General features: G+C 66.8%; 110 protein-coding genes, 8 tRNA genes, 1 pseudogene and 1 riboswitch (2 of these 120 cut by a window edge). Of the genes and pseudogenes, 81 read left to right on the plus strand and 38 right to left on the minus strand.

Translation table 11 applies throughout. The features are described from left to right. The 3 genes in view from JVX90_RS07035 to JVX90_RS07045 are tightly spaced (at most 33 nt apart) and all read left to right on the plus strand, a layout consistent with a single transcriptional unit that may run on beyond the window. Positions 1-495, plus strand: the 3' portion of a protein-coding gene (locus tag JVX90_RS07035; protein ID WP_240194085.1) for a TetR/AcrR family transcriptional regulator. It extends 123 nt beyond the left edge of the window; 495 of the gene's 618 nt are visible here — the last part of the coding sequence; its start codon lies off the left edge, out of view; its stop codon occupies positions 493-495. 33 nt (positions 496-528) lie between these two features. Then, the gene (locus JVX90_RS07040) at positions 529-2196 is read left to right on the plus strand and encodes an AMP-binding protein (RefSeq protein WP_205331669.1); all 1668 of its coding nucleotides are present in this window, start codon (positions 529-531) and stop codon (positions 2194-2196) included. Then, positions 2193-5375, plus strand: coding sequence for a carboxyl transferase domain-containing protein (locus JVX90_RS07045; protein ID WP_205331670.1), 3183 nt, complete (start codon positions 2193-2195; stop codon positions 5373-5375). Before JVX90_RS07040 ends, JVX90_RS07045 begins: the two co-directional genes overlap by 4 nt. Positions 5376-5431: 56 nt before the next feature. On the opposite strand, the gene JVX90_RS07050 is transcribed toward JVX90_RS07045, so the two are convergent. Both JVX90_RS07050 and JVX90_RS07055 read right to left on the minus strand, forming a co-directional pair. After that, positions 5432-6940: an RNA polymerase sigma factor gene (locus JVX90_RS07050; RefSeq protein WP_275889947.1), complete on the minus strand. Its 1509-nt coding sequence runs from the start codon at positions 6938-6940 to the stop codon at positions 5432-5434. 22 nt (positions 6941-6962) lie between these two features. Further along, positions 6963-7799 carry a polyphosphate--glucose phosphotransferase gene (locus JVX90_RS07055; RefSeq protein ID WP_240194087.1) on the minus strand — a complete coding sequence of 279 codons (837 nt, stop codon included), beginning with the start codon at positions 7797-7799 and terminating at the stop codon, positions 6963-6965. A gap of 56 nt (positions 7800-7855) precedes the next feature. Here JVX90_RS07055 and JVX90_RS07060 point away from each other — a divergent pair, with 56 nt between their 5' ends. Continuing rightward, positions 7856-8752, plus strand: coding sequence for an inositol monophosphatase family protein (locus JVX90_RS07060; RefSeq protein ID WP_205331672.1), 897 nt, complete (start codon positions 7856-7858; stop codon positions 8750-8752). Between the two features lie 10 nt (positions 8753-8762). Here JVX90_RS07060 and cei read toward each other — a convergent pair whose 3' ends face one another. Further along, entirely contained in the window at positions 8763-9410 is a 648-nt protein-coding gene (gene cei, locus JVX90_RS07065; RefSeq protein WP_205331673.1) for an envelope integrity protein Cei, read from the minus strand. Positions 9411-9730: 320 nt separating this feature from the next. Between cei and JVX90_RS07070 the strand changes: the two genes are divergently transcribed. Further along, positions 9731-10030: a DUF4193 domain-containing protein gene (locus JVX90_RS07070; RefSeq protein WP_205331674.1), complete on the plus strand. Its 300-nt coding sequence runs from the start codon at positions 9731-9733 to the stop codon at positions 10028-10030. Between the two features lie 37 nt (positions 10031-10067). On the opposite strand, the gene JVX90_RS07075 is transcribed toward JVX90_RS07070, so the two are convergent. Next, positions 10068-10562: a DUF3093 domain-containing protein gene (locus tag JVX90_RS07075; RefSeq protein WP_008379203.1), complete on the minus strand. Its 495-nt coding sequence runs from the start codon at positions 10560-10562 to the stop codon at positions 10068-10070. Positions 10563-10604: 42 nt separating this feature from the next. Between JVX90_RS07075 and dut the strand changes: the two genes are divergently transcribed. Both dut and JVX90_RS07085 read left to right on the plus strand, forming a co-directional pair. After that, positions 10605-11129: a dUTP diphosphatase gene (gene dut / locus JVX90_RS07080; RefSeq protein WP_205331676.1), complete on the plus strand. Its 525-nt coding sequence runs from the start codon at positions 10605-10607 to the stop codon at positions 11127-11129. Continuing rightward, on the plus strand, positions 11126-11965 hold the full coding sequence (locus JVX90_RS07085) for a DUF3710 domain-containing protein (RefSeq protein WP_205331677.1): 840 nt from the start codon (positions 11126-11128) through the stop codon (positions 11963-11965). Before dut ends, JVX90_RS07085 begins: the two co-directional genes overlap by 4 nt. On the opposite strand, the gene JVX90_RS07090 is transcribed toward JVX90_RS07085, so the two are convergent. Beyond that, positions 11962-12669, minus strand: a complete 708-nt coding sequence (locus tag JVX90_RS07090) for an alpha/beta fold hydrolase (protein ID WP_205331678.1) — start codon at positions 12667-12669, stop codon at positions 11962-11964. The genes JVX90_RS07085 and JVX90_RS07090 overlap by 4 nt on opposite strands. A gap of 70 nt (positions 12670-12739) precedes the next feature. Between JVX90_RS07090 and JVX90_RS07095 the strand changes: the two genes are divergently transcribed. Next, positions 12740-13132, plus strand: coding sequence for an OB-fold nucleic acid binding domain-containing protein (locus JVX90_RS07095; RefSeq protein ID WP_205331679.1), 393 nt, complete (start codon positions 12740-12742; stop codon positions 13130-13132). Between the two features lie 18 nt (positions 13133-13150). On the opposite strand, the gene JVX90_RS07100 is transcribed toward JVX90_RS07095, so the two are convergent. The 4 genes from JVX90_RS07100 to JVX90_RS07115 form a co-directional block, all read right to left on the minus strand. Then, positions 13151-13588 carry a hypothetical protein gene (locus tag JVX90_RS07100; RefSeq protein WP_205331680.1) on the minus strand — a complete coding sequence of 146 codons (438 nt, stop codon included), beginning with the start codon at positions 13586-13588 and terminating at the stop codon, positions 13151-13153. Continuing rightward, positions 13585-14745, minus strand: coding sequence for a globin domain-containing protein (locus JVX90_RS07105; protein WP_205331681.1), 1161 nt, complete (start codon positions 14743-14745; stop codon positions 13585-13587). Before JVX90_RS07105 ends, JVX90_RS07100 begins: the two co-directional genes overlap by 4 nt. Before the next feature lie 195 nt (positions 14746-14940). Next, positions 14941-15603, minus strand: coding sequence for a TrkA family potassium uptake protein (locus tag JVX90_RS07110; protein WP_205331682.1), 663 nt, complete (start codon positions 15601-15603; stop codon positions 14941-14943). A gap of 6 nt (positions 15604-15609) precedes the next feature. After that, positions 15610-16269, minus strand: coding sequence for a TrkA family potassium uptake protein (locus JVX90_RS07115; RefSeq protein WP_205331683.1), 660 nt, complete (start codon positions 16267-16269; stop codon positions 15610-15612). A gap of 77 nt (positions 16270-16346) precedes the next feature. Between JVX90_RS07115 and JVX90_RS07120 the strand changes: the two genes are divergently transcribed. The 3 genes from JVX90_RS07120 to dxs all read left to right on the plus strand — a co-directional run bounded on the left by JVX90_RS07120 (position 16347) and on the right by dxs (position 21587). Beyond that, positions 16347-18368 carry an APC family permease gene (locus tag JVX90_RS07120; protein WP_205331684.1) on the plus strand — a complete coding sequence of 674 codons (2022 nt, stop codon included), beginning with the start codon at positions 16347-16349 and terminating at the stop codon, positions 18366-18368. After that, positions 18365-19627: a TRAM domain-containing protein gene (locus JVX90_RS07125; protein WP_205331685.1), complete on the plus strand. Its 1263-nt coding sequence runs from the start codon at positions 18365-18367 to the stop codon at positions 19625-19627. Before JVX90_RS07120 ends, JVX90_RS07125 begins: the two co-directional genes overlap by 4 nt. A gap of 76 nt (positions 19628-19703) precedes the next feature. After that, positions 19704-21587: a 1-deoxy-D-xylulose-5-phosphate synthase gene (gene dxs / locus JVX90_RS07130; RefSeq protein ID WP_205331686.1), complete on the plus strand. Its 1884-nt coding sequence runs from the start codon at positions 19704-19706 to the stop codon at positions 21585-21587. A gap of 72 nt (positions 21588-21659) precedes the next feature. Here the strand turns inward: dxs and JVX90_RS07135 are convergent, their stop codons facing one another. Together JVX90_RS07135 and JVX90_RS07140 are read right to left on the minus strand one after the other, a co-directional pair. Continuing rightward, the gene (locus JVX90_RS07135) at positions 21660-22874 is read right to left on the minus strand and encodes a ribonuclease D (RefSeq protein ID WP_205331687.1); all 1215 of its coding nucleotides are present in this window, start codon (positions 22872-22874) and stop codon (positions 21660-21662) included. Continuing rightward, entirely contained in the window at positions 22874-23503 is a 630-nt protein-coding gene (locus JVX90_RS07140; RefSeq protein ID WP_205331688.1) for a DUF3000 domain-containing protein, read from the minus strand. Before JVX90_RS07140 ends, JVX90_RS07135 begins: the two co-directional genes overlap by 1 nt. 136 nt (positions 23504-23639) lie before the next feature. Here JVX90_RS07140 and hemE point away from each other — a divergent pair, with 136 nt between their 5' ends. The 3 genes from hemE to hemQ are packed head-to-tail and all read left to right on the plus strand — an operon-like array spanning position 23640 to position 26766. Beyond that, positions 23640-24665: a uroporphyrinogen decarboxylase gene (gene hemE, locus JVX90_RS07145; RefSeq protein WP_205332315.1), complete on the plus strand. Its 1026-nt coding sequence runs from the start codon at positions 23640-23642 to the stop codon at positions 24663-24665. Between the two features lie 5 nt (positions 24666-24670). Further along, the gene (gene hemG, locus JVX90_RS07150) at positions 24671-26047 is read left to right on the plus strand and encodes a protoporphyrinogen oxidase (RefSeq protein ID WP_205331689.1); all 1377 of its coding nucleotides are present in this window, start codon (positions 24671-24673) and stop codon (positions 26045-26047) included. Between the two features lie 23 nt (positions 26048-26070). Beyond that, on the plus strand, positions 26071-26766 hold the full coding sequence (gene hemQ, locus JVX90_RS07155) for a hydrogen peroxide-dependent heme synthase (protein WP_205331690.1): 696 nt from the start codon (positions 26071-26073) through the stop codon (positions 26764-26766). Between the two features lie 12 nt (positions 26767-26778). Here the strand turns inward: hemQ and JVX90_RS07160 are convergent, their stop codons facing one another. Genes JVX90_RS07160 through JVX90_RS07180 form a run of 5 tightly spaced genes read right to left on the minus strand, consistent with a single transcriptional unit; the run spans position 26779 to position 30959 of the window. Continuing rightward, the gene (locus JVX90_RS07160) at positions 26779-26937 is read right to left on the minus strand and encodes a hypothetical protein (protein WP_205331691.1); all 159 of its coding nucleotides are present in this window, start codon (positions 26935-26937) and stop codon (positions 26779-26781) included. Next, the gene (msrB, locus tag JVX90_RS07165) at positions 26934-27350 is read right to left on the minus strand and encodes a peptide-methionine (R)-S-oxide reductase MsrB (RefSeq protein ID WP_205331692.1); all 417 of its coding nucleotides are present in this window, start codon (positions 27348-27350) and stop codon (positions 26934-26936) included. Before msrB ends, JVX90_RS07160 begins: the two co-directional genes overlap by 4 nt. A gap of 36 nt (positions 27351-27386) precedes the next feature. Further along, complete coding sequence (locus tag JVX90_RS07170; RefSeq protein ID WP_008379168.1) at positions 27387-28613, minus strand: glycosyltransferase family 87 protein; 1227 nt, start codon at positions 28611-28613, stop codon at positions 27387-27389. 26 nt (positions 28614-28639) lie between these two features. Beyond that, positions 28640-30211: an alpha/beta hydrolase gene (locus JVX90_RS07175; RefSeq protein WP_205331693.1), complete on the minus strand. Its 1572-nt coding sequence runs from the start codon at positions 30209-30211 to the stop codon at positions 28640-28642. 10 nt (positions 30212-30221) lie between these two features. After that, the gene (locus JVX90_RS07180; protein WP_205331694.1) at positions 30222-30959 is read right to left on the minus strand and encodes a dihydrofolate reductase family protein; all 738 of its coding nucleotides are present in this window, start codon (positions 30957-30959) and stop codon (positions 30222-30224) included. Between the two features lie 35 nt (positions 30960-30994). Here JVX90_RS07180 and zapE point away from each other — a divergent pair, with 35 nt between their 5' ends. Then, a complete protein-coding gene (gene zapE / locus JVX90_RS07185; protein ID WP_205331695.1) occupies positions 30995-32014 on the plus strand; it encodes a cell division protein ZapE in 1020 nt (339 codons plus the stop codon). 68 nt (positions 32015-32082) lie between these two features. Here zapE and JVX90_RS07190 read toward each other — a convergent pair whose 3' ends face one another. The 10 genes from JVX90_RS07190 to JVX90_RS07235 form a co-directional block, all read right to left on the minus strand. Beyond that, positions 32083-32661 (minus strand): GNAT family N-acetyltransferase, encoded by a 579-nt coding sequence (locus JVX90_RS07190; RefSeq protein ID WP_205331696.1) that lies wholly within the window; start codon positions 32659-32661, stop codon positions 32083-32085. A 107-nt stretch (positions 32662-32768) separates the two neighbouring features. Further along, a complete protein-coding gene (locus tag JVX90_RS07195) occupies positions 32769-33614 on the minus strand; it encodes a DUF4261 domain-containing protein (protein WP_205331697.1) in 846 nt (281 codons plus the stop codon). 111 nt (positions 33615-33725) lie between these two features. Next, positions 33726-33797, minus strand: a tRNA-Val gene (locus JVX90_RS07200). A 32-nt stretch (positions 33798-33829) separates the two neighbouring features. Further along, positions 33830-33903: transfer RNA gene (locus JVX90_RS07205), tRNA-Cys, on the minus strand. Between the two features lie 26 nt (positions 33904-33929). Further along, positions 33930-34002 (minus strand) — tRNA-Gly (locus JVX90_RS07210). A 105-nt stretch (positions 34003-34107) separates the two neighbouring features. Next, positions 34108-34488, minus strand: coding sequence for a DUF4259 domain-containing protein (locus tag JVX90_RS07215; RefSeq protein ID WP_205331698.1), 381 nt, complete (start codon positions 34486-34488; stop codon positions 34108-34110). A 71-nt stretch (positions 34489-34559) separates the two neighbouring features. Further along, positions 34560-34632 (minus strand) — tRNA-Gly (locus JVX90_RS07220). Positions 34633-34687: 55 nt separating this feature from the next. Continuing rightward, a tRNA-Val gene (locus JVX90_RS07225) sits at positions 34688-34762 on the minus strand. A 24-nt stretch (positions 34763-34786) separates the two neighbouring features. Beyond that, positions 34787-34860, minus strand: a tRNA-Cys gene (locus JVX90_RS07230). Between the two features lie 26 nt (positions 34861-34886). Next, positions 34887-34959: transfer RNA gene (locus JVX90_RS07235), tRNA-Gly, on the minus strand. 274 nt (positions 34960-35233) lie between these two features. On the opposite strand from JVX90_RS07235, the gene JVX90_RS07240 reads away from it, so the two are divergent. Both JVX90_RS07240 and JVX90_RS07245 read left to right on the plus strand, forming a co-directional pair. Continuing rightward, positions 35234-35305, plus strand: a tRNA-Val gene (locus JVX90_RS07240). Positions 35306-35381: 76 nt separating this feature from the next. Further along, positions 35382-36053 (plus strand): hypothetical protein, encoded by a 672-nt coding sequence (locus JVX90_RS07245; RefSeq protein ID WP_205331699.1) that lies wholly within the window; start codon positions 35382-35384, stop codon positions 36051-36053. A 589-nt stretch (positions 36054-36642) separates the two neighbouring features. On the opposite strand, the gene JVX90_RS07250 is transcribed toward JVX90_RS07245, so the two are convergent. From JVX90_RS07250 to JVX90_RS07270, 5 genes are all read right to left on the minus strand, one after another. Further along, entirely contained in the window at positions 36643-37257 is a 615-nt protein-coding gene (locus JVX90_RS07250; protein ID WP_205331700.1) for a hypothetical protein, read from the minus strand. Beyond that, positions 37254-38243, minus strand: a complete 990-nt coding sequence (locus JVX90_RS07255) for an alpha/beta hydrolase family protein (RefSeq protein ID WP_240194088.1) — start codon at positions 38241-38243, stop codon at positions 37254-37256. Before JVX90_RS07255 ends, JVX90_RS07250 begins: the two co-directional genes overlap by 4 nt. 97 nt (positions 38244-38340) lie before the next feature. After that, positions 38341-38553: a hypothetical protein gene (locus JVX90_RS07260; RefSeq protein ID WP_205331701.1), complete on the minus strand. Its 213-nt coding sequence runs from the start codon at positions 38551-38553 to the stop codon at positions 38341-38343. 217 nt (positions 38554-38770) lie between these two features. Further along, positions 38771-40609: an ABC transporter ATP-binding protein gene (locus JVX90_RS07265; RefSeq protein ID WP_205331702.1), complete on the minus strand. Its 1839-nt coding sequence runs from the start codon at positions 40607-40609 to the stop codon at positions 38771-38773. After that, positions 40606-42369, minus strand: coding sequence for an ABC transporter ATP-binding protein (locus tag JVX90_RS07270; protein ID WP_205331703.1), 1764 nt, complete (start codon positions 42367-42369; stop codon positions 40606-40608). The genes JVX90_RS07265 and JVX90_RS07270 overlap by 4 nt, the downstream gene beginning before the upstream one ends. A 108-nt stretch (positions 42370-42477) precedes the next feature. On the opposite strand from JVX90_RS07270, the gene JVX90_RS07275 reads away from it, so the two are divergent. From JVX90_RS07275 to pdxS, 8 genes are all read left to right on the plus strand, one after another. Next, on the plus strand, positions 42478-43809 hold the full coding sequence (locus JVX90_RS07275) for a glycosyltransferase 87 family protein (RefSeq protein ID WP_240194089.1): 1332 nt from the start codon (positions 42478-42480) through the stop codon (positions 43807-43809). Between the two features lie 126 nt (positions 43810-43935). Next, positions 43936-45954, plus strand: a complete 2019-nt coding sequence (gene thrS, locus JVX90_RS07280; protein WP_240194153.1) for a threonine--tRNA ligase — start codon at positions 43936-43938, stop codon at positions 45952-45954. Beyond that, positions 45951-46523 (plus strand): HIT domain-containing protein, encoded by a 573-nt coding sequence (locus JVX90_RS07285; protein ID WP_240194090.1) that lies wholly within the window; start codon positions 45951-45953, stop codon positions 46521-46523. Before thrS ends, JVX90_RS07285 begins: the two co-directional genes overlap by 4 nt. Further along, entirely contained in the window at positions 46516-47178 is a 663-nt protein-coding gene (pgsA, locus tag JVX90_RS07290; protein ID WP_205331705.1) for a phosphatidylinositol phosphate synthase, read from the plus strand. The genes JVX90_RS07285 and pgsA overlap by 8 nt, the downstream gene beginning before the upstream one ends. A gap of 7 nt (positions 47179-47185) precedes the next feature. Further along, the gene (locus tag JVX90_RS07295) at positions 47186-48106 is read left to right on the plus strand and encodes a phosphatidylinositol mannoside acyltransferase (protein ID WP_205332319.1); all 921 of its coding nucleotides are present in this window, start codon (positions 47186-47188) and stop codon (positions 48104-48106) included. Then, positions 48103-49227 carry a glycosyltransferase family 4 protein gene (locus JVX90_RS07300; RefSeq protein ID WP_205331706.1) on the plus strand — a complete coding sequence of 375 codons (1125 nt, stop codon included), beginning with the start codon at positions 48103-48105 and terminating at the stop codon, positions 49225-49227. The genes JVX90_RS07295 and JVX90_RS07300 overlap by 4 nt, the downstream gene beginning before the upstream one ends. 10 nt (positions 49228-49237) lie before the next feature. After that, positions 49238-49762: an NUDIX hydrolase gene (locus tag JVX90_RS07305; RefSeq protein WP_205331707.1), complete on the plus strand. Its 525-nt coding sequence runs from the start codon at positions 49238-49240 to the stop codon at positions 49760-49762. A gap of 66 nt (positions 49763-49828) precedes the next feature. Next, complete coding sequence (gene pdxS, locus JVX90_RS07310; protein ID WP_008378058.1) at positions 49829-50734, plus strand: pyridoxal 5'-phosphate synthase lyase subunit PdxS; 906 nt, start codon at positions 49829-49831, stop codon at positions 50732-50734. Positions 50735-50960: 226 nt separating this feature from the next. Here pdxS and JVX90_RS07315 read toward each other — a convergent pair whose 3' ends face one another. Beyond that, complete coding sequence (locus JVX90_RS07315; RefSeq protein ID WP_205331708.1) at positions 50961-51308, minus strand: hypothetical protein; 348 nt, start codon at positions 51306-51308, stop codon at positions 50961-50963. A 278-nt stretch (positions 51309-51586) separates the two neighbouring features. On the opposite strand from JVX90_RS07315, the gene JVX90_RS07320 reads away from it, so the two are divergent. The 5 genes from JVX90_RS07320 to JVX90_RS07340 all read left to right on the plus strand — a co-directional run bounded on the left by JVX90_RS07320 (position 51587) and on the right by JVX90_RS07340 (position 54902). Continuing rightward, positions 51587-51847 (plus strand): hypothetical protein, encoded by a 261-nt coding sequence (locus tag JVX90_RS07320; protein WP_205331709.1) that lies wholly within the window; start codon positions 51587-51589, stop codon positions 51845-51847. 84 nt (positions 51848-51931) lie between these two features. Then, positions 51932-52555: a hypothetical protein gene (locus JVX90_RS07325; RefSeq protein ID WP_205331710.1), complete on the plus strand. Its 624-nt coding sequence runs from the start codon at positions 51932-51934 to the stop codon at positions 52553-52555. Between the two features lie 176 nt (positions 52556-52731). Beyond that, a complete protein-coding gene (locus tag JVX90_RS07330) occupies positions 52732-53517 on the plus strand; it encodes a protein phosphatase 2C domain-containing protein (protein WP_205331711.1) in 786 nt (261 codons plus the stop codon). Between the two features lie 13 nt (positions 53518-53530). After that, positions 53531-54262 carry a hypothetical protein gene (locus JVX90_RS07335; RefSeq protein WP_205331712.1) on the plus strand — a complete coding sequence of 244 codons (732 nt, stop codon included), beginning with the start codon at positions 53531-53533 and terminating at the stop codon, positions 54260-54262. Positions 54263-54434: 172 nt separating this feature from the next. Continuing rightward, positions 54435-54902 (plus strand): LuxR C-terminal-related transcriptional regulator, encoded by a 468-nt coding sequence (locus JVX90_RS07340; RefSeq protein ID WP_205331713.1) that lies wholly within the window; start codon positions 54435-54437, stop codon positions 54900-54902. 27 nt (positions 54903-54929) lie between these two features. On the opposite strand, the gene JVX90_RS07345 is transcribed toward JVX90_RS07340, so the two are convergent. Beyond that, entirely contained in the window at positions 54930-56888 is a 1959-nt protein-coding gene (locus JVX90_RS07345; RefSeq protein ID WP_205331714.1) for an acyl-CoA dehydrogenase, read from the minus strand. Positions 56889-56949: 61 nt separating this feature from the next. Between JVX90_RS07345 and JVX90_RS07350 the strand changes: the two genes are divergently transcribed. The 12 genes from JVX90_RS07350 to JVX90_RS07405 all read left to right on the plus strand — a co-directional run bounded on the left by JVX90_RS07350 (position 56950) and on the right by JVX90_RS07405 (position 69250). Then, positions 56950-57813, plus strand: coding sequence for an acyl-CoA thioesterase II (locus JVX90_RS07350; protein ID WP_205331715.1), 864 nt, complete (start codon positions 56950-56952; stop codon positions 57811-57813). Then, positions 57810-58421: a pyridoxal 5'-phosphate synthase glutaminase subunit PdxT gene (gene pdxT, locus JVX90_RS07355; protein ID WP_205331716.1), complete on the plus strand. Its 612-nt coding sequence runs from the start codon at positions 57810-57812 to the stop codon at positions 58419-58421. Before JVX90_RS07350 ends, pdxT begins: the two co-directional genes overlap by 4 nt. 34 nt (positions 58422-58455) lie before the next feature. Next, positions 58456-59211, plus strand: coding sequence for a YebC/PmpR family DNA-binding transcriptional regulator (locus JVX90_RS07360; RefSeq protein WP_205331717.1), 756 nt, complete (start codon positions 58456-58458; stop codon positions 59209-59211). A gap of 63 nt (positions 59212-59274) precedes the next feature. Next, entirely contained in the window at positions 59275-59844 is a 570-nt protein-coding gene (gene ruvC, locus JVX90_RS07365; RefSeq protein ID WP_205331718.1) for a crossover junction endodeoxyribonuclease RuvC, read from the plus strand. Continuing rightward, entirely contained in the window at positions 59841-60434 is a 594-nt protein-coding gene (ruvA, locus tag JVX90_RS07370) for a Holliday junction branch migration protein RuvA (protein ID WP_205331719.1), read from the plus strand. The genes ruvC and ruvA overlap by 4 nt, the downstream gene beginning before the upstream one ends. Beyond that, positions 60431-61504 (plus strand): Holliday junction branch migration DNA helicase RuvB, encoded by a 1074-nt coding sequence (gene ruvB, locus JVX90_RS07375; protein ID WP_205331720.1) that lies wholly within the window; start codon positions 60431-60433, stop codon positions 61502-61504. Before ruvA ends, ruvB begins: the two co-directional genes overlap by 4 nt. Positions 61505-61557: 53 nt before the next feature. Next, positions 61558-61950 carry a preprotein translocase subunit YajC gene (gene yajC / locus JVX90_RS07380; RefSeq protein WP_205331721.1) on the plus strand — a complete coding sequence of 131 codons (393 nt, stop codon included), beginning with the start codon at positions 61558-61560 and terminating at the stop codon, positions 61948-61950. Positions 61951-61961: 11 nt separating this feature from the next. Next, positions 61962-63569, plus strand: a complete 1608-nt coding sequence (gene secD, locus JVX90_RS07385; RefSeq protein WP_205331722.1) for a protein translocase subunit SecD — start codon at positions 61962-61964, stop codon at positions 63567-63569. Beyond that, complete coding sequence (gene secF / locus JVX90_RS07390; RefSeq protein WP_205331723.1) at positions 63569-64627, plus strand: protein translocase subunit SecF; 1059 nt, start codon at positions 63569-63571, stop codon at positions 64625-64627. Before secD ends, secF begins: the two co-directional genes overlap by 1 nt. Then, entirely contained in the window at positions 64624-66315 is a 1692-nt protein-coding gene (locus JVX90_RS07395) for an ABC transporter substrate-binding protein (protein ID WP_205331724.1), read from the plus strand. Before secF ends, JVX90_RS07395 begins: the two co-directional genes overlap by 4 nt. After that, on the plus strand, positions 66315-66866 hold the full coding sequence (locus JVX90_RS07400) for an adenine phosphoribosyltransferase (RefSeq protein ID WP_205331725.1): 552 nt from the start codon (positions 66315-66317) through the stop codon (positions 66864-66866). Before JVX90_RS07395 ends, JVX90_RS07400 begins: the two co-directional genes overlap by 1 nt. An 80-nt stretch (positions 66867-66946) precedes the next feature. After that, positions 66947-69250, plus strand: coding sequence for a RelA/SpoT family protein (locus JVX90_RS07405; protein WP_205331726.1), 2304 nt, complete (start codon positions 66947-66949; stop codon positions 69248-69250). Between the two features lie 70 nt (positions 69251-69320). Here the strand turns inward: JVX90_RS07405 and JVX90_RS07410 are convergent, their stop codons facing one another. Continuing rightward, positions 69321-70250, minus strand: a complete 930-nt coding sequence (locus tag JVX90_RS07410; protein WP_205331727.1) for a peptidylprolyl isomerase — start codon at positions 70248-70250, stop codon at positions 69321-69323. Between the two features lie 144 nt (positions 70251-70394). On the opposite strand from JVX90_RS07410, the gene JVX90_RS07415 reads away from it, so the two are divergent. The 3 genes from JVX90_RS07415 (at position 70395) to JVX90_RS07425 (ending at position 73210) form a co-directional block, all read left to right on the plus strand. After that, positions 70395-71105, plus strand: coding sequence for an MBL fold metallo-hydrolase (locus JVX90_RS07415; protein ID WP_205331728.1), 711 nt, complete (start codon positions 70395-70397; stop codon positions 71103-71105). After that, the gene (gene hisS, locus JVX90_RS07420) at positions 71102-72367 is read left to right on the plus strand and encodes a histidine--tRNA ligase (protein ID WP_205331729.1); all 1266 of its coding nucleotides are present in this window, start codon (positions 71102-71104) and stop codon (positions 72365-72367) included. The genes JVX90_RS07415 and hisS overlap by 4 nt, the downstream gene beginning before the upstream one ends. A gap of 123 nt (positions 72368-72490) precedes the next feature. Next, on the plus strand, positions 72491-73210 hold the full coding sequence (locus tag JVX90_RS07425; RefSeq protein ID WP_205331730.1) for a type IV toxin-antitoxin system AbiEi family antitoxin domain-containing protein: 720 nt from the start codon (positions 72491-72493) through the stop codon (positions 73208-73210). Between the two features lie 72 nt (positions 73211-73282). On the opposite strand, the gene JVX90_RS07430 is transcribed toward JVX90_RS07425, so the two are convergent. Further along, positions 73283-74164, minus strand: a complete 882-nt coding sequence (locus JVX90_RS07430; protein WP_205331731.1) for a neutral zinc metallopeptidase — start codon at positions 74162-74164, stop codon at positions 73283-73285. 119 nt (positions 74165-74283) lie between these two features. On the opposite strand from JVX90_RS07430, the gene aspS reads away from it, so the two are divergent. From aspS to aroB, 11 genes are all read left to right on the plus strand, one after another. After that, positions 74284-76089 (plus strand): aspartate--tRNA ligase, encoded by a 1806-nt coding sequence (gene aspS, locus JVX90_RS07435; RefSeq protein ID WP_205331732.1) that lies wholly within the window; start codon positions 74284-74286, stop codon positions 76087-76089. 8 nt (positions 76090-76097) lie between these two features. Continuing rightward, complete coding sequence (locus tag JVX90_RS07440; protein ID WP_205331733.1) at positions 76098-77231, plus strand: hypothetical protein; 1134 nt, start codon at positions 76098-76100, stop codon at positions 77229-77231. Positions 77232-77302: 71 nt separating this feature from the next. Further along, entirely contained in the window at positions 77303-78601 is a 1299-nt protein-coding gene (locus JVX90_RS07445) for a replication-associated recombination protein A (protein ID WP_240194155.1), read from the plus strand. A gap of 81 nt (positions 78602-78682) precedes the next feature. Then, positions 78683-81385: an alanine--tRNA ligase gene (gene alaS / locus JVX90_RS07450; RefSeq protein ID WP_205331735.1), complete on the plus strand. Its 2703-nt coding sequence runs from the start codon at positions 78683-78685 to the stop codon at positions 81383-81385. After that, positions 81382-81828: a Holliday junction resolvase RuvX gene (ruvX, locus tag JVX90_RS07455; RefSeq protein ID WP_205331736.1), complete on the plus strand. Its 447-nt coding sequence runs from the start codon at positions 81382-81384 to the stop codon at positions 81826-81828. Before alaS ends, ruvX begins: the two co-directional genes overlap by 4 nt. Before the next feature lie 32 nt (positions 81829-81860). After that, positions 81861-83642, plus strand: a complete 1782-nt coding sequence (locus JVX90_RS07460; RefSeq protein ID WP_205331737.1) for an endolytic transglycosylase MltG — start codon at positions 81861-81863, stop codon at positions 83640-83642. Next, positions 83635-84450: a shikimate dehydrogenase gene (locus JVX90_RS07465; RefSeq protein ID WP_205331738.1), complete on the plus strand. Its 816-nt coding sequence runs from the start codon at positions 83635-83637 to the stop codon at positions 84448-84450. Before JVX90_RS07460 ends, JVX90_RS07465 begins: the two co-directional genes overlap by 8 nt. Positions 84451-84607: 157 nt before the next feature. After that, on the plus strand, positions 84608-85030 hold the full coding sequence (locus JVX90_RS07470) for an A24 family peptidase (RefSeq protein ID WP_205331739.1): 423 nt from the start codon (positions 84608-84610) through the stop codon (positions 85028-85030). After that, the gene (gene aroC, locus JVX90_RS07475; protein ID WP_205332320.1) at positions 85027-86205 is read left to right on the plus strand and encodes a chorismate synthase; all 1179 of its coding nucleotides are present in this window, start codon (positions 85027-85029) and stop codon (positions 86203-86205) included. Before JVX90_RS07470 ends, aroC begins: the two co-directional genes overlap by 4 nt. Next, a complete protein-coding gene (locus tag JVX90_RS07480; protein ID WP_205331740.1) occupies positions 86202-86723 on the plus strand; it encodes a shikimate kinase in 522 nt (173 codons plus the stop codon). The genes aroC and JVX90_RS07480 overlap by 4 nt, the downstream gene beginning before the upstream one ends. Further along, on the plus strand, positions 86720-87826 hold the full coding sequence (gene aroB / locus JVX90_RS07485) for a 3-dehydroquinate synthase (RefSeq protein ID WP_205331741.1): 1107 nt from the start codon (positions 86720-86722) through the stop codon (positions 87824-87826). Before JVX90_RS07480 ends, aroB begins: the two co-directional genes overlap by 4 nt. Before the next feature lie 79 nt (positions 87827-87905). On the opposite strand, the gene JVX90_RS07490 is transcribed toward aroB, so the two are convergent. Further along, positions 87906-88397 carry a B-4DMT family transporter gene (locus tag JVX90_RS07490; RefSeq protein WP_205331742.1) on the minus strand — a complete coding sequence of 164 codons (492 nt, stop codon included), beginning with the start codon at positions 88395-88397 and terminating at the stop codon, positions 87906-87908. Positions 88398-88439: 42 nt separating this feature from the next. Between JVX90_RS07490 and JVX90_RS07495 the strand changes: the two genes are divergently transcribed. From JVX90_RS07495 to pyrF, 10 genes are all read left to right on the plus strand, one after another. Next, complete coding sequence (locus JVX90_RS07495) at positions 88440-89549, plus strand: aminopeptidase P family protein (RefSeq protein WP_205331743.1); 1110 nt, start codon at positions 88440-88442, stop codon at positions 89547-89549. A gap of 48 nt (positions 89550-89597) precedes the next feature. Further along, positions 89598-90161 (plus strand): elongation factor P, encoded by a 564-nt coding sequence (gene efp / locus JVX90_RS07500; RefSeq protein ID WP_205331744.1) that lies wholly within the window; start codon positions 89598-89600, stop codon positions 90159-90161. A 77-nt stretch (positions 90162-90238) separates the two neighbouring features. After that, entirely contained in the window at positions 90239-90661 is a 423-nt protein-coding gene (gene nusB / locus JVX90_RS07505; RefSeq protein WP_205332321.1) for a transcription antitermination factor NusB, read from the plus strand. Positions 90662-90722: 61 nt separating this feature from the next. Continuing rightward, positions 90723-91301: a bifunctional pyr operon transcriptional regulator/uracil phosphoribosyltransferase PyrR gene (gene pyrR / locus JVX90_RS07510; protein WP_205331745.1), complete on the plus strand. Its 579-nt coding sequence runs from the start codon at positions 90723-90725 to the stop codon at positions 91299-91301. Further along, entirely contained in the window at positions 91298-92296 is a 999-nt protein-coding gene (locus JVX90_RS07515) for an aspartate carbamoyltransferase catalytic subunit (protein ID WP_205331746.1), read from the plus strand. Before pyrR ends, JVX90_RS07515 begins: the two co-directional genes overlap by 4 nt. Beyond that, complete coding sequence (locus tag JVX90_RS07520) at positions 92293-93600, plus strand: dihydroorotase (RefSeq protein WP_205331747.1); 1308 nt, start codon at positions 92293-92295, stop codon at positions 93598-93600. The genes JVX90_RS07515 and JVX90_RS07520 overlap by 4 nt, the downstream gene beginning before the upstream one ends. After that, positions 93597-94163 carry a transporter gene (locus JVX90_RS07525; RefSeq protein ID WP_205332322.1) on the plus strand — a complete coding sequence of 189 codons (567 nt, stop codon included), beginning with the start codon at positions 93597-93599 and terminating at the stop codon, positions 94161-94163. The genes JVX90_RS07520 and JVX90_RS07525 overlap by 4 nt, the downstream gene beginning before the upstream one ends. A gap of 3 nt (positions 94164-94166) precedes the next feature. Next, entirely contained in the window at positions 94167-95300 is a 1134-nt protein-coding gene (gene carA / locus JVX90_RS07530) for a glutamine-hydrolyzing carbamoyl-phosphate synthase small subunit (protein ID WP_205331748.1), read from the plus strand. Further along, positions 95300-98650, plus strand: coding sequence for a carbamoyl-phosphate synthase large subunit (carB, locus tag JVX90_RS07535; protein ID WP_205331749.1), 3351 nt, complete (start codon positions 95300-95302; stop codon positions 98648-98650). The genes carA and carB overlap by 1 nt, the downstream gene beginning before the upstream one ends. Further along, complete coding sequence (pyrF, locus tag JVX90_RS07540; protein ID WP_205331750.1) at positions 98647-99468, plus strand: orotidine-5'-phosphate decarboxylase; 822 nt, start codon at positions 98647-98649, stop codon at positions 99466-99468. Before carB ends, pyrF begins: the two co-directional genes overlap by 4 nt. A gap of 139 nt (positions 99469-99607) precedes the next feature. On the opposite strand, the gene JVX90_RS07545 is transcribed toward pyrF, so the two are convergent. Next, on the minus strand, positions 99608-100666 hold the full coding sequence (locus JVX90_RS07545; protein WP_205331751.1) for an alpha/beta fold hydrolase: 1059 nt from the start codon (positions 100664-100666) through the stop codon (positions 99608-99610). A 218-nt stretch (positions 100667-100884) separates the two neighbouring features. On the opposite strand from JVX90_RS07545, the gene mihF reads away from it, so the two are divergent. The 10 genes and pseudogenes from mihF (at position 100885) to ribD (ending at position 111610) form a co-directional block, all read left to right on the plus strand. Next, a complete protein-coding gene (gene mihF, locus JVX90_RS07550) occupies positions 100885-101199 on the plus strand; it encodes an integration host factor, actinobacterial type (RefSeq protein ID WP_008377956.1) in 315 nt (104 codons plus the stop codon). Between the two features lie 2 nt (positions 101200-101201). Beyond that, positions 101202-101826, plus strand: a pseudogene (gene gmk / locus JVX90_RS07555) (guanylate kinase). After that, the gene (gene rpoZ / locus JVX90_RS07560) at positions 101823-102119 is read left to right on the plus strand and encodes a DNA-directed RNA polymerase subunit omega (RefSeq protein ID WP_205331752.1); all 297 of its coding nucleotides are present in this window, start codon (positions 101823-101825) and stop codon (positions 102117-102119) included. The pseudogene gmk and the gene rpoZ overlap by 4 nt, the downstream one beginning before the upstream one ends. 7 nt (positions 102120-102126) lie before the next feature. After that, positions 102127-103380, plus strand: a complete 1254-nt coding sequence (gene coaBC / locus JVX90_RS07565; RefSeq protein ID WP_205331753.1) for a bifunctional phosphopantothenoylcysteine decarboxylase/phosphopantothenate--cysteine ligase CoaBC — start codon at positions 102127-102129, stop codon at positions 103378-103380. Positions 103381-103450: 70 nt separating this feature from the next. Further along, positions 103451-104665, plus strand: a complete 1215-nt coding sequence (metK, locus tag JVX90_RS07570; RefSeq protein WP_205331754.1) for a methionine adenosyltransferase — start codon at positions 103451-103453, stop codon at positions 104663-104665. A 72-nt stretch (positions 104666-104737) separates the two neighbouring features. Continuing rightward, the gene (locus JVX90_RS07575) at positions 104738-106678 is read left to right on the plus strand and encodes a primosomal protein N' (RefSeq protein WP_205332323.1); all 1941 of its coding nucleotides are present in this window, start codon (positions 104738-104740) and stop codon (positions 106676-106678) included. Positions 106679-106680: 2 nt separating this feature from the next. Next, positions 106681-107622, plus strand: a complete 942-nt coding sequence (gene fmt, locus JVX90_RS07580; protein ID WP_205331755.1) for a methionyl-tRNA formyltransferase — start codon at positions 106681-106683, stop codon at positions 107620-107622. Continuing rightward, a complete protein-coding gene (locus tag JVX90_RS07585) occupies positions 107619-109085 on the plus strand; it encodes a transcription antitermination factor NusB (RefSeq protein WP_205331756.1) in 1467 nt (488 codons plus the stop codon). Before fmt ends, JVX90_RS07585 begins: the two co-directional genes overlap by 4 nt. A gap of 783 nt (positions 109086-109868) precedes the next feature. Then, on the plus strand, positions 109869-110573 hold the full coding sequence (rpe, locus tag JVX90_RS07590; RefSeq protein WP_205331757.1) for a ribulose-phosphate 3-epimerase: 705 nt from the start codon (positions 109869-109871) through the stop codon (positions 110571-110573). Between the two features lie 35 nt (positions 110574-110608). Next, entirely contained in the window at positions 110609-111610 is a 1002-nt protein-coding gene (ribD, locus tag JVX90_RS07595) for a bifunctional diaminohydroxyphosphoribosylaminopyrimidine deaminase/5-amino-6-(5-phosphoribosylamino)uracil reductase RibD (RefSeq protein WP_205332324.1), read from the plus strand. Here ribD and JVX90_RS07600 read toward each other — a convergent pair. Then, on the minus strand, positions 111607-111753 hold the full coding sequence (locus tag JVX90_RS07600) for a LapA family protein (RefSeq protein ID WP_205331758.1): 147 nt from the start codon (positions 111751-111753) through the stop codon (positions 111607-111609). The genes ribD and JVX90_RS07600 overlap by 4 nt on opposite strands. A gap of 182 nt (positions 111754-111935) precedes the next feature. After that, positions 111936-112093: riboswitch (FMN riboswitch) on the plus strand. A gap of 57 nt (positions 112094-112150) precedes the next feature. Between JVX90_RS07600 and JVX90_RS07605 the strand changes: the two genes are divergently transcribed. The 5 genes from JVX90_RS07605 to uvrC form a co-directional block, all read left to right on the plus strand. Further along, complete coding sequence (locus JVX90_RS07605) at positions 112151-112774, plus strand: riboflavin synthase (protein WP_205331759.1); 624 nt, start codon at positions 112151-112153, stop codon at positions 112772-112774. Continuing rightward, positions 112774-114045: a bifunctional 3,4-dihydroxy-2-butanone-4-phosphate synthase/GTP cyclohydrolase II gene (locus tag JVX90_RS07610; protein ID WP_205331760.1), complete on the plus strand. Its 1272-nt coding sequence runs from the start codon at positions 112774-112776 to the stop codon at positions 114043-114045. Before JVX90_RS07605 ends, JVX90_RS07610 begins: the two co-directional genes overlap by 1 nt. Further along, entirely contained in the window at positions 114042-114512 is a 471-nt protein-coding gene (ribH, locus tag JVX90_RS07615) for a 6,7-dimethyl-8-ribityllumazine synthase (RefSeq protein ID WP_205331761.1), read from the plus strand. The genes JVX90_RS07610 and ribH overlap by 4 nt, the downstream gene beginning before the upstream one ends. After that, positions 114509-114979 carry a PH domain-containing protein gene (locus JVX90_RS07620; RefSeq protein WP_205331762.1) on the plus strand — a complete coding sequence of 157 codons (471 nt, stop codon included), beginning with the start codon at positions 114509-114511 and terminating at the stop codon, positions 114977-114979. Before ribH ends, JVX90_RS07620 begins: the two co-directional genes overlap by 4 nt. Before the next feature lie 249 nt (positions 114980-115228). After that, positions 115229-115343, plus strand: the 5' portion of a protein-coding gene (uvrC, locus tag JVX90_RS07625; protein ID WP_205331763.1) for an excinuclease ABC subunit UvrC. The gene runs 1844 nt beyond the window's last position; only the first 115 of its 1959 coding nucleotides appear in the window; its start codon is at positions 115229-115231; its stop codon lies off the right edge, out of view.

Consider the following 115343-nt stretch of genomic DNA (forward strand, 5'->3'; position numbering starts at 1 on the left):
GAGATGATCGCGAGCCGCGCGCACACGTCGCGTCCGACGTTTTATGCGTACTTCCGCTCGAAGGACGAGATCTTCATGGCTCTCGTTGCGCAAGTGTCGGACCAGTTGTCGGAGACCCAGAGTCTCGCCGGGCTCGAGAACGCGACCACACGTGAGATTCTCGCTGCGACAACCCGCGCATACGTCGATGCGATCGCGTCCATGGGAGGTCTCGTCGCACTGATCGACATGAGCGCGACCATCGATCCCGCGGTCGCCGAGATATGGAACGCAGGCAGCGAGGAGCGGACGAGCAGGTACGCGACCTACCTGCGAAATCTTCCGCCGGGAGTCATCGCCCCGACTCTCGAACCCGAACGTCTCGTGCAGATCATCGGACACGCGATCCATCACGGTGCAAAACGGGCCGTCGGCGCCGACGACGCGCACAAAGAGCAGTTCATCCTCGACATCATCGCCGTCACCGAACGACTCATCGGAGTTCAGGACGGCTGACACCCACTCGACACCACCCGACAGGGAGCCCACATGTCCGATGCCCTTGACGCCGCACTCGCGGAGATCACCGCGTTGCAGATCACGAACTGGCCGGAGGAGGTGGGGAGGGAGATCGTCTACCCGGCAGGTCGGGCGACGATGGTCGACCACTTGCGCCATTGGGCGGCGACGCGTCCCGACTCGGTCGCGATCTCGTTCTATGGTCACGACATCACGTACGCGGAGTACAACGAGGCGTCCGACCGTTTCGCGGGCTGGCTCTCATCCGTCGGCGTCATGCCGGGAGATCGTGTGGGCGTGCACCTGACCAACTGCCCGCAGTTCCTCATCGCGATGCTCGGAACACTCAAACTCGGTGCGGTGCACGTGCCGATCAATCCGATGTTCAAGGCATTCGAACTGCGTCATGAGCTCGTAGACGCAGATGTGGCGGTGCTGCTGACCTCTCCTGATCAGCGTGACCTCGTCGACGGAGTCCGCGCCGACACCTCGGTTCGGGTCGTGGCGACAACCGCGGTCGACGAACTCCTGAGTCCTGATCTCGGCCGGGACTGGGCCGACATGATGGCGGCCCAGCGCGCGCCGATCCGTCCGGCCGATCCCGACGCGCTCGCCGCCCTCAACTACACCGGCGGCACCACCGGGATGCCCAAGGGATGTGAGCACACACAACGGCACATGGCCTACACCGCGGCTACCGCGACCCTCGCCTCCGGTCAGCAGATCGGGGAGCCCGACAGCGTCCCGCTGAACTTCCTGCCTGTCTTCTGGATCGCGGGCGAGGACTTCGGCATCCTGAAGTCGCTGATCAACGGGCAGCGAGTGGTTCTCCTGAGCCGCTGGGACGCAGCCGTCGTCGTCGACGCGATCCGGGACAACCGCGTCACCGACCTTGTCGCGACTGTCGACAACTACCTCGAGATTCTTGAGCTTCCCGACCTCGATCCGGCGGCGCTCGCGTCGCTGACCTCAACACTCGCGGTCTCGTTCGTCACCCGACTGAGCCCAGACATCAGGGCTCGGTGGCGGAACGAAGTCGGCACCGTCCTTCGGGAGGCGTCGTACGGGATGACCGAGACCCACACCGCGGACACCTTCACACTCGGCTTCCAGAACGACGACCGCGACCTCCGGGCCGACCCGGTGTTCTGCGGCCTCCCGGTTCCGGGCACGGACATACTCGTCGTCGACGACCGCGGAATCCCTGTGGAAGTCGGCGACACGGGCCAGATCATCGTCCGCAGTCCGTCGATCATGACCAGATACCTCGACAATCCTGAGGCGACCGCGTCGACCCTCGTCGACGGCTGGCTGCAGACCGGCGATCTCGGACGCTTCGACGAATGGGGTGCACTGCACTACCTCGCGCGCACCAAGGAGATGATCAAGATCAACGGCATGAGCGTGTTCCCATCCGAAGTGGAGACGCTGATGCGACTGCACGACGGGATAGAAGCGGTGTCGGTGGTCCCGCGTCCGGACGCTGCCAAGGGGCAGGTGCCGGTGGCGTTTGTGGTGATCGCCGACGGCGGCCCCGACAGAACCGCGCTGGACGCGTGGGCCCGCGAGAACCTGGCCACCTACAAGGTGCCGGAGATCGTCATCGTTGATGCCCTCCCGATGACCGCCACCGGCAAGATTCGGAAAGGCGACCTCCTCGAACGCGCGGCGGCGACTCTGTCGGGCGGTGCGGAATGAAGCTGCTCATCGCGAACCGCGGGGAGATTGCCCTGCGCATCATCCGCACAGCGCAGGAGAGGGGAGTGCACACGGTCGCTGTTCATGCTGCCGACGACGCGGCGACTCCGCATGTCGCCGCGGCAGACGAGGCGTTTGCACTGCCGGGCGAAGGGCCGGCCGCGTACCTCGACATCGAGGCGCTCCTGCGGATCGCCGACTCGACGGCGACCGATGCGATCCACCCCGGGTACGGCTTCCTCGCCGAGAACGCGGACTTCGCCGAGGCGTGCGGCGCGGCCGGGATCCGATTCGTGGGTCCGAGCCCTGCTGTACTCCGCAGGTTCGGCGACAAGCTTCAGGCACGGGCGGCCGCGGTCGACTGCGGACTCGACGTCCTGGCCGGAACGAATGGCGCGGTCGAGTTGTCCGAAATTCAGGCATTCGCGGAGGCAGTGCCGGGCGGAGTCATGCTCAAGGCCCTCGCGGGCGGCGGTGGACGCGGCATGCGGGAGGTCGCTCGAGGCGCTGACTTGGTGCGCGCCTATCGCGGCGCCGTCGCTGAAGCAGAGCTCGGGTTCGGCGACCCCAGGGTGTTCGCCGAAGAGCTCCTGACCGGAGCACGGCACATCGAAGTCCAGGTGATCGGCGACGGCGCCGAGGTGATGGCGCTCGGCGACCGCGATTGCAGCGTGCAACGTCGCAGACAGAAACTCATCGAGATCGCGCCGGCACCCGCACTGTCGGACGAATTCCGCCTCCGCCTGCACTCCGACGCGGCCCTCCTGTGCGCCGCGGCAGGCCTCACCGGACTCGCCACCGTCGAGTTCCTCGTCGCCGCCGACCGAGCAGTCTTCCTCGAGGTGAACCCGCGCATCCAGGTGGAGCACACGGTCACCGAGGAGGTCACCGGAGTGGACCTGGTCGCGGCCGCCCTGGTCATCTCCGAGGGAGGAACCCTCGCCGATTGCGGGCTCTCCGACGGTGTCACCGCACGCGACGGCCAGGTGACGGGAACACCCGCACACGCAACCGGCGCCGCGGTACAGGCACGCGTGAACCTGGAGACCCTGACAGCCGACGGCGCTGCGGTGCCGACGGGTGGACTGCTCGCCTCGTTCAGCCCACCTGCCGGTCCGGGCGTCCGGGTCGACACGTTCGGGCTCCCGGGGCTGGAGACGTCGACCCGATACGACTCCCTGCTGGCCAAGGTGATCGTGCGCGCGCCGAGCCTGGCGGCGGCGGTGGCAAAGGCCGACCGTGCACTCGCCGAGTTCGTCATCGACGGACCCGGCACGACGATCGGAGTGTTGCGCGCAATCCTCCACGACGACGAGTTCCTCAGCGGCCCCGTCGACACGGGCTACCTCGACCGGCGGATCAGTTCGCTCGCTCCGGAGACCGACGAACCCGCCGCCGAGGTCGACCTCGAGCTCGCGGTCGACGAGCGGGCGGCGGTCGCACCCCTGACCGGAACTGTCGTCGACGTCGCCGAGGTCGGCACAGTGGTGCCCGCGGGATCACCGCTGGCGGTGCTCGAAGCGATGAAGATGCAGCACGAGGTGCTCGTCGAGACCGATGTCGAGGTCGTGAGCGTGGGGTCGGCGGTCGGCGGGACGGTGTCGACCGGTGCACCACTCGTCGTCTACCGCGCGGCAGGCGACGGACTCGACCGGGCAGCCGACGCGGACCTCGACATGGACCGGCGCAGGGCAGATCTCGACGAAGTCGACGAACGTCATCGCATGACACTCGACGAGGCGCGCCCGGACGCCGTCGCCAAGCGCAGGCGTATCGGGCGTCGGACCGCACGCGAGAACATCTCCGACCTTGTCGACGACGAGAGCTTCGTCGAGTACGGCGCGCTCGCGATCGCCGCACAGAAGGCCAGACGATCCGAGGAGGACCTGATCGCGCAGACTCCGGCCGACGGTCTCGTGGGGGGTGTCGCGACCATCGGCGCCGATCTGTTCGGACGCGATCGGTCGACTGCCGTGGTGATGTCGTACGACTACACCGTTCTCGCCGGAACACAGGGCTGGCGCAACCACGCGAAGACCGATCGGCTTCTCGAGGTCGCATTGTCGCGCAGTGTGCCCGTGGTCTTCTTCACCGAGGGCGGCGGCGGGCGTCCGGGCGACACCGACTACGACATCGTCGCGGGACTTGACGTCCCGACCTTCCGGTCCATGGCGAAGATCCGTGACCTCGCGCCGTCCATCGCCGTCGTGTCCGGACGGTGCTTCGCCGGAAACGCGGCCCTCGCCGGGGCATGTGATCTCATCATCGCGACTCCAGACGCCACGATCGGAATGGGTGGGCCCGCGATGATCTCCGGTGGTGGGCTCGGCGAGTACCCACCCGAGGCCGTCGGACCGATCGACGTGCAACGTCGCAACGGGGTCGTCGACATCGTCGCCGACGACGAGGCGCACGCGGTCCGCCTCACCCGGCAGGTGCTCGCGTACTTCCAGGGTCCGATCGACGAGTGGACCGCTCCCGACGCCAGAGCCGCGCGCCATGCGATCGGGGAGAACCGGCTGCGTGCCTACGACGTGCACACCGTCATCGCCTCGGTCGCCGACATCGGCTCAGTGCTGGAACTGCGATCCGACTATGCGAAGGGCATCGTCACCGGCTTCCTCCGCGTGGAGGGCCGACCGTTCGGGTTCGTCGCCAACAGCACACTCCATCTGGGCGGAGCGATCGACGCCGACGGCGCCGACAAACTCGCCGAGTTCCTGGAACTCTGTCAGCTCCGCGGGCTGCCGGTGGTCTCGTTCTGCGACACCCCGGGTTTCATGGTGGGTCCGGAGTCGGAGGAGAAAGCCACCGTGCGGCGCTTCTCCCGTCTCTTCTCGGTCGGCGCGAGAATGACCGTTCCGATGGGCGCGTTCATCCTGCGAAAGGGATACGGGCTCGGCGCGATGGCGATGACGGCGGGCAGCTTCCGGGCCACCCAGTTCACCGTCGCCTGGCCGACGGGCGAGATCGGCGGCATGGGCCTCGAAGGGGCGGTCCGTCTCGGATTCGCCAAAGAACTGGCGGCCGTCACAGACGAGGACGCTCGAGCGGACCTGTACAACACGCTTGTCGCCGAGATGTACCGCCGGGGCAGGGCCCTCAGTGCCGCCGCGACGTTCGAGCTCGACGACGTCATAGACCCGGCGGACACCCGCCGCTGGATCGCGACGCTGTAGCGCGCAACAGGAAGTGCCCCGACTCCGCGGAGTCGGGGCACTTTGTTGTCGTGCGATTAGTCGAGGTAGTCGCGGAGCACTTGCGAGCGGCTCGGGTGCCGCAGCTTGCTCATCGTCTTCGACTCGATCTGGCGAATGCGCTCACGCGTCACGCCGTACACCTGGCCGATCTCGTCGAGTGTGCGTGGCTGGCCGTCAGTCAGGCCGAATCGGAGGCGGACCACACCGGCCTCGCGTTCGGAGAGCGTGTCGAGCACATCCTGAAGCTGATCCTGCAGGAGCGTGAAGCTGACGGCGTCGACGGCCACGACGGCCTCGGAGTCTTCGATGAAGTCACCGAGCTGGCTGTCGCCCTCGTCGCCGATCGTCTGGTCGAGAGAGATCGGCTCACGTGCGTACTGCTGGATCTCCAGCACCTTCTCCGGCGTGATGTCCATCTCCTTGGCGAGCTCCTCCGGCGTGGGCTCGCGGCCCAGGTCCTGGAGCAGCTCGCGCTGGATGCGGCCGAGCTTGTTGATGACCTCGACCATGTGCACCGGGATGCGGATGGTGCGGGCCTGGTCGGCCATGGCGCGGGTGATGGCCTGACGGATCCACCAGGTGGCGTACGTGGAGAACTTGTAGCCCTTGGTGTAGTCGAACTTCTCAACTGCGCGGATCAGGCCGAGATTGCCCTCCTGGATGAGGTCCAGGAACGCCATGCCGCGGCCCGTGTAGCGCTTCGCGAGGGACACGACCAGGCGGAGGTTGGCCTCCAGCAGATGATTCTTGGCGCGGTTGCCGTCGCGGGAGATCCATGACAGGTCACGACGCTGAGCGACGGTGAGCTTCTCTCCCGACTCCATGATCCGGCGCATGCGCTCAGTGGAGAAGAGTCCGGCCTCGATGCGCTTGGCGAGTTCCACCTCCTCCTCGGCATTCAGCAGGGCGACCTTGCCGATCTGCTTGAGATACGCGCGGACCGAGTCGGCCGATGCGGTGAGCTCGGCGTCCTTGCGGGCCTGGCGGAGTGCTTCGGACTCCTCTTCGTCCCAGACGAAGTCGCCCGACTTGGCCTCGGCCTCGTCGTCTTTGGCCTTAGCGGCTGCTGTTTTGCGGCCCTTCGCGGCGGGCTTGGCCTCCGCGGGCTCGTCGACGACAAGCTCCTCGTCGGCGAGGTCGATGTCGGCGTCGTCGATGTCCTCGAGGTTCTCGGGACCGTCGACATCGGGATTCTCGTCGGCGGGACCGGCCTTCTTGGCTGCGGTCTTCTTCGCGGCCGTCTTCTTGGCCGCGGTGGTGGTCTTCTTCGCCGCAGTCTTCTTGGCGGCGGCCTTCTTGGCCGGGGCTTTCTTAGCGGCGGCCTTCTTGGCCGGAGCCTTTTTAGCCGGCGCCTTCTTGGCTGGGGCCTTCTTGGCGGCGGGTGCCGCGTCGGCGGCGGCCTCGACGGTTGTGTCGGTGGACTCTGTGGTTGCCACGTACGACCTTTCGACTGAACTCACGGCACGGCTGTGTCCTGAAGAATTGGGACGTGTGGCCGTGGGCGAAGGGGCTAGAGGGCTCGGTTCGGGACCGATGTGTTCCATTGTAACCTCGCGGCCGCCAAGGTCACATGCGCAGACCCTCGTCAACGGCCATCGCTGCGCCTACTATGCCCGCTGTGTTGCGTAGTTCTGCCGCCACGACCGGCGTCTCGGTCGTCAACATCGGCAGCCAGATGTCGGCCTTCGTGCTTATTCCGCCGCCGATGACGAAGAGGTCGGGCGAGAAGATCCGTTCATAGTGCGTGAGCACACGTGAGAACTTCCGCGACCATTTCGCCAACGACCAGCCCTTCTCCTCGCGGACCTTGGCTGATGCGCGGTGCTCGGCGATCTTGCCGCCGATCTCGAGATGCCCGAACTCGGTGTTCGGGACGAGGACGCCGTTGTGGAACAGCGCCGAGCCGATCCCGGTCCCGATCGTCAGGAGTATCACAGTTCCCGATTCGTCGGCCGGTCCGAGCGTGTCTCGCCCGATTCCGAAGCGCAGCTCGGCGAGACCTGCGGCGTCGGCGTCGTTGAGGCCGACCACGGTCCGCCCACCCAGGTGAGAACCGAACAACGGTTGGAGCTCAGCGCCCTCCCACGTGTGATCGATGTTGGCGGCCGACCGCACGACGCCGCTGCGCACGATCCCAGGCACGGTGATCCCGACGGGGCCCGTCCACCCGAAGTGATCGGTGATCTCGGCGCAGGTCCGAGCGACCGCATCCGGGGTGGCGGGCTGAGGGGTGGCGATGCGGTGACGATCGCCGACGAACGAGCCGGTGCGGAGGTCGACGATGGCGCCCTTGATACCGGACCCGCCGACGTCGATGCCGAAGCCGAGGTGAGGGGACGGGGAGTGGCTGCCGTCTGCTCCGAGGTACGTGACGCGTGCTCCACCGGACGCTGCATCGTTCATATCGATGAGACTAGTAGGTGGCGGTGGGTGTCGCCGAGCGCCGTAGACTCGGCTGCGTGACCCGGTCAGCATCCTCGGCGGCAGTCGATGCCGCCGACCTCGCAGTCGTCGCCCGTTCTGTAGCCGAGACCGCCGCCGCGCATGTTCGTTCGCGGCGCACCGAGTTGTTCGCTCCGACCGGGACTGCGCCGGGAAACAACGCGGTGACGTCGAAGTCGACTCCGACGGACCCGGTCACCGTCGCCGACACCGAGACCGAGTCCCTGGTTCGCGAACTCCTGCGTGTTCGACGTCCTGGTGACGCCGTACTCGGCGAGGAGGCCGGAGGCGCACTGAGCGTCCCGGACGGCGTCCGATGGGTCGTCGACCCGATCGACGGCACGGTCAACTTCCTGTACGGGATCCCCGCATACGCGGTCTCCGTGGCAGCCCAAATCGACGGGGAGTCGGTCGCCGGGGCCGTCGTCGACGTTGCGCGCGGCATCACGTACTGGGCGTGGCGCGACGGCGGAGCGTACTCGTGCCTGGGGACTGCCGAGAGCCCCGAAGGCGAGCCGATCCGGCTGTGCGCCAACCCGATCGACGACATCGGCTTCGCTCTCGTCGCCACCGGCTTCGCCTACGCGGCGGGGCGTAGGCGAGCCCAGGGGGCAATCGTCGCGCGCATGCTCCCGCGTGTCCGGGATCTGCGTCGCATGGGCGCCGCAGCTCTTGATCTCTGCATGGTCGCGTCCGGCGCCGTCGACGCACATATCGAGCACGGTCTGAGTCCGTGGGACTGGGCGGCCGGTGGGCTGATCGCCGCCGAGGCCGGAGCGCACGTGGTGCTGCCCGCGCCCGACTCACGGTCGTGCGACGGCGACCCGACGATCGCCATCGCGCCTGGTATCGCCGACGACTTCATGGCGATGCTCGCCGAGATCGGCGCCACCGAGGCGATCCCGGAAGCGTGATCCGCGAGGCTCAGCAGGATTGGCCGTGTACGGCCTCGAGCAACGATTCGTCGACCGGCGACTGCTTCTGCTTCGGCGATGCGACCCGCAGCGCCTCGATGGCCGACTGCGCGTCCTGCGTCGGTTGTGTGGAGGTGTAGTACTCGCCGAGGGCCAGGTCGACGTCGGTGCCTTTACGTCCGTCGTTCACGAGCTGAGCACACGGCGAGACCAGCCAGACGGCGGCTGCGGCGGCCTGACCGGCCGAGCCGAATCGAATCTGGGCGACACAGTTGAGGTCGCGGTCCGGGTACACGGTGTCGTCGGCATACGCCGGATCGGCGCCGCGGTAACCGAGCGAGGCGAGGTCGTCGCTCACTGAGCGGGCCGAACCGCGTGCGGCAGCGGAGTTCAAGACCCGAACTCCGAACGTGCTCAACGCGGCAGGCGCTACGCTCCGCATCTCGGAACTGTCGACGACGGTCAGCTTGGCTCTGTCGGCGAGCGTGCAATCGGTCTGCACTGTGTCGTCGCCGCGGCCGCTGAACGCAAACGCCCACGCGGACACCGCGACGACTGCCAGGACGGCGATCACGATGAGGCCCGGCAGCAGATTCCGGCGCATGAAGGGGCGGCCCTTCGAGTCGGTCGTGTAACCGGTAGCGATTTTCGAGACCACGTCGCCGTGCACCTTCTTCCGTGAGGTCAGTCGGCACCACTCTAGTTGTGCGGCCGTGCCGTTGACTCACCGGCGCGCCGGTGGCCGATCACTGAAATTGTCCCCTGAACGGGTGAATGGCGTGGCTCTCTTGACACGGGTTCAAGTCTCACCTAGAGTACGGGCGCCCAAGGTCATATGCATGGTGACTTATGGCGGGATGTCAGACCACAAGTCTTCCATCCCGTGATGATCTGCTGGCGACGGGAATAATCTCGGCCGATCCAGCGATAAATGACCGGACACGACAAAATACTCCAGACAATCCAGGCAGGCAGGCAATGGCAACTGACTACGACGCGCCCCGGCGGACCAACGACGACGATCTCGCCGAGGATTCGCTTGAGGAACTGAAGGCGCGCCGAAACGAAGCACAGTCCGGCGACGTCGACGTCGACGAAGGCGACACCGCGGAGTCGTTCGAGCTGCCTGGCGCGGACCTCTCCGGCGAGGAACTGTCGGTGCGCGTGGTCCCGAAGCAGGACGACGAGTTCACCTGCACGAGCTGCTTCCTCGTGTACCACCGCAACCGGCTCGCCGAGCAGAACGGCACCGAGCTGATCTGTGTCGACTGCGCCTGAACGTCGGCACCAACGTCCAACAGACGCCGCACGGGACCTAGTCCCGTGCGGCGTCTGTCATCTCCAGGGCCTCGAGGATCTTCTCCGGGTGGCGCGTCGAGACGAGCCAGTAGGGCGTCGGGTCGTCCGGGTCGTCGAGCACGAGCAACACCATCGACTTGATCCAGGAACGGTGGATCAGGAATGCGGCCGGGTCGAGCTGACGGCCCATCGCCGCGCTGCGCTGCGACGGCCCGATCGCGGCGCCGCGCGAGATCACCTCGGCGGGCAGGACTGCCTTGTGCGCATGGACCGCGCCGTCGGCGTCGATCCGGATGTGGGTGCGTCCCATCGACCAGATGCCCCACGCGATCAGGGCTCCCAGCAGGGGATAGGCGACCACACTCCACGACTGCCGGTAGGCGGCGAGTTGGATCTCGTAGCCGAGGACAAGGGTCAACGCCGCGCCGGCGAGCCACCACCACCAGGGTGCGGTGAGTCGTTCGGAGTACCGGTCGGCACGCGAAGGGGCGGTCTTGGAGGATTCCGTCACGCCTCCCAGATTAGTCGGGCTGTCGGCTAGTACTCTGCGGGGGTGACCACGCAGAGCCGAACAACGCAGGGCCGAACGCAGGCGTACCCGCCGCTGCGCATCCGCCGCCTGGACAGTGGACTCCCGCTGCCCACACGGGCCCATCCAGACGACGCGGGTGTCGACCTGTACGCCGCGTCGGATCTTGAACTCGAACCCGGCCGCCGAGCCCTGGTCGGCACCGGTATAGCCATCGCACTGCCTGTCGGCACCGTCGGCCTGATCCACCCGCGGTCCGGTTTGGCTGCTCGCGCGGGTCTGTCGATCGTCAACACGCCGGGGACCATCGACGCGGGTTATCGCGGTGAGATCAAGGTGTGCCTGATCAATCACGACCCGGACGACACCATCTCCATCCGTCGCGGTGACCGGATCGCCCAGTTGCTCGTCCAGCGTGTGGAACTGCCTGACCTCATCGAGGTCGACGAACTCGACGACACCGTGCGCGGCGACGGCGGATACGGCTCCAGCGGCGGGCACGCCGCTCTCACTCCCAGCACGACGAGCGACGAGGAGACGCAGTCATGAGTGGCACCAAGCGGATCGGCGAAGCAGGCGGCCCGTACGACATCAACGACCTCGCGGGCTCGCCCGACGAGCTCACCAACTCGCATCTCGACCTGGGGTCGGTGCTCATGCCGGTGGTCGAAGGCGGTCAGGTGACCGTCGAGATGTCCGGCGACAATCAGCCCGAAGCCGTGTACCTGGTCACTCCCGTGGGGCGCATCGGCATTCACGCGTTCGCTGCTCCGCGCAGCGGCGGACTCTGGCGCGAGGTGGTCCGCGAACTGGCCGAATCGCTGCGTGCGGAGGGAGCTTCAACGTCGATCGAGGACGGACACTGGGGCCGCGAGGTGGTCGCGCGGGTGCCCGGCGGTCACCACCGCTTCATCGGCGTCGACGGTTCGCGCTGGATGGTCCGGCTCGTCGCCAGTGGCCCCGATGAGGGCGACGAACAGCTCGCGCAGCTCGCTCGCGCTGTGCTCGCGGAGACCGTCGTCCGACGCGGCACACAGCCCTTCCCGCCGCGCGACGTGCTGCCGATCGTCCTGCCACCCGTCCTCGCCGAGCAGGTGGCCGCGGCGCAACAGCAGATGGCCGACGAGCAGGGGGAAGGTCTGCGGTCCGAACCGTTGTCCGCAGCACCAGGGCCCACGAGCCCGCAGGCCGAGGGTGACGTCGTGCCCGGCGGCGCCGTCGCGCAGAGTGCGAAGGCGACAGTGTTCACCGAAGACGCTCCGGGCGGTGCTCCGCAACCAGAGACGGTCGACGACGAGGAGTCGCAGGCGCCCGAACCAGTCGATCCACCGAGTGCGTCACGCGGTTCGGCTCTGTCTCGCCTCCGCGGACGTCGCCGGCGTTAGGTAGCGTCCGTCGCCGCTGCGGCCCGCCACGCACGGACGCACGCGGCGCCGAGCAGAGTCTCGTTCGGCCCGAACTCGGTGAGCGGAGTCTCGACGACGGCGCCGCGAGGTGCAGCCGACGCCCAGGCTCGTCCGACATCCGCGGGATGGAGCGGATCGTCGGGGGCGACGGCGACGCCGAGCGGGACGCGCAGACCTGCGATGTGGTCCAGTGTCGGACAGACGAACTCGGAGGCCGCCCGAAGCTGGGCGACGAGGCCTCGCGGATACAGCGACCGCCAGGAGCGGGCGAGTTCGGCACCGAGCCAGCCCGGACTGCCGTCGATCATCGCGGCCACACTGTGTTCCAGTCCGTTGTCCTCGATGGCGTCGGCGGTGATGCGCGCCGAGAGGGACGCGAGCGAGTCGCCGGGCGCGCCCGACCACGGCGGAAGCGCGGCGAGCACACCGTCGCAGCGTTCAACGTGTGCCGAATCTCTCGCCCACGCCACCGCGATGGCTGCACCGATCGAGACGCCGCCGACGATCACCCTGCCCGAACGGCCCGCGATCGCATCCAGCCTGGTCAGGTAGCTGTCGACAAGGTCTTCTTCGGGCTCTAGGCAGTGCAGTTCGGCTCCGATCGAGGCGGCGTGCGGAGCGAACACCCGGTGGACGAAGTCGGCGTCCGACCCTGTGCCCGGCATCACGATGACAGTGCGCATACAACGATCTTGCACGGGGAGTAGGGTGAGGGCGCAAACGACTTCGACGGGGTACGCCCGGAGGATGGGAATGACGAACACCGGTCTGCTCAAGCGGCTGAGCAAAATGCTCACCGAGGACCTCGAGGACATCGAGGACGAGCGAGTACAACGTGAGTGTCAGGAGGCCAGTGCACAGCACGCCACCGGCGCTCAGCCAGCCCGCGAATGCACTCGCGGCGCCCAAGCGGTCATGATCGGCGAGCTACGCTCGGTCGAGACGTGTTCGCGCAACTCTCACAATGGAGTGCGCGCCGAGTTCTTCGACGGCACCGACACAGTGATCCTCAAGTGGATGGGCCGCAACCGCATCCCGGGTATCGAGCCGGGCCGTCGCATCACTGTCCGCGGTCGTGTCGCGAACGCCGACGGCATGAAGGTCGTTTACAACCCGGAGTACGAACTCCACGCGGCAGACGAGTAGGGGCCTCCCGACGGCGGTTCACGCGGACAGCAGACTCGCACCGGCGACGACGAGCGCGACCACCTTGATCACCTCGAGGCCCACGTACCAGAGATGCGCGTGGCTCCGGGTCTCCGACACGTCGCCCGGTTCCGCCAGTACGGCATCCGACCTGCGGTTGAGCGGGGGACGTACCGCGAGCATCTGAATCATGAGTGTGGCGACGGCCACTGCTACGGCGACCACAGCGGAGCGCGTCCACCCGTCACCGACGAGCATCACGACCACCAGAACGATCGACCACACCGCCTCGACGGCGTTGAGAGCGCGGAACACGAGACGACCGATTCCGAGTCCGAGCGGGATCGTGATCCCGGGCGCGCGAAACTTCAACGGCGCCTCGATGAACGAGATCACGAGGACCATGCCCAGCCACAGGAACGTGGCCGCAGTCGCGAGTGCGTGACCGAATGTCACCGGACGCCGCCGAAGGTCTCGAAGTGGATCCGATCGGCTGGCACGTCGCGCCCGACCAGCGCGTCGCGGACGGCACTCATGAAGCCCGTCGGACCGCATACGAGTGCGGTCGCCGATGAGTCGACCGGGACGTCCGCCAGATCGATGAGCCCGATGCGGGTCCGCGGTTCTGCGCTGACCCCGTGCTCGTACCACTGGTACAACGTGCCGCCGGGAAGCTGTGCCACCAGTTCGCCGAGTTCCCCACGATGGGGCTGACGTGCGCGTGACCGGTCGGCGTGCATCACCTGCACCGGCCGAGTGTCCCCGGTCCGGACCAGATGATGCAGGATGCCGATCATCGGCGTGCAGCCGATGCCCGCCGACGCGAGGAGGAGGGGCCGGTCGTCGTCGGGGAGGGTCAGGTCTCCGAACGGAGTGCTCACAGTCAGATCGTCACCTGCGAAAGTGTGCTCATGCAGCCAAGATGACACCTCGCCGTCGAGTTTGACGCTGAATCGCCAGGTCGGCGCGTCTGAGGCGCCGGTCAGGCTGTATTGGCGAATCTGGTGTGCGCCGTCTGCGAGCGGAACTTGAACGGACACGTACTGGCCGGGAGTGAAGCTGGGCAGCGCATCGTCGTCGCGTGAGACCACCGTGAACGACACGGCGTCCGGGGAGATCTGGTCGCGCTCTACGACGCGCACCGTGCGCCACACCTCGCCGGGGGCGACGCCGACAGTGGAGTACAGCTCGTTCTCACGCCTGATCAGGACGTGGGCCATCTCCCAATAGAGTTCGTCCCATGCCGCGGCGACTTCGGGTGTGACGGCGTCGCCGAGGATGTCGACGATCGCGGCGAACAGGTGCTCGTGCACGATCGGGTACTGACCGGCGACGACGCCGAGCGACGCGTGCTTGTGCGCGATCCGCTCGATGATCGTCCGCTGGAGCTCCCGGTCCGGCTCGCATTGCAGGCGGGCGAACGCCGCGATCGACCCGGCCAAGACCATCGGCTGCGAACCGTTCTTCTGATTGGTGCGGTTGAAGAGGTCCGACAGGAGTTCGGGGTGGGCGGCGAACATGCGTCGATAGAAGTTCTCGGTGATTGCGCCGAGGGCGCCCTCGACTGCAGGCAGTGTCGCTTCGAGCGTGGTGCGGGTGTCGTTCGAGATCATGTCCTTCAGGACTCCTTGCTAGTCGATCCGCGGGAGCGGAGGCGACGCGCGGGCCGCCCGAATCGATCTGAGCACGAAGGCGAGCAAGGGCACTACGGAACGTGTTGCAGGTCGCATGACCTGCGACGATGTCGGGACAATCGGTCCAATGCCCTAGGGGCGAAAGTCCCTACTACGACAAGTAGTAGTTCGCGGTCACACCGGGAGCTGCATCACGCGGTGCAGCTCTGCCTCGGATTCCTCCGGAGCGACGAAGACGAGCTCGTCGCCGCCTTCGAGTGAGTCGTCGGGCTGCGGGACGATCACTCGCTTGCCTCGAATGATCGCGACGAGTGCGACGTCGTGCGGGAGATGCAGCCGCCGGACGGCCTTGCCCGCGAGGGGAGTGTCGTCCGGCAGGGTCAGCTCGACGAGGTTCGCCTGTCCTTGACGGAATGTCATCAGTCGGACGAGGTCGCCGACCGAGACCGCCTCTTCGACGAGCGACGCGAGCATTCGCGGTGTCGACACGGCGACGTCGACACCCCAGTCTTCGTTGAAGAGCCATTCGTTCCGCGGATCGTTGACTCGAGCGACCACGCGGTTCACCGCGAACTCGGTGGTGGCGAGGAGGCTCACGACAAGATTCGCCTTGTCGTCGCCTGTCGCAGCGACCATGACGTCGAACGTCTGCAACCGGGTGCGTTCGAGGTCGTCGAGCTCACACGCGTCGGCGTGGACCCAGACGGCACCTGCAACGGCCTCTCTGTCGATGTGCGACGGGTCCTTCTCGAACAGAGTCACATCGTGCTCGTTGAGCAGCAGTTCCCGGGCGATGGCTCGACCGACTGCGCCGGCTCCGGCGATGGCGACCTTCACAGTTCTCTACTCCCCGAACTCGGCGGCCGCGACGGCTCGCGCGTTGTCGACGTTTGCGGCGGGTGTCGCCACGTACAACTCGTCGTCCTGCTGAATGACGGTCCGCGGCTCCGGCAGCACCGGGCGTCCCAAGCGATGCAGGAAGGCGATCCGGGCACCTGTCTGCTCCTGGAACTTCTGGCAGTCCACACCCACCCACGACTCGTGGAACGGCAGGACGATCATCGCGAGGGAACCCGACGGGTCGTTCCAGACCGACGTCTCAGCCGTCTCACCGAGCGCGGAGACGAAGCGTTCCGTCGTCCACGGCACCGTGGCCACGGTCGGGATCCCGAGACGTTCGTAAACGGCGGCGCGCTTCGCGTCGTAGATGCGGGCGACGACGCGATTCACGCCGAACGTCTCGCGTGCGACGCGCGCCGAGATGATGTTGGAATTGTCACCGGACGAGACTGCGGCGAACGCGTCTGCCTCCGCGATGCCCGCCTCGGCGAGCACATCACGGTCGAAACCGACACCGAGCACGGTGCGCCCCCGGAAGTCGTCGCCGAGTCGGCGGAACGCCGATGAGTTCCGGTCGATGACGACGACCTCGTGTCCACGCCCGGACATGGCGACTGCCAGGGCAGATCCGACTCGGCCGCAGCCCATGATGATCACACGCACGATGGGAGACGTTACTTCTCGCAGCGCGAATTCGCACCCCGGTGGTACGCGAAGAGGGGACGGCTTAGTGTTGCGGAGTGTCAACGATGTCGAAGGTGTCTGTCGGTGCCAAGCGCTTGCTCCTGGGTCGCCCGTTTCGCAGCGACCGCCTGGGGCACACTCTGCTGCCCAAGCGAATCGCCCTTCCGGTGTTCGCCTCCGACGCCATGTCGTCGGTGGCGTACGCACCGCAGGAGATCTTCCTCGTCCTCTCCGTTGCAGGTCTGAGTGCCATCGCGCTCGCCCCGTGGGTCGGTGTAGCCGTTGCCGTCGTGATGGTGGTCGTGGTGGCCAGCTACCGCCAGAACGTGCACGCGTACCCGTCCGGAGGCGGCGATTACGAAGTCGCGACAGTCAACCTCGGCCCCAACGCGGGGCTGACGGTCGCTGCGGCGTTGCTGGTCGACTACGTGTTGACCGTCGCCGTGTCGATCACGTCGGCAGCGGAGAACATCGGCTCGGCGATCCCGTTCGTCCACGAACACAAGGTGCTGTTCTGCGTCATGGCGATCGCTCTGATCGCCGCAGTGAACCTCCGTGGCATCAAGGAGTCGGGTGCGGTCCTGGCCATCCCGACATACGCGTTCATCTTCGGTGTCGCCGCCATGCTGATCTGGGGATTCGTGAAGATCTTTGTGCTGGGCGACACCGTGACGGCGGAGACCAGCAAGTACGACATCGTCCCGGAACAGGACCATCTGATGGGCTTGGCGATGGTGTTCCTCGTCGCCAGGGCCTTCTCCTCCGGTTGTGCTGCGCTGACCGGCGTGGAGGCCATCAGCAACGGTGTTCCCGCGTTCCAGAAGCCGAAGTCGCGCAATGCCGCCACCACGCTCCTCATGCTCGGAGCGTTCTCGATCCTCCTGCTGCTCGGCATCGTGATGCTCGCCCAGGAGATCGGGGCGAAGTACGTCCTGGACCCGGTGAAGGACCTGGCCGGCGTCCCGGAGGGATATCAGCAGAAGTCGATCATCGCGCAGATCGCCGAAGCCGTGTTCTCGGGCTTCCCGCCGGGCTTCTACGCGATCGCCGTCGTCACCGCACTCATCCTGATGTTGGCGGCTAACACCGCCTTCAACGGTTTCCCGGTCCTCGGTTCGGTGCTGGCGCAGGACCGGTTCCTGCCCCGTCAGCTGCACACTCGCGGCGATCGCCTCGCATTCTCGAACGGCATCGTGTTCCTCGCCATCGCCGCGGTCGGTTTTGTCGTCGCGTTCGGCGCCGAAGTGACCTCCCTGATCCAGCTGTACATCGTCGGCGTGTTCGTTTCGTTCACGCTCAGCCAGACCGGCATGGTCCGCCACTGGACGCGCCATCTGAAGACCGAGACCGACCCCGACGCCCGGCGCCGCATGATCCGGTCCCGGATCATCAACGCCATCGGCATGGTCATGACGGGCACCGTTCTGGTGGTTGTGCTGATCACGAAGTTCACGGCCGGTGCATGGATGGCGATTCTCGCGATGGTGATCCTGTTCGTCGTGATGAAGCTCATCCACCGTCACTACTCGTCGGTGCAGCGTGAGCTGGACGAGGCTGTTGAAGCCGACGACGAGGTGCTGCCCAGCCGGACACACTCGATCGTGCTGGTCTCCACGCTGCACCTGCCCACCCGACGGGCGCTTCGTTACGCCCGCGCGACTCGCCCCGACGTCCTCGAGGCGTTGACGGTGAACGTCGACGACCGTGAGACCCGCAAACTCGTGTCGGAATGGGAGGACAGCGACGTCACGGTTCCGCTCAAGGTGGTCGCGTCGCCGTATCGCGAAGTGACCCGACCGATCATCAGCTACGTCCGCCGCATCCGACGGGAGTCTCCGCGGGACGTCATCACCGTGTTCATCCCCGAGTACGTCGTCGGCCACTGGTGGGAGCAGATCCTGCACAACCAGTCGGCACTGCGCATCAAGACTCGTCTGCTGTTCGAGCCGGGGGTCATGGTGACGTCGGTTCCGTGGCAACTGTCCTCCTCGGAGGAACGCGGCAAGCGCATGCAGACCCGCTACATCGCGCCGGGCGACGTGCGCCGCGGTTTCACCTCGGAGGAGAAGACTCGGTGACCGAACTCGAACTGGACGTGACCGGCTACGCGAACGGCGGATCCGGAATCGCGCGCCACAACGGCCGCGTCGTGTTCGTCGCAGGTGCACTGCCGGGCGAGCGGGTCCGAGTGAACGTCACCGACGATTCACGTGCCTCGTACGCCAAGGCTTCGGTCATCGACGTCCTCGACGCGAGTGCGCACCGCGTGGATCCGCTCTGCCCGGCGGCCGCGGCCGGAGCGGGCTGTTGTGACCTGTCATTCGTCGACCCGGCATACGCGCGGGAACTCGGCGCGGACGCGCTGGGCGACGTGCTCCGCCGGATCGGCGGATTCGGAGAGGCGACACCGCCGCCGACGGTCGACCCGCTCGGCGACGATCCGACCGGCTGGCGGGTCCGCACGCGTCTGGCGGTGGGCCCGGACGGGGTCGTCGGCCTTCGTGGACGACGGTCGTCCGACCTGGTGACGACGCCGTGCGCGGGTCCGGTCGCCGGACTTCTCGACGGTCTCGACGGATTGGGCGGCGAGGTCGGCACCGAACTCGTCCTCGCGTCCGACAGCCACGGCACCCGACACATCGCGGAACTGTCTGCGCCCGTCGACCGGCGGGGGAAGGGCGGACGCGGCAAGGATCGTCGAGGGCGTGCTCAGCGGAGCCGTTCGGCGCACAGTGCCCCACGGTCGGTGCGCACCGTCCAGGGCGACGCGCACGCGGTGCAGACCATCGGCGAGCGCACGTGGACCGTTCCCGTCGCCGGCTTCTGGCAGGCGCACCGCAACGCGCCCGCTGCCTACACGCGGGCCGCGTTGGAGCTCATCACAGGTGTCGGGTTGTCCGGCGACGTTCACGTGTGGGACCTCTACGGCGGCGTCGGAGTGTTCAGTGCGTCACTGCTCGACGGCGCTGTCGGCCTCACCGTGCGCGGCGTTGATCTGGTCGACACCGATCCGGGTGCGCTCGCGGCAGCCGAGCGTGCGCTCGCTGCCGACCCCGTTGAGATCCATCGGGGTGCAGTGGCGGATGTGGTCTCGAGCCTTCACGCGCCGGACCTGGTGATCTCCGATCCGCCCCGGTCAGGTGCCGGTGCGGACGTCGTCGACGCGATCGTCGCCGCCGAACCCGGAGTCGTGGTCCACGTCGGATGCGACGCGGCGGCGTTCGCCCGCGATCTCGGACGGTTTGCGACGCTCGGTTACACCGTGCGCGAATGGCGTGCGTTCGATGCGTTCCCGATGACACATCATGTGGAGGGCATCGCGGTTCTCACGCGATGACGGTAGTTCCGTAGACTGGTTCGAGCGCACCGGCCGTGACCGCGGACCGTGCAGGACGAGGGTGAGGAGACACTCGATGGGTGTGTTGGATCGAGTCGATTCGCCTGCGGACGTGCGGGCGCTGTCGCCTGCCGACCTCGAGAAGCTGGCGACCGAGATCCGCGCGTTCCTCATCGAGAAGGTCGCCGCGACCGGCGGTCACCTCGGTCCCAACCTCGGTGTCGTAGAATTGACGCTCTCGATTCACCGTGTGTTCGAGTCGCCGACCGATCCGATCCTGTTCGACACCGGACACCAGTGTTATGTCCACAAGATCGTGACCGGTCGCAAGGGCAAGTTCGACACCCTCCGCCAGCGCGACGGCCTGACCGGTTACCAGGACCGTGCCGAGAGCCCGCACGACTGGATCGAGTCGTCGCACGCGTCGGCCGCACTGTCGAACGCGGACGGGCTGTCGAAGGCCTTCGAGCTCACCGACCAGGAGCGCACTGTCGTCGCAGTCGTCGGAGACGGCGCGCTCACTGGCGGCATGTGCTGGGAGGCGCTCAACAACATCGCCGACGGCCATCGCCCCGTGGTGATCGTCGTCAACGACAACGGACGCTCCTACGCTCCGACGATCGGCGGCCTCGCCAAGAACTTGTCCGCGCTGCGCCTGCAGCCGGGCTACGAACGGTTCCTCACCGGCGGGCGACGTGCCCTCCGCGGCCTCCCAGTGGTCGGGGACGCCACCTATGCCGTCCTGCACGGGATGAAGAGCGGTGTCAAAGACCTCGTGTCCCCGCAGGCCATGTTCGCCGATCTCGGTCTCAAGTATGTCGGTCCCGTCGACGGTCACGACCTCCAGGAGATGGAGGGCGCTCTGCGACGCGCGAAGGCGTTCGGTGGACCGGTCATCGTGCATGCCGTGACCCGCAAGGGCAACGGCTATGCGCCGGCCGAGAACGACGAGGCCGAGCAGATGCATGCGACCGCCAAGATGGACCCGGCGACGGGCAAGGCCACGTCGGTGCCGCCGCAGGACTGGACATCGGTGTTCTCGTCGGCCCTCGTGCAGGAGGGTGCACGACGTCCCGAGATCGTTGCGATCACCGCCGCGATGCCCGGGCCCACTGGTCTCGCGGCATTCGGTGAGAAGTTCCCCGAGCGCATGTTCGACGTCGGCATCGCCGAACAGCACGGGATGGCGTCGGCCGCCGGTCTGGCTCTCGGCGGCATGCACCCGGTCCTGGCGATCTACGCCACGTTCCTCAACCGCGCGTTCGATCAACTGTTGATGGACGTCGCGCTGCTCAAGCTGCCCATGACGCTGGTCCTCGACCGCGCGGGCATCACCGGCCCGGACGGACCGAGTCACCACGGCATGTGGGACCTGTCCCTGATGTCGTTGATCCCCGGCCTCAAGGTGGCTGCGCCCCGCGACGCGATCAGGGTCCGCGAAGAGCTTTCGGAGGCTCTCGACACAGCTGACGGCCCGACTGCGGTCCGCTACTCGAAGGGCGCCGTTCCCGCTGACATCCCTGCGGTCGCCCGTCTCGACGACGGTGTCGACGTTCTCGCGGGCGACCGTGACGGCAGTGCAGATGTGCTGATCGTCGGCGTCGGTGCGTTCGCTCAGTTGGCGCTCGACACGGCCGTCGGACTTTCTGAGCACGGCGTGACCGCGACCGTCGTCGACCCGCGGTGGGTGCTTCCGGTTCCCGCATCGATCACCGATCTGGCGCGGAGCCACCGACTCGTTGTGACGTTGGAGGACAGCGGCGTTCAGGGCGGTGTCGGTTCAGCCGTCACCCGTGCGGTGTCGGAAGCAGGTGTCGGGACACCGGTGATCCAGCGTGGAGTCCCGCAGAAGTTCATTCTGCACTCCACCCGAGAGCAGATCCTCGCCGATATCGGTCTCACCTCCGGCGACCTCGTCGAGTCGATCGCCAAAGCTCTCACGGGAGCTCCTTTGTCCTGACGGCGTAGCCTTTGGCAACGTTGGCGGCGTTTTCGCTGCCCACAACCGGAATCGCCGCGAACGTTCGACGGCTCAGGGCAGCGCGGCTGCGATCGCCTCGGCGGTGAGTTCGATCTGCCACGGACGTGCGCCGAGTTCGGCGAGCCGTTGCGCGACACTGCTGTCCGGACGAACCCCGTCCCAACACAGGTCTCGGATCACGTTCGGCGACAGCAGATTCTCGGTCGGAATCCCGATCGTCTCCGACAGTTCTTTCACGGCGGGGCGAACGGCCTTCGCGCGCGCTGCGGGCACCGGATGCTTGGGTTCCCACCGGTTGATCGGGGGGACTCCGGTCTGTGGGGCCCGCTTGGTCGGGAGTTCCTTGTCGGACAGATCCTGGGCGCGGCGGACCGCTCGCATCCAGATGTCGGCCTGGCGTCGCTGGCGGGGCCCGGAGAACACCGGCAGTGACGTGAGTTCGGCAGTGTTGCGGGGCGCCGACTTCGCGGCGTTGACGATCGCGGCGTCGGGCAGGACTCGGCTGGGCGCGACATCGCGGCGTCGCGCGACCTCTTCGCGTTCGGTCCACAACTCACGGACGACGGCGTACTCCCGAGTACTTTTGAGCGTGTTCAGATTCGACGTGCGACGCCACCGCTCGGGCTTCGGTTCGGGTGCCGGGCGAGCGAGTACGGCGGCGAACTCCTGCGCGGCCCACGTCTCGCGCCCGGCCTCACGCAGTGCCGCCGACACGGCATCGCGGAGTTCAACGAGGACCTCGACGTCGAGCGCGGCGTAATTGAGCCAGTCGTCGGGAAGCGGCCGCCGCGACCAGTCGGCCGCACCGTGGCCTTTGGCCAGTCCCAGATGCAGGAAGCCCGCCACCATCGCGGCGAGATTCACTTTGGGGACGTTCAGAAGGCGGCCGGCGAGTTCGGTGTCGAAGACGCTCTCGCACACGAAACCGAGCTCACGCAGGCAGGGGAGGTCCTGATCCGCGGCGTGCAGGATCCACTGCGGGCCCGTCAGCACATCGATCACCGGTGCGAGGGCGTCGGGGTGATCGATCGGGTCTAGAAGGAAACTTCCCGACCCTGTTCGACGCAGCTGGATCAAATACGCGCGCTGGGAGTAACGGAAACCACTGGCGCGCTCGGTGTCGACGGCGATCGGACCGGTGCCTGCGGCCAGTCGGGCGGCGGCGGCGGCGAACTCCTCGGGAGTGGTGAGGACGTCGGGCACCCCGTCGCGCGGCCGAGTCAGCGGCGTGACCGACTCGTCCGGCTCGGTGATGTCGGCGCCCACTAGAGCGAGCCGAGCGCGGAGACCCCGGACGGCGGCAGGCCGGCGACGGACGCCAGCACTTCACAGAACGCTTCGAGGTGGACGGACAGGTCCACGCCGGTGGCGGTCCACGATGCGCGGAGTTCGAGCTGGTGTGACTGCGGAGGCCCGGCGATGTCGCCGTAGCGGACCGACGTGGTGGCGGTGACGGTGCCGCCGAGCGCACGGACCGGCGGGACGTCGCTTCCGAATGCCGGAGTCGACTCGGTCTCGCCGTCGCTGACGCCGAGCGCCTCCGACAGCCAGCTCCAAGTCACCTGGGGGAGCAGGGGATCGGCCGCGAGCGCGGCCTCGACCTCGGCCTGGATGAACGCGACGAGGCGGAACGTGCCGTTCCACGCCTCCTGGCCGTCCGGGTCGTACAGGAGTACGAGGCGTCCGAACGAACTGCCGGCCGAGTCGACCGGGATCATCGAATCGGTGACGTCGGGTTGGCGCACCTCCACGCCGAGTGCGTAGCTGTACGGGGCGAGACGCTGCGGGGGACGGATGGACCCGACTTCGATCTCCGGGCGCACGTTCGCGGCATGCAGCGACTGCACGGCGTCGCGGAACTCGGCAGGCTCCGTCGGAGCTCCAGAAGTGGTCACGGGCGTCACAGTAGGCCGCGTCTCGCCTGTGATCACGGAGGCGCGCCGGAAAGGCGGGGTGTGACCTGCTCTGTCGGGCCGGTGATGGCACAGTGAAGGCATGACTTCCCAGCGTGCCCGCCGATCCCCGACTCAGATGCCGCTGATCGCGGCTGCGACCGGCGGTTCTCCGTCGCGGCGGCCCGTGTGGTTCATGCGTCAGGCCGGGCGTTCGTTGCCGGAGTACCGGGCGATCCGGGTTGACCGGGGAATGCTCGAGTCGTGCTTCGACCCGGAGCTGGTCTGCGAGATCACCATGCAGCCGGTCCGCCGTCACGACACGGACGCCGCGATCCTGTTCTCGGACATCGTCGTCCCGCTGAAGGCGGCGGGCGTCGACCTGGACATCGTGCCGGGGACGGGGCCGGTGATCGCGTCGCCGATCCGCACCGCCGCCGACGTCGCGGGTCTACCCCGACTGGAGCCGGAAGCGGTCGGTGCGGTCACCGCTGCGATCGGCCTGCTGATCGATGAGCTCCCGCCCACGGTCTCGCTCATCGGTTTCGCCGGCGCTCCCTTCACCCTGGCGTCGTATTTGATCGAGGGCGGACCGAGCCGTACGTACGAGCACACCAAGGCGATGATGCTCGGCGACCCCGAGCTGTGGCATGCGCTGATGGGTCGACTCACGGATCTGACGATCGCGTTCCTGCGCGCCCAGATCAACGCGGGGGTCGACGCGGTGCAACTGTTCGACTCGTGGGCAGGCACGCTTTCCGAGGCGGCGTACGAAGCATTCGTCGCACCGCATTCGATGCGAGTGATGGCCGAGATCGAACAGTATGGGATTCCCCGCATCCACTTCGGCGTCGGCACCGGTGAGCTGCTCGGTGCGATGACCCGCGTCGGCACCGATGTGATCGGTGTCGACTGGCGGACCCCGCTGGACGTCGCCGCGGAACGTGTCGGACGATCGGTCGCGATCCAGGGCAACCTCGATCCGACGGCGCTGCTCGCCGGCCGCGACGTGGTGCGCGGCGAACTGGTTCGAATCATCGCCGAGGGCGAGCGTGCGATCGCCGCCGGAACACCGGGCCACATCGTGAACCTCGGTCACGGTGTTCTACCCAATACCGATGCCGACGCGGTGACACACGCCGTCGAGCTGATCCACACCCTGTAGGTCCGATGACGACGGACGTGCGAGTCGCTGTTGTCGGCGCCGGTGTGTCCGGGCTGACGGCGGCCTACGATCTGCGACGTCTTCTCGGCTCCGATGCGCGGATCGACGTGTTTTGCGCGGAGTCCATGCCTGGCGGACTTCTCGCGACCCGACCGCTCGGTCCGGTCACGCTTGATGTCGGAGCCGAGGCATTCATCGTCCGTCGACCTGAGGCCGTCGAATTGGTCACCGAACTCGGTCTTGCCGATCACGTGGTCTCGCCCGGCCCGATGCGCCCGGCGATCTGGTCCGGCGGCGTGCTCCACGCGCTGCCGTCGCCAGCACTCATGGGTATTCCGGCGTCGGCCGACGTCGTCCGCGGCCTGCTCGACCCCCACGACGTCGGGTTCGTCGAATCGGAGCCGAGCAGGCCGTTCGCGTGGTCTCCCGGTGCAGACGTGAGTGTCGGCGACCTGGTGGCCGAGCGATTCGGCGAACACGTCGTCGCACGGAGTGTCGACCCGATGCTCGGCGGGGTCTACTCGGCCCGATCGCGGGATCTCGGGCTCAGGGAGACGATCCCCGCGCTCGCAACGGCGCTCGACAACGGCGCCCCGTCGTTGACGGCGGCAGTCGCCGCGGTCATCGCGCGCGGCACCGGTGCCGGTCCCGTGTTCGGTGCACTGCGCGGCGGCTACCGGACACTGGTCGACGCGTTGATCGTCGCCGCTCGTGTCGACGTCCACACGGGTGTCGCTGTCCCACGGGTGAGTCGTGTAGGAGAGCGTTACCGGCTCGACGGGATCGGCGAGTACAACGCGGTTGTCGTCGCCACCCCCGTCTGGACGGCGGGAGAACTCCTCGCGGACGTTGCGCCGGCCTCCGCCTCGGCGTTCGCAGGAGTCAGAGCCGCCGGTTCGGCGGTTGTCGGCTTCGCCGTCGACGGCGCTTCGCCGTTGCCTGACAACTCAGGTGTGCTGGTCGCGTCCGACGCGGATCTGTCGATCAAGGCCATCACGTTGAGCAGCCGCAAATGGCCCCACTTGGCCTCGCAGCCGGGAGGCGTCTCCGTGCTGCGGGCGTCGTTCGGGCGGCTGGGCGAGCCGGTGACGGGCACAGACTCTGAGCTCGTCGAACGGGCCGCAGCAGACCTCCAGACGGTGTTCGGTGCGGCCGGACTGCCTGCGCCCAGGGTGGTCGACGCAGCCGTGCAGCGGTGGCCCGGGGGACTGCCCCACTACGGTCCGGGCCATCTCTCGTTGATGGCGGACGCAGTCGCGTCACTGCCCGACGGTGTGGCGGTTGCGGGGTCCGGATATCGAGGAGTCGGGGTGCCCGCCTGCATCGGCACTGGTCGTGCCGCAGCGGTCCGTGTAGTCGATCACCTGCGCGGCGGCGGCTGACGTCGCGGTGGCACGATGGACGCATGAGTCGCTTGGATTATGCAGAGATCAACTCCACCATTCGTTATCTGATGTTCTCGGTGTTCACCGTCCGAGCCGGGGAGCTCCCCGAGGATCGCACCGAAGCGGCCGCTGACTTCGAACGATTCCTCTCCGAGATCGCCGAGACCGGTGTTGTGGTCCGCGGCGTGTACGACGTCGCGGGAATGCGCGGCGACTCCGACTTCATGTTCTGGTGGCACGCCGAGACCATCGAGCAGTTGCAGGCCGCCTACTCGACGTTCCGTCGCACGACGATCCTCGGTCGCGCCAGTGACCCGTTCTGGAGCGGTGCGGCGTTGCATCGCCCGGCCGAGTTCAACAAGAGCCACATCCCCGCTTTCATGGCGGGGGAGGACCCGGGCGCGTATGTCTGCGTGTACCCGTTCGTCCGGTCGTTCGAGTGGTACCTGCTTCCCGATCAGGAACGCCGCACGATGCTGGCGGATCACGGAAAGGCCGCCCGCGACTACAAGGACGTCCGCGCCAACACCGTCCCGGCGTTCGCGCTGGGCGACTACGAGTGGATCCTCGCGTTCGAGGCGCCCGAACTCGACCGCATCGTCGACCTGATGCGTGATCTGCGTGCCACCGAGGCCCGCATGCACGTCCGCGTCGAGATCCCGTTCTTCACCGGCCCGCGTGTGGAGCCCACGGCGCTCGTCAACGCCCTCCCGTAGCAGAGCAGCACGTCACGGCGCTTCGACTCGCTTCGCTCGCTCAACGGGCAGACCCCACTGCTCCTTGAGCGCGGGCGTCCCACTGTTCTTTGAGCGCGGGCGTCCCACTTCTCCTTGAGCGCGGGCGTCCCACTGCTCCTTGAGCGAGCGGAGCGAGTCGAAGGGGCTCACGCCTTGTCGAGCCGAAGGCTGATCGAGTTGATGCAGTACCGCAGGTCAGTCGGGGTGTCGTAGCCCTCGCCTGCGAAGACGTGACCGAGGTGGCTGTGGCAGTTGGCGCACAGCACCTCGGTTCGTCGCATTCCGAGGGAGTCGTCGTGGCGTTCGATGATCGCCTCGCCTGCGAGCGGACTGAAGAACGACGGCCAGCCGCAGTGGGAATCGAACTTCGTCTCGCTGCGGAACAACTCGGCCCCGCACGCACGGCACGAGTACACGCCGACGTCTTTGGTGTCGGTGTACTCGCCGACGAACGGCGCCTCGGTGCCTGCTTGGCGGAGCACCCGGAACTCGGCGGCGTTGAGCCGCTCCCGCCAGTCGGCGTCGGTGAGCTTGGTGAAGTCGGTCTGGGCGTCGTCGGTCATGGACCCCAGGGTAGCGGCGTCGGGCTCTGTGCGTCGTCAGGCTGTGACGGGCGGTTTCGACGGCGAGACGCTGTCGATGCCCAAGACGTCGGCGCGGCGCATGTCCAGGTACCGGAACAGCAGTGAGCAGAACACGGCGATCATCAGGAGCGACCAGCCCCACGTGACCTTGCCGTACTCGAGGTATCGCCCGAACGGCTCCCATTCCTTCGACACCCAGACGTCGAAGGTCATGCAGCCGTACACGCCGAGCCACGCGGGCCAGTTCCGAACTGCCGAGCCTGGGCGGAGCACGGTCATGAGCATCGGGAACAGCAGCATCGAGTAGTAGCCCTGGCCGAGCGAGCTGACGAGGAAGAACGTGCCGAGCAGGATTCCCGACGAGGTCGTCAGCCACAGGAGCTCGTCACTGCGTCGGTAGTACCGGTACAGGAACCAGAGGCCGAAGACGGCCATCGCGACGAAGGCGATGCGCAGCAGAAGAGTCAGCCAGTCGCCCATTCCGAAGTACTGGCCCATGCCAGTGATCGAACTGTTGTAGTAGTCGCGGGACTCCCCGAGATACGGGACCGTCCGCTTGACGAAGTCCATCGGATCGTTTGAGAGCGGCCATGCGGCTGCGTTCAAGAGCAGTGGGATGCCGACGGCCGTGATGAGGATCTTCCACTGCCGATTCATCAGGACGAGCAGCAGGAGAACGCCGAGGATCGGCTTCACCGACAGGGTGAGGCCGATGAACACGCCGGCCCAGAGGTCCTGCCGTTTGAGCATGAGGATCAGGAACGCCACCATGCCGAGCAGGACGAAGCCGTTGAAGTTGGTGAAGATCAGCGTGTGGGCGACGGTTTCGGTGCTGTAGAAGAAGAACACAACAGCGGGGAACACCCATGAACGGTGGTCGAGGCCGAACAGCCTGCACAGCAGATACGCGCACCCGATGAGGACAACCGCGCTGACGCCGATGAACGTCCACCGTGCGGTGTCCGGGTCGAGGATCGCCAGCGGCGACATCAACAGGGTTCCCGACGGCGGGTACAGGTAGTGCGGGTCGACTGTCGCGTAGTTCTCGTTGTAGACCGGCCGCTGGTTCAGGAACGCGAGCGCCGCGTTGTACACCGGCGTGAAGTCGTCGGTGCGGTGCCCGTTGACGCCGAGGATCAGCGAACGGTGGATCACCATGAGCAGACTGATCGGCCACAGGATCAGGTTCCCGATACGCGACGGGTCGACGCGCGGATACAGGTAACGGTCTACAACAGTCACCCGCGAAGCGTACTAGATGGGCGATCTCAGGCCGGGCAGGAGCGTTCCGTCGGCCCGGTGAGCGGGGCATCGCCCATGTAGTCGCGTACGACGTCGGCGGCGCACGTGCTGTGCGCCAGCACGGAGAAGCCGAGGCCGTCCCATCCCACGGCCGTCGGATTGGTCTTCGTCGGTGCGAGTGTCTGAGCCAGTGTGTCGACGACGGTCGAGCCGTTGAACGGGTCGTTGGCGCTGACGAGGATCAGGGGATCGACCGGCAGTCGATCCGGTGCTGCCGGAGCGTCGGTGCTGCCCCAGCCGTCGCAGGAAGCGAGGCTCAGGGCTGCGGTCGGCGCTGTCATCGGTGCATCCGCGGCCCAGTCTCTGACAAGGCCGGGCAGTTCCTGCAGTCCGGGCCTGCCGCGCAGGTCGTTGCACACCCCGACGAGTCGTCCGTCGGTGCCGCGTAGCGCGGCGGCGGCCTTCACGTAGGACTTCAGAGCTGCGACGTCGCCGCGGTCGGCGGCGGCGATCGCCGAACCGAGCTTGCGGACTCCCGCCTGCGACATGTCGCCGATCGCGATCGCCGTGCTGACTGCGTCGAGCACTTCGGAGTCGGAGATCCCGTCGAGATCACCCGACGCTGCCGCGGCTACGACCCGGGCCAGCATCGCAGCACCGTCCGTACCGAGAGCACACCCGGCACCGGAGCAGCGCTGCGCGAATGTGGTCAGTGACTTCTGCACGCCTCGCGCACGGGCCGCGGTCGCGTCTCCTGCCGGGGTGGCGTAGCCGGTCGGCGAGTCGAGGATCAGTCGGCCGACTTGGTCGTGGTGGGCTGCGGCGTAGCTCAAAGCCACCGACGATCCGGTGCCGACGCCGACGAGTGCGATCCGGTCGACGTCCCATCGACTGCGAAGTGCTTCGATGTCGGATGCTGCGGCGGTGATCGAGTAGTTCAGCTGGTCGGGGCTCAACGTGTCCGAACACAGGTCGGCTGCCGCCCGCGCCGCGGTGCCGACTGCCGTCGCGCGGGCCGCGACGTCCCGCCCGCGGCCTGCCGCCGACGTCGACAGGACCTCGCGCTGGGCCGACGTCAGACAATCGACGGTGGCGCCGAGTCCCGTGCCGCGGAAATCGACGGCGACCACCGGCTGACGGTCGAGCATCGCTTTTCCTTCGCCGTCGGCCAGTGCCAACAGAGTCCGCGAGCTGGGCAGGTCGGTGCCACTGGTCAGGACGAGTGGCGGTGCGTCGTGCGGCGTCGCCTTGGTCGTCGCTTTCATGGCGCCGATGGAGACCGTGTCGCTCGACGAGTCGTCCGGATTCACCGGCACCTCATACTTGGCGCACTGAATGATCACGCCGTCCGGGACCGTGAGGTCGTACGTCTTCGAGATCGCCGAGTCGCACGACCGCCAGTTCAGGTCGCTCTTGGGCGCCGACAGCTCGGGCTGCACGGGTTTTGTGTTCTGGTCGTCGTCGGGCTGGTCACCGCGCACGATGTTCGGGCCGGTGTCCGGCCCCACCGAGCAGCCTGCCGCGAGGGCGCCGACCGTCGTGAGAGCGGTGGCCGCGACAAGAGCGGCGGTCAGTCGTGCGCGGAGGGTCGACGGCATAGTCGCGAGCCTAGTCGGCGCGTGCTCGGCGCGACCACAAGGAGTAGAGGTACCCGTCGTCGTCTCCGAACTGGCGGACGAGGGTCATCGGGTAGGGGAGCCGGTCCGGCAGCGGGAGGTCTTGGTCGGGGAGCGGGAGGCTTGCGCCGTGGGCGATGCGCGGTGCGTCGCCGAGCCCGAGGGTGGGGCTCGTGGTGAGGATCAGTTCGTCGACGGCGCCCGCCGCGGCGAACGATGCGAGGAGTCGAGGGCCGCCCTCGAGGTCGATCCGTCGGAGCCCGCGTGTGCCGAGTTCGTCGATGAGGCGTCGGGGATCGAGGTCGATGTCACCGCAGTCGACGAGGGTCGCGCCGGCATCGGTCAGCCTGCGGCGGAGGTCGCTGGGAGCTGACGTGCACGTGGCGATCAGGACTCGGGGATGGGTGACCGGCAGGTAGTCGACGGGTATGTCCAGTGAGCGCGACGCCAGGACCAGGACGGTCGCGTCGTCGTCTGCGGGGGCCTTGTAGTTCTCGATCAGTGCCGTCCGTGCGCCGACCACCACGGCGTCCGACATCTTCCGCATGAGCAGGAAGAGGTGGCGGTCGCCGTCGCCGCCCAGGACTCCGGAGCGGCCGTCGACGGTCGCGGCTCCGTCGATCGTCGAGACGAAGGTCGCGCGGACAACGGGGCGTGCGGAGTCGGGGAAGGCCAGCTGTTCCGCGAACTCCGACGTTGTGAGATCAGTCGCTTTCTGCATGAGGAACATGAGTCCATCATGGCCTGCCTGGATACCCTTACCGAATGTTGGCACGACTGAGTGACCGGAACCCGGTCTTGGCTCCCGATCAACTCGTCGGCGAGATGGTTCCGCCGAGGATGTTCGACGACGTCAGTTTCGACTCGTACATCCCCGATCCGAACGAGCCGAGCCAGGCGGCCGCGGTCGCGGCCGCTCGCGACTTCGTGGCGCGTGCATCGAAAGTCCGGGCAGGCGCGAAGAAGAAGGGCTTGTTCCGTAAGGCGTCGACGCCGCAGGGCATCGGCCTCTACCTGGACGGCGGATTCGGCGTCGGCAAGACACACCTCCTCGCGTCGGTGTACCACTCGATGCCGGGGCCGAAGGCATTTGCGACGTTCGGTGAGGTCACCAACGTCGTCGGCGCGCTCGGCTACATCGACGCTCTGGAGCGGCTCGCCGATCACAGCGTGCTGTGCATCGACGAGTTCGAGCTCGACGATCCGGGCGACACGATGGTCGTCTCCCGCCTGCTGACCGAGCTCGTGGCGCGCGGCGTCTCGATCGTCGCGACGTCGAACACGCTGCCGGGCCAGCTCGGTGAAGGCCGGTTCGCCGCCCAGGACTTCCTGCGTGAGATCCAGAAGCTCTCGGCGATCTTCGAGACCATTCGCGTGGACGGCCCCGACTATCGTCACCGTGACCTTCCGCCCGCACCTGAGCCGGCCACGGATGCCGAGCTCGAGGAGCACGCCGCGTCCGTCGAGGGCGCCACTCTCGACACGTTCGACGACCTCGTCGCTCATCTGGCGAAGCTGCATCCGTCGAAGTACAAGTCGCTGGTCGACGGTGTGAATCTCGTCTGCATCGAGGGGCTGCGCCCGGCGGCCGATCAGGCGGTAGCGTTGCGTCTCGTCGCCTTCGCCGACCGACTGTACGACGCCGAGATCCCGGTCAGCGTCTCCGGCGTCAAGCTCGACGAGGTCTTCACCCCGGAGATGGTCGCGGGTGGTTACCGCAAGAAGTACCTCCGCGCGACGTCCCGCCTCCTCGCCCTCTCTCGCTTCGCGGAAGCCGACGCCTGACGGCGGTCGCTCACCTCGACGACAGGCGCTCACCTCCGGAGGTGAGCGCCTGTCGTGGACGTGAGCAGTTACGGCCGGATGAGGCGACCCATGACGTGGTCGTGCTCGACGACGCCGTTCATGTTGAAAGTCTTCGTGCCGATCTGGGCGAAGCCCATCTTGCGGTAGTACTTCTGCGCTCGTTCGTTCTCACTGTTGACGCCGAGCCAGATGAAGTGGCTGCCGCGTTCTCGCGCAGCGTCCAACGACGCCTCCATGAGAGCGTGAGATGGGCGCGCCTGCCCGCGTGACGCGTGGTGGTCGGGGAGCACGTACATCTTCGACACCTCGGTGATGCTCTCCGACTCGAGCGCTGCCTCGCCGCCCTCGGCGTCGCTGATCGCAGCGATCACATCGGCGTCTGTCGGATTCGCATGAATCAGCAAGGCGTAACCGACGACCCGGTGCTCCTCGTCGCGCGCGACGAGCACATCCCGGGCCTCATCGACGATGTACTCCGCGAATCTCGTTTCGCTGAGTTGGGCCGCGATGTGGGCGGCGATGTTCTCCGGAGTCGAGTGGGGAGGGCACGCCAGCGGGAAGGTGACGGCGGCGACGGCGGCCACCTCCGCGGCCTCTGAAGGATCGGTGACGGTCGTGATGTTCACCGCCCCATTCTGCCCGGCCTGTCGAACGGAAGTCCTCGGCAGCTGCGCAATGTCGGAAGTATTGGGGATGTGCCAGTCGGTGGGGCGCGAGAACTCTGGCAGCGAACCTACTTCCGACGGAACCAGCCGCGCTTCTTAGGTTCCGGTTCCGCGACGACGGGTGCTGCCGGTTCTGCGCCGCCGAAAGTGAGCTGCATGACATCTTTCCCCTCGATCACGACCGACGGCACGTGATGGGCGACGACCTCGGCGTCAGCGGTGCTGCCGAGGGTGTCGCCGTCGCCGATGACGGGCCCGTTCTGCAGGAGGTAGATCGCGATGTTCGCCAGTCGTGCGAACGTCTCCTCGGCGGTCTCCGGCGACTCCGGGATCTCGATGTCCTTGAGCCCGAGCATGTCCAGACCCATCGTGTGGCCGGTCATCACGCCGTCTGTACGCGGGGCGACGTTCAGTGCCACCCATGCGGGCAGGATCGGCTCCGGCAGGGTCTCGATGGCTAGTTCGCGGAAGAGGGAAGGCAGGATCACGTGGTCGGCGCTGCCGAAGTACACGGCGATCACGGTGTCGGTGAGGGCGACCGTCGAGGCGATCACCTTCGACAGCAGAACCGCGTCAGCGATCGCATGCCGATGATTCGTGTCCTGGCCGGGTCGGAGCACGGTGACGATCGTGTGCGCGTCGTGCGTACCCGGAACGGGAGCCGTGTCCGGCCAGAGGCGACTGTACTGAGCGATCTCCGGAAGGTTGTCGCTTGCGGCCGCCGGAATACCCATCAGCGCGATCATCGTGTCCCCGTACGAGAGGGTGAGGGGTGCGTCATCGCCGCCGGGCGGGTCGACGGCCAACATCGATCCGTCCAGATCAGGGAAGTCGTCGAGCAATTGGGTCCGGAGCCGAGGTCCGTCCACGGCGGGATCGAGGCGGTCCTGGAACAACATGGCGAGGCTGGGCACGACTGCTCGGGTCCTTACGTTCGGATAGACGAGGGGGAGTGGCTGTCACGGTACCTGTCGGCTGAGAACACACTGAAGGCCCGTCGAGATTCGACGGGCCTTCAGTGACTGTGCGCGATACAAGGATTGAACTTGTGACCTCTTCCGTGTCAGGGAAGCGCTCTCCCACTGAGCTAATCGCGCGGGACTGTGAAGTTGTACATCGGTGGGGCAGGTGGAGGTGGCGACGGGAATCGAACCCGTGTGCACGGCTTTGCAGGCCGTTGCCTCACCACTCGGCCACGCCACCAACGCAAGAGACAAGCTCTTGTTCCGAGCGGATGACGAGATTCGAACTCGCGACCCTCACCTTGGCAAGGTGATGCGCTACCAGCTGCGCCACATCCGCGTGCCGGTGAACTGTTGTCCACCAGCGAGATGAAACTCTAGCGGGTCAACCCCTCGGATTCCAAACCGGGGTCGGGGGATCGGCTGTTCTTGAACGGGCCCGCACTCAGGCGAGTGCGATGCCGGCGCGTGACGCGGCGAGCCATTCGTCGAGGTCCTCGGACTCTTCCCAGAGTTCGTACAGCTCAGAGGTGTCTCCGTCCGCGAGCACTCGTCCTATCCACTCGCGCAGTCGCGTGAGCTGCTCGTCAGTGAGGCTTGCCGCGAACGCGACGGCGTCGACGTCGGCTGGGCCGCCGGATCCGTCGCCGCGACCGATCGTGACCAGGGCGCCCATCGCGATGGCGATCTGCCCGCCGTCGACCTCGATGTACTCGTCGTCGAACGCCCATGCCTGCGACTCGAAATCGAACGACGCGTCGCTGATCTCAACCAGTAGATCGGCGGCGGCGTCGTTCTCGAACGGTCCTGCTCCCCATGTGCCCATGGATCAAAAGCTACCGCAGGTGTGAAAACGACAAAGCCCCGGTCGCGTGAGCGACCGGGGCTTCGTATCTGAGCGGATGACGAGATTCGAACTCGCGACCCTCACCTTGGCAAGGTGATGCGCTACCAGCTGCGCCACATCCGCGTGTGCCAGAAATCCTGGCCAATGAAATAACCCCTGTCGACAGGGGCTATTCATCTGGTGCGCGATACAAGGATTGAACTTGTGACCTCTTCCGTGTCAGGGAAGCGCTCTCCCACTGAGCTAATCGCGCGGGACTGTGTGAAGTTGTCGGGCATGGAGGTGGCGACGGGAATCGAACCCGTGTGCACGGCTTTGCAGGCCGTTGCCTCACCACTCGGCCACGCCACCAACGCAAGAGACAAGCTCTTGTTCCGAGCGGATGACGAGATTCGAACTCGCGACCCTCACCTTGGCAAGGTGATGCGCTACCAGCTGCGCCACATCCGCATGTACCGGCGAGCCTGCCTTTTGGGCGCCGCTCACCAGCGACATGAACACTATAGGTCTCGTGCCTTGATGACAAATCGCGAGGTCAGCGTCTTACATGGATGTGTTTTCGCAGGTGACGCATCATTGTTGTGTGCATGACGCGTGAACGAGGGGCCACCCACAGGGGGATGGGGCCTGGCTCGGGGGTGAGTTGGCGTCGCTCGGCGTGAGTGTGTAATCTCATTCCTCGTGCGAACCGCTGCAACGCGGAACACATGACAACGCAATATCTGGTCCCGTGGCTCAGTGGAAGAGCGTCCCGTTCACACCGGGAAGGTCGCTGGTTCGATCCCAGCCGGGACCACAACAGTAAGACCCGCAGGCGACTGCGGGTCTTTCTGCATCCAGGGGAGGGGGTGGGGTTGCGTACGGCATTTTTTGTGGCGCGCTGGGTCGCTCTGCTGGTTGTCATCGCAGGCTTCGCGTCTGCTGCGGCGGCATGTCAGCCGAAGGCGGTAGATCACGATCAGTTCGCTCGCGACGTGCACCGAGGGGCCGTCGACACTGTGCTCATCGATAGGCAAGAGTCATCGGCCGTGCTGATCTCGACCGTCACGTGGTCAACAGGCCCGTTCCAGTGGAAGAAGGGCGCCGTGAGCGCCGCCCCGGTAGAGGTCGCCGAGTTCAAACAGCGCATGTCCAACGAGGGGATCGACGTCGAGGTGGCGCTCGGCGCCCCGAAGCTCATCAGTTGGCCGTCCCGCGCACCAGGCTGGGTGGTCAGCCTGCTCGGCCTGATCTGCATCGTGACGTTTCTGGTGATGATCTCGTCGACTCCTCGATGGGCGAATCGATGGGCCTGGTTCTGGATGCTCCTCGCGGGCCAGATCGGAGTACTCATCTATCTCCTCGTTGAGCCTGAGCCGCCGTGGCGTCGCGCGGCGGGTTCCAAACACGTCGGCAGGTCGTCTTCTGAGGTCGATGCGCCGACGTCGGCGTCCGACACTCGAATCACGGGTGGAATGGGCTTTCTCCTTGCCGCCGCCATGAACATTGCAGCGGGGCTCGTTGCGGGCGCTGTCGGTTGGGTGCTGAACCACGCGCTGTCCTGACCATTCCGATGAGTCGCGTATGCGAACAGAGCAGCGGACTCCGCAGGTATGACGCCCATTCACTCCGATGGTCTCGTAAGTGCGCTATCGAGCGAAATGAGCGAGCTGGCGTCTGATGCTCAGAATCACAGCTCACGCGCTCGCTGAAGTATCGGGAGGCAACGACGAAACCCCGCCCGAATCCGTGGATTCGGGCGGGGCCTCTATGTCAGCGGGAGGTCGGGCTACTCGCTGCTGCCGGGAAGCGAGCTGCCCTCGGACGAGCCTCCGCCGAGCATGCCGAGGAGCTGGCCGATGATCTGGGTGGGCAGTTCTGCCATGGTGTTTCCTAACGCTAAGTGGGAGGGACGCTGTCGTGTGGAGCGCTGTGTAGTGCTCAACTCGACGTCTCCAAGAGTGCCGGACTGGAGGCGGGAATGTGACCGATGGCACAGTTCGGATGACGCGACGGTTGTCGGCAGGCTGTTGCGAATCCGACCTTCACGAAAACAGCCCCGCGGCCTTCGGTGTGACGTGTGCCACAACCTGCGACTTTGGGGCTGGTGTCGTCCGCTCGGTTGAATCGGCGGGCACAGTCGAATCTGTGCCGTCAGGCGGGTGCCAGGTACTGGTAGACCGTGCATTCGCCCACCGGGTAACTCGACTGGAACACCGCGCCGTGGGTCCGCTCGTGTGCGTTTCCCAGGGCTAGATCGCTGGTTGTCATCAGCAGGTCCATTCCGGCAGCCTGTGCGGCGGCGCGGGGTGCCTGACCCAGTGCGGCCGGAATGCCGGTCCGGCGCGCAGTCGGGGCGACGACGCCGAGCACGATCAACACGTGGTCACCCGGGATCTGGTGTTGGGCAGTCGCTTCGGCGAGCATCTTGAGTCTCTCCACGATGTCCTGGCGACGCGGCAGGAGGGCGGTCGATGACGCGACCACTGACGCGGGGAGCTCTGGCGGAGGCCCGTCGGGCGCCGACCAGGCGACGATCCCGAGGAGCGCGCCGTCGGAGTCGAAAGCGCCCTCCACGCGGCCGCGTGCGACATGCGGTCCGATGAACACCGATGCCAGCCAGTCGACCATGGCAGGCTCACCGAGATACTCCCCGAGAATCCAGCTGTACAGCGGGATCTCGGGGAGCATCGCTCCGACCAGGTCGACGGCGGCGGAAAGCTCGTCGTCGACCAATGGGCGGATCGTCACATCGGCGTCAACGCTCACGCGCCGATCTTCCGGGCCATCTGCGGCCACGACTTGTGCAACTGGTCCTGCCAGTACTTCCACGAGTGCGTGCCGGTCGCCGGGCGGTCGACGGTCGCCGGAATCCGCAGCGACGCGAGCTTGGCCGCGAGGTCCTCGGTGCAGATCCGCGTTGCGGCCTCGATACCGCCGCCGAGCGCGATCTGGTCGGCGAGGACGGCAGGCGTAGGCACGTAACGAGTGGTGTCGTACTTGCCGGGCAGGCCGGTCGCGGCGCTCAGGTAGATCGACAGACCGCGCAAGCCGGCCGCATGCACGATCGGGTCGTTCTTGAGCCAACCTGGTCCACGCAGCGGGCCCCACATGTTCTTCACGTCTCCGCCGCCGCGGGACTCGACGACCAGCCGGATGTACAGCTTGCCCATCTCCGACGACGTGCTCGCACACCCGCTGTACGCGGATACCGCCTTGTAGAGACCCTTGTGGGCGATCGCGAGATTCAGAACGGACGTCGCGGACGACGAGATGCCCGCTATCGCGTTCTTACCGTTGGTCGAGTACGCCGAATTGATGACGCCTGGCAGCTCCTTGCCGAGGAACGTGGACCACTTGTTGACGCCGAGCACGGGATCAGGCTTGATCCAGTCGGTGTAGTACGAGAACGCGCCCTTGTTCGGGATCACCACGTAAACGTTCTTGCGGGCGAAGAACTTCACGACGTCCGACTTGTTGAGCCAATTGGCCGCATCCTCGCCGCCGCCTGCTCCGTTGAGAAGGTAGAGGACGCCGGCGGGCTTGGACTTGTTCTTCGGGGACAGCACCGTCATCGGAATGTCGCGGTTCATCGACGGCGAGTGCACGACGATGTCGGACACCTGCGACGTGTATTTGTATGTCGAGACGATGCCGGCTTTCGGGGCAGCTGTGGCCGGAGTGGTGACGGCTCCGGTTGCGAGAAGGGCTGCGGCAATGATCGCTGTGAAGGCTGTGCGGAGGGAGATCTTCACGGTTGTGCGGCTCCTGTTGTGAAACCGGCCCCGTCGGCGATGACGCCGGCGGGGCCGAAACTGATTGTCGAGGCTGGACGAAGGGTAACCCGATTCGTCAGGAGCCGAAGGTGGGTCCGTTGTTATTGGCGCCGTCGCCGCCGTTTTGGCCGTTGCCGGTTGAACCGATGCCAGTCGACGAGCCGGTGAAAGAGCCGATCTCGATGAGGTGAGTGAGGCCGCTGAGGTCGATGTTTGCCATGAGAATCCCTGCTTTCGTTCGGGCGGAGTGGCCGGGCGCGGTCTGGGCGAACGCTGCCGGTGTGCCCATGGTCACACAAAAGTGGGACAGATCACGTTTGTATTGCGACTGTGTTGTGCGCCTCGATCGGCCCTAGGTTGGGGAGCTGTGGAAAAGTCCTCTGACCTGCAAGGATTGGCCAACGAGTGGTTGTAGTCCAAACGGATGAAATTCGCGATGAACCCGCTCGAGCCCTGGCTGGAACGAGTGACGACCGGCCGATTCGTGCCGTTCGTCCGGCACGAACTCATTCGGCGTAGATGCGCGCGAACTCGCCACCGGCAGCCAGAAGATCGTTTGCCGTTCCCCGTTCGACGATGCGGCCCTCCGCGAGGACGGCCACCTCGTCCGCGACTGCGAGCGTCGACATCCGATGCGTGACGATGAGCGTGGTCGTACGGTGCCGAAGCGATTCGAGGCCACGTTGGATCAGAAGTTCCGATCGGGGATCGGCGGCGCTGGTCGCCTCGTCAAGGATGAGGATGTCCGGCTGTGCGGCCAGTGCTCGCGCCACGGTGACGAGCTGCTTCTCGCCCGCGCTGAGCGTCTCGACGTCACCCGACACCTCGGTCGAGGCGCCGCTCGGCAACGCGGCCAACAGGGTGTGGACGGTGGGGTCGGCCATGTCGACACCGTGCGCTGCACCGAGATCGATGTTCTCGCCGGCGGTGCCGGTGAAAAGCCAGGGATCCTGCGTCACCACGGCCATTAACGACCGGACCTCCGATCGAGTCAGGTCGACGATGTCCGTCCCGTCGACGGTGATCCGCCCTCGAGTGGGGTCGGCGAATCGCTGCAAGAGCGCGGTGAGTGTCGTCTTGCCTGATCCTGTCGCGCCGACCAGCGCCGTCGTCGTCCCTGGTTCGACGACCAGATCAACACCGTTCAGGACTGGTGGGCCGTCGGTGTAGGCGAACGAGACGTCTTCGAACATGATCCGCGGAGGTGTCCGGTGTCGGCCGTGGCGTGCGGCCACCGGATCGTCGTCGACCGCGGGTGCCGTCTCTTCTCTCCGCGCGAGGAACTCGCGGACGCGACCGACCGACACCAGCCCGGACTGCAGAGTCGGCAGCGTTCCGGTCAGCTCGGACAACGCACTGGACAGTTGCTGCGTGTACAGGACGACGGCCTGGAGGACACCGAGCGTCACTGCGCCGTCGAGCATCTTGAACGCGCCGAGCACAGCGACGGTGACAAACGCCAGCGCGTTGCACAACGTCAGGACCGGCCCGAGTGCGCCACTCCACGTCTGACCTGTCCGTGTCGCGTGGGCCAGTTCAGTGTTGACCGCGGTGAATTGACGTTCCGTCGCGCGGTGAGCGTCGTACGCGGAGAGCATGTCACGGGCTGCGTACACGTCCTCCGCGTGCGCGGTCAACGACGACTGCGCCGCCCACTGCCGCTTCACGTGGGGACGTGCGAACCGCAGGATCAACGCGACCGCGACCGCCGAGATCGGGACCGTCAGGAAAGCGATCATCGCGAAGAACCCAGATACCCAGATCAGTGCCGCGGACACGCCGACGATCGTCAACAACACGACGGGGAGTTGGACGAACACCGGACCGATGAGGGTCGCGACATTGTCGACGTCGACCGTGACGGCGTTGAGAACTTCGCCGCGCCGTCCTCCTTCGAGGGCGGTGACCGGCAGACGGTGGAGTTTGCTCTCGACTCGTTGCCGCAGGTTCCGGATCGCCCGCTGGACTGCGGCGTTGAGGATCAGGCCGCCGCCGATGCGAGCGCCCGCAGCCAGGGCGAAGGCGCCAAGCGTTACGACCGTGTACGTCCACAGCAGCGACCAGTCGATCCCGACTCCGGGCGTGGCGCCGATCGCCGAGACGATGTTGGCCTGACGGTCGTCGCCCGCCTTCCGGAGAGCGGCAACCACCTGGTCATGGGTCGCGCCCGCGTCCAGGTTGGCGCCGAGAGCACCGGCGAAGATGATGTTGGTGACCTGAGCCAGGAGCCAGGGGACCGCCACCGTCAACAGAGCGGACACGACCGCGAGGACAAGCGCCCAGGTGAGGCTGCGGCCCGCGCCGAGGAATCGACGGACCTCGCCGAGTGCCCGGAGTATCTTCATCGCGCACGCGCCGATGTCTGTGCGTCAGCGATCTCGCGATACACGCCGCACCGTTCCAACAGTTCGGGGTGCAAACCCTGGTCGACGAGCCGTCCGAGTTCGAGGACCGCGATCAGGTCGGCGTTCCGCACCGAGTGGATCTGTTGAGCCGCGATGAGGAATGTGGTGCGCGGCAGATGAGCCCGGACCGACGCGAACACCTCCGCCGCAGTGGAGCGATCCATCGCGGAGAACGCGTCGTCGAGCACAAGTACTCGGGGCCTGTGGAGAAGTGCCCGGGCAATCGCGAGTCGTTGCCGCTGGCCCCCGGAGAAGTTCGATCCGCCCTGGGAGACCGCAGTGTCGAGGCCGCCGCGGTCGGTGACGGTGTCGGCCATCTTGGTCACCCGCAGTGCTTTCCACACGAGGTCGTCCGGCGCGTCGTCGTAGGCCAGCCGCAGATTGGAGGCGACGGTCCCCGCGATCAGCGCGTGACGCTGGCCGACGTAGGCGACTTCTGATCGCACCGCGGCCACCGGCCAGGCTCCGACGGGGCGGTCGCCGAGGATCACCTCGCCGCCGGAGGCGTCGAGAAGCCGTGGCACGAGGGACAGAAGTGTCGACTTGCCACTCGACGTTCCGCCGATCACCGCCGTGACTCCGCCGGGGACACATCGCAGGGTCACGGCGTCGAGAGTGAGCTGGTCGGCGCCGTCGTACCGCACATCGACCGAGCGGAAGTCGAGCGCCAGGACACCGAGCGGTCGATCAGCGATGCCTGTCGGGCCTGGATCGGGGACATCCTCGTCGAGCACCTCGCGGAGGCGTATCGCGCTCGCCTCGGCCCGGGGGAGCACTGCTGCCAGCGCGACGAACAGCGAGACGCCGCTCACGATCTGCATCAGGTATCCGGTGAACGCGGTGAGCCCACCGATGGTGAGATCGTCGGATTCGATGAGATCGGCTCCGATGACGTTGGTGGCCACCACCGCGATGTTGGCGATCAGCAGCACCGACGGCAGCAGCAGGACCTGCAGCGCTCCGACGCGCCGCGCGAGAGAGGTCAGCTCGGTGTTCGCGATTCCGAACCGGTCGGAGGCGGTCCGTTCCCGGCGGAATGTCCGCAGGATGCGAGTCCCGGTCAGCTGCTCGCGGAGCACGCGGTTCACTGCGTCCACCGCGCGCTGTAATCGACCGGCCAATGGCGTCACGCGGGCCACGTACAGTCCGACGACCACTCCGAGCAGAATCGCCGTCACGACGATGACCGGCGCGAGTTGCACCGATTGACGCAGTGACAGGATCACGGCGCCGACGGTCACGATCGGTGCGGACATCGCGACGCTGGTGAACGCGAAGACCGTCCGGCCGACGACCCCTGTGTCGGCGGAGGTCCGCGTGAGCATCGATGCGGTTCCGAGCTCGTGGTAGGCGGCGGTCGACAGTTCGCCCGCCCGGCGGTACACAGCCAGCCGCAGGTCTGCAGAGACTCCCGCGGCGATCGCCGACCCGCACGCGACTGCGGCCATCGAGGCGACCAGTCCGATCAGCACGACGCCGATCATCATCGCGCCCATACGCTGCACATAGTCGACGTCGCCTGCGATCACACCGGCATCGACGATCCGCGCATTGAACGCAGGCTGTGCGAGTCCCGCAGCCATCGCGACCAACTGCGCGATCAGAACTCCCACGGTCAGAGCTTTGCGACTCGCGATGGCTTGGACGGCGAGCGAGACGATCGCCCACGTCCGCCGCTGCTCGGCCTGCTCGCCTGTCACACGCCCATATTGCACGGCCGCCGATCAGGGCGTGGGTGGACCGGTGGGTTTGGCGCACGGCACGCGTCGTGCACCGGCATCCGCGGAGGTCGGACGTATCATCTCCGAGTGACCAGACCCGCGCCGACACGTTCGGTGACCACCATCATGCTTGCGATCGCCGCTGCCGGTGCTGCCCTGGTCGTGTGTTGGCACATATGGGTGGTGCCGTTCACGGATCCGGTCTACGGGTTGTTCAACATGGGCATCGACACCCGGGTGTACCGCGGTGGAGCGATCGCCGTGTGGGACGGGCTGCCCCTGTACGCAAAGCCGGTCTACGAAGTCTGGGAGTTCACGTACCCGCCGTTTGCGGCTCTGGTCATGGTTCCGCTCGCGGGTCTGCCGATCCACACGGCGAAGTTCGTGTGGAACGTCGGCAGCGTCATCAGCCTGCTGCTTCTCATCGGCCTGTCGCTACGTGCGCTCCGGTTCCGGTTCGATGCGAAGCTCGTCGTCTTCACCGTGCTGATCGCTGTCTTCGCGACGTGCCTCGAACCGGTCCACACAACACTCTGGAACGGCCAGATCAACCTGGTTCTCGCCCTTTTTGTGGTCGCCGACCTCGCGTTGCGCAATCATCGGCTGCAGGGTCTCGGAGTGGGATTGGCCGCAGGTATCAAGCTGACGCCGTTGTTCTTCGTCGCCCACCTGGTCAGCGTGCGCCAGTTCCGCGCCGCAATCGTCGCGGTGACGGTGTTTCTGGCCACCGTGGTCATCGGCATCGCGGTCCTCGGTCGGGAGGCGATCGACTTCTGGACCGGAGACATCTCCGACACCAAACGCATCGGGTCCATGGCGGCTCCCGCGAACCAGTCGTTCAACGGCTTCTTCGCCCGCCTCGGCACGATGGACCTCGCGCATCCGCCGACGTGGTTGTGGATTCCGGTGGGTCTCGTCGTCGGACTGCTGTCCCTGTGGGCCGCATACTGTGCGTATCAGGCCGGCGGCCGACTACTTGCAGTGGCGATCACGGGCATGGCGTCCTGCGCCGTGTCACCGTTCTCGTGGGGGCACCACTGGGTGTGGATCCTGCCGCTGCTCCTCATAGCTTTCGTCCATGCGTACGAACAGACCCGCAGAGCCGATCCCCGCACATGGTTGTGGTGGCTCGCTCCCGCGTCGATCGTGACCTTGACCTTCACCTACTGGCAGGCGATGCCGCTTCCGGTACCCGGCCGCCCGGGCAAGGTGTTCCACGGGATGGCATTCGGTTCGTTCCGCGGATTCGGCTCGGTGGACGGCCCCGCGTGGCAGGTGCCGTTCCAGCTGATCGGAAGCGGGGCCTACTTGATCGTGTTGTTGGGCACGATAGCGGTCACGCTGTGGTGGACGCGCCGCGTGGAACCGATACGATCAGCGCAGCGCCTCGTCGAATCGGACGACGCGCTGCCCAGCTGAGAATCGAGGAGTCACCCCGTGTCCGACAATGTCGCGTCCGCCGCAAGACCTGTTTCGAGTGCAGTCGAAGAGATTCGCCTGCCTGAAACCGTTCGGGTCCCGGCAGGCACTACTGCGGGCGCGGCGATGCGAGACGCCGATCTCCCCGAGGGGTCCGAACTCCCGAACAAGGGCCCGAAGGCCGTCGTCGTCGTCCGCGAGGCCGACGGCACGCTTCGTGACCTGTCGTGGGCGCCCGACGTCGACACCCTCGTCGAGCCGGTCACGGCCGACTCCGAGGACGGTCGCGCGGTGATCCGCCATTCGTGCGCACATGTTCTGGCGCAGGCGGTGCAGGAGCTCAACCCGAAGGCGAACCTCGGGATCGGCCCGCCGGTCACCGACGGCTTCTACTACGACTTCCAAGTGGACGACCCGTTCACTCCCGAGGATCTCAAGGCCCTCGAGAAGCAGATGAAGAAGATCATCAAGTCGGGTCAGAAGTTCTCCCGTCGTGTGTACGAGTCCAAGGACGCCGCGCGTGCCGAACTGGCGAACGAGCCGTTCAAGCTCGAGCTGATCGACGACAAGGGCGCCGCGGACGATGCCGAGGTCATGGAGGTCGGCGGCGGCGAACTGACCGCATACGACAACCTCAACCCGCGCACCGGAGAAAAGGTGTGGGGTGATCTGTGCCGTGGCCCACACGTGCCGACCACGAAGTACATCGCGGCGTTCACCCTGACCCGCAGCTCCGCCGCGTACTGGCGCGGCGACCAGAGCCTGGCCGACCTGCAGCGCGTGTACGGCACCGCGTGGGAGTCGACCGAGGCGATGGACCTGTACCTGGATCGTCTCGCCGAAGCCGAGAAGCGTGATCACCGTCGTCTCGGCAGCGAGCTCGACCTGTTCAGCTTCCCCGACGAACTCGGATCGGGTCTTCCGGTGTTCCATCCCAAGGGCGGCATCATCCGCAGGGAGATGGAGGACTACTCCCGCGAGCAGCACGCGGCCGCCGGGTACGAGTTCGTCAACACCCCGCACGTCACGAAGAGCAACCTGTTCGAGGTGTCCGGTCACCTCGACTGGTATGCCGAGGGCATGTTCCCGCCCATGCAGCTCGACGCGGAGTACAACGAGGACGGAACGGTCCGCAAGCCCGGCCAGGACTACTACGTCAAGCCGATGAACTGCCCGATGCACAACCTGATCTACGCGTCGCGTGGCCGTTCGTACCGCGAACTGCCGCTGCGCCTGTTCGAGTTCGGTTCGGTGTATCGCTACGAGAAGTCCGGCGTGGTGCACGGCCTGACCCGTGCCCGCGGCTTCACGCAGGACGACGCTCACATCTTCTGCACGCAGGAGCAGATCGTCGAGGAACTCACCACGACCCTCAACTTCGTGCTGCAACTCCTCAAGGACTACGGGCTCGACGACTTCTACCTCGAACTGTCCACCAAGGATCCGGTGAAGTTCGTCGGTTCCGACGAGGTGTGGGAGGAGGCCACCGAGACGCTCCGCCAGGTCGGTGAGGCGTCGGGTCTCGAGCTCGTTCCGGACCCGGAGGGTGCGGCGTTCTACGGTCCGAAGATCTCGGTGCAGGCGAAGGACGCGCTCGGTCGAACGTGGCAGATGTCGACGATTCAGCTCGATTTCAATCTGCCCGACCGTTTCGACCTCGAGTACACGGCGTCCGACGGCACCAAGAAGCGCCCGGTGATGATCCACCGTGCCCTGTTCGGCTCCATCGAACGATTCTTCGGTGTGCTCACCGAGCATTACGCGGGAGCGTTCCCGGTGTGGTTGTCGCCGGTCCAGGTGATGGGCATTCCGGTCGCTGAGGCGTTCGCGCCGCACCTGCAGGGTGTGGTCAATCGCCTCAAGTCGCGTCGCGTGCGCGCCGAGGTCGACCTGTCCGACGACCGGATGCAGAAGAAGATCCGCAACCACACCACCGCCAAGGTGCCGTTCATGCTGCTCGCAGGCGAGCGGGACGTCGAAGCGGGAGCTGTCAGCTTCCGCTTCCGGGACGGCACCCAGGTCAACGGTGTCGCGGTCGACGATGCCGTGGTCGCCATCGACGAGTGGGAGGAGTCGCGTCGCAACGACTCGCCGACCGCGGAGTCGATGACCGCACTTCTCGAACTGGTCCGGAAGCGTCGATGACTTCGGCGGATCGCGATCCAGGCACCGGCGGGATGCGCGGGGGACTGGAACGTCTGTGGACCCCGCATCGGATGAGCTACATCACCGCGGCGGCGCCCAAGGTCGCCTCCGACGGTGGTGAGCTGTCCGGCCACCCGTTCCTGGACATCCCGCGGATGACCGACGAGGACGGCTTGATCATCGCACGCGGGGAGACCGTGTACGCGGTGCTCAACCTGTACCCGTACAACCCCGGACACACGATGGTCGTCCCGTACCGCCAGGTGGCCGACCTCGAAGAGCTGACCGTGGACGAGTCACGGGAGCTTATGGCGTTCACACAGCACGTGATCCGCACGATCAAGGCCGTGTCGAGCCCCGACGCCTTCAACGTGGGCCTGAACCTCGGTTCCGCTGCGGGCGGATCGCTGTCGGAGCACTTGCATCAGCACGTCGTCCCGCGTTGGTCGGGTGACGCCAATTTCATCACCGTCGTCGGCGACACCAAGGTGATGCCGCAACTGCTGGCAGACACCCGCGACCTGTTGGCGACCAAGTGGATCGAACTCGGGGGACCTGCCAGTGCTTAGCATTCTGGGCCGCGCGTCGGTGTCGAAGGTGACGCTGCCGATCGGCCGGGCGCTCATCAAGACCGGATTGACGCCGGACATCATGACGATCGCCGGGACCGTGGTGACCGTCGGGGCGTCCATCGCGCTCTTCTCGCAGGGCCACCTATTCGCGGGTGCACTCGTCACCTGGGCGTTTGTCATGTTCGACATGCTCGACGGTGCGATGGCGCGTGCGCGCGGCGGAGGCACCAGATTCGGGTCTGTGCTCGACGCCACGTGCGACAGGATCGCCGACGGTGCGATCTTCGGCGGACTCGCGTGGTGGGCGGCATTCGACGAACCGCACCGGCTGCTGCTGATCGCGACACTGATCTGCCTGGTCACCTCGCAGGTGATCTCGTACGCGAAGGCACGTGCGGAAGCTGCGGGTCTCAACGGAGACGGCGGCCTCATCGAACGCCCTGACCGTCTGATCATCGTCCTCGTCGGCGCCGGTCTGACCCAGTTCCCGGGCCTGCAGTGGTCGTGGTCGATTCACATCGCGATGTGGGTGCTCGCAGTCCTGAGCGTGATCACCGTAGGACAGCGTATGTGGTCCATCTACTGTTCGCCCGGCGCCCGCGACCTCATTCCGTCCGCCGCACCGGCTGCCGACGCCACGGACGAGGTGTGAGCGCGTGCTGGGCGGATTGAGCTCGAGAGTCGCCGATCTGGGTTACCGGGCAGGCTGGGCCGCGGTGAAGTACGCGCCCGAGACTGTGGCGCGCACCGCGTTCGACGCCGTCGGCACCCTCGCGGGCAAGCGGAACGGCGGGCCGGAGCAGCTGCGGAAGAACCTCGCCAGGGTCATCGGGACAACACCCGACAAGGTGCCCGACTCTCTCGTCGAGGAGTCGATGCGGTCGTACGCCAGGTACTGGCGGGAAGCGTTCCGGCTGCCGACGACGGACCCCGCCGACATCGTGGCGAGCGTGGAGATGTCCGACCACGATCGGACCGTGCTCGACGAGGTCCTCGGCACCGGGCGCGGTGTCGTGATGGCGCTGCCGCATTCGGGGAACTGGGACGTCGCCGGTGTGTGGCTCGTCGACCACTTCGGTCAGTTCTCCACTGTCGCCGAGCGGCTTGAGCCGGAGTCGTTGTTCGACCAGTTCGTCGAGTACCGCGAATCGCTCGGATTCGAGGTGTTCCCGCTGACCGGCGGCGAGCAGCCGCCGTTCCCGATCCTGGCCGATCGTCTGCGTGCCGGGGGAGTGGTGTGCCTGATGGCCGACCGCGATCTCACCTCGCACGGTGTGCCGGTCACTCTGTTCGGTGAACGCACCCGCATCCCGGCCGGGTCGGCGAAGCTCGCCATCGAGACCGGCGCGACGCTGCTCGCCGTGCACCACAGTTACACCGGGCCGACAACGTCGCGTCTGCGGTGCGGCACCGTCATCAGTACGGAAGGCGGGATCGCGCCGACCGCACAGCGACTGGCCGACGCATTCACCCGGGACATCGCGACGGCGCCCGCCGACTGGCACATGCTGCAGCCGCTGTGGGAGGCCGACTGGTCTGAGGCACGACGCGAACGGCTCGGTCTGGATCCGAACCGGTGAAGATCGGCATGATCTGCCCGTACTCGTTCGACGTGCCGGGCGGCGTCCAGGCGCATGTCGTCGAGCTCGCAGAGGTGTTCATCGGACGGGGGCACGAGGTGCGTGTCCTGGCTCCGGCGGGTCCCGATGTGGAGTTGCCGCCGTACGTCGACTCCGCCGGTCCCGCGCTCGGAATCCCGTACAACGGCTCGGTGTCCCGGGTGTCGTTCTCACCCAAGATGTTCCACGTCCTGCGGCGGTGGATCGACACCAACGAGTTCGACGTTCTGCATCTGCACGAGCCGAACGCGCCGAGTCTGTCGATGCTGTCGTTGATGGTCGCGACCGGCCCAATCGTCACGACGTTCCACACGGCCACCACCAAGTCGATGTGGCTGTCGGTGTTCGACTCGGTCCTCCGACAGTTCCGCGAACGGATTCGCGGCAAGATCGCAGTCTCGGAACTGGCGCGGCGTTGGCAGATGGAATCGCTCGGCAACGATGCGGTGGAGATCCCCAACGGGGTCGACGTCGGCTCTTTCCGCCGAGTCGAACCTCTTGAAGGCTATCCGCGCCCCGGTCGGACCGTCATGTTCCTCGGACGGTACGACGAACCGCGCAAGGGCATCGACATTCTGATGCGCGCACTGCCGACCATCGTCGACGAGTTCCCCGACGTCACCGTGCTTGTGGTCGGCGGCGGAAACGAGCGTGCGCTCGTCAAACGGGCGGGAGACCTCGCGAAGCACCTGACCTTCCTCGGAATGGTCGACGACGAGACGAAGGCGCGCGCGTTGCGCAGCGCGGACGTGTACGTGGCGCCCAACCTCGGCGGCGAGAGTTTCGGCATCGTGCTCGTCGAGGCGATGGCGGCGGGCGCGGCGGTCGTCGCGAGTGATCTGGTCGCATTCGCCAGGGTCCTCGACCACGGGGATGCGGGCTGTCTCGTGACGACCGGCTCCCCGACGGCGCTCGCCACGCAGATCAATGATCTTCTCGGCGACGACGATCTCCGCGCAGGCTACGTGGCGCGCGGTCATCTGCGTGCCGAGCAGTACGACTGGTCGAAGGTGGCAGACCAGATCCAACGTGTGTACGACACGGTGACCCACGGTGCGGGTCCCGTCGTCGTCTCTGATTGAGCGGGGAGTAATGGTCGCTTCGATCATCGTGTGGGCTGGTTCGACTGTCGGAGTCGTCGTGGCGCTCTGTGTCATCTGGTTCGCCGTGCTGAGTTCGACGCGGGCGACGCGGCTCAGGCTGCTCTCCGAACGCGTCACACTGGCTCGTGGCGCGCTGATCGCCGCGCTCGATCGGCGGGTCGGCGTGGCCCGCCGTATCGCCTCGTCCGGCGGCGCAGATACCTCCACACTTGGAGCCGCGGTCGACATCGCGGACGGATCCGACCCCGTCGAACGCGAGTCCGCGGAGAATCGATTGTCGGCCGCACTTGCGCTCACCAGTCTGTCCGGCGAGGCGTCGTCGCTGGTAGGTGAGCTGTCGGACGCTCAGACTCGAGTCACGATGGCACGCCGCTTCTACAACGACGCGGTGCGCGACACGAGGGCTCTTCGTGGCCGTCGGATGGTCCGTTGGCTCGGGCTCGGCGGTCGCGGCCCGATGCCCGCCTACTTCGAGATCGCCGAGGGCGTCGCCAGGGTCACCGACCCGGCGTAGAGCACATCACCCCTGATCGGGTTTACTGTTGTGGTCCTTTCACATCTGACATTCAGGAGCACCGAAGTGACCACCGATCCTCAGAACGCCCCGGCAACCGGTACCGCACGCGTCAAGCGCGGCATGGCCGAGATGCTGAAGGGCGGCGTGATCATGGACGTGGTGACGCCGGAGCAGGCGAAGATCGCCGAAGACGCAGGCGCCGTCGCCGTCATGGCACTCGAGCGGGTCCCCGCCGACATCCGCGCACAGGGCGGCGTGTCGCGCATGAGCGACCCGGACATGATCGACGGCATCATCGAGGCCGTCTCGATTCCTGTCATGGCGAAGGCGCGCATCGGTCACTTCGTCGAGGCGCAGATCCTGCAGAGCCTCGGCGTCGACTACATCGACGAGTCGGAGGTCCTGACGCCCGCGGACTACACGAATCACATCGACAAGTTCGCGTTCACCGTCCCGTTCGTGTGTGGTGCCACCAACCTCGGTGAGGCGCTCCGCCGCATCAACGAGGGCGCTGCGATGATTCGTTCGAAGGGTGAGGCCGGCACCGGTGACGTCTCGAACGCCACCACTCACATGCGCCAGATCCGCCAGGAGATCCGTCGCCTGACGTCGCTGCCCGAAGACGAGCTGTACGTCGCCGCGAAGGAGCTGCAGGCGCCGTACGACCTGGTCGTCGAGGTCGCCAAGGCCGGCAAGCTTCCGGTCACCCTGTTCACGGCGGGCGGCATCGCCACTCCCGCCGACGCCGCGATGATGATGCAGCTCGGCGCCGAAGGCGTGTTCGTCGGTTCGGGCATCTTCAAGTCGGGCAACCCGGCCGAGCGCGCCGCCGCGATCGTGAAGGCGACCACCTTCCACGACGACCCCGATGTGCTCGCCAACGTCTCGCGTGGTCTCGGTGAGGCCATGGTCGGCATCAACGTTGACGAGATCCCGGAGCCGCACCGCCTCGCCGAGCGCGGCTGGTGATCGCGAGTCCGGCCTCCGCCGCGGGGCCGGACCACCGAACGAGGTATTCGGCGACAAACGAGGCGTGCATGCATGCCTCGTTTGTCGTTTGATGCCTCGTTTCGGCTTTGCCGCGAAGGCTAGTGCCCGATCGAAACAGCCTTTGGGGGAGCTCGGGCATGCCATACCACGGCCGTAGACACCGAACGATCATGGCGTCTGCCCGGCGCAGGACTCGTCGGGCTCGTTAGTGAGCGCGTCTGTGTTCGATCCGGGTTGGCTCCACGGCGCGGAGCGCCGTGTTCGTACGCTTGCGGCGGACCGCCCACGAGTGGACTTCCTGGGCCTGCCACAAGCGCAGTCGACCGATCTGTCCGACTGCTTTCGGTGCTGGTCCCCGGGTGACGTGGGTTTCCCACTGGCGGACCGTGACCCCGAGGTGGTCGGCGCACGCTCCAGCGGTCCACAGCTCGTCCCCCGTGTCGGCGTCGACGATTATGGGGTTCACCGGCCGCAGCCGGTTCTGGCGGGAAAGGCGGGCTCGGGTGGCGCCACGACGACGGGTCTCCTCGACGATCGACTGGACTGTTGTCATCTGTTCAATCGACATCAATCGCCTAGATGTTTCAATTAGAAATATAGGACGTCGATCACATCTCGAGGCGGGACTGTTCCGCAGGCCTGGCGCGGCGTGTCTGAATTCTTTCATCGTGGGGTTTCGACCAGTAACGTCTACCTTGAATCAGTCGATTGAACAGATGACACTCGACCAACTGACAACCTTTCCCACAGAGACTCCGTCATCATGCGCATATGCAGACGTCCATCCGGTACCGGCTTTGTTGCCGATCGGCTCGCTGAAAGCAGGTGGCGGTGAATCCGATCATCGTCGACACCGACTCGGGTGACGAACTGTGGGTCGCAGGCGCGTGCGCCGATCACGCCGGCGTCAACGTGCGCGAGTGGAATGCTCATGTTTCCCGTGGGCGGGCGCCCGCGCCGGTAGCCCGCATCGGTCACTTGCAGCTGTGGGTGGCTCACGAGGTCCACTCGTGGACGCTTGAGCGACGCTTGACCGGCACCAATCCGCTCCGCGTGATCACCGTGGCCGACAACAGGGTTGGCCAGATCTGACGTCGACGGGTGCGTGACGGCGAAGGCGCGACCCGTCGTTGCTGTTATCGTGCCGTGCCTAGCGCGACGTGATCTGATGTCGATATGAACGGATTGAGAATCACCTCCGCATTCGGCGTCCTGACGGTGGCGACGCTCGCACTCGTCGGGTGCGCGTCGACCGATTCGCCGTCGGACCCGGACGGCAGACTCCCCGCCGGGGCCGGATCACTCCGGGACCTCTCCGCCGGCGGGGTGTGCGAGGCACGGGAGTCCGTGACGATCGGTACCTCGGGTGCGTCTCCGATCATCACCGGCGACTGCGGCTCGATCACCGTCACCGGCGACAAGGTGTCGGGCAATATCGAGACCGCGGGGTCGGTCGTCGTCAAAGGCTCAGACGTCACCCTCCTCGGCGTCGAGTGGGGGAGTGCGACTGTCTCGGGCACCGCGGCCGGCCTCAATGTCGATCACATCGGAACACTGCGCGCGAGCGGTGAACACCTCCACGTGACCAATCGAACGCTCGGCACCGTCACGCTCGACGGAGACGCCGCAATCCTCAACACGGACAAGATCGACGATCTGACCATCGCCGGTGACGGTTCGACCGTCGTGGTGGCCGGTCCGATCGCGAGACTCGCAGTCCGGGGCGAGGGCAACGCGCTCAGTTGGGAGGGCGGAGCGGATGCGCCGGCTCCTGGATCGGGCAACACGTACAACAGGTGACGGCTTCGGTCCGGCGAGTGCCTGCCGGTGCCGTTTCCCGCGGTGTCATCGAATGACACCGGCACTGTCTCGACTATCCTGTTAAGGACGTGCACAGGTAGGTCGGTGCAGTTGTCGGCCCGTGCGGCCGACGTTCCGCAGATCTCGGTAGTGCGAGGTCCTGGAGAGAGGTGAGCATGGACGACTCCGTCATCTTGCGTGACGAGGCGCAGACCGGGCAGGACACGGTCGGCGATCTGACGATCGACTGGGCCGTAGTGTGCCACGTCGGCCGAGTGCGCGAGGCGAACGAGGACGCCGCTCTCGCTCAGCCCGGACGCTATCTGGTGGCCGACGGCATGGGCGGCCACGACAGTGGTGAGCTCGCCAGCGAAGCTGCGCTCCTCACCCTCAACGAGGCACCGGTCGGCGAGACTTTCGATGTCACCCGCACTGCCGTCGCGGAGCTTCTCGTCCAGGCACAGGAGAAGATCGGAGAGTTCGGATCGGACACCGGCCGCCGCGCCGGGACCACCGCCACGGGCGTGGTCCTCGCCCTCGGTGAGGACGGTCCGGCCTGGGTCGCCTTCAACATCGGCGATTCGCGTACCTACTTGTACTCCCAGTCGGCGCTCACCCAGGTCAGCGTTGATCACTCACAGGTCCAGGAACTTGTCACCGCCGGCTACCTCACGCCGGAGCAGGCACGTGTCGACTCCCGCCGCAACGTCATCACCCGTGCGCTCGGGGCGGGGATGGCCGAACCGCTCGCCGACTACTTCGCGTTCTCCGCAGTGCCCGGCGACATCGTCCTCATGTGCTCGGACGGTCTTGACGGGGAACTCGACGACTCCGAGATCTCGTCGATCATCACCGCAGCGGACGGCGATGTGGAGTCGGCTGCCGCATCGCTCGTCGAAGCCGCCCTCGAGCGCGGTGCGCACGACAACGTCACGGTCGTCGCGGTGACCGTCACGCAGTGACGAACTGGAGTCGATGACGGTGGGGTCAGGGGGCGACAACGCGACGTTCGTCGAGTTCTGCGGCGAACGTTTCCCTGTTGTGCCGAGCCAACCGTTCTACATCGGCCGGGAGGCGACGCTCACCGTCGACGACAACCCGTACCTGCATCGTCGGTTCCTGCTGCTGCACGACGAGAACGGCATGTGGTGGCTCACCAATCTCGGCACTCACCTGACGGCGACTGTCACCGCGGCCGACCTCGGCTTCACGGCGACCCTCGGCCCGGGCGCGCGGATGCCGCTCGTCTTCGGACGCACGAGCATCGTGTTCAGTGCGGGCCCGACGACCTATGAGGTGCAGGTCCAGGCGGGTGCACCCGCCGTGGTGCCGCCGCCCGCGACCGCTCCCGGCAGCGGGGACACCACCCGCGGAGTCCCGAACTTCACCGAGAGCCAGAAGTTGGCGGTCTTGGTGCTGGCCGAAGCGATCCTGCGCCGCGACGGGACGGGCGCAAGCGCACTGCCCAGTTCCGCACAGGCCGCCGCGCGGTTGGGGTGGTCGTTGACCAAGTTCAATCGCAAGCTCGACAACGTGTGCGACAAGCTCGACCTCATCGGAGTCGCCGGGATGCGCGCCGGAGGAGGTCGGCTGGCGTCCAACCGTCGTCTGCGCCTCGTCGAGTACGCCCTGTCCACCGGGCTGGTCGCCCGTGAGGATCTCCCGATGCTCGACGCCGAGCACGCGCGCAACCTCGCCGGGCGGTAGATCCTCCCCGCGCCGTGGGCGCCGAGGTGGGGAGCCGTCGGAAAATGATGTTTGACCTGCGGTTACACCATGGGTAGTTCTCCCCATCGCGTTCGGATGGATCCCGCTTTAACGTTCTTCTCAACAGCCGGTCGGACTGCTCGTCACCGGCACCGAGGAAAGGGACCACACCATGACCGTCGCCGCGATCCGCACCGCACCCGCACGTCAGACCGCCCGCACCGCGACCTCATTCAGCTCCGTCTCCGCACCCGCCCGCTCGGCGTCTGCCGAGCAGCGTCGCCGCGAAGCCCTCGCCCGCCTCAGCGCACGGGTGATGCCGCTGCCGGGCCGTCCGGTGTACGTGGAGACGGCGGCTGTCCGCCGCATGCAGGCTCTCGCTCCGATCGTCGAGCCCGCCGCGCCGGAACTGCCCCGCCCGACCCTGACCGACCGCGAGGTCGAGGTGCTCCGCACGTGGCTGATGGTCGACTCGAAGCCGGCATGCGGTCAGGAACTGCACATCTCTCTCGGCACTGTGAACACGCACCTCACGCGCATCCGCGCGAAGTACGCCGAGATCGGACGCCCCGCATCGACCAAGGCCGCACTCGTCGCCCGTGCCATTCAGGACGACATCATCGACATCGAAGAACTCTGACCCCGACTCAGCTCGGGGAGCAGAGAACTAGCGGTGCTCGATCATCGGGACGTCGAGAGCGACGGCGGGGACACCGAAGGCGTCGACGAGTTCGGCGGCGTGGGGACGCAGGGTGCCGCACAGCTCGTTGACACCGCGTCGGATGGCCTTGGCTCGCTCGACGCTCACGTGCCGGTGCATCAGGAACCAGCCGAGATCATCTTCCAGAAGTGAATAGACGAACAGGTCGCGGACTCTCTTCAAGAGGGTCCGCGTCTGCGTGTCCGTGATCTTCCCGATGACGTCGACGACGATCTCCAGGACGATCCGCTCGATGTGGGCGTCGCCGACCTTGATCAGGTGATCCTGGGTGGAGGTGAACACCTCCTGGGCGTCCGCGTCCTCGTCCTTGGCGCGGCGCATCCGATTGGCGGCGGTCCGCAACAGGTGATCCTCGCGGTTGCGCAGCAGCCGAAGCTGCGTGCCGGGGTGCGAGAGCTCGGAGTTCTCCGGGTCCTCGTCGGAGTCGTCGAGCAGGGTCTGCACCACCTGGCGAGCCGCAGTCTTCTCCAATGCGATGTCCTTGACGGTCGACGCGACGAAACGGATCCAGCCGACGGCGTCGAGATCGCTCACGTCGTCGGCGTACGCCGTGAGCAGTTGCTTCGCGACGAGCTGACGGAGGATGAGGTTGTCGCCCTCGAACGTGGTGAACACGTCGATGTCGCCGCGCAGGCGCGACAGCCGGTTCTCGTCTAGGTAGCCCGCGCCGCCGCACGCCTCGCGTGCCTCCGAGATCGCGCGGGACGCCAGTTCCGTGTGCCCTGCCTTGATCGCGGCGGCCTTCACCTCCAGCTTGCGGATAGCGTCGGGATCCACGTCGGACGGGTCGGCGGTCTGCAGTTCGTGGAGCTCGGCGACCACCTCGTTCTGCGCCAGTCCGAAGGCGTACGCCCTCGCGACGAGGGGGAGCAGCCGACGCTGGTGCGCACGGTAGTCCATGAGCACCAGCTCGGAGTCCTGGCCGGGTGCGGAGAACTGACGCCGAACCAGCGCGTACTTGACCGCGAGGGCGAGCCCGAGTCGGCCCGCGGCGCCAGCCGCGGCGCCGACCGTCACTCGACCTCGGATCAGAGTGCCGAGCATGGTGAAGAACCGGCGGTTGTCCGATTCGATGGGACTCGAGTAGGTACCGTCCGCGGCGACGTCGGCGTAGCGGTTCAACAGGTCCTCGCGCGGGATGCGCACACCGTCGAACATGATGCGGCCGTTGTCGACACCGGGCAGACCGCCCTTGTATCCGCAGTCGGAAGTGGTGACCCCGGGCAGATCGGCGCCGTCGGCGTCACGGATCGGAACGACGAAGCAGTGCACTCCGCGTCCCGTCGGCTCCTCGCCGGGACCCGCGGTGATCAGCTGCGCGAACACCGCGGCGTATCCGGCGTGCTCGGCGGCACCACCGATGTAGTCCTTGCGTGCGCTGGCCGAGGGGGAGTTGATCACGAACTCGCCGGTCGCTGCGTCGTAGGTGGCGGTGGTCTCAAGTGCCTGGACGTTGGAGCCGTGGCCGGTCTCGGTCATGGCGAAACACCCGACGACGTCGAGGTCGATGAGGCCGCGGACATACTTCTCGTGATGGCGGTCGGTTCCGAGGTTCTCGACTGCACCGCCGAACAGGCCCCACTGGACACCCGCTTTCACCATGAGCGACAGGTCGCCGTAGCCGAGCGTCTCGATCGCGGTGACCGCGGCGCCGACGTCGCCGGACCCGCCGTGTTCGGGTCGGAAGCCGTCGGCGGGGAAGCCGAGCGGAACCATCGCCGCCATCTGGTCGAGCATCAACGTCCGGTATTCGGCGAGGGAGACTCCGGACAGGGGGACCAGCGACTTCTCATCGATGAGGTCGCGGACCACGTTCCTGGTGGCGGCCCATCGGCCGTCGAGAACATCGCGAAGGGCGGCAGTCAGATCGTTCGAGGTGGGAGCGCTGGCGTCGATGTCGGTCATGACGCCGACCCTACCGACCCTCGGCTCGAAGCGTCCGGCGGCCGTGGGGGATAATTCCTCCGTGGCTGACATCGAAGAGATTCTGTCCGTCGAACGCATCGACGCCGACATCTACCGCGGCGGCGCGTTCGCGAGCGCGCTGCGCCGAACCTTCGGCGGCCAGGTGGCCGGACAAGCACTGGTCGCGGCGACGCAGACCGTCGCACCGGAGTACGCGGTGCACTCGCTGCACGGCTACTTCTTGCGCCCAGGCAAGCCCGATCAGCCCGCTGTTTTCCTCGTCGACCGCATCCGAGACGGTCGCTCGTTCGTCACCCGGCGGGTCACTGGAGTGCAGAACGGCGAAGCGATCTTCTCGATGTCCGCGTCGTTCCACATCACCGACGATCACGGCATCGAGCATCAGGATTCGATGCCACCCGCACCCGACCCGGAGTCGTTGCCCGATCAGAAGGAGAAGGCGGAGCAGCTCAAGGGCAATGCTCGCGTGTTCTATGCCGAATGGGAGAACTTCGACATCCGGATCGTGCCGCGTGATCAGCTCGTCACACACGAGTCGTTCGCCGCGCAGCAGCGGGTGTGGTTCCGCTACCGCAAACCGCTGCCCGACGATCAGCTCCTGCACGTCTGCACCCTCGCGTACATGAGCGACATGACTCTCCTCGGGTCGTCCAAGACGGCACACCCGGACGTCGACTCACAGAACGCGTCTCTCGACCACGCGATGTGGTTCCTGCGCCCGTTCCGGGCCGACGACTGGCTCCTGTACGACCAGACGTCGCCGTCCGCAGGTGGCGCGCGGGCCCTCACCCAGGGGCGGATCTTCGACCGCGCGGGGAGGCTGGTGGCCGCCGTCACGCAAGAAGGCCTCACGCGTACGGGCGTACCGACCTCCATCGCGAGCGTCACGAGGCCTGCCACGTGAGCCCGCTGATCGGTGTTCTTGCACTTCAGGGTGACGTGCGAGAACACACCGAGGCTCTCCTCGCGTCGGGGGCCGAGGTGCTGCCGGTCCGCAGGAAGGCCGAACTCGATCGTGTGGACGGCCTGGTGATTCCGGGTGGGGAGTCGACCACGATGAGCAGGCTGCTCGGTGTGTTCGACCTCTACGATCCGCTGGTCGAACGCCTGCGTGACGGGCTTCCGGCGTACGGGTCGTGCGCTGGCATGATCATGCTCGCCTCAACGATCCTCGACACCCGGCCCGACGCACGACACCTGGACGCCCTCCACGTGACCGTCCGCCGCAACGCGTTCGGGCGCCAGGTCGAATCGTTCGAGACGGATCTGGACTTCGTCGGGATCACCGATGCGCCGGGCGCGGACCCGATGCGGGCCGTCTTCATCCGCGCACCGTGGGTCGAGTCGGTAGGGGAGGGCGTCGACGTGCTGGCGACCGTTCCCGACGGTCCGGCCGCCGGGCGTGTCGTCGCCGTGCGCCAGCAGAACGTACTGGCCACGTCGTTCCACCCGGAAGTCACCGGGGATCACCGTGTGCACCGCTTCTTCGTCGACATGGTCGCGGAAGCGTAGGATTTCACAGTCGTAAACGGAAGGAAGCACCACTATGAGCGGCCACTCCAAATGGGCCACCACCAAGCACAAGAAGGCGGTCATCGACGCCAAGCGCGGCAAGATGTTCGCCAAGCTGATCAAGAACATCGAGGTGGCGGCTCGGACCGGCGGTGGTGACCCGGCGGGCAACCCGACTCTCTTCGACGCGATTCAGAAGGCCAAGAAGTCGTCGGTCCCCAACGACAACATCGAACGCGCACGCAAGCGCGGCGGTGGTGAAGAAGGCGGCGGCGCCGACTGGCAGACCATCATGTACGAGGGCTACGGACCCAACGGTGTCGCGATCCTCATCGAGTGCCTTACCGACAATCGCAACCGCGCGGCAGGTGAGGTCCGCACGGCGATGACCCGCAACGGTGGCAACATGGCCGATCCGGGGTCGGTCTCGTACCTCTTCACTCGCAAGGGTGTCGTGACACTGGACAAGGGTGACCAGTCCGAGGACGACGTGCTGATGGCAGTGCTCGACGCAGGTGCTGAAGAGGTCACCGACCTCGGTGAGCAGTTCGAGATCGTCAGCGAGCCGACCGACCTCGTCGCGGTCCGCACCGCGCTGCAGGAGGCGGGCATCGACTACGAGTCGGCCGAGCCGGACTTCCGCGCATCGGTCGAGGTCCCCGTCGACGCCGACGGCGCACGGAAGATGTTCAAGCTCATCGACGCGCTCGAGGACTCGGACGACGTGCAGAACGTCTACAGCAACGTCGACATCAGCGACGAGGTCCTCGCCGAGCTCGACAACGACTGATAGTCTCGAACAAACGTTCGTCACCGGCCGGGGTGGCACGGTTGTCTGGAGGGCGGGTCGCTCGTGCGTGTGATGGGGGTCGATCCGGGGCTCACCAGGTGCGGTGTCGCACTGGTCGAGTCGACGGGCGGACGTGGGGTCACCGCGCTCGACGTCGACGTCGTTCGAACCCCTGCCGACATGGAACTCGCCGAGCGTCTGCTCGCCGTGCACAAGGGTGTCGAGCATTGGCTCGACACCCACTCGCCTGACGTGGTCGCGATCGAGCGAGTGTTCGCGCAACGTCAGGTCAGCACTGCCATGGGCACTGCCCAAGCTGCGGGTGTGGTCGCGTTGGCGGCGGCGCAGCGGGGGATCCCGGTGCGCTTTCACACGCCGTCCGAGGTCAAAGCGGCCGTCACGGGGTCGGGACGTGCCGACAAGGCCCAAGTCACGGCGATGATCACGCGAATCCTCGGATTGCAGACACCGCCGAAGCCGGCCGACGCGGCCGACGCACTCGCGTTGGCGGTGTGTCACTGCTGGCGTGGGCCGGTGAATGAACGCATGGAGGCCGCCGCCAAACAGGCGAAGGCCGCTCAGGAACGTCATCGTGCCCGCCTGCGTGCGGCACGAGAGGAGGCAGCCCGATGATCGCGTCCGTGTCCGGTGAGGTCATCGACATCGCCCTCGACCACGCCGTCGTGGAGTGCGCCGGTGTCGGCTACCGGGTGCTGGCGACGCCGCCGACCCTCGGCAGACTCACCCGCGGGTCTCACGCCCGGCTGCTCACGTCGATGATCGTCCGCGAGGACTCGATGACGCTGTACGGCTTCACCGACCCGGAAGCCCGTGATCTCTTCGGATTGCTTCAGACCGTGACGGGCGTCGGCCCGCGACTGGCGATGGCGACCCTCGCGGTCCTCGAACCGGACAGCCTACGTCGTGCGCTCGCGGATTCCGACGCCAAGGCGCTGACAGCTGTTCCGGGCATCGGGAAGCGGGTCGCGGAACGGCTTGTCGTGGAACTCCGCGACAAGGTCGACGCGGGCCCCGTCGCGAGCGGAGTTCCCGGAGCGCCTGCGTCGGGTGCCGGCGGGCAGGTCACCGAGGCGCTCATCGGACTCGGCTTCACCGAGGGCGCCGCGCAGCAGGCCGTTGCCGCGGTGCTCGCGGCACAGCCGGACGCCGACTCGTCGACGCTCCTCCGCACGGCTCTCGCAGGCCTCGGTCCTCGCCGATGATGGACGGATTCGACGACGCCGACGACTACCTGACCGGTGCAGACGCCGTACCCGCGGACCGCGACCTCGACAACAGTCTCCGGCCGTCGAGCCTGCAGGACTTTATCGGTCAGCCGAAGGTCCGTGAACAGCTCGAACTCGTCCTGCACGCCGCCAGGGCACGCGGGCGCACCCCGGACCACATCCTGCTGTCCGGGCCGCCGGGACTCGGCAAGACGTCGCTGGCGATGATCATCGCGAGCGAGATGGGCGCGGCCATTCGGATCACCTCCGGCCCTGCGCTGGAGCGGGCGGGCGACCTCGCGGCGATGCTGTCGAATCTGGTCGAAGGCGACGTGCTCTTCATCGACGAGATCCACCGCATCGCGCGGCCCGCCGAAGAGATGCTGTACCTCGCGATGGAAGACTTCCGGGTCGACGTCGTCGTCGGAAAGGGGCCGGGCGCCACGTCGATCCCGCTCGACATCGCGCCGTTCACCCTTGTCGGCGCCACCACTCGGTCCGGTGCGCTCACCGGTCCGCTGCGCGACCGTTTCGGTTTCACCGCGCACATGGAGTTCTACGAACCCTCAGAACTCGTTCGAGTGCTCACCCGATCGGCTGTGATCCTCGGAATCGACATCGACGACGATGCGGCCGCCGAAGTCGCAGGCCGATCACGTGGAACGCCTCGTATCGCGAACCGCCTCCTGCGCCGAGTTCGCGACTACGCCGAAGTGCGGGGCGACGGCCGTGTTGATGTGACGGGCGCCCGCGCCGCACTCGCCGTGTACGACGTCGACGAACTCGGTCTCGACCGCCTGGACCGTGCGGTTCTGGGTGCCTTGGTCCGCGGCTTCGGCGGCGGACCGGTCGGAGTGTCGACCCTGGCCGTGGCCGTCGGCGAAGAGCCCGCCACCGTCGAAGAGGTCTGCGAGCCGTTCCTCGTGCGAGCCGGAATGATCGCGCGCACGCCCCGCGGCCGGGTGGCGACCGCCGCTGCCTGGCATCACCTCGGCCTCACCCCGCCGCCGGACGCCATCGACCGGGTTCACGGTGTCCGGGCCCGCGAAGAGACGTTGTTCGACTAGTCCACGGCACCTGGAGTCCAGCGGCGGGCCGGGGGCCTGGCACACTAGAGGTTATGCCTTCAAACTTGATCATCCCGTTGATGCTGGCGGCGATGGCCGTGTTCATGTTCATGAGCATCAGGAACCAGAAGAAGCGGGCCGCCGCGGCCAGCGAGATGCAGTCGTCCGTGGTCCCCGGTTCGCGTGTCCAGCTCCACTCCGGTCTGTTCGGCACCGTCGTCGATCCGTCGGGCGAGGAGTTCGTGACGATCGAGATCGCTCCGGGTGTGGTCACCGAGTGGAACCGCCTCGCGATTCGTGAGGTCATCACGGCCGACGAGGACGGTGCGGATGCCGCTGACTCCGACGACGAAGATCCCATCGAGGTTCCCGACAGCCCGGCCGCGCTCGACAAGCTGACTAAGAAGACCGACGACGAGTCCGGCGACAAGCCCGAAGAGAAGTAGGCTTTTCAGACGTGACCAGCAACAATCCACTCACTGCGCGGCGTAACGCGCAGCGAGAGACACCTCCGTGGGTGCCTCTCCTGGCGTTTCTCGCCGTTCTCGGCGCGATTTTCGCCCTGATCTTCGCCACCGGCAGCCACAAGGCCGAACCCAAGCTGGGCATCGACCTGCAGGGCGGGACGCGCGTGGTGCTGACCGCGCGCACCGACCAGGGTGCCGACCCGACCCGGGCACAGCTCGACGATGCACGCCAGATCATCCAGCAGCGCGTCGACGGCCTCGGCGTCGGCGGCTCCGAGGTGGTCGTGAACGGCAACACGCTCGTCATCACCGTTCCAGGTGAGGACGGCAAGCAGGCGCGCACCCTTGCCCAGACTGCTCAGTTGTTCATCCGCCCGGTCATCACAAGCCAGGCCGCAATTCCGCAGAAGGCGGACCCGAACGCGAAGAAGCCCGCCGACATGACGGCGGACGAGCAGAAGAAGGCGATCGCGGATGCTCGCGCCGCCCGGCAGGCTCCGGCGAACGCCGACCAGAAGGAGCTCGCCCGCCTGCAGGCGGAGATGTCCAAGGTCAACTGCGCGCCGAATGTGAGTGATCCGCTGGTCGGCTACGACAAGCCCGACCAGTACCTCGTCGCCTGCGGTCAGGACGACGGACAGGTGTACCTGCTGGCGCCGATGATCATCCGCGGCACCGACGTCGCCGACGCGAAGTCTCAGCAGAATCAGGCGGGACAGTGGGTCGTCTCCGTGGACTACCGCGGCGAGGGCAAGCAGACCTGGGTCGACTACACGTCGAAGAACGTCGGCAAGACCACCGCCACCGTCCTCGACACCCGCGTTGTGAGCGCTGCGACGATCAACGGCGCCATCATCGGCACCACCGAGATCAGCGGCAGCTTCACACAATCCGAGACCATCGATCTCGCCAACGCCCTCAAATACGGTTCGCTCCCGCTGTCGTTCTCCATGTCGGACGCGCAGACCGTGTCGGCGACGCTCGGCCTCACATCGTTGCGTGCCGGTCTGATCGCGGGCGGCGTCGGTCTGCTCGCCGTACTGATCTACGCACTCGCGTACTACCGGATGCTCGGTTTCCTCACGTTCCTGTCGCTGCTCCTCGCCGCAGGCATGGTGTACGGCCTGATCGTGCTCCTCGGTCGCTGGATCGGCTTCACCCTCGATCTCTCCGGCATCGCCGGTCTGGTCATCGGCATCGGCATGACCGCCGACTCGTTCGTCGTCTACTTCGAACGAATAAAGGACGAGATGAGAGAGGGCAGATCGTTCCGATCCGCCGTCACACGCGGTTGGCAGAGTGCACGTCGTACGGTCTGGACCGGTAACGCCGTCAGCTTCCTCGCCGCCGTGATCATCTATGTGCTCGCCGTCGGCCAGGTCAAGGGCTTCGCGTTCACGCTCGGCCTGACGACCATCATCGACGTCGTCATCGTCTTCCTCGTCACGCACCCGCTGGTCGTGATGGCGAGCCGGACCGAGTTCCTGTCGCGGCCCAGCATCAACGGCCTCGGCGCCGTGTCCGATGTCGCGCGCAAGCGCCGCGCCGCAGCCGCGCGCGCCAAGAAAGCAGCGACCACCGCAGGGGAGGAGTCGTAGTGAGTTCCAACGAGACCACTGCCGAGAAGCCGACGACGGACTGGGCGGACGACGACTACGTCGCCGCTGAGAACACGTCGTTCTTCTCCCGCCTCTACTCGGGCACCGGAGCATTCGACGTCGTCGGTCCCCGTTCGCGTCGTCGCCTGTACGTGATCTCCGGCGTGATCATGGTGATCTGTGTCCTGTCGATGATCTTCCGCGGGTTCACGCCCGGCATCGACTTCGAAGGCGGCACCCAGGTGTCGATCCCGGCATCGGACACCGTCACCACTTCGTCGGTCAGCGACGCGTTCAGCGCTGCGCTGGGGCAGGCTCCGGAGTCGGTTCAGAAGGCGGGCACCGGTGCCGCCGCGACCATCCAGGTGCGGACCGAGACGCTGTCACATGAGGACGCGGCGAAGTTGACCGAGAGTCTCGCATCGACGTTCAAGATCAACCAGTCCGATGTGAGCAGTTCCGACGTCAGTTCCACGTGGGGCGCCGAGATCACGCGCAAGATGGTGATCGCGCTGATCGTGTTCCTTGTTGTCGTGTTCATCTACATCGCGATTCGATTCGACCGCGAGATGTCGGCGGCAGCGCTCGTGTCTCTCCTGTTCGACGTCGTCGCCACCGCGGGCGTCTACTCGCTCGTCGGCTGGGAAGTGACACCGGCGACCGTCATCGGTCTGTTGACGATCCTCGGCTTCTCGGTCTACGACACGGTTGTCGTGTTCGACAAGGTGGAGGAGAACACCAGATCAGTGTTCGCGTCGTCGCGCCGAACGTACTCCGAGCAGACCAACCTGGCCGTCAACCAGACATTCATGCGGTCGATCAACACCACGGTGATCTCGGTGCTGCCGATCATCGCGCTGATCGTCATCGCGGTCTGGATGCTGGGCGTGGGCACGCTCAAGGACCTGGCGCTCATCCAGCTCGTCGGTGTTGTCGTCGGCACCTACTCGTCGATCTTCCTCGCATCGCCGCTGCTGGTGACGCTGAAGGAGCGGCGCGAAGACGTGAAGCGCCACACCGCGAAGGTCTTCGCCCGACGGGAACGGGCCGCAGCATGATCGGCCCGCGGCTGCGCCGGGTCGCAGCGCTCACTGCGACCCTCGCGGCCGCGGGATCCCTTCTCGTGGCATGCGGCGACGACGAGCAGTCGAGCGTCGACTACCTCGTCGACGCACGTGTCCGCAGCCTCAACGTGAACACCGAGGACGGCTACGCGGACGGTGCGCTGATGGCGCTCACCCGCGTGCTGCCCGGATTCTCCTACGTCGGACCTCAAGGGCAGACGGTTGCCGACCGGGACATCGGTACCGCCACGGTGCAGGAGTCGTCGCCGCTCACGGTCCGATACGAATTCACCGACGGCGCCGTGTACTCCGACGGCCACAAGATGTCGTGCGACGATCTTCTGCTCGCTGCGACAGCGATGGGCGGCAAGACCAAGGGCTTCGACGCGTCCACCAACGCCGGCTACCGGAACATCGACAAGGTCGACTGCACTCCCGGCGCTCGCACCGCGACCGTCACTTTCGCCTCGGGCTCCGCCTTCGGCGACTGGGCGAGTCTGTTCGGCGCCGGATCCCTGCTTCCGGCGCACGTCGTCGGGCGTCTTGCCGGAGTGCCCGATGTCGTCGGGGCCATCATGCGCAAGGACTCCAAGGCGCTCGCGAAGATCGCGAGAGCGTGGAACACCGGTTTCGCAATGAAGCCAGGCGGTGAGATCGACCCGAAGACGATCCTTTCCGCGGGCCCGTACCGCGTGGACTCGTACACGACTGAACGGGGCCTTCGCCTGGTCGCCAACGACAAGTGGTGGGGCAGGACGCCCGCACTGGGTGACGTGACCGTCTGGACACGCGGCACAGATGGCGCCGCAGCACTGTCCGACGGCCGAGTCGACGTCGTCGACTCGGGTGACCTCTCGGCGGCCGACACCCTCGCCGGCCGCGAGACGCCGATCACCGACCGTGGATCCGCACGTGACGTAGCGCCCGTGTCGGTGACGAATCTCGTCTTCGCCCGCACCGGCGTCGCCTCCGACGTCCTGGTGCGTCGTGCTCTCGCGTCGTGCATGCCGCGCAATCAGCTGGCCCGTGCCCACGGGTCGAACGGGCTGGTGTGGAACCTGCGCAGTGCAGCACCGGCGGACACTCTCGGCCCGTCGCTCAACGCGCAGTTCGGCAGGCGGTATCCGCGATCCGACGTCGCACGTGCGCGCGGGCTTCTGGAGCAGCGACCCGTGGACGCCAACGGGCGTCGCCCCAAGCCCGTCATACGGATCGGTTATCCGGCCGGTTCGACGGTGGACAAGGCTATCGTCGACACAATCGCCCAGTCGTGTGTGAAAGCGGGCGTCACGGTCCGTGACGTCTCGTCTCCCGACTTCTCCGTCACCTCACTCGGTTCGGCCGCCGACGCGGTGATCCTGTCGGGTGACACCTTCGCCGCGTCCGGCACCACGAGCGGTGTGCCCGCCGTGTTCGCCCTGTACCCGGGCGACCCGCTGAACCTGTCCGGATTCCGGGACGGCGCCGTCCGCACGTCGATCAACGAACTCGTCGCGACGAGCAGCGACAGTGGGCGACTCCCGCTGCTGCGGTCGATCGAGACGGCCGCCTGGGACCAGCTCCCGTCGATCCCGCTGTTCGGAACGGTGCGGGGTCGAGAATCGTCCGGCGTCAGCAATGTCGTCGTCGGACTCGGCCGGTCGGGCACCGGCTGGAACATGGACCGTTGGGGAGGAGCCTGATGACCACCGCCGTCCACTTGGACCGCGCCCGCATCGCGATCGAGACGCACGCACGGCTGGTGCCGGACTTTCCCGAGCCGGGGGTGGCTTTCAAGGACCTCACTCCCGTGCTGGCGGCCGCCGACGGTCTCGACGCGCTGACCGCTGCGCTCGCCGATGCGTGTGCAGGCGCGGACCTGATCGCGGGCATCGATGCGCGCGGCTTCCTGCTCGGAGGCGCGATCGCGCATCGCCTCGGCATCGGCGTGGTCGCCGTCCGCAAGGGCGGCAAGCTCCCGCCGCCGGTGATCGGCGTGGATTACGCCCTCGAATACGGGTCGGCCCGCTTGGAGGTCCCGGCGTCCGGAATCGACTTCCGCGGCCGCCGCGTGGCCGTCGTCGACGATGTCCTGGCCACCGGCGGCACGATTGCCGCGACCCTTGCTCTGCTCGCCGAAGTCGGTGCCGAGGTGACCGATGTCGCGGTGGTGATGGAGCTCGACGGGTTCCCCGGCAGGGACATCGTCACCGCCGCGGCCCCCGTCCGTGTTCATTCGCTCTGCGCTGGCTGAAGCGGCGAAAAGCACCCCCGCAACACCCGAGAGAACCCCAGTCCGACCGCGTCGACGGCGCGATGCCATAAACTCGGGCCATGAGCGAACCGGATGCCGCGCGACGCAGTGATGACACCGCTGCACCGTTGAGTTCTCGCAGGGTACGGGCCCGATTGGCGCGACGCATGACGGCGCCGCCGCGAGGTGGTGTCGCGGCCGTACTCGAACCGCTTGTCACACTGCATCGTGGTGTCTACCCGAAGGCCGACGTCGCAGTCCTCCAGCAGGCGTACGACGTCGCCGAACAGCGACACACGGGACAGTTCCGCAAGTCCGGCGACCCGTACATCACGCATCCGCTCGCCGTCGCGACAATCCTCGCGGACCTCGGAATGGACACGACGACGCTGGTTGCTGCGCTGTTGCACGACACCGTCGAAGACACCGGCTACTCGCTCGAGGAGCTGGAGAAGGACTTCGGCGCCGAGGTGGCCCACCTCGTCGACGGAGTGACCAAGCTCGACAAGGTGGCGCTCGGCAGCGCCGCCGAGGGCGAGACCATCCGCAAGATGATCATCGCGATGGCGCGCGATCCGCGTGTCCTGGTGATCAAGGTGGCCGACCGTCTTCACAACATGCGGACCATGCGTTTCCTGCCGCCCGAGAAGCAGGCGCGCAAGGCTCGGGAGACGCTGGAGGTGATCGCGCCCCTTGCTCATCGCCTCGGCATGGCGACCGTGAAGTGGGAGCTCGAAGACCTCTCGTTCGCGATCCTGCACCCCAAGAAGTACGAGGAGATCGTCCGTCTCGTCGCCGATCGTGCTCCGAGTCGGGACACGTATCTGGCCCGAGTGCGGAGCGATCTGAACAATGCACTCGGCGGGGCGCACATCGAGGCGACCGTCGAAGGGCGGCCGAAGCATTACTGGTCGATCTACCAGAAGATGATCGTGCGGGGCAAGGACTTCGACGACATCCACGATCTGGTCGGCATGCGAGTGCTGTGCGACGAGGTGCGTGACTGCTATGCGGCGATCGGTGTGGTGCACTCCCTGTGGCAGCCGATGGCGGGCCGGTTCAAGGACTACATCGCGCAGCCGAGCTTCGGTGTCTATCAGTCGCTGCACACGACGGTGATCGGGCCCGAGGGCAAACCACTCGAGATCCAGATCCGAACGGTGGAGATGCACCGGACCGCCGAGTTCGGCATCGCCGCGCACTGGCGGTACAAGGAGGGGCGAAAAGGAAAGGGCCGCAAGGCCACCGACGTCGCCGAGGTCGACGACATGGCGTGGATGCGCCAGCTCCTGGACTGGCAGCGGGAAGCGGCAGATCCGGGGGAGTTCCTCGAATCGCTCCGTTACGATCTCGCCGTCAAGGAGATATTCGTCTTCACGCCGAAGGGCGACGTCATCACCCTGCCGGCCGGGTCGACTCCGGTCGACTTCGCGTACGCCGTGCACACCGAAGTCGGACATCGGTGCATCGGGGCGCGTGTGAACGGCCGCCTTGTTGCGTTGGAGCGTCCGTTGGAGAACGGTGAGGTGATCGAGGTCTTCACGTCGAAGGCCGAGAACGCCGGACCGAGCAAGGACTGGCAGAACTTCGTCGTCTCGCCTCGGGCGAAGGCGAAGATCCGGCAGTGGTTCGCCAAGGAGCGTCGCGAGGAAGCGCTGGAGGCGGGCAAGGAAGCCATCGTCAAGGAGGTTCGGCGCGGCGGACTTCCGCTGCACCGTCTCCTGTCCGCCGAATCGGTGACCGCGGTCGCGAAAGAGTTCGGGTTCGCCGACGTCGACGCGCTGTACTCGGCGGTCGGGGAGGGCCACGTCCCCGCCGGACGCATGGTCCACCGGCTCGTTGCGCTCCTCGGTGGTGTGGAGGCGGCCGAAGAGGAGATCGCGAACCGGGCCACCCCGTCCACGCAGAGCGGGAGGTCGCGTCAGGGCGGGGACAGCGGAGTGGTCGTCGAGGGCATCGACAACGTGATGGTGAAGCTGGCCAAGTGCTGCACCCCGGTGCCGGGCGACGAGATCATCGGGTTCATCACACGAGGAGGCGGCGTCAGTGTGCACCGGTCCGACTGCACCAACGCCGACGAGCTGCGGTCGCAACCGGAACGCCTCCACGAGGTCGCCTGGGCGCCGAACAGCACCGCGGTGTTCCTCGTCGCGATCCAGGTGGAGGCGCTCGACCGTCATCGTCTGCTGTCAGACGTGACCCGGGTACTCGCAGATGAGCGCGTCAATCTGCTGTCGGCGTCGCTGACGACCAGCCGAGATCGCGTGGCGGTCAGCCGCTTCACCTTCGAGATGGGCGACCCGAAGCACCTGGGCCACGTGTTGAACGTGGTCCGCAACGTCGAAGGCGTGTACGACGTCTACCGGGTGACGTCCGCGGCCTGACCCGGCTCCGTGGTCATACGACGAACGGCCCGACTCCGAGACTCGGAGTCGGGCCGTTTCACGTGTCGGGTCAGGCGACCGATGCGTTCTTGATCTGGAGCGGAAGCTTGGGAGAACCGTCCTCGGCGCTGCCCGTCGCCGTCGGCACGATGCCGCCCTTGGCGACCTTGTCGATGATCTTCATGCCGGCGTCGTCAACATGACCGACGACAGCAAGGGTCGGCGTGAGAGTGGAGTCCTTGGTCACGATGAAGAACTGGGCGCTGCCGGTGTTGGCGCGGCCCTGCTCTGCATTGTTGCTGTTGGCGATCGCGATGGTGCCACGGGGATAGATCACGGTCTGCTGGCTCATGCCCATCGCCGCCATCTGCGGATCGATCGGCACTTCCTTCAATCCGGTGGGGTCTTCGTCCGGGGTGTTCCAGCCCGGTCCGCCCATGCCGGTGAGCGTCGGATCGCCGCACTGCAACACAGAGAGGTTCGCCGAGTTGGTCAGCCGGTGGCACTGCGTGCCGTCGTAGAAGCCGTTGGTCGCCAGCGACTGGACTGCGTTCACGTTGCACGCTGCGAGTGAGCGATCCAACGTGATCGGCACGTCACCGAGATTGGTGGCCAACGTCAGGTCGAGGGTTCCGGTGTTGAGTGTCCGGCCGTCCGGCGTAGGAGACGTCCGCTGCTTGGCTTCGCCGTCTCGAAGTTCTTTGAGGAACGCTTCGCCCTGTGCCTTCTGCTCGGCGGGTGCCGTAGCGAGCTGGGTCTCGACAGCCTTGATCGTCTTCGCGAAGTCGACCGGTGCAGCGGTGTAGTCACAGGTCGTGTGACGCTTGTCGTCCCAGTTCCGGTACCAGAAGTAGCCTCCGACGGCGGCGATCGCGACGACGGCGACGCCTGCGGCCGCCAGCATCGACAGCTTGCGCTTCTTGGCGGCCTGCCGCTCGCGGGCGAGCCGTTCCTCCAGTTTCTGGCGGGCGGCTTCGCGACGCTCTTCGTTGGTCGACACGCTCGTGGAACCTCCTGTGGGCGGGTGGCTGCGCGGGGCGGTCCGGGCAGCGGGCCCTATGCTATCGCAGTGCTCTGAAAGGTCGATGAGACAATGGTTTCCGACACGCTCCGAACGTCACATACTCGAGGAGAGGCTTACCAAGTGCTCATCGCCGGATTCGCCGCCGGAATGTTCCAGACGAACTGCTACCTGGTGGCCGAGGGTCCCGGGTCGGACGCGATCATCATCGATCCCGGCCAGGATGCAGCTCCGAGCGTCCGCGAGGCGCTGGCCGAGTACTCGCTGAATCCGGTCGCGATCTTCCTGACACACGGTCACCTCGATCACACCTGGAACGCGCAGGAGTTGGCTGACGAGTTCTCCATTCCCGCCTACATCCATGCGGCGGACCGTCCGATGCTGACCGATCCGGGTGTCGGCGTGGGACGCGCGCTGTCGGAGATGATCGGCGACACCGTGTTCCGCGAGCCGGAGAAGGTGATCGAGTTCGTCGACGGCGAGGACGTTGAGATCGCCGGCCTGCGGTGGGGCGTCGCTCACGCACCGGGGCATTCGCCCGGCAGTGTGCTCCTGACTCCCGATCTGCCGGCCGATCCGGAGACGGGGGAGACCGTATCGGTCTGTTTCTCCGGCGATGTGCTGTTCAACGGCTCGATCGGGCGCACAGATCTGCCCGGCGGCAACCACCAGCAGCTCCTCGACTCGATCGCCGCAACGCTGATGGGCCGCGACGACAACCAGGTGATTCTTCCGGGGCACGGACCCCAGACCACCATCGGCGCGGAGCGCACGGGTAATCCGTTCCTCGTCGACCTGCCCGATGCACAGAAGAAGGGACGGTTCGGACTGTGAGCGAATTCTCCGCGCCGAAAGGTATTCCGGACTACTACCCGCCTGCGTCGGCGGACTTCCTCGCCGTCCGCAACGCGCTGACCGACGCCGCGTACCGCGCGGGCTACGGACACATCGAGCTGCCGATCTTCGAAGAGACGGCGCTCTTCGCGCGCGGCGTCGGCGAGTCGACGGACGTGGTCTCCAAGGAGATGTACACCTTCGCCGACCGTGGCGGCCGCACCGTGACGCTTCGCCCGGAAGGCACCGCGGGTGTCATGCGCGCCGTCATCCAGCATGGACTGGACCGTGGACAGCTTCCGGTGAAGCTCTGTTACTCGGGTCCGTTCTTCCGGTACGAGCGCCCGCAGGCCGGCCGATACCGCCAGTTGCAGCAGGTGGGTGTAGAGGCGATCGGCGTCGACGACCCGGCGTTGGACGCCGAGGTCATCGCCATCGCAGACGAGGGCTACAAGCGCCTGGGCCTCAGCGGCTATCGCCTGGATCTGACGTCGCTCGGCGACGACACCTGCCGACCTCAGTACCGCGAGCGCTTGCAGGAGTTCCTGCTCGGACTCGACTTGGACGAGGCCACCCGGGAACGCGCCCGCATCAATCCGTTGCGGGTGCTCGACGACAAGCGTCCCGAGGTCAGAACGGCCACCGCCGACGCGCCGCTGATGCTCGATCATCTCAGCGACTCGGCGCGGGACCACTTCGAGCAGGTCAAGAGCCATCTCGATCGCCTCGGCGTTCAGTACGTCGTCAACCCGCGTCTCGTCCGTGGACTCGACTACTACACGAAGACGACGTTCGAGTTCGTCCACGACGGTCTCGGCGCGCAGTCGGGCATCGGTGGTGGCGGACGGTACGACGGCTTGATGAAGCAGATCGGCGGCAAGCAGGAGCTGTCCGGCATCGGCTTCGGTATCGGCGTCGACCGCACGATCCTCGCGCTCGAGGCCGAGGGGGTCTCCGTCGCGGGTGTCGGACGTGTCGACGTGTTCGGCGTGCCGATGGGTGCAGCGGCCAAGGCCGAGCTCGTCGCTCTGGCCGGTGAGCTCCGCGCCGCGGGTGTGAAAGTCGACCTCGCATACGGCGACCGCGCCCTCAAGGGTGCGATGAAGGCCGCCGACCGTTCCGGCGCCCGCCTCGCCCTTGTTCTCGGCGACCGCGAACTCGACGAACGCACGATCGAGATCAAGGACCTCACCAACGGCGATCAGCGCAAGGTGTCCCTCGACGCCGCCCTAGCAGAGATCCGCTCCCGCCTCGGCATCTGACAAACGAGGTACTCAGCGACAAACGAGGCACGCATGCGTGCCTCGTTTGTGCTTGAATGCCTCGTTTGCAAGCCTGTGGACAACGTATGTGACGAATCCGTGAATTCGGGCTTCAATCTGGACATGTGGCTTACGGACGAGCACGGGATCATCAATCGCGGCGAAGCACTCGACTCGGGAGTCTCCGAGCGGCAGCTCACGGACGCGATCCGTCGCGGCGAACTACTGATCGTCGGGCGTGGACACTATTCACTGCCGATCACGGATCGCTCGTCCGCAGAAGCTGCAGAAGAGGAGTACCGACGCCGAAGTCTGGTCGCGGGGAGGCGCGGGTCGCTTGTCCTCAGCCATGAGTCGGCTGCATCGCTGCACAGGCCGAAACTCTTGTACCCGGATCACGACCACATTCACATGACAAATGGCCGAGGGGACGGCGGCTACCGGCAGTCGAGACGGATTGTGCACCCTCGCACGTTGACCGACAACGAGATCGTGATGGTCGATGGCGTGTTGGCGACAAGCCTCGAGCGAACAGTCGTCGACGTCGCCCTCGGAGCGAGGAACTTTGCGCAGGCGCTGACTGCGTTCGACTGCGCGCTCGCACGAGACGCCGACGTCGAGGCGATCGGACAGCTGCTCGCCGAACGGCGCCGAGGAGTGAGCCTCGCTCGTCGCGCTTTCGGATTCGCGGACGGGCGTTCGGAATCTCCTGGCGAGTCGTGGAGCCGGGCCCAGATGATCGACGACGGGCTTCCCGTGCCCGACTTGCAGGTCGAATATTCCCTTCGGTCAGGCCGGACGGCGCGTTGCGACTTCGGCATCATCTGCGGCGAGGAATACTGATGCGCATCCTGCGCTCGCACTACGTCCGACTCGGGATTCGTGTCTGAACGAGGTTGTCGTCCAAGCCCTCGTTTACAGGTCGTTCGTCGCGAAGGTGTCGCAGCGGGACGGCTTGCCACCGTCATAGCCGATCTTGAACCAGCGGACGCGCTGGGTGGACGATCCGTGAGTCCAGCCCTCGGGGTTGGAGTTGGAGCCCTGGATGGTGTCGTCGCCGATCGCCTGAGCGGACTTGATGACCGTCGAGATCTGCTCCTCGGTGAGCGGCTTGAGCATCGCGTCCGGTCCCTTGTCGGCGTGATAGGCCCACACGCCGGCGAGGCAGTCGGCCTGCAGTTCGATGCGGCGTGAACCGTCGTTGCCCATCCGTTGGCCCTTCGCGAGCACACCGGTCAGATTCTCGACGTGATGACCGAACTCGTGGGCGACGACATACTCCTGAGCGAGGGGGCCGTCGGACCCGCCCATGCGCTTGAGGTCGGCGAAGAACGCCGGATCGAAGTACGCGGTACGGTCGGCGGGGCAGTAGAAGGGACCCATCGCGGACGACGCCGCACCGCAGCCGGTCGAGATGTTCCCGGCGAAGATACGAGTGGCGGGCTTGGTGTAACCACGCATCTGCGTCGCCCAGACCTTGTTCAGGCTGTCCTTCGTCGCGACGATTCGACACACATCATCGGAGTTCGCCATCTCCACGGTGCAGGAATCGATGTGCTCTTGCAGCTGACGATTCTCGGCGCTGTCGGTGCCCTGGCTGCCGGGAGCCGCCTGCTGATTGGACGAATCGCCACCGAGAATGTCGCCGGGATTGATGCCGAACAGCAGCGCGACGATTGTCACGATCACGCCGACACCGCCACCGAGGGCGATCTTTCCGCCGCCGAAACCGCCGCCGCCAGAACCTCCGGCCGACACGTCACTTGTGTCGAGAGGTCCGCTCCCCTGAAAAGTCATGGGCTAACAGTAGCCAAGACGTCCGGCCCGAAGTCGCTTTGTCGGTGGCGATCCGTAGAATTGACCGGAACCGTCACCAATCCTGCCAGCGACCCCGCTGCGCACAAGGAAGGAATCCAGTGCTCCGCACGCATTTCGCCGGATCGTTGCGCCGCGAGGACGCCTCGCAGACCGTCACCGTCACCGGTTGGGTCGCACGTCGTCGTGACCACGGAGGCGTCGTCTTCATCGACCTCCGCGACTCGTCCGGCCTCGTGCAGGTCGTCTTCCGCGACGACGAGGTCGCCGAAGCAGCTCACCGTCTGCGCGCCGAGTACTGCGTCAAGGTGACCGGTGTTGTCGAAGAGCGACCTGAAGGCAGCGAGAACGCGGCCCTCGCATCAGGCGCCGTCGAACTGAACGCGACCGAGCTCGTCGTCCTCAACGAGTCCGCACCCCTGCCGTTCCAGCTCGACGAGCAGCCCGGCGAGGAAGCGCGCCTGCGCCACCGCTACCTCGACCTGCGCCGTGAAGGCCCGGCCCGCGCGATCCGTCTGCGCTCACAGGTCAGCGCCGCGGCACGTGCCGTTCTCGGCTCGCACGACTTCGTCGAGATCGAGACGCCCACGCTCACGCGGTCGACGCCCGAAGGCGCCCGCGACTTCCTGGTGCCCGCACGACTCCAGCCCGGCACGTTCTACGCGCTGCCGCAGAGTCCGCAGCTGTTCAAGCAGCTGCTCATGGTCGCGGGCATGGAGCGGTATTACCAGATCGCCCGCTGTTACCGTGATGAAGACTTCCGTGCCGACCGGCAGCCGGAGTTCACACAGCTCGACATCGAGATGAGCTTCGTCGACGAAGACGACGTGATCGCCCTCGCCGAAGAGATCCTGGCGTCGCTGTGGAAGCTCATCGGCCACGAGATCACCGCGCCGATCCCACGCATCACCTACGCCGACGCGATGCGTCGGTTCGGCAGCGACAAGCCCGACCTGCGTTTCGACATCGAGCTCGTCGAGTGCACCGAGTTCTTCAAGGACTCGCCGTTCCGCGTGTTCAAGGCTCCCTACGTCGGCGCCGTCGTGATGACCGGTGGTGCGTCGCAGCCGCGTCGTCAGCTCGACGCGTGGCAGGAATGGGCCAAGCAGCGCGGTGCCAAGGGGCTCGCGTATGTCCTGGTCCAGGAAGACGGCACACTGACCGGTCCGGTCGCGAAGAACATCTCCGACGCCGAGCGTGAAGGCATCGCAGCCCACGTCGGGGCGAAGCCGGGCGACTGCATCTTCTTCGCAGCGGGTGCCGTGAAGCCGATGCGTGCACTACTCGGTGCGGCGCGCGGCGAGATCGCACGCAAGCTTGATCTGATCAAGGACGGCGACTGGGCGTTCACCTGGGTCGTCGACGCCCCGATGTTCGAGCCCGCGGGCGACGCGGTCGAGGCCGGCGACGTGGCTGTCGGCTCCGGCGCCTGGACCGCCGTACATCACGCGTTCACCTCTCCGAAGCCGGAGTGCCTCGAGAACCTCGAAGCCGATCCGGGCGCGGCTGTGGCCTACGCCTACGACATCGTCTGCAACGGCAACGAGATCGGCGGCGGATCGATCCGTATTCACCGTCGTGACGTGCAGGAACGCGTGTTCAAGATCATGGGCATCGGTGAAGAGGAAGCGCAGGAGAAGTTCGGCTTCCTCCTCGACGCGTTCTCGTACGGTGCACCGCCGCACGGCGGCATCGCCTTCGGGTGGGACCGCATCACCTCGCTCCTCGCCGGCGAATCGTCCATCCGCGAAGTGATCGCGTTCCCGAAGTCCGGCGGCGGCGTCGACCCGCTCACCGATGCTCCGGCCGCGATCACGCCGGAACAGCGCAAGGAGTCGGGAATCGACTTCAAGCCCGCACCCAAGGCCGCCGCTGAAGCGGCTGGAGAGGGACAGGCGAACGCCTGAGTCTCATCATGACCGTAGTGGCACATGATCGAATCGATTCGGTGCTCGACACCGCGCAGGACGTCCTGACGCGGCGAGCGGGCAGCCGAGTCCGCATCGACGACCCCGAGGACCTCGGAGGCTCGGGCCGCAGTACCGTGTTGCGGGTCCGAGTCGCCGACAACCCGGTGTCACTCGACCGCACCGTCGTCGTCAAAGCGTTCGACGAGAACTCGTCGGCCGACCAGGTGTTGCGGGAGATCGCGTCGTACCGGTACGCCACCGCGTTGCCGACGGCGTCGCGGCCGGGCCCGCAGCTGCTCGCCTCCGATCTCGACAGCCGGATCCTCGTCCTCACCGATCTCGGTGACGGACGGCGGATGATCGACCTTCTCGCGTCGACTGACGTCGACGAGGTCGGTCGCGGCGTCAGTGCGTGGGGGCAGGCGCTCGGGCGGATGCACGCGGCGACCTTCGGTGGTGAAGACGACTTCGACACTCTGCTCCGTGTCAGCGGTCGCCGCGGCGACGGTCGCCGAAGCGCACCGGTCTGCTCGTCGGGCATCGATGCTCAGGCCGCCGAGGCGGTCCGGCGCACAGTCGACGTCGCCGACGAGATCGGGGTGAGCGTTCCAGACGAGTTCCGCGCCGTGCTCGACACCGGCCTGGCGCTCTTCGCCGACGGCCGGTTCCGGGCGTTCAGCACGTCGGATGTCGGTCCGGAGAACATCCTGATCAACGACGACGGCGTCCAGTTCATGGACTACGAGTGGGGTGCGTTCCGCGACGCCACGCTCGACGTCGCGTACGCGCTCGCGACGTTCCCATCGGCCCTGTCCGAACCCGCGTCGCACCGCGCTGCCGACCTGGAGACGGCGCTCGCCGACGCATGGCGTGCGGAAGTGTCTCCGTTGTGGCCTGCGCTCGCCGACGACCGGACGCTCCGAGACCTGCTGACCACGGCGCGCACCCTGTGGGTGTGGCTCGGCACGTACTGGATGCTGGAGTCGGACACCTCGGGGGACGACTGGGCTCTGCACACCGCCGATCCTCGCGTGGTGACCGCCCGGTGGGCCGACCTCGCCCGGTCGTCGGCCGACCCGGTGGTCTCGGACGTCGCACACGACGTCGGACGCGCGCTGCAACGTCTCTGGTTCGAATGACCGGCCAGTCGGGGGACGGCGCGGGGGACCTCTTCGACGACATCGGCACGGCGCAGCGCTCGAACCCGCCGATGCCGTCACCGTCCGCACCACTCGCAGTCCGGATGCGGCCGACTTCTCTCGAGGAAGTCGTCGGACAGGATCATCTCCTCGGCGAACGGTCACCGTTGCGTCGTCTGATCGCCGGTTCCGGCGGCTCGTCGGTGCTGCTGTACGGCCCTCCCGGCACAGGCAAGACCACGATGGCGTCGTTGATCAGCCAGGCCACCGGTGGCAGTTTCGAGGCACTCTCCGCGCTGTCCGCCGGCGTCAAAGAGGTCCGGGCGGTCATCGACGTCGCTCGCCGACGACTGATTCAAGGCCATCAGACGGTCCTTTTCATCGACGAAGTCCACCGGTTCTCCAAAACTCAGCAGGACGCGTTGCTCGACGCCGTCGAGAACCGCATCGTGCTGCTCGTCGCCGCGACCACTGAGAACCCGTCGTTCTCCGTGGTGGCGCCGCTGCTGTCGCGCTCGCTGGTTCTGCAGCTGAGGTCGCTCACCGACGACGACATCAAGGATGTCGTGGCGCGCGCCGTCGCCGACCCGCGTGGGTTGGACGGGTCGGTGGAACTGTCGGACGAAGCGCTCGAGCATCTGGTCGCCGTCGCAGGGGGAGATGCGCGCCGGGCGTTGACGGCGCTCGAGGCCAGCGCCGACGGCAGCGACGGCGAGACGGTCACCGTCGCCGACGTCGAAGCGGCGATCGACCGCGCAGCCGTTCGGTACGACCGTTCCGGCGACCAGCACTACGACGTGACCAGTGCGTTCATCAAGTCGATGCGCGGGTCTGACGTCGACGCCGCCCTGCACTATCTGGCGCGCATGCTGAGCGCGGGGGAGGATCCCCGATTCATCGCTCGACGGTTGATGATCCACGCCAGCGAGGACGTCGGCATGGCGGATCCGACCGCGCTGCAGACTGCCGTCGCCGCTGCTCAGGTGGTGCAACTCGTCGGCATGCCGGAGGCGAAGCTCGCGTTGGCGCAGGCCACTATCCATATCGCGACGGCGCCGAAGTCGGGTTCGGTCACCTCGGCACTCGGTGCCGCCATGACCGACATCTCGTCGGGGAAGGCGGGTGCGGTTCCGTCACACCTGCGCGACGGTCATTACGCAGGAGCGAAGAAGCTCGGCAACGCCGTCGGCTACCGCTTTCCACACGACGATCCGGACGGGGTCCTCGCTCAGCAGTACGCGCCGGACACGCTGGTCGGAGTCGATTACTACCTGCCGACCGATCACGGGTTCGAACGTGAACTCGGCCCGCGCGTGGGCAAACTCCGCTCCATCGTTCGCGGCCTGGCGGGACGTGCACGCCGTCGTTGACGCGTGCGACGTCAACTCCCTTGTCACAGACCGGTAAACTCGAGTACCGGTATCACCACTTCAACGAAGGACACCGCCGCAGTGCAGACGCATGACATCCGGAAGCGTTTCCTGGATCACTTCATCCGGGCCGGTCACACCGAGGTTCCCAGCGCCTCGCTGATTCTCGACGACCCGAATCTGCTGTTCGTCAACGCGGGCATGGTGCCCTTCAAGCCGTACTTCCTCGGTGATCAGACTCCGGTGTACGACCGTGCCACCAGTGTGCAGAAGTGCGTACGCACCCTGGACATCGAAGAAGTCGGCATCACGACCCGCCACAACACGTTCTTCCAGATGGCGGGCAACTTCTCCTTCGGTGACTACTTCAAGCGCGAGGCGATCCAGTTCGCCTGGACCCTGCTGACCAACCCGATCGACGAGGGCGGCTACGGCATCGACCCGACGCGCCTGTGGCCGACGGTCTACCTCGACGACGACGAGGCCGAGACCATCTGGCGTGACGAGATCGGCGTGCCGGCCGAGCGTATCCAGCGACGCGGCCTCAAGGACAACTACTGGTCGATGGGCGTGCCCGGCCCGTGCGGACCGTGTTCGGAGATCTTCTACGACCGCGGCCCGGAGTACGGCGTCGAGGGCGGCCCGGAGGTCGACGAGGACCGGTACATCGAGATCTGGAATCTCGTGTTCATGCAGAACATCCGCGGCGAAGGCGGCGGCAAGGACAATTACGAGATCCTCGGACCGCTGCCGAAGAAGAACATCGACACGGGAATGGGCGTCGAGCGAGTCGCCTGCATTCTTCAGGGCGTCGACAACGTCTACGAGACGGACCTGTGCCGGCCGATCATCGACCTCGCCGCCGAGCTCACCGGCCGCGGCTACGGTGCAGGCAACCACGACGACGACGTCCGATTCCGCGTGATCGCCGATCACGCCCGCACCTCGGTCATGTTGATCGGCGACGGCGTCGTCCCGTCCAACGACGGTCGCGGTTACGTTCTCCGTCGTCTGCTCCGCCGTGTCGTGCGTTCGGTCCGGTTGCTGGGCGCCGGGAACGCAGTGAGCGGGCCCGATCAGCGCAGCGCGTCCGACCCGACGATGGGGCGGATCGTGGAGGCGGTCATCGACCTGATGAGCCCGTCGTACCCGAACCTCGCCGAACAGCGCGCACACATCGTGTCGGTCGCGGTCGGCGAGGAGACGAGCTTCGCGAAGACGCTCGCTGCCGGTTCCAAACTGTTCTCCGAGGCGGCCGACGCCACCAAGGCGTCGGGCAAGTCGCGGATCAGCGGAGACGACGCCTTCGCCCTGCACGACACGTACGGGTTCCCGATCGACCTGACCCTGGAGATGGCGTCTGAGGCGGGCCTCGACGTGGACCGCGACGGCTTCACCGAATTGATGGCCGAGCAGCGCAGGCGGGCGAAGGCCGACGCGAGCTCGCGTAAGGCGTCGCACGCCGATCAGACGGTGTACCGCGAATTCCTGGACCGCGGCCCGACTGTTTTCACCGGTTTTGACGAACTGGTCTCCGAGGCACGCGTCCTCGGGCTCGTGTCCGACGGCGAACGTGTTCGTTCGGCGGTGCCGGGCACCGAACTCGACGTGATCCTCGACCGCAGCCCGCTCTACGCGGAGTCGGGCGGCCAGATGGCCGATCAGGGTGTCATCACCACCTCCGACGGTGTCCGCCTGTCCGTGAAGGATGTCCAGAAGGTCGGCAAGCAGGTGTGGCTGCACCGCGTGACCGTCGACGAGGGCGAGATCACGGAGGGCGCCGACGTGCTCGCCAGCGTGGACGCCGCGTGGCGTCACGGAGCGACGCAGGGACACTCGGGCACGCACCTGGTGGGTGCTGCTCTTCGGCAGATCCTCGGACCTACAGCGACGCAGGCCGGTTCGCTGAATCGTCCCGGCTACCTGCGCTTCGACTTCCACGCGGGCAGTGGTCTCACCGACGACCAGCGCGCACAGATCGAACAGATCAGCAATGAGGCAGTCGAGGCGAACTTCGGGGTGAACACCTTCGAGACCGACCTGGACAAGGCCAAGGCGATGGGTGCGATGGCGCTCTTCGGTGAGAACTACGGCGACCGCGTGCGCGTGGTCGAGATCGGCGGACCCTTCTCGATGGAACTGTGCGGCGGAACGCACGTCGGCAGCTCGGCTCAGGTCGGCCCGATCACGCTGATCGGCGAGTCGTCGGTCGGTTCCGGAGTCCGACGGGTCGAGGCGTACGTCGGAATGGACTCGTTCCGGTACCTGTCGCGTGAGCGCGCGCTGATGGCCGGGCTCGCGTCGAGTCTCAAGGTTCCGTCGGAGCAGGTTCCCGATCGTGTCGACCAACTCGTCACCAAGCTTCGCGACGCGGAGAAGGCGCTCGAGGCACTCAAGGCGGAACAGGCCCGCGCAGCGGTGTCGGGACTCATCGACCAGGCTCAGACTGTCGGCGAGACGCTGGTGGTAGCCGGACGTGTGGCCGACGGTGTGGACGCGAACGGCTTGCGGACTCTCGTCACCGACCTTCGTGGTCGGGTCGCCGACCGCAACGCCGTTGTCGCGCTGTTCTCGGCTGACGGGGACAAGGTGCCGTTCGCGGTCGGAACCACCGATGCGGCACGTGCGGCCGGCATCAAGGCGGGCGACGTCGTCAAGGAGATCGCACCCCTCGTCGCCGGTCGTGGCGGCGGGAAACCCGATCTCGCACAGGGGTCCGGTACAGACGCCGCTGGAGTCGACGCTGCACTGGTCCGGCTCCGCGACGTCGTCGGCGGGCGATGATCACGCCGCGCGGACGGCGTGTCGCGATCGATGTCGGCAGCGTCCGCGTCGGGGTCGCGGTGTGTGATCCGGACGGAATCCTGGCGACGCCTGTCGAGACGGTCCAGCGGACCAAACACGACGGCGACGTCGAACGTGTTGTCGCAATCGTCGACGAATACGAGGCGATCGGCGTGATCGTCGGGCTCCCGCGGACGCTGCGTAACACCGACGGCCCGGCCGTCGAGGCGGCCCGCGCGTTCGGCGATCGTGTCGAGGCGAAGCTGACGGGGCGCGACACTCTGCCCGATGTGACCGTTGAATACCACGATGAACGACTGACCACCGTTACCGCGACGACCGCACTCCGCGCAAGCGGAGTCAAGGCGAAGAATGCGCGCGCCGTCGTCGATCAGGCCGCCGCGGTGGCTATTCTGCAGGGATGGCTGGACGCGCGTCGCTGACGCGGGCACGCCGATGAGGAGGACCGACCGACGTGACTGACCAGGACCGTACGCCCCGTCACGGGAACGACGCACGGCCCCGCCATTCGGGTTCCACACCGGACGGCAACGCCGGTGATCCGCGCCGATTCTTCTCCGATCCGTCGGCGGTTCAGGAGGGCAACCGACGTCGGAGGCGTCGTGGACCCGGCGATCCGACGACGACGGGGAGCATCCCGATCGTTCGAGTCGAGAGCGCATTGCCCGATCCGACCATCGAGTACCGGACGCCCGAGCCGCCTCAAGGCGCTCCGTCCCCGTACTTCGAAGTGCGCTATCGGGATGCCTCTCCCGAGCCGATGATGCGGCTGAGCGAACCGCACGCGCAGACACCGGTCTCGGAAGCGCCTGTCACCGGCAACGATGACCAGCTGTTCGCATCGCCGGTCCCGCGCGAGCCGGAACCGTTCTATGCAGAGCCGGAAACGCCCGCCGTCGCACCGACGTCGAACGTGGCGCCGACCCGGCCGGTGTACGCGCAATCCGCGCCCACGGAACCGGTGGACGTTTCGCGGGCCGCCGAGCCTGCGGCCCGGACCGAGTCGCCGGTGTTCGTTCCAGACATCCTCGAGTCGCGTGATGACGACGACGCGGACACGGGCGAGATTCCCGTGCACGGTGGCGCGATGCCGTCGCGGAAGAAGAATCGGGGCATTCTCCTCGGAATCGGCGCGCTCGTCCTCGTCGCCGTCCTCGTCGTCGGCGGGCTCGGCCTCAAATGGCTCGGAGTGTTCGATTCGCGCACGGACTTCAGCAGTGACACCGGCTCGGGTTCGACGCTCGTCGAGGTGCCGGCCGACGCGGCGATCCGTGACGTCGGGCAGACACTCGCCGATGCGGGCGTCGTCGGCAGCCAGCGTGCGTTCGTCGACGCCGCGGAAGGCGGCGCCGGAGTGTCCGCAGGTTTCTACGCGTTGCCGAAGGGCATCTCCGGCAAAGCGGCACTGGACATGATGTCCGGTGACGACAAGCGTGTCGGACGGTTCATCGTCCCCGAGGGACTGCAGTTGGACTCCAAGAAGAGCTCGGACGGCACGACTAGACCCGGTGTGTTCCAGATGATCGCGAAGGCGACGACGTTCACCACGGACGAGCGCACGTACGGTGTGACCGCCGAGCAGTTGCAGCAGGCCGCGGCCACGTCGACTCCCGAGGAACTCGGTGTCCCCGATTGGGCGACGGCGAAGGTGAAGGAACTGACCGGAGATCATCGCCGACTCGAGGGCCTGATCGCGTCAGGCGCGTGGGAGGACATCGATCCCCGCCTCGACGCACGCGCCATCCTCAAGGACCTGATCACCCGCAGCGTGGCCCGATTCACCGCGTGGGGCCTGCTCAGCGGCAACAACTCTGGCAAGTCGCCGTACGAGACGCTGACCATCGCGTCGATCGTCGAGGCCGAAGCGCAGCACGAGGACGATTTCCCGAAGGTCGCGCGCGTGATCGTGAACCGGCTCGATCAGGACATCCGCTTGCAGATGGACTCGACCGTCAACTACACCGCAGCGGTCGCCGACATCGACGTGCACGGCGAGTCGTTCATGGACGGGAACAAGTGGAACACCTATCAGCACGACGGGCTTCCCTTGACTCCCATCGGTGCGGTCGGCGAACGTGCGCTGTCGGCGACGGAAGACCCGGCTGCAGGCGACTGGCTGTACTTCGTGACCGTGGACAAGGAGGGCACAACGCTCTTCGCGAAGACGTTCACACAGCATAAGAAGAACCGTCAGGTGGCGTGTAAGAACAATCTGCTGACGGTCAACTGTGAGTAGGGCGGCGGTCCTCGGATCGCCGGTCGGCCACTCCCGATCACCCGATCTGCATCGTGCCGCGTACACGGCGCTCGGCCTCGACGGGTGGACCTACGACGCCGTCGAGACGACTGCCGACGAGTTGCCGGCACGCGTCGGCGGCGCGGGAGCCGACTGGGTCGGATTCTCCGTCACCATGCCGTGCAAACTCGCGGCACTGGCGTTCGCCGATGTCCGGACGGTTCGGGCTGAGCTGGTCGGATCTGCGAACACGCTGCTCCGGACGCCCGACGGTTGGCGCGCGGACTGCACCGACGTCGATGGAGTGACGGGAGCCCTCGCCGAAGCAGGGCTCCCGACCGGGGCGTCCCGGGCTGTGATCGTCGGGGCCGGTGGCACGGCGCTGCCGGCGCTCGCCGCGCTGGCCGACGCGGGAGTGAACGATGTCGCCGTCGTAGCCCGTGACGAGGGTCGAGCGCGCGGTGTCCTCGAACTCGCCGAACGGCTCGACGTCCGGGCGCGAGTCGTCGACTTCGGCGACGACGATGCGGTGCGCGCGGCCTGCACCGACGGCGACGTGACGATCTCGACGGTTCCGGCACCCGGGGCGGCGACGATCGCCGATGCACTCGCCGCGTCGAAACGCGTCGTCGACGTCATCTACGATCCGTGGCCGACCCCGCTCGCTCAGGCCGTCGGGTCTGCGGGCGGCGTTGTGGTCGGCGGCATCGTGATGCTGCTCAATCAGGCGTACAGCCAGGTGGAGCAATTCACCGGCCTCTCGGCGCCGCGGTCGGCGATGGCTGCAGCGGTCGGCGTCACACTCTGATTGAACTCACGACACGGCAGAAAAGAAGCACCGGGGTGTGTTTCGTACGCCACCCCTCTGTGACTTTCAGGGCACAACGCCACCTGCGTCGGCAGGGTGAAGCACGCCTGTGGAAATCGTGCTGGTCAGATCGCGGATTCCTGGTGATGCTGGCAGCGTGATCACCATCGTGCTGTCCGCGGCCGTCATCGTGTGTGCCGTCGTCGACGCGCGTACCGGACGAATACCGAACGTGATCACCGGACCGGCCGTCGTCGTGGTGGTGGCACTCAGCGCCGCCGATCCGGCCACCGCAGTCGCGGCGGCGGTCTGCGCGGCGCCCTACGCGATCGCGTTCGCACGAGGGCTGTGCGGCGGAGGAGACGTGAAACTCGCCGTCGTCTGTGGCGGGATGCTCGGTGATCCGGGGCTCGCGGCAATGACCGTTGTCGGTGCCGCGATCGTCACCGGGATCGTTCTCGTCGCCCGTCGCACGCGGGTCGTTGCGCACGGCCCGGCACTCGTTGCGGTCACATTGGCATGGCTGGTCATCGCCGTCGTCGGGCCTTCTGGAACAATTGACACGTGTTGCGTTGGATGACTGCCGGAGAATCGCATGGACCGGCCCTGGTGGCCCTGGTCGAAGGCATGGTGGCGGGAGTGGAGATCACCACTGCCGACATCGCCGAACAATTGGCTCGACGCCGCCTGGGCTACGGCCGTGGCGCGCGCATGAAGTTCGAGGCCGACGAAGTGACTGTGATCGGCGGTGTCCGTCACGGCAAGACTCTCGGCGGTCCGATCGCGGTCGAGATCGGCAATACCGAGTGGCCCAAGTGGGAGAAGGTCATGTCGGCCGATCCGGTCGACGAGGACGAACTCGCTGGCAGTGCACGTAATGCAGCTCTGACGCGTCCGCGTCCGGGACACGCGGACTACTCGGGAATGCTCAAGTACGGGTTCGACGACGCTCGCCCGATCCTGGAGCGCGCGAGCGCCCGCGAGACCGCTGCGCGCGTGACTGCGGGCACCGTCGCCCGGAACTTCCTCAAGCAGGTTCTCGGCATCGAGATCGTGTCGCACATCGTCTCGATCGGCGACAGCGACCCGTACACCGGACCCGCACCCCGCCCTTCCGACCTCGACGCGATCGACGCGAGCCCAGTCCGGGCCTTCGGCAAGGACGCCGAGACGTCGATGATCGAGGAGATCGAAGCCGCCAAGCGTGACGGCGACACCCTCGGCGGCGTCGTCGAAGTGATCGCGACAGGCGTTCCCGTCGGTCTCGGCTCTCACGTCAGCGGCGAGGCTCGTCTCGACTCGCGGCTCGCCGCCGCACTCATGGGCATCCAGGCGATCAAGGGCGTCGAAGTCGGCGACGGTTTCGAGACGGCGCGTCGTCGTGGCAGCCAGGCGCACGACGAGATGGTTCCCGGCGCCGACGGAGTGCTGCGGTCGACGAACCGTGCAGGCGGCCTCGAGGGCGGCATGACAAACGGTGAAGACGTCCGTGTCCGCATTGCGATGAAGCCGATCTCGACGGTCCCGCGCGCACTCGCAACCGTCGACATGACGACCGGCGAACCCGCGAGCGCCATCCACCAGCGCAGTGACGTGTGCGCGGTGCCCGCTGCGGGAGTCGTCGCCGAGGCGATGGTCGCGCTGGTCCTCGCTCAGGTGGCGCTCGAGAAGTTCGGTGGCGACTCCGTCGGCGAGACGGGCTCCAACCTGCGCGGATACCTGGACGCAGTCGAAGCCCGTCCGCCGCGCCCGTGACGGTTGTGGTGCTCGCCGGGTTCATGGGATCCGGCAAATCGACGGTCGGCCGCGCTGTGGCCGATCGACTCGGACTGCGGTTCGTCGACACCGACATCGAGATCGAACGACGCTCGGGCCGCACCATTCCCGAGATCTTCGACGCTGACGGTGAGACGGGATTCCGCTCAATCGAAGCCGACGTCGTACGAGCCGTGCTCTCCGAGAGCACGGGTGTCGTCGCGCTCGGCGGTGGATCGCCGACGGTGCAGGCGATTAGCGACGTACTCGCCGGCCATCATGTCGTGTATCTCGCGATCGGCGCGGACGACGGCTTCGAACGGGTGAAGGGCTCGAACCGACCGCTGCTGTCGAGTCCCGAACCGTCGGCACGGTACGCGGAACTGCTCAACTCTCGTGTCGACGCTTATGAGAGCGTTGCGCGATTCACCGTCGATGCGACCCGCCCGGTGGACGAGATCGTCACCGACATCATCAGAAGCCTGCACGAGGCAGGCCTGCCCCAGGAGGACTCATGACCGAACCGGTCACCGTCGCAGTCCGTGCGGCCTCGCCGTACAACGTCACCATCGGCCGTGGACTGCTCGACGACGTCGCGGTCGCCGCGAAGGGCGCAGACCGGGTGTGTGTGGTCTACCAGCCCACTCTCGCACAGACCGCCGAGCAGATCCGGGAGTACCTCTCAGGCAAGGGATTCGACGCGCATCGTGTGGAGATCCCGGACGCGGAGGCAGGCAAGGACCTGTCGGTGGCGGCGTTCTGCTGGGAGGTGTTCGGCCGCATCGGGATGATGCGCAACGACAAGGTGATCAGCCTCGGCGGCGGTGCCGCGACCGACCTCGCGGGTTTCGCGGCCGCCACGTGGATGCGTGGCATCGGGGTCATCCACGTCCCGACCACACTTCTGGCGATGGTCGACGCCGCAGTCGGCGGGAAAACCGGCATCAACACCGACGCCGGAAAGAACCTCGTCGGGTCGTTCCACGAGCCGGACGCGGTCCTCATCGATCTGGCGACCCTCGAAACTGTGCCGCCGAATGAGGTGGTCGCCGGGCTCGCCGAGGTCATCAAGACCGGCTTCATCGCCGACCCGGTGATCCTCGATCTCATCGAAGGGGACCCGAAGGCGGCGCTCGACCCGGCTGGAGAACTCCTTCCGGAACTGATTCGTCGTTCGGTTCAGGTGAAGGCAGACGTCGTGTCGGCCGACCTGAAGGAGTCGTCGCTCCGCGAGATCCTCAACTACGGTCACACCCTGGGCCATGCCATCGAACGCCGCGAGCAGTACAAATGGCGTCACGGCGCCGCCATCTCCGTCGGCATGGTGTTCGTCGCCGAATTGGCACGGCTCGCCGGTCGCCTCGACGATGACACCGCGGATCGGCACCGGTCGATCCTCGAACTCGTCGGACTTCCCACGGAGTACGACGAGGACGCACTGCCGGCACTCCTCAAGACCATGGCGGGCGATAAGAAGAACCGCTCAGGAATGATTCGCTTCGTGGTCCTCGACGGTCTCGCCAAGCCGGGACGACTCGAAGCTCCCGATCCCTCGCTGATCGCGGCCGCCTACTCCGCGGTGGCCAAGGGCAAGCCCGCGGGCGGCGCGATCCTGCTCTGACGACATTCAACCGTCGGAGACACAAGAACGGCGCCGGACCTCGAGGAGGTCCGGCGCCGTTCCGCGTTCGCGGGGTCGGTCAGGCTGTGGGGACTGCGTGCTGCGTGTTGGCTTCGGCGGCCTCTTCGGAGGCGAGCTCTGCCTTGCGCTGCTCGCGGCGGATGAGGAAACGACCGACCGACGCGCCGAAGAAGGCGGGCACGAAGACGATCAGGGCGATGAACGAGGTGCCTGCGATCAGCTCGATCGGCAGGCTCGCCTGGCCGATTCCGTTCAGCCAGACAGTGCCGAGAATCCAGCTCACCAGGCAGGACACGAAGCCTGCGAGCAGGCCTGCCTTGAGCCAGCGGACGGTGAGGTCCTCGTAGTCGTCGGGATCGGAGTGCGCACGTGCGTCCTTCAGACCGTCCAGTCCGCCCCACACGATGGCGACGACGATGCATGCCGCAATCGTCAGCCACCGGGCGAGGGGAGACGACAGGGGTGCGGAAATCACAACGGCACCGAGGATGATGCGGGCGGCGATATGCACAATGGACATCACGACACCACGAAGTAGCCACGAACTCATGGGGACACAGTAGCCGGGTAGAACATGTTCAACAATGCAGACATGCACTTTTCAACAAATCACGGTGCCCGACGGGCCCGACTGGCGGCCGAGATCGAAGCGTCGGCCGTCGACGCGATCATCGTCTCCGATCTGGCGAACCTGCGTTATCTCACCGGGTTCACCGGAAGCAACGGTGCCGCACTCGTGTGGGTCGGGTCTGATCGCGACGGTGATCGGATAGCCACCGACGGTCGCTACGTCACGCAGGTGGGGGAGCAGGCTGCCGATCTCCGCGCGGAGATCGCCCGCGACTGCCCGTCGGCGCTGCTGCGAGTGGCCGCCGCGGAGCGGCCCGGCGCGCGCGTCGCGATCGAAGGCCACGTCGTCACCGTCTCCGACTACGCGCGGCTCACCTCACTCGCCGCCGAGGTCGGTGCGGCGTTGACCCCGGTCACCGATGCAGTCGAACGGTTGCGCATCGCCAAGGACGCCGAAGAAGTGGATTTGATCACGTCCGCGTGCCAGATCGGGGACGCAGCGCTCGCCGCGCTGATCGACCGCGGAGCGATCACCCCGGGCCGCACGGAACGCCAGGTCGCACGCGAACTCGAATGGGAGATGTTCGCTCTCGGCGCCGACGCGATCGCTTTCGAGACGATCGTCGCGGCGGGCGCGATGTCGGCGATCCCGCATCACCGTCCGACGGAGGTTGTCCTGACGGCAGGCGACCTGGTCAAGATCGATTTCGGGTGCGTCTGGCGCGGGTACCACTCCGATATGACGCGGACGTTCGTGCTCGGCGAGCCACAGGCGTGGCAGACCGAGATCTACGACATCGTGCTGACCGCACAACAGGCGGGCCGTGACGCTTTGGCCGTCGGCGCGGAACTCGTCGACATCGACGCCGCCGCGCGTCGGATCATCACCGACGCAGGCTTCGGCGAGTACTACGTGCACGGGCTCGGGCACGGCGTGGGCCTGCAGATACACGAAGCGCCGGGAATCGGGGCCGCTGCGAGCGGTACACTGCCTGACGGCGCAACGGTCACCGTCGAACCAGGTATTTACCTACCGGGACGCGGAGGCGTGCGGATCGAGGACACCCTGGTTGTCACCGACGCCCGACCGACGTCGCTGACGACCACATCCAGGGCGCTCCGCGTCCTATAAGAAGAGCATCAGGCCCCACCGGGGCAGCGAACCGCGAGGAGAACATTCATGGCGACGACCGCCGATTTCAAGAACGGACTCGTCCTCAAGATGGACGACCAGCTCTGGCAGATCCTGGAGTTCCAGCACGTCAAGCCAGGTAAGGGTCCGGCCTTCGTCCGCACCAAGATCAAGAACATCTTGTCGGGCAAGAACGTCGACAAGACGTTCAACGCAGGTGTCAAGGTCGAGACCGCCACGGTCGACCGTCGAGACATGACCTTCCTGTACAACGACGGCGCCGACTTCGTCTTCATGGACGGCGAGACGTTCGAGCAGATCAACATCACCCCGGAGACCGTCGGCGACGGCGCACGTTTCCTCCTCGAGAACATGACCGTTCAGGTCGCGACCCACGAAGGTGAGCCGCTGTACGTCGAACTCCCCGTCACCGTTGAACTCGTCGTGACCCAGACCGACCCCGGCCTGCAGGGTGATCGTTCGACGGGCGGCACCAAGCCGGCCACGCTCGAGACCGGTGCCGAGATCGCCGTGCCGCTGTTCATCAACACCGGCGACAAGCTGAAGGTCGATTCGCGCGACGGCAACTACCTCGGCCGCGTCAACAGCTGATCGACGAGTACTGAACAGCTGGTTGTCGAGCGAGCAAAGCGAGTCGAAGCGTGACTGAAGCAAAGGGCCGCCACCGCATGCGTGCGCGTGCGGTGGACATCCTGTTCGAAGCGGAGGCCAAAGAGGTCTCCGCGACCCAGGTGGTCGCCGACCGCCGCGCCTGGTTCGCCGAGCACGACGCCGTCGGGGAGATGACCGGGTACACCGTGACTCTCGTCGAGGGCGTCGCAGCCGACGCGAGCCAGATCGACGCGGTCATCTCCTCGCACCTGGACAACTGGAAGCTGCACCGCCTTCCGGCCGTCGATCGTGCGATTCTGCGTCTCGCAGTCTGGGAGCTGCTGTACTCCAGCGAGGTCGACATCCACGTGGTCCTCGACGAGGCGGTCACACTCGCCAAGGAACTCTCCACCGACGAGTCACCCGCATTCGTCAATGGCGTGCTCGGCCGTATCGCCGAACTCGCACCTCAAGTCCGCGCCGCCGCCGCCGCGGAGTAGACTGCCTTTCAAGCGAAAATCCTTTAACGACCCGTCCAGTGAGGCGGAGAAGGAGGTCGGCTTGGTTCCGCCGGTCGATGATGCCCACACCCCGGAGAAGGGGTCGCCCCGTGTTCTGCTCGACGCGTCAGACGTCGGACGAACGGTGGCGCGAATGGCTCATCAAGTCATAGAGAAGACCGCCCTCGACGCAGTCGGCTCACGCCGGGTGCTGCTGATCGGCATCCCCACCCGCGGCACCAGCCTCGCGCAGCGCCTCGCAGGCAAGATCGCCGAGTTCTCCGGCGTGACCGTGGAGACCGGCTACCTGGACATCACGCTGTACCGCGATGATCTCCGGGACAAACCGCACCGCCCGCTCGAGCGCACGCTGGTGCCCGAGGGCGGTGTCGACGGGGCCCTCGTGATTCTCGTCGACGACGTGCTGTTCTCGGGGCGTACTGTCCGCGCGGCCCTCGACGCGCTCCGCGACCTCGGCCGGCCCGCCGCGGTCCAGCTCGCGGTGCTGGTAGACCGCGGGCATCGTGAGTTGCCGCTGCGCGCCGACTACGTGGGGAAGAACATCCCCACCTCGCGCGACGAGGATGTCCAGGTGCATCTCGCCGAGCACGACGGGCTCGATGAGGTGGTGCTGCGATGAAACACCTCCTCTCCGCCGCCGATCTCTCGCGTGACGATGCGATCGAGATCCTGGACGAGGCGCAGCGCTTCGAGCAGGCGCTCGCCGGACGTGAGGTTCGCAAGCTTCCCACCCTGCGCGGCCGAACCGTCATGACCGTGTTCTACGAGAACTCCACTCGCACCCGCGTCTCCTTCGAGGTGGCGGGCAAATGGATGAGCGCCGACGTGATCAACGTCAGCGCATCGAGTTCGTCGGTCAACAAGGGTGAGTCGCTCCGCGACACCGCCAAGACCCTGCGTGCGCTCGGCGCCGACGCGCTGATCGTACGACACCCCGCATCTGGTTCGGCGGCGCAGATCGCCCGCTGGACCAACGACGGCAGCGACATCCTCGGGGTCCCCAGTACTGGTCCGAGCGTGATCAACGCAGGCGACGGAATGCACGAGCATCCGACACAGGCACTGCTCGACGCCTACACGATCCGTCAACGTCTCGGTGGTCTCGACGGACGCCGGATTCTGATCGTCGGCGACATCCTGCATTCACGTGTGGCGCGGTCGAACGCGCTGCTTCTGTCGACTCTCGGTGCCGAAGTGGTGCTCGTCGCGCCGCCCACGCTGCTGCCTACGGGCGTACAGACCTGGCCGGTCCGCGTCGCCACCGACCTCGATGCCGAACTGCCCGCCGCCGACGCGGTGATGATGCTGCGCGTCCAGGCCGAACGCATGAACGGTGGGTTCTTCCCGAGCGCGCGTGAGTACTCGGTCCGGTACGGGCTCTCGGAGGTCCGTCGCTCGATGCTTCGCGACGATGCGGTGCTTCTGCACCCCGGCCCGATGCTCCGCGGTATGGAGATCGGCTTCGACGTCGCCGACACCCCGCAGGCCACCGTCCTCGAACAGGTCCGAAACGGCGTGCACGTCCGCATGGCGGTCCTGTTCCGCCTCCTCGCGAGCGCCGATGAGCGTCCCTCGCACCACACATCGATCACCACGTCAGGAGAGCAGTCGTGACCGCCACCGGATCGGTCCTGATCACCAACGTTCGACCCTACGGTGACGGCGACCCCGTCGATGTGGCCGTGGTCGACGGCGAGATCACCGAGATCGGGTCCGGTCTCACCGCTCCCGACGGAGCACAGACCGTCGACGGACGCGGTGGCGTTCTGCTGCCCGGTTTTGTCGACCTGCACACTCACCTGCGTGAGCCGGGCCGGGAAGACACCGAGACCGTCGAGTCCGGGTCGCGGGCCGCCGCCCGTGGCGGCTACACCGCAGTGTTCGCGATGGCCAACACCGCTCCGGTCGCCGACAACGCCGCGATCACGGACCTGGTGTGGCGCCTCGGCCAGGAGATCGGGCTCGTCGACGTCCATCCGGTCGGCGCGGTCACCGTCGGCCTCGCAGGCGAACAGCTCGCGGAGATGGGCATGATGGCCTCCGGAGCGGCCAAGGTCCGCTTGTTCAGCGACGACGGCAAGTGCGTCCACGATCCGGTGATCATGAAACGGGCCCTCGAGTACTCGACGGGGCTCGGCGTCCTGATCTCCCAGCATTCCGAGGACCCGCGCCTCACCGAGGGCGCTGTCGCGCACGACGGTCCGACGGCGGCACGTCTCGGCCTGGCAGGCTGGCCGCGCGCCGCGGAGGAGTCGATCGTGGTCCGTGACGCGCTCCTGGCCCGCGATGCCGGGGCGCGTGTCCACATCGCCCACGCGTCCACCGAGGGCACCGTCGAACTGCTGCGATGGGCTCGCAGTCAGGGGATCGACGTCACTGCCGAGGTGACCCCGCATCACCTGCTGCTCGACGATTCGCGGCTGGAGACCTATGACGGCGTCAATCGCGTGAACCCGCCGCTTCGTGAAGAGCGCGACAAGGTCGCCCTGCGTCAGGCGTTGGCCGACGGCATCGTCGACTGCGTCGCCACGGACCACGCACCGCATGCCTCGCAGGAGAAGTGCTGCGAGTTCTCGCAGGCCCGGCCCGGAATGCTCGGGCTCGAGACGGCGGTCTCGATCGTCGTCGAGACGATGGTGCGCACCGGTCTGCTCGACTGGCGCGGAGTGGCCCGCGTGATGAGCGAACGCCCCGCGGAGATCGTCGGACTGGACGATCAGGGACGCCCGATCGCTGTCGGCGAGCCCGCCAACCTCACGATCATCGACCCGGACTCGTCGTGGACGGTGGTCGGCGACGATCTCGCCAGCAGGTCGGCGAACACGCCGTACGAGACGATGACACTGCCGGGCACAGTGGAGGCGACGTTCCTCCGCGGACGTGTCACCGCCCAGCGTGCCGAGGGGGCGTGGCTGTGACGAACTGGCTGTACTACCTGTTGATCGCACTCGGCGCGCTCGCGATCTGGCTCACATTGGTGACGTTGGCGTTGCGCGGATGGCGCAAGCGCGGCAACCGTCAGATCGACGAATTGGGCGCGTTCCCGGAGACGCCGACCGATCTCGGTGATCCGATCCGCGGCCCGCACACCGGTCTGTACGTCGGGAGCACGGTGTCGCCGAGTTGGCAGAACCGCGTCGCCGTGGGAGACAAGGGCGACCGCGCGTCGGCCGAGCTGACCGAGTACAACGACGGCCTGCTGCTGACCCGCCAGGGAGCATCGGAGATCTGGATTCCGCGCGAGTCGCTCGTCGCAGTCCGCACCGAGAACGGCCTCGCAGGCAAAGTCATGAGCCGCGACGGTGTGCTCGTGATCCGCTGGGCGCTGCCGTCGGGAGTCGAGATCGACTCAGGGTTGCGCGGCGACGACAAGACCGTCTACCCGGACTGGACGTCCGCGTACACCGAACTGAATGAGAAGGCGTTCGCGGCCTTCGAGAACACCGAGACCACGCCGGCACCTGAGAAGAAGGATTCGTAAGAGATGAGCAAAGCAGTACTGGTGCTGGAGAACGGCCAGGTCTACACCGGGCGCGCGTACGGTGCGACCGGCGAGACCTTGGGCGAAGCGGTGTTCTGCACTGCGATGACGGGATACCAGGAGACGCTCACCGACCCCAGCTACCACCGTCAGATCGTGGTGGCCACAGCTCCGCAGATCGGCAACACCGGCTGGAACACGCAGGACAACGAGAGCGACCGCATCTGGGTTGCGGGCTACGCCGTGCGCAATCCCACTCGCCGCGTCTCCAACTGGCGTTCGGAGACGACGCTCGACGGTCAGCTCGCAGAGCAGGGCGTCGTCGGCATCGCGGGCATCGACACCCGCGCCCTGGTCCGCGTGCTCCGCGACGTCGGCTCGATGCGTGCAGGCATCTTCTCCGGCGACGCGCTCCGCTCGGTCGACGAGATGCTCGACGCGGTGCGGGCACAGCCCTCGATGGCCGGGGCCGACCTGGCAGCCGAGGTCAGCACCCTCGAGCCGTACGTCGTCGAAGCCGCAGGCGGGCAGGCCAAGCTGCGTGTCGCCGCACTCGACATGGGCATCAAGGCCAACACGCCGCGCATGCTCGCAGCGAGAGGCGTGGAAGTGCATGTCCTGCCGTCGAACGCGACGCTCGCCGACATCCGGTCGGTGAACCCGGACGGCTTCTTCCTGTCGAACGGCCCCGGAGACCCCGCAACGGCCGACGCCGCGGTCGCGCTGACCAGCGAAGTCATCGACTCCGGCCTGCCGACTTTCGGCATCTGCTTCGGCAACCAGATCATGGGCCGCGCATTCGGCCGTGAGACCTACAAGCTCAAATTCGGGCACCGGGGCATCAACATCCCCGTGCTCGACACCGTCACCGGACGAATCGCCATCACCTCGCAGAACCACGGTTTCGCGATCGCGGGCGAAGCGGGCGAGGAGTTCGACACCGCGTTCGGACGCGCCCGCGTGTCGCACGTGTGCGCCAACGACGGCGTCGTCGAGGGCGTCGAGCTGATCTCCGGCCGGGCGTTCTCCGTCCAGTACCACCCAGAAGCAGCGTCCGGCCCGCACGACGCAGCAAACCTCTTCGACAAGTTCGTCCACATCATGGAAAACACCGGCATGGAAGGGACCCACGCGTAATGCCCCGCCGTTCAGACATCTCCCACGTCCTGGTGATCGGGTCCGGCCCGATCGTCATCGGCCAGGCCTGCGAGTTCGACTACTCGGGCACTCAGGCATGCCGCGTCCTCAAGGCCGAGGGCCTGCGGGTGTCGCTGGTCAACTCGAACCCCGCGACGATCATGACCGATCCAGAGTTCGCCGACGCGACCTATGTGGAGCCGATCAGCCCCGAGTACATCGAGAAGGTCATCCAGACCGAGGCGGCCGCCGGCCATCCGATCGACGCGGTGCTGGCGACCCTGGGAGGCCAGACGGCTCTCAACGCCGCCGTCGGCCTCCACGAGAAGGGCATCCTCACCAAGTACAACATCGAGTTGATCGGTGCCGACTTCGACGCCATTCAGCGCGGTGAGGACCGCCAGATGTTCAAGGACATCGTGACCAAGGTCGGCGGCGAGAGCGCCCGCTCGGCTGTGTGCTTCACGATGGACGAGGTCCGCAAGACCGTCGACGACCTCGGATTCCCGGTTGTGGTGCGGCCGTCGTTCACCATGGGCGGTCTCGGGTCGGGCATGGCGTACAACGACGCCGACCTCGAGCGCATCGCAGGCGGCGGCCTCGCCGCGTCCCCGACGGCCAACGTGCTCATCGAGGAGTCGATCCTCGGGTGGAAGGAGTACGAGCTCGAGCTGATGCGCGACAATAAGGACAACGTCGTCGTGATCTGCTCCATCGAGAACGTCGACCCGGTCGGCGTCCACACCGGCGACTCGGTGACCGTCGCACCGGCGATGACCCTGACCGACGTCGAGTACCAGATCATGCGCGACCTCTCGATCGACATTCTCCGCGAGGTCGGCGTCGACACCGGCGGCTGCAACATTCAGTTCGCGCAGAACCCCGTCGACGGTCGTCTGGTCGTCATCGAGATGAACCCCCGTGTGTCGCGGTCGTCGGCTCTCGCGTCGAAGGCGACCGGTTACCCGATCGCGAAGATGGCTGCGAAGCTGGCCATCGGCTACTCGCTCGACGAGATCACCAACGACATCACCAAGGTGACACCCGCCGCGTTCGAGCCGACGCTCGACTACGTTGTCGTCAAGGCGCCGCGCTTCGCGTTCGAGAAGTTCCCGGGCGCCGACGACACTCTCACCACCACGATGAAGTCCGTCGGCGAGGCGATGAGCCTGGGCCGCAGCTTCTCCGAGGCGTTCGGCAAGGTGATGCGCTCTCTGGAGACCAAGGCCGCAGGCTTCTGGACCGAACCGGAGCGCCCGGACCCGGCGACGCTCGACGTCGACGCGCTGCTCGCCGACATCGCCGTCGCGCGCGACGGCCGCATGCTTAAGCTGATGCTGGCTCTCGAAGCAGGTGTGAGCATCGAGAAGCTGTATGAGGTCACCGCCATCGACCCGTGGTTCCTCGCCGAGATCGACGGGATCCGCGACGTCGGCCACGAGGTGCGCGACGCAGCCTCTCTCGATGAGGACCTTCTGCGTCTGGCGAAGACGACGGGACTGTCGGACCGGCAGATCGCAGCGCTCCGCGTCGCGGGCGGCGACACGGTGCTCGTCGACGAGGACGCGGTGCGAGCGCACCGCGTCGATCTCGGCGTCCGCCCGGTCTACAAGACAGTCGACACCTGTGCCGCCGAGTTCGAGGCGAAGACGCCGTACCACTACAGCAGCTACGAGCTCGATCCGGCCGCGACGAGCGAAGTCGCACCGCAGACCGAGCGTCCCAAGGTGCTGATCCTCGGTTCGGGCCCGAACCGAATCGGTCAGGGCATCGAGTTCGACTACTCCTGCGTCCACGCCGCACTCACCCTCAGTGAGGCCGGCTATGAGACGGTGATGGTCAACTGCAACCCGGAGACGGTCTCCACCGACTACGACACCGCAGACCGTCTCTACTTCGAGCCGTTGACCTTCGAGGACGTCCTCGAGGTGTTCCACGCGGAGTCGGAGTCGGGGACCGTCGCGGGCGTCATCGTCCAGCTCGGCGGCCAGACACCGCTCGGTCTCGCGGCGCGGCTGCAGGCTGCGGGGGTCCCGATCGTCGGAACGAGCCCCGAGGCGATCGATCTCGCCGAAGATCGTGGAGAGTTCGGCAAGGTGCTCGTCGATGCGGGTCTGCCCGCCCCGAAGTTCGGCACCGCCACCACATTCGACGGCGCCCGTGACATCGCGGCAGGGATCGGGTACCCGGTGCTCGTCCGCCCGTCGTACGTGCTCGGCGGTCGCGGCATGGAGATCGTGTATGACGAGCAGGCGCTCGCCGACTACATCTCGCGTGCAACCGAGATCTCCGACGACCGCCCGGTCCTCGTCGACCGCTTCCTCGAAGGCGCCGTCGAGATCGACGTCGACGCGCTGTTCGACGGAACGGAGATGTACATCGGCGGCGTGATGGAGCACATCGAGGAGGCGGGCATCCACTCGGGTGACTCGGCATGCGCTCTGCCGCCCATCACGCTCGGCGCCGCACAGATCGAGGAGGTCCGACGCTCGACGCTCGCGCTGGCGCGGGGAATCGGCGTCCGCGGCCTGCTGAACGTCCAGTACGCGCTGGCCGACGGCAAGCTGTACGTCCTCGAGGCCAACCCGCGCGCAAGCCGCACGGTGCCGTTCGTCTCCAAGGCGACGGCGGTCCCGCTCGCCAAGGCGTGCGCCCGGGTAATGCTCGGACGTTCGATCGCCGAACTCCGCGCCGAGGGCATCCTGCCCGCCGAGGGCGACGGGTCGGCGTTGCCGTCGAATGCCCCGGTCGCCGTCAAGGAGGCAGTGCTGCCGTTCAACCGGTTCCGTCGTGCCGACGGAACCGGAGTCGACTCGCTGCTCAGCCCCGAGATGAAGTCGACCGGTGAGGTCATGGGCTTCGACAGCGACTTCGGCCGTGCGTTCGCCAAGTCGCAGGAAGGTGCCGGCGGTGCGCTGCCGACGAGTGGAACCGTCTTCGTGTCGGTCGCCGATCGGGACAAGGCGTCGATCCTCTTCCCGATCAAGCGTCTGGCCGATCTCGGCTTCACGATCATGGCGACCACCGGAACCGCAGACGTGTTGCGGCGCAACGGTATCGCGGTTGTCACCGTCGCCAAGGGTGCTGAAGCCGCCGACGGCAAGCGGACCGTGGTCGACGAGATCAAGGACCACAATGTCGACATGATCATCAACACGCCGTACGGCACGTCCGGACCTCGTGTCGACGGCTACGAGATCCGCGCCGCCGCCATCGGGGCCTCAGTCCCGTGCATCACGACGGTGTCGGGTGCGGGCGCTGCCGTCCAAGGCATCGAAGCCGCACTGGGCGAGACGATGGGCGTGCAGTCGCTACAGCGCCGCCACGCCGAGATGAGGGCCGGAGCGTGAGTTTCGGCCCGCGGTACACCGACGCGGTCGCCGCTCGGGGCAGACTGTGCGCGGGCATCGACCCGCATGCGGCGCTGCTCACCGAGTGGGGACTGCCGGTGTCCGTCGACGGGCTCCGCTCGTTCGCTCAGGCGTGTGTCGAGGGCATCGCGCCGGTCGCCGCGGTCGTGAAGCCACAGGTGGCGTTCTTCGAGCAGTTCGGCTCGGCCGGATTCGCCGTGCTCGAGGAGACGATCGTCGGGTGCCGAGAGGCCGGTGCGATCGTGCTGTCGGACGCCAAACGCGGCGACATCGGCTCAACGATGGCCGCGTACACGACGGCCTGGCTCGACGATGCGTCACCGCTGTGCAGCGACGCCGTCACCGTGTCGCCGTACCTCGGTTTCGGTTCGCTCGACCCGGCCGTGACGGCCGCGCGCGACGCGGATCGGGGGCTGTTCGTGCTGGCCAGGACGTCGAACCCGGAAGGCGGGGGACTCCAGCAGTCGACCGTCGAGACCGGCGGAACGGTGGCTCAGTCGATCGTCGACGCCGCCGCCGAGGTGAACGCCGCGTCGCCGGGGACGGTCGGTGTGGTCGTGGGCGCCACGCGTCAGCACGGACTGGACCTCGCGTCACTCGGGGGAGCGATTCTGTCGCCGGGCCTCGGCGCACAGGGGGCGACCGCGGCCGACCTCGCCCGAATCTTCGAGGGCGCCGACCTGTCCTGGCTCCTGCCCGCGGCCAGCCGCAGCATCCTTCGTTCAGGCCCCGACGCGGATGCGCTGCGCGCCGCAGTCGAAGCGACCCGCGACGAGATCGAGAACGCGTTGTCCTGACCTTTCGACTCGCTTCGCTCGCTCAAGGAGCAGTAGGAAGCCCGCTAGCCCTACTGCTCCTTGAGCGCCTTTCGACTCGCAAGCTCGCTCAAGACCCGCGAAGCGAGTCGAAAGGTCCGCACCCGCAATCAAATCCGCGTCACAGGGCCGCGCGGAAGGCGGCGAGGGCCGGCCAGGTGTGCGCTGCGGCGTCGGGGCCGGTGAGCAGGCCGAGATGGCTCGACTCCACGGTGTGGAACTCGACGTGCGCCGAGCCGGTCAGAAGTTCCCGACCGTACGCTGCAGCTCCGTGGCTCACGATGGCGTCCCGGTGCGAGCCGACCGTGAACACGGGAGCGGCGAGCGTACGGACGTCTACCGTGTGTCCTCCCAGGTGCAGCACGCCTTCGCCGATCTCGTTCCGAATGACCAGGTTCACCAGCATCTGTTCGGTGAGGCGCCCGGGGTAGCCGGGCATCGAGTCCTGGAAACGGTCGATCACCTGCATCCGGATGAGAGCGTCGTGGTCGTCGATGTTGTCCAGAATGTACTTCGGTTTGCGGAGTTCGCGCTGCCAGCTCGTCGCTCGGTACGACAGCTGAACCAGAGGTGCCGGAATGCCTCCGATGGCACGAGCGATGGCGCCGAACGGTTGTCCGCCGACAGGGCGGAGCAGTGTTCGCACGGCGGAGTACATCGGCATCTTCATATAGTTCAGGGGAGTGCCGACGGTGATGACCGACCGGATCGGCAGCTCCTTGCGGTACGCGGCCGTCAGGATCGACACGGTTCCGCCGAGACTCCACCCCATGAGATCCACGGCGTCCGGCCCGGCCCGGAAGTCGTCGACGGTGTCGGCGATCGCCCGCGGAACGAATGTGTCGAAGTAGTCGTCGAAGCCGAGATGGCGATCTGAGTAACCGACGTCGCCGAAGTCGACGACGTACGGAATGGTTCCGGTCGACAGTAGGAACTCGACGACGGAGTTCGCCGGATCGGCACCGGGCGCGAGGTCGTAGCAGCTCGCCGGAACCGCCAGCGGGGGCACCAGGAGCACCGGAACAACACCCGCCTCACGCGCGGCGTCGAGCTGCTGCGCCGTCCCGTACCTGCGAAGACGTCCGTGTGGGCGGTCGGCGACGACCACCGACTCTGATGCGGTGCGTGGGGCGAAGTCGTCGCGGAGTACACGCGCGATGGTGCGCAGGTCGCTGAACATGGCAGGCACGCTACTAAAGTCCCCTATTCGACGGCGCGCCCGGGGTGGTTGATGCGGACTCGCCAGTCGGCGGGGTACCGTTTGGGCTGGTCTCAGCGGCGAGCGTTACGCTCGTTGTGATCGCCGGGGGTCTTCACAGCCCTACGACGAACCACCACGAGACGCTGATAGCGTCACGTGGACAACCCGAACTGTCGAAAACGAAAGACGGAGGAACCGTGGCTCTTCCCCAGTTGACTGATGAGCAGCGCGCTGCCGCGCTTGAGAAGGCGGCCCAGGCTCGCCGTGTGCGTGCCGAGCTCAAGGAGCGTCTCAAGCGAGGCGGCACCGACCTCAAGCAGGTTCTCGCGGACGCTGAGAACGACGAGATCCTGGGCAAGATGAAGGTCTCGGCTCTCCTCGAGGCCCTGCCGAAGGTTGGCAAGGTCAAGGCGCAGGAGATCATGACCGAGCTGGAGATCGCTCCGACCCGCCGTCTGCGCGGACTCGGCGATCGTCAGCGCAAGGCTCTGCTCGAGAAGTTCAGCTCCTGAGCGTGCCTGAATCTAGAACCCGTCCGAGGGGCCGACTAGTTGTACTGGTCGGCCCCTCGGCCGTTGGTAAGTCGACCGTCGTCCGTCGGCTCCGCGAACTGTTGCCCGACCTCTACTTCAGCGTCTCGGCGACGACACGCGATCCTCGTCCCGGGGAAGTGGACGGACGCGACTACTACTTCGTGACCCGCGAGGCGTTCGACAAGATGATCGACGCCGACGAGATGTTGGAGTGGGCGGACATCCACGGCGGCATCCAGCGGTCGGGCACCCCCGGCCGCACCGGTCGAGGAAGCGTTGAACGCGGGCCTCCCGGTCCTGGTCGAGGTGGATCTGGTCGGTGCACGGAACGTTCGGGAGCATCTACCCGAAGCGATCACGGTGTTCCTGGCGCCGCCGAGTTGGGACGAGCTCGTCGCGCGTCTCACCGCTCGGGGGACCGAGAACGATGACGTCATCGCCCGCAGGCTGGAGACCGCGCGAGTCGAGATGGCGGCCCGTGACGAGTTCCGACACGTCGTCGTGAACGACGATGTCGACACTTCGGCCGAAGAATTGCTAAACTTGCTGGTCGGGCCACGCAGCGAATCGCGGCCGGCACACAATACTGCGCAGGAGAAGTTTTGAGCACTCAGACAGACATCGATCTGACCGTCGTCGACGAGCCCGTCTACGACACGCCGCTGGGCATCACCAACCCGCCGATCGACGAACTGCTCGAGCGCACCTCGTCGAAGTACGCGCTGGTCATCTACGCGGCCAAGCGTGCGCGCCAGATCAACGACTACTACAACCAGCTCGCAGAGGGCATCCTCGAGTACGTCGGCCCGTTGGTGGAGCCGGGCGTTCAGGAGAAGCCGCTCTCGATCGCGATGCGTGAGATCCACTCCGACCTGCTCGAGCACACCGAAGGCGAGTAGCCGACACGTGTCGCACATCCTGATCGGGGTGGGCGGGGGGATCGCCGCCTACAAGGTGTGTTCGGTCATCCGGCACTTCACCGAGGCCGGGCACGACGTCCGGGTGATTCCCACACGTGCAGCGCTGAACTTCGTCGGCAAGGCGACGTTCGAGGCGCTGTCCGGCAACCCGGTGAGCACCGAGGTGTTCGACGACGTCGACGAAGTCGCACATGTGGCTCTCGGCCGCAACGCCGACCTCGTGATCGTGGCTCCGGCCACCGCCGACTTGATGTCGCGAGCCGTCGCAGGCCGCGCCGACGATCTGCTGACAGCTTCGCTGCTGACAGCCACCTGCCCGGTGATGTTCGTTCCGGCGATGCACACCGAGATGTGGGAGCACCCGGCGACCGTCGCGAATGTGGCGACACTGCGACAGCGTGGAGTCACCGTCATGACGCCGGCGAGCGGTCGCCTCACCGGCGCCGACACCGGCGCGGGTCGTCTGCCCGAGCCCACCGAGATCGGTCTGCTCGGTGACCTTCTGCTCGACCGCGCCGATGCGCTCCCGTACGACCTCGCGGGCTGCCGTGTGCTCGTCAGCGCAGGCGGCACTCGAGAGCCGCTCGATCCCGTTCGGTATCTCGGTAACCACAGTTCCGGCAAGCAGGGCTACGCGCTCGCCCGGGCTGCGGCGCAGCGGGGTGCGCACGTCACGCTCGTCGCAGGCGCCACCAGCAATCCGGGTGATCCGGCCGCCGTCGACGTCGTCCATATCGACTCCGCGATTGAACTCGAACGTGAGATGCAAGCCAGGGCCGTCGACGCCGACGTGGTGATCATGGCGGCCGCTGTCGCCGATTTCCGGCCGATCAGCGTCGCCGGATCGAAGATCAAGAAGGGCGCGGAAGGACCGGCGCCCATCACCCTCGCCGAGAATCCCGACATCCTCGCCGGGCTCGTCCGGTCGCGGAACGACGGTGTGATTCCCGCCGCCACCCTCATTGTCGGTTTTGCCGCCGAGACCGGGGACGAGAATGGGGGAGTCCTCGATCACGGACGTGCCAAGCTGCGCCGTAAGGGCTGTGACCTGCTCATCGTCAACGCAGTGGGCGACGGCAAGGCGTTCGGCACGGAGGACAACACCGGCTGGGTGCTGACTGCCGACGGCCGCGAGACGGCGTTGCCGTTCGGGTCCAAGACATTGATGGCGAGCAGAATCCTTGACGAAGTGGCCGCCGTCGTGCCGAATGGTGGGCGTGCGGCTGACCCAGGCCTCTGATCGAGCGTCTGGCACAGTCGAAAGAGAGTGCGGGGCACAGCCCTGCAGAATTGCATCCCGAGAGGAACCGATGACCGCCTCAGCGTCCCGCCTGTTCACCAGCGAATCCGTGACTGAAGGGCACCCCGACAAGATCTGCGACGCGATCAGCGACTCGATCCTGGATGCGCTGCTCGCCGTGGACCCGAAGGCCAAGGTGGCGGTGGAGACCCTCGTCACCACCGGCCAGGTGCATGTCGCGGGTGAGGTCAACACCGTCGGATACGTCGACATCCCGACGATCGTCCGCGAGAAGATCATCGACATCGGCTACGACTCGTCGACCAAGGGTTTCGACGGCGCGTCGTGCGGCGTGAACGTGGCGATCGGCGCGCAGTCGCCGGAGATCGCGCAGGGCCTCACCGACTCCCACGAGGTGCGCACCGGAGAGAGCTCCGACGAGCTCGACCTCCAGGGCGCAGGCGACCAGGGACTGATGTTCGGGTTCGCCACCGACGAGACCCCCGAGCTGATGCCGCTGCCGATCGCGCTCGCACACCGCCTGTCGCGTCGTCTGACCGAGGTGCGCAAGAACGGCACCCTGCCGTACCTGCGTCCCGACGGCAAGACCCAGGTCACCATCGAGTACGCGGGCGATGTGCCGGTCCGTCTGGACACCGTCGTCGTGTCGACGCAGCACGCCGCCGACATCGACATCGACGGAATGTTGGCGCCGGACATCCGTGCCAACGTCCTGCAGCCCGTGTTCGACGAGCTCGAACTCCCGGTCGCGTTGGACACGAGCAACCCCCGCCTGCTGGTGAACCCGACGGGCAGCTTCGTTCTCGGCGGACCGATGGGTGATGCGGGTTTGACGGGACGCAAGATCATCGTCGACACCTACGGAGGCATGGCCCGCCACGGCGGCGGTGCGTTCTCCGGCAAGGATCCCTCGAAGGTCGACCGCAGCGCCGCCTACGCGATGCGTTGGGTCGCGAAGAACGCTGTGGCGGCCGGTCTCGCCAAGCGCATCGAGGTCCAGGTGGCCTACGCGATCGGCAAGGCCGCGCCCGTCGGCCTGTTCGTCGAGACGTTCGGGACCGAGAAGGTGGACCCGGGCACCATTCAGAAGGCGATCGCCGAGGTTTTCGACCTTCGTCCGGGCGCCATCGTGCGGGACCTGGAACTGCTCCAGCCGATCTACGCACCGACTGCCGCGTACGGCCACTTCGGCCGCACCGACATCGATCTGCCGTGGGAGCGCACCAACCGCGTCGACGAGCTCCGCAAGGCTGCCGGCCTGTAGGTGTCCTCACCGACTGACACTCGCAATCAACGGGTCGCTGCATCGCAGCGGCCCGTTGCTCGCGTTCTGCCGATGCTGTCGCTGGCGCATCTGGACCGTCCGTTCGACTATCTGGTCGATGAGAAGTCCGATTCCGCGGCTCAACCCGGCGTGCGAGTGCGGGTGCGGTTCGCCGGTCGCCTCGTCGACGGCTATCTGCTCGAACGTCTGGAGCGGAGCGACCACACGGGCAAGCTGGCGTGGCTGGATCGTGTGGTGTCCCCGGAGCGGGTGTTGACCGATGAGCTGGCCGTGTTGTGTCGTGCGGTCGCCGATCGATACGCGGGCACGATGCCGGACGTCCTGCGGCTGGCGATCCCTCCACGGCACGCCAGAGTCGAGAAGGACGTCCCCGTCCACGGCTGCGCCCCGCCGGTGCCCGAACCCGACATGGCGGCGTGGGCGGTGTACGAGACGTCGGCGTCGTTCGTGCGCGCCACGATCGAGAATCGTCACCCGCGCGCGGTGTGGCAGGTGCTTCCCGGAGACGATTGGGCGGCTCGCCTCGCCGAACTGGTCACCGCGGTCGCCGCCGCAGGCCGCGGAGCCATTGTGGTCGTCCCGGACCAACGCGACCTCGACCGGTTGGAGGCCGCGTGCACACCGCTCCTGGGCGATCGATGCGTGAGCCTGGCCGCGGGGTTGGGCCCGTCGGCGAGGTACCGGCGGTGGTTGTCGGTGCTGCGCGGGCAGGCGTCGGTGGTGATCGGGACTCGCAGTGCAATGTTCGCGCCGGTCGTCGATCTGGCGTTGACCGTGGTGTTCGACGACGGCGACCAGAGTCTCGACGAACCGCGGGCGCCGTACCCGCATCCGCGCGAGGTGGCGGTGCTGCGTGCACACGCCTCCGGGACCGCCATGCTCATCGGCGGTCATTCGCGCACGGCCGAAGCGCAAGCGCTCGTCAGTTCGGGGTGGGCTCACGACCTGACCGCATCCCGGCAGGACATCCGTGCCGCGGCACCGTTGATCGAAGGAGTGGCCGACGACGATCGCCGGCTCGGCGGTGACCCGCTCGCCCGATCGGCTCGCATTCCGGCGACCGCGTTCATGGCCGCGCGCAAAGCGCTTCACGCCGGCTTACCGGTCCTGTTCAGCGTGCCCCGTCGTGGTTACCTGCCGTCGGTGGCGTGCGCCAAGTGCCGCGAGCACGCTCGATGTCGCGTGTGCCATGGTCCGGTGTCCATGAACGAGCGCGGAGACCTCGCGTGCCGGTGGTGTGGGCGGCCCGAGTTGAGGTTCGTCTGCCCGTCGTGCGGCGGGAAGGCGGTCCGCGCCCTGATGATCGGCGACAAACGCACCGCCGAAGAACTCGGAAAAGCGTTCGTCGGGGTGCCCGTCGTCACGTCCGGCGGGACGAAGATCGTGGACGACATCGCCGAGGGTCCTCGGGTGGTGGTCGCGACACCCGGAGCGGCGCCGCGGGCGCCAGGCGGGTACGGGGCCGCGGTGATCCTGGACACCTGGGCACAACTCGACCGTGAGGATCTTCGTGCAGGCGAGGAGGCGGTGCGCGGTTGGATGGCGATCGCAACTCTCGTCCGATCGCGGAACGACGGCGGCCGCGTCGTGATCGTCGCCGACTCGTCGGGTGCGCAGGTTCAGGCGGTGATCTCGTGGAACCCGATCGGCTACGCCGCATTCGAACTCGAGCAGCGACACGAACTCGGGTTCCCTCCCGCGGTGACGATGGCGTCGATCGACGGTCCGGCGACAGCGGTCAGCGCGTTCTGCGATCTGCTGAAACTTCCGCCGAGTGCCGAGAAGCTCGGACCGGTGCCGCTCCCCGCCGGGGTCCGCAGACCTGCGGGTCTCGACGGGGACGGCGACGTCGAGCGAATTCTGCTGCGCACACCGCGCGCAGTCGGCCGAACGTTGGCCGACGCCCTGCGCGCGGCCCAAGTGATTCGCAACGCTCGACACGATGACACGGCGGGCATCCGCGTTCAGATCGACCCGCCTACGATTGGATGATCATGAGAATCGTCTTCGCTGGAACGCCCGATGTGGCTGTACCGACCCTGCAGGAGCTCCTCGACTCGGCCGACCATGAGGTTGTCGGTGTCATCACTCGCCCCGACACCACGGCGGGGCGGGGCCGGAAGAACGTGCGGTCCGAGGTGGCTGTGGTTGCCGACGAGCACGGCATCGAGGTGATCACCCCGCGTCGCATGTCCGAACCGGAGGTCGCCGAGACCCTGCGTCGGTGGGCGCCCGATCTCGGTGTGGTCGTCGCCTACGGCGGCCTGATTCCGCAGGACGTGCTCGACATGCCCGTTCACGGCTGGGTGAACCTGCACTTCTCGATCCTGCCCGCGTGGCGCGGAGCCGCACCGGTCCAGGCGTCGATCGCCTCCGGGGACGAGATCACCGGTGCGAGCGTGTTCGGTCTCGAAGCCGGACTCGACACCGGCCCCGTGTACGGAACGCTCACCGAACGCATTCGGAGCACCGACACCTCGGGTGATCTGTTGTCGCGGCTGTCCACGGCGGGTTCGGGCCTGACGAAGGCCGTCGTCGACGGCATCGCAGCCGGTGAACTGTCGCCCGTTCCCCAGAATCCGGATGGTGTCTCGCACGCTGCGAAGATCACCGTCGACGACGCACGCGTCCGATGGGATCTGCCGTCGCACGTCGTCGATCGCACCATCCGTGCGCACACTCCGGCGCCCGGTGCATGGACGACGCTCGGCGACGTCCGCCTCAAACTCGGTCCTGTCACCATCGCGGACGCGGATCCGGCGCTTCCGGAGCGGCTCGACATCGGGCAGTTGGCAGTGACCAAGAAGGCCGTCTTTGTGGGAACCGGCTCTGGCGCGGTGAAGCTCGGGAGGGTTCAGGCTCCTGGAAAGAAGGCGTGCAGCGCCGCCGACTGGGCGCGCGGTACGCGCCTTGATGAGAACGGTTTCCTGGCATGACTCGTGGTGGACGGGGTTCTGATCCTCGACGTGGTGACGGTTTCCAACGCGGCGGGCCCCGGCGAGCGGGCGGGCAGCGTTCGGACGCACCCCGTGACAAGAAGACTCGCGACAAGCCGGTCGACGGAGCGCGGTCCGTGGCGCTGAAGGTGCTGCGGGCGGTCCGGAAGGACGACGCGTACGCCAACCTGCTGCTCCCGCGTCTGTTGCGCGAAAGCCGGCTCGACCCGCGAGATCGTGGTCTGGCGACCGAACTCTCGTACGGTGCCGCGCGGAGCCTTGGACTGCTGGATGCAGTGATCGCGTCTGCGGCGGGGCGCCCGGTCGCGGACATCGACGGTGACCTCCTCGACGTGTTGCGCCTGGGTACCTACCAACTGTTGCGCACCAGGATCGGTTCGCACGCGGCGGTCTCGACGTCGGTGGATCTCGTCCGCGCCGAGCACGGCATGGGCCAGGCGGGCTTCGTGAACGCGGTGCTCCGCAAGGTGAGTCAGCGTGACGAGCAGCTCTGGATCGACGCACTCGCGCCGTCGATGGCCGACGACATGGTCGGGCACCTCGCGTTCGCGTACGCACACCCGATCTGGATCGCCGAGGTGTTCGCCGACTCCCTCGGTTCGATCGGTGAACTGCAGGCGGCTCTCGCCGCCGACGACGAACGCCCGATCGTGCATCTCGTCGCACGTCCCGGCCAGATCACCGCCGAAGAACTCGCATTGATCAGCGGGGGAGACGAAGGCAAGTACTCGCCGTACTGCGTTTACCTGCCAGAAGGCGATCCGGGCTCGCTCGACGCCGTCCGTGACGGTTTCGCCGGCGTTCAGGACGAGGGCAGCCAGCTCGTCGCCGTCGCGGCCGCACGCGCCGACGTCGGCGCTGACGGTGGACGTTGGCTGGATCTGTGCGCGGGCCCGGGCGGCAAAGCCGCGCTGCTCGGTTCGCTCGCCGACCTGGACGGTGCGCACCTCGACGCCGTCGAGGTTTCCGAACACCGCGCCAAGCTCATCGAGAACGTCGTCGACGGGCTGCCGGTCACAATTCACGTCGCCGACGGTCGCGAGTCCGGCCTGGAACCCGGCTACGACCGGGTGCTCGTCGACGCCCCGTGTTCGGGCCTTGGCTCCTTGCGGCGTCGTCCGGAGGCCCGCTGGCGTCGCAAGCCGGAGGATGTTCCGGCGCTCGTCGAACTCCAGAAACAACTCGTCACGGAGGCGCTGCGACTCGTCCGGCCTGGCGGAGTGGTCGTCTACTCGACGTGCTCGCCGCACCCGGCCGAGACGACCGCCGTCATCGACGCCGTTCTCGCCGCTGACGACTCGATCGAGCAGGTCGACGCCCGTCCGCTCGTCGCAGGCCCCGACAACGACGCCTCTGCGTTCGGCGGCGGACCCCACGTCCAACTCTGGCCCCACCGCCACGACACCGACGCGATGTTCTTGGCGGTACTTCGGAAGAAGTAGCCGCTTCGCCGACTGACCGCCTTCCCGCGGCCTTCCGCGACAAACGCGGCCTTCGTCGGCGCAAACCGACGCTTCATTGACAAACGCGGCCTTTGTGAAGGCCGCGTTTGTCGTTGAGGGTCGCGGCGGGGCGGTGTGTCAGAGGCTGGATCTGGCGAAAGGATGCTTGGGACGACGGGCGGTGGCTGGTTGAGCGTGAATCGGCCGGTTCTCTTCCGGTCATGGCGTCTTGTGGCGTTGCTCCCGAAGGCAGCGGCACAGCGGCGCCTCGTCGCGACCTTGACTGACAAACGCGGCCTTCACAAAGGCCGCGTCTGTTGACGAAGCGTCGGTTCACGTCGAGGAGTGCAGCGTTCGTCGCTGAGAGTCGCTGCGGAGGCGCTACAGGCGCCGCGTTGGGCATCGTCGGTCGTGACGGACGACGACTCCTGATCACCGGCACCGTCCACGCGCGACGTCCGGCGGGTGTCAACCGGCGAGAACGTCTGGGATGCCACCTCTGGCCGGGGCGGTACCGGCACCGAAGGCATCCCTTGTGGGGGCGCGGGGAGTCGTCGGCCCCGTCAGAAGTGGTGAGGCCGCGCGTGGAGGAACAGGCGGAGGAGTGGCGTCGGGAGCGAATCGGCGGGGGGGTCGGGACGTTTCGGGGCAGGTGTGGTTCGCGAGAGGACCTCGAGATCCTGACGGCAGACTGCCCTCCGATCTTTCCGATGTCGCGGCCACGCGTCTGCCATCCGAAAGGTTGAATCTCGCAGCAGATGCGCGTCTCGTAGAATTGCCGCCATGTGTAACCCCGGCCGCCCGGCACCGATGATCGCTCCGTCCATCCTGTCCGCCGACTTCGCGAACTTGGCGTCGGAGATCGCGGCCGTCGGGCCGTCCGATGTCGACCCCGGCGTCGACTGGGTGCACGTGGACGTGATGGACAACCACTTCGTGCCGAACCTGACGCTCGGCATGCCGGTCGTCGAGAGCCTCCTGAAAGCCACCGACATTCCGCTCGACTGTCACTTGATGATCGCCGACCCCGGGCGCTGGGCGCCTCCATACGCTGAGGCCGGCGCCTACAACGTGACGTTCCACGCCGAGGCGACGGACGATCCGTCGTCGGTGGCACGTGACATCCGGGCCGCAGGCGGCAAGGCGGGACTAGCCCTCAAGCCGGGCACAGCTCTCGAGCCGTACCTGGAGATCCTCCGCGACTTCGACACGCTGCTCGTGATGAGCGTGGAACCGGGTTTCGGCGGCCAGAAGTTCATGCCCGAGGTACTCGACAAGGTGCGGGCGATCCGCAAGATCATCGACCGCGGCGATCTGCGCCTGCTCGTCGAGATCGACGGCGGGATCGCGGACTCGACGATCGAGCAAGCCGCTGAAGCCGGTGTCGACTGCTTCGTCGCCGGTTCGGCCGTGTACGGCGGCGACGACCCCGCGGCTCGCGTCGCCGAACTGCGTCGCAAGGCCACCGCAGTGCGCGAGAACGCCTGACCTGCGTGATCGATACCGGGGCGATCGAGACCGCGATGCGCCGAGCGGTCGCCGAGTCGGCGATCGCACGCGGGTCGAGCTCGCCGAATCCTCCGGTCGGGGCAGTGGTCCTCGACGCAGACGGCATGGTCGTCGGCGTCGGACACACGCAGCCTCCCGGTGGGCCGCACGCAGAGGTGATGGCTCTGCGCGCCGCAGGTGACGCGGCGCTGGGCGGGACCGCGGTCGTCACGCTCGAACCGTGCAATCACACCGGCCGCACCGGCCCGTGCGCCCAAGCGATCATCGACGCAGGCGTCGCCGCCGTGCACTACGCCGTCGCCGACCCCAACCCGGCGGCGTCAGGTGGTGCGCAGACCCTGCGCGACGCCGGTGTCGAGGTGACGTCCGGAGTGCTCGCCGACGTCGTCGAGTCCGGCCCGCTTCGGCCCTGGCTGTTTCGACAGCGTCACGGGCGGCCGATGGTGACCGTGAAAGTCGCTTCCACCCTGGACGGCCGGATCGCCGCACCAGATCGGACCAGTCGATGGATCACGGGACCGCACGCCCGAGAACACGCACACAGTCAGCGTGCCGCGGTCGACGCCATCGTCGTCGGCACCGGGACCGCGCTCACCGACGACCCGTCGCTCACCGCTCGTCGAGCCGACGGCTCCCTGTATCCGCATCAGCCGACGAGGGTCGTCATGGGTCACCGTGCCGTTCCGGCAGGCGCACGGCTCCGCGACGGCGAGGCCGGCTTCCTTCAGGTGCGGTCCCACGACCCACACGATGTGCTCAGCTCGTTGCCGGATGCGCTGCAGGTGATCGTCGAAGGCGGGCCGCGCATCGTTGGGACCTTTCTCGCCGCGGGTCTCGCGGACGAAGTGCACGCCTATCTCGCGCCGACGCTTCTCGGCGGGGGCGCCGCATCTGTGGACGATGAGGACATCCACACACTCGCCGATGCGCATCGCTTCGAGCGCGCGGCGGTCGAGGTTCTGGGGGATGACCTGCTTGTCGTCCTGCACCCGCGCACGGCGTCGAAGTCCGACTAGCGTCTGCTGCGTCGTCCAACGAACCAGCCGACCACGAACCCGATGAGGGTGACCACAGCGAGCATCAGCCACAGCGGTGCGTCGAGGTTCCACCAGAGCGCGGTGAACTGAGCCGAGTCGGTGTTCGTGGCGATAAAGATCATCGCGATCACAGTGATCACAATCGGGAGCCAGTACTGCCGAAGAAAACTCGAAGCGTCGTGAGCTGGCGTATTCGTGTCGTTGACGGACATTTCGGGGGAGTTCCTCTCGCACAGTGGGACGGTTCGCGCCGATGGACCATACGTGTACCACGCTCCATATGATGTGCGTGCTACCTTCGAAAGGTAGTTCTCGGGGCGGGGTGAAAGTCCCCACCGGCGGTGATGCCCTTCAACTCAGGGACGAGCCCGCGAGCGCTCTCATCTTCAGACGATGTGAGGTCAGCAGATTCTGGTGAGATTCCGGAGCCGACGGTCATAGTCCGGATACGAGAGAACGGCAGTGCGGCACCGTGCCGTCATCTGTCTGTCCCGAGCGCACCTGTGCAAAGGAGAGACGGTGTTCACCGGAATTGTTGAGGAGCGCGGCGAGATCGTCGGCCGCGAGGACCTCGCAGAAGCCGCACGTTTCCGCATTCGCGGCCCCCTCGTGACGAGCGACGCGTCGTTCGGCGACTCGATCGCCGTCAACGGCGTGTGCCTGACCGTTGTTGAACTCGACGACGGAGCGTTCACCGTGGACGTGATGGCCGAGACGCTCCGCCGCAGCTCACTGGACAGTCTCGGCCCCGGCGCGACCGTCAACCTCGAACGGGCGATGGCCGCGGGTGGACGCTTCGGTGGACACATCGTTCAGGGCCACGTCGACGGCGTCGGCACCGTCGTGTCCATCTCGCCGTCCGAGAACTGGACCGTCGTCCGAATCGCCGTCCCAGCCGACCTCTCGCGCTACGTCGTCGAGAAGGGGTCGATCACGATCGACGGCATCTCGCTGACCGTCTCGTCGATCGGTCGCGGCGACGACCAGGGCGACTGGCTCGAAGTGTCTCTCATTCCGACGACTCTGTCGGAGACCACGCTGGGCATCACCGCGGCCGGTGCCCGAGTGAATCTTGAAGTCGATGTGATTGCGAAGTACGTCGAGCGCCTCACTGGCGCCGGCCGGGCAGAAGGACAGCAGTGATGAGCGAGCAGACCGAAGTGAAACTGGACTCGATCGACCGGGCCATCGCCGACATCGCGGCGGGCAAGGCCGTCGTCGTCGTCGACGACGAAGACCGCGAGAATGAAGGCGACCTGATCTTCGCCGCGGAGAAGGCGACGCCCGAACTGGTCGCCTTCATGGTCCGCTATACATCCGGCTACCTGTGCGTGCCGCTCGAAGGCGACGACTGCGACCGTCTCGGTCTGCCTCCGATGATCGCGCAGAACCAGGACCGCCACGGCACTGCGTACACGGTCACCGTTGACGCACGCGAAGGTGTCGGCACCGGTATCAGCGCCGCCGACCGCGCCACCACAATGGTTAAGCTGGCCGACCAGACGGCGCAGCCGCACGACTTCACGCGCCCTGGTCACGTGGTTCCGCTCCGCGCCCGCGAGGGCGGTGTGCTGCGTCGCCCCGGCCATACCGAGGCCGCTGTCGATCTGGCGAAGCTCGCCGGACTGTCGCCTGCGGGCGCCATCTGCGAGATCGTCAGTCAGAAGGACGAGGGCCACATGGCCCACGCTGAGGAACTGCGCGTCTTCGCCGACGAGCACGACCTCGCGATGATCTCCATCGCCGACCTGATCGCGTGGCGTCGCCGCAACGAGAAGCACGTCGAACGTGTCGCCGACGCGCGTATCCCCACCGTCCACGGTGTGTTTCGCGCGGTCGGCTACTCGAGCCCGTACGACGACGCCGAGCACGTGGCACTCGTCATGGGCGACGTCTCGGGTGAGGACGGCAAAGGTGAGGACGTCCTGGTCCGCGTCCACTCCGAATGCCTCACCGGCGACGTCTTCGGTTCGCTGCGCTGCGACTGCGGTCCGCAACTCGAAGCAGCGATGGCCATGGTCGCCGCCGAGGGCCGCGGCGTGGTCCTGTACATGCGCGGACATGAAGGACGCGGCATCGGCCTGATGCACAAGCTGCAGGCCTACCAACTGCAGGATGCGGGCCACGACACCGTCGATGCGAACCTCGAACTCGGGCTGCCGGCCGACGCGCGGGATTACGGTCTCGGTGCCCAGATCCTCGTGGATCTGGGTGTCCGCTCAATGCGGCTGTTGACCAACAACCCGGCCAAGCGCGTCGGACTCGACGGATACGGACTGCAGATCGTCGATCGTGTCCCTATGCCGTTGCGGGCCAATTCAGAGAACCTCCATTACCTCAAGACCAAGCGCGACCGGATGGGCCATATGCTCGAAGGACTGGACGACTTCGAAGGAGAGGGCACGCAGGCATGAGCGGCCACGGAGAACCCACACTCGACCTCGAGGACGCGAGCGGTCTGAAGGTCGCCATCGCCGCGTCCCAGTGGCATGAGACGATCTGCACCGCGCTGCTCGACGGTGCCGAGCGCGCGGCCACCGGTGCAGGCGTCACCGACCTGACCGTGGTGCGCGTGGCGGGCGCGATCGAACTGCCCGTGATCGTTCAGGCACTCGCGCGCACACACGACGTCGTCGTCGCGCTCGGCGTGGTCATCAAGGGCGGCACACCGCATTTCGAGTACGTGTGCGACGCCGTCACCGCAGGCCTCACCCGCGTGTCGCTCGACGAGGCGACTCCCGTCGGCAACGGAGTGCTCACGACGCTCGACGAGCAGCAGGCGCTCGACCGCTCCGGGCTCCCCGGATCGTCGGAGGACAAGGGCGCTCAGGCGATGACCGCCGCTATCGCATCTGCGCTCACTCTCCGGAAGCTGGCGTGAGTGCACTAGGAGCGCCGTCGACCGGGGCGGAGGAGTGGGACTACACGTACCACCCGCAGTGGTTGCGTAGGACCGGCCTGTGGGTGGCAGGCGTAGTCATCGCCATCCACCTCGTATTCGGGCTGCTCTTGGACATCTCGTACACGGGTGTCGGCGTTGAATGGTCCGACAAGATCGGTCTGATCGCGATAGGCCTGGTCATCGCGGGTGCCGTGCTGCTGGTCTTCCGTACCCGACTCCGCGTGGGCCCGGACGGAGTCGGCGTGCGCACCCTGGTCGGTGAAAGGATCTTCACCTGGGACGTGGTGCGAGGCCTCGAATACCCGGACAAGGGCTTCGCCGCGCGACTGCTCCTCCCGTCGGACGAGCACGTCCCGGTCCTGGCCGTCCAGTCGCGTGACGGAGACCGCGCCGTCGACGCGATGGAGACCTTCCGCGAGCTGTACACGAAGTACGGAACGGCATAACGCGCGAGCGTCGTGAATCTGACGACAGCCTTCGGCGTGGCGGTTGATGTGGACATGCGACGAGTCATCGCGCACAGAGCCGGAGCGGCTCGAAGTTCGACCGGGGTGGTAAAGGCAAAGCTCACGCTCAACGAGATCGGTGGCGCCTGGGCGTCGTGGCCGCTTCGCCGCATGTGAGAACGGTCGCGTTGGATGCCTCGACAGGTGCGTGTCGGGAGTCTGTCGGACCCGACGGCTAACCTGGAGACCGTGGCAGACCCGTCGACCTATCGCCCGGCTACGGGCGCGATCCCCACCGATCCGGGCGTCTACAAGTTCCGCGACGCACACCGGCGAGTGATCTATGTCGGCAAGGCGAAGAACC

The organism is Gordonia sp. PDNC005 (assembly GCF_016919385.1).
GTDB lineage: Bacteria > Actinomycetota > Actinomycetes > Mycobacteriales > Mycobacteriaceae > Gordonia.

Coding starts and splice junctions, on each gene's coding strand:
- JVX90_RS07040 (WP_205331669.1), top strand. CDS start 529: ATGTCCGATGCCCTTGACGCCGCACTCGCGGAGATCACCGCGTTGCAG.
- JVX90_RS07045 (WP_205331670.1), top strand. CDS start 2,193: ATGAAGCTGCTCATCGCGAACCGCGGGGAGATTGCCCTGCGCATCATC.
- JVX90_RS07050 (WP_275889947.1), bottom strand. CDS start 6,940: ATGGAACACATCGGTCCCGAACCGAGCCCTCTAGCCCCTTCGCCCACG.
- JVX90_RS07055 (WP_240194087.1), bottom strand. CDS start 7,799: ATGAACGATGCAGCGTCCGGTGGAGCACGCGTCACGTACCTCGGAGCA.
- JVX90_RS07070 (WP_205331674.1), top strand. CDS start 9,731: ATGGCAACTGACTACGACGCGCCCCGGCGGACCAACGACGACGATCTC.
- JVX90_RS07085 (WP_205331677.1), top strand. CDS start 11,126: ATGAGTGGCACCAAGCGGATCGGCGAAGCAGGCGGCCCGTACGACATC.
- JVX90_RS07090 (WP_205331678.1), bottom strand. CDS start 12,669: ATGCGCACTGTCATCGTGATGCCGGGCACAGGGTCGGACGCCGACTTC.
- JVX90_RS07095 (WP_205331679.1), top strand. CDS start 12,740: ATGACGAACACCGGTCTGCTCAAGCGGCTGAGCAAAATGCTCACCGAG.
- JVX90_RS07105 (WP_205331681.1), bottom strand. CDS start 14,745: ATGATCTCGAACGACACCCGCACCACGCTCGAAGCGACACTGCCTGCA.
- dxs (WP_205331686.1), top strand. CDS start 19,704: ATGGGTGTGTTGGATCGAGTCGATTCGCCTGCGGACGTGCGGGCGCTG.
- hemE (WP_205332315.1), top strand. CDS start 23,640: ATGCCGCTGATCGCGGCTGCGACCGGCGGTTCTCCGTCGCGGCGGCCC.
- hemG (WP_205331689.1), top strand. CDS start 24,671: ATGACGACGGACGTGCGAGTCGCTGTTGTCGGCGCCGGTGTGTCCGGG.
- hemQ (WP_205331690.1), top strand. CDS start 26,071: ATGAGTCGCTTGGATTATGCAGAGATCAACTCCACCATTCGTTATCTG.
- msrB (WP_205331692.1), bottom strand. CDS start 27,350: ATGACCGACGACGCCCAGACCGACTTCACCAAGCTCACCGACGCCGAC.
- JVX90_RS07175 (WP_205331693.1), bottom strand. CDS start 30,211: ATGCCGTCGACCCTCCGCGCACGACTGACCGCCGCTCTTGTCGCGGCC.
- JVX90_RS07180 (WP_205331694.1), bottom strand. CDS start 30,959: ATGTTCCTCATGCAGAAAGCGACTGATCTCACAACGTCGGAGTTCGCG.
- zapE (WP_205331695.1), top strand. CDS start 30,995: ATGTTGGCACGACTGAGTGACCGGAACCCGGTCTTGGCTCCCGATCAA.
- JVX90_RS07215 (WP_205331698.1), bottom strand. CDS start 34,488: ATGGGCACATGGGGAGCAGGACCGTTCGAGAACGACGCCGCCGCCGAT.
- JVX90_RS07260 (WP_205331701.1), bottom strand. CDS start 38,553: ATGGGCACACCGGCAGCGTTCGCCCAGACCGCGCCCGGCCACTCCGCC.
- JVX90_RS07265 (WP_205331702.1), bottom strand. CDS start 40,609: ATGAAGATACTCCGGGCACTCGGCGAGGTCCGTCGATTCCTCGGCGCG.
- thrS (WP_240194153.1), top strand. CDS start 43,936: ATGCGAGACGCCGATCTCCCCGAGGGGTCCGAACTCCCGAACAAGGGC.
- JVX90_RS07285 (WP_240194090.1), top strand. CDS start 45,951: ATGACTTCGGCGGATCGCGATCCAGGCACCGGCGGGATGCGCGGGGGA.
- JVX90_RS07305 (WP_205331707.1), top strand. CDS start 49,238: ATGGTCGCTTCGATCATCGTGTGGGCTGGTTCGACTGTCGGAGTCGTC.
- JVX90_RS07315 (WP_205331708.1), bottom strand. CDS start 51,308: ATGACAACAGTCCAGTCGATCGTCGAGGAGACCCGTCGTCGTGGCGCC.
- JVX90_RS07325 (WP_205331710.1), top strand. CDS start 51,932: ATGAACGGATTGAGAATCACCTCCGCATTCGGCGTCCTGACGGTGGCG.
- JVX90_RS07330 (WP_205331711.1), top strand. CDS start 52,732: ATGGACGACTCCGTCATCTTGCGTGACGAGGCGCAGACCGGGCAGGAC.
- JVX90_RS07335 (WP_205331712.1), top strand. CDS start 53,531: ATGACGGTGGGGTCAGGGGGCGACAACGCGACGTTCGTCGAGTTCTGC.
- JVX90_RS07340 (WP_205331713.1), top strand. CDS start 54,435: ATGACCGTCGCCGCGATCCGCACCGCACCCGCACGTCAGACCGCCCGC.
- JVX90_RS07345 (WP_205331714.1), bottom strand. CDS start 56,888: ATGACCGACATCGACGCCAGCGCTCCCACCTCGAACGATCTGACTGCC.
- JVX90_RS07360 (WP_205331717.1), top strand. CDS start 58,456: ATGAGCGGCCACTCCAAATGGGCCACCACCAAGCACAAGAAGGCGGTC.
- ruvA (WP_205331719.1), top strand. CDS start 59,841: ATGATCGCGTCCGTGTCCGGTGAGGTCATCGACATCGCCCTCGACCAC.
- ruvB (WP_205331720.1), top strand. CDS start 60,431: ATGATGGACGGATTCGACGACGCCGACGACTACCTGACCGGTGCAGAC.
- yajC (WP_205331721.1), top strand. CDS start 61,558: ATGCCTTCAAACTTGATCATCCCGTTGATGCTGGCGGCGATGGCCGTG.
- JVX90_RS07395 (WP_205331724.1), top strand. CDS start 64,624: ATGATCGGCCCGCGGCTGCGCCGGGTCGCAGCGCTCACTGCGACCCTC.
- JVX90_RS07400 (WP_205331725.1), top strand. CDS start 66,315: ATGACCACCGCCGTCCACTTGGACCGCGCCCGCATCGCGATCGAGACG.
- JVX90_RS07405 (WP_205331726.1), top strand. CDS start 66,947: ATGAGCGAACCGGATGCCGCGCGACGCAGTGATGACACCGCTGCACCG.
- JVX90_RS07425 (WP_205331730.1), top strand. CDS start 72,491: ATGTGGCTTACGGACGAGCACGGGATCATCAATCGCGGCGAAGCACTC.
- JVX90_RS07430 (WP_205331731.1), bottom strand. CDS start 74,164: ATGACTTTTCAGGGGAGCGGACCTCTCGACACAAGTGACGTGTCGGCC.
- JVX90_RS07440 (WP_205331733.1), top strand. CDS start 76,098: ATGACCGTAGTGGCACATGATCGAATCGATTCGGTGCTCGACACCGCG.
- JVX90_RS07445 (WP_240194155.1), top strand. CDS start 77,303: ATGCCGTCACCGTCCGCACCACTCGCAGTCCGGATGCGGCCGACTTCT.
- ruvX (WP_205331736.1), top strand. CDS start 81,382: ATGATCACGCCGCGCGGACGGCGTGTCGCGATCGATGTCGGCAGCGTC.
- aroC (WP_205332320.1), top strand. CDS start 85,027: ATGACTGCCGGAGAATCGCATGGACCGGCCCTGGTGGCCCTGGTCGAA.
- aroB (WP_205331741.1), top strand. CDS start 86,720: ATGACCGAACCGGTCACCGTCGCAGTCCGTGCGGCCTCGCCGTACAAC.
- JVX90_RS07490 (WP_205331742.1), bottom strand. CDS start 88,397: ATGAGTTCGTGGCTACTTCGTGGTGTCGTGATGTCCATTGTGCATATC.
- JVX90_RS07495 (WP_205331743.1), top strand. CDS start 88,440: ATGCACTTTTCAACAAATCACGGTGCCCGACGGGCCCGACTGGCGGCC.
- efp (WP_205331744.1), top strand. CDS start 89,598: ATGGCGACGACCGCCGATTTCAAGAACGGACTCGTCCTCAAGATGGAC.
- nusB (WP_205332321.1), top strand. CDS start 90,239: ATGCGTGCGCGTGCGGTGGACATCCTGTTCGAAGCGGAGGCCAAAGAG.
- JVX90_RS07515 (WP_205331746.1), top strand. CDS start 91,298: ATGAAACACCTCCTCTCCGCCGCCGATCTCTCGCGTGACGATGCGATC.
- carA (WP_205331748.1), top strand. CDS start 94,167: ATGAGCAAAGCAGTACTGGTGCTGGAGAACGGCCAGGTCTACACCGGG.
- carB (WP_205331749.1), top strand. CDS start 95,300: ATGCCCCGCCGTTCAGACATCTCCCACGTCCTGGTGATCGGGTCCGGC.
- JVX90_RS07545 (WP_205331751.1), bottom strand. CDS start 100,666: ATGTTCAGCGACCTGCGCACCATCGCGCGTGTACTCCGCGACGACTTC.
- metK (WP_205331754.1), top strand. CDS start 103,451: ATGACCGCCTCAGCGTCCCGCCTGTTCACCAGCGAATCCGTGACTGAA.
- JVX90_RS07575 (WP_205332323.1), top strand. CDS start 104,738: ATGCTGTCGCTGGCGCATCTGGACCGTCCGTTCGACTATCTGGTCGAT.
- fmt (WP_205331755.1), top strand. CDS start 106,681: ATGAGAATCGTCTTCGCTGGAACGCCCGATGTGGCTGTACCGACCCTG.
- JVX90_RS07585 (WP_205331756.1), top strand. CDS start 107,619: ATGACTCGTGGTGGACGGGGTTCTGATCCTCGACGTGGTGACGGTTTC.
- rpe (WP_205331757.1), top strand. CDS start 109,869: ATGTGTAACCCCGGCCGCCCGGCACCGATGATCGCTCCGTCCATCCTG.
- ribD (WP_205332324.1), top strand. CDS start 110,609: ATGCGCCGAGCGGTCGCCGAGTCGGCGATCGCACGCGGGTCGAGCTCG.
- JVX90_RS07600 (WP_205331758.1), bottom strand. CDS start 111,753: ATGATCTTTATCGCCACGAACACCGACTCGGCTCAGTTCACCGCGCTC.
- JVX90_RS07610 (WP_205331760.1), top strand. CDS start 112,774: ATGAGCGAGCAGACCGAAGTGAAACTGGACTCGATCGACCGGGCCATC.
- ribH (WP_205331761.1), top strand. CDS start 114,042: ATGAGCGGCCACGGAGAACCCACACTCGACCTCGAGGACGCGAGCGGT.